99 protein-coding genes and 1 tRNA gene (2 of these 100 running past the window's edge) are annotated in these 115,343 nt (G+C 63.4%); 58 read left to right on the forward strand and 42 right to left on the reverse strand.

The window, feature by feature from the left end; all coding sequences use genetic code 11:
• Positions 1-682, forward strand: partial view of a M48 family metallopeptidase gene (locus tag KW832_RS23705; RefSeq protein ID WP_176887008.1) — the 3' portion only. It extends 71 nt beyond the left edge of the window; the window shows 682 of its 753 coding nt (coding positions 72-753); its start codon lies off the left edge, out of view; it ends in the stop codon at positions 680-682.
• 81 nt (positions 683-763) lie between these two features.
• On the opposite strand, the gene KW832_RS23710 is transcribed toward KW832_RS23705, so the two are convergent.
• The 5 genes from KW832_RS23710 to KW832_RS23730 form a co-directional block, all read right to left on the reverse strand.
• Positions 764-1,396: a DJ-1/PfpI family protein gene (locus KW832_RS23710; protein ID WP_218301698.1), complete on the reverse strand. Its 633-nt coding sequence runs from the start codon at positions 1,394-1,396 to the stop codon at positions 764-766.
• Positions 1,397-1,438: 42 nt separating this feature from the next.
• Positions 1,439-1,987 carry a crossover junction endodeoxyribonuclease RuvC gene (ruvC, locus tag KW832_RS23715; RefSeq protein ID WP_055395965.1) on the reverse strand — a complete coding sequence of 183 codons (549 nt, stop codon included), beginning with the start codon at positions 1,985-1,987 and terminating at the stop codon, positions 1,439-1,441.
• Between the two features lie 82 nt (positions 1,988-2,069).
• Positions 2,070-3,062 (reverse strand): phosphatidate cytidylyltransferase, encoded by a 993-nt coding sequence (locus tag KW832_RS23720; RefSeq protein WP_055395967.1) that lies wholly within the window; start codon positions 3,060-3,062, stop codon positions 2,070-2,072.
• Between the two features lie 2 nt (positions 3,063-3,064).
• Positions 3,065-3,838, reverse strand: a complete 774-nt coding sequence (locus KW832_RS23725; RefSeq protein ID WP_121508584.1) for a 1-acyl-sn-glycerol-3-phosphate acyltransferase — start codon at positions 3,836-3,838, stop codon at positions 3,065-3,067.
• Positions 3,839-3,922: 84 nt separating this feature from the next.
• Entirely contained in the window at positions 3,923-4,834 is a 912-nt protein-coding gene (locus KW832_RS23730; RefSeq protein ID WP_228896224.1) for a helix-turn-helix domain-containing protein, read from the reverse strand.
• Between the two features lie 25 nt (positions 4,835-4,859).
• Here KW832_RS23730 and KW832_RS23735 point away from each other — a divergent pair, with 25 nt between their 5' ends.
• Positions 4,860-6,356, forward strand: a complete 1,497-nt coding sequence (locus KW832_RS23735; protein ID WP_255577927.1) for a cytochrome P450 — start codon at positions 4,860-4,862, stop codon at positions 6,354-6,356.
• Positions 6,357-6,463: 107 nt separating this feature from the next.
• Here the strand turns inward: KW832_RS23735 and mtgA are convergent, their stop codons facing one another.
• From mtgA to KW832_RS23755, 4 genes are all read right to left on the reverse strand, one after another.
• Positions 6,464-7,198, reverse strand: a complete 735-nt coding sequence (mtgA, locus tag KW832_RS23740) for a monofunctional biosynthetic peptidoglycan transglycosylase (protein ID WP_218301700.1) — start codon at positions 7,196-7,198, stop codon at positions 6,464-6,466.
• Between the two features lie 29 nt (positions 7,199-7,227).
• Positions 7,228-8,076 (reverse strand): shikimate dehydrogenase, encoded by an 849-nt coding sequence (aroE, locus tag KW832_RS23745; protein ID WP_218301701.1) that lies wholly within the window; start codon positions 8,074-8,076, stop codon positions 7,228-7,230.
• A gap of 68 nt (positions 8,077-8,144) precedes the next feature.
• Positions 8,145-9,005 (reverse strand): energy transducer TonB, encoded by an 861-nt coding sequence (locus KW832_RS23750; RefSeq protein ID WP_055394913.1) that lies wholly within the window; start codon positions 9,003-9,005, stop codon positions 8,145-8,147.
• Between the two features lie 32 nt (positions 9,006-9,037).
• The gene (locus tag KW832_RS23755; protein ID WP_218301702.1) at positions 9,038-11,113 is read right to left on the reverse strand and encodes a ribonuclease catalytic domain-containing protein; all 2,076 of its coding nucleotides are present in this window, start codon (positions 11,111-11,113) and stop codon (positions 9,038-9,040) included.
• Between the two features lie 94 nt (positions 11,114-11,207).
• On the opposite strand from KW832_RS23755, the gene KW832_RS23760 reads away from it, so the two are divergent.
• The gene (locus tag KW832_RS23760; protein ID WP_218301703.1) at positions 11,208-12,785 is read left to right on the forward strand and encodes a Wzy polymerase domain-containing protein; all 1,578 of its coding nucleotides are present in this window, start codon (positions 11,208-11,210) and stop codon (positions 12,783-12,785) included.
• Positions 12,786-12,826: 41 nt separating this feature from the next.
• On the opposite strand, the gene KW832_RS23765 is transcribed toward KW832_RS23760, so the two are convergent.
• On the reverse strand, positions 12,827-13,411 hold the full coding sequence (locus tag KW832_RS23765) for a YqiA/YcfP family alpha/beta fold hydrolase (RefSeq protein ID WP_218301704.1): 585 nt from the start codon (positions 13,409-13,411) through the stop codon (positions 12,827-12,829).
• A 110-nt stretch (positions 13,412-13,521) separates the two neighbouring features.
• Here KW832_RS23765 and KW832_RS23770 point away from each other — a divergent pair, with 110 nt between their 5' ends.
• The 9 genes from KW832_RS23770 to KW832_RS23810 all read left to right on the forward strand — a co-directional run bounded on the left by KW832_RS23770 (position 13,522) and on the right by KW832_RS23810 (position 23,852).
• Positions 13,522-15,960, forward strand: coding sequence for a serine/threonine protein kinase (locus tag KW832_RS23770; protein ID WP_218301705.1), 2,439 nt, complete (start codon positions 13,522-13,524; stop codon positions 15,958-15,960).
• Between the two features lie 36 nt (positions 15,961-15,996).
• On the forward strand, positions 15,997-17,169 hold the full coding sequence (rodA, locus tag KW832_RS23775) for a rod shape-determining protein RodA (protein ID WP_218301706.1): 1,173 nt from the start codon (positions 15,997-15,999) through the stop codon (positions 17,167-17,169).
• Between the two features lie 129 nt (positions 17,170-17,298).
• Positions 17,299-17,637, forward strand: coding sequence for a YegP family protein (locus tag KW832_RS23780; protein ID WP_218301707.1), 339 nt, complete (start codon positions 17,299-17,301; stop codon positions 17,635-17,637).
• A gap of 81 nt (positions 17,638-17,718) precedes the next feature.
• Positions 17,719-19,203, forward strand: coding sequence for a metalloprotease TldD (gene tldD / locus KW832_RS23785; RefSeq protein ID WP_218301708.1), 1,485 nt, complete (start codon positions 17,719-17,721; stop codon positions 19,201-19,203).
• Positions 19,204-19,212: 9 nt separating this feature from the next.
• Positions 19,213-20,217 carry a sialate O-acetylesterase gene (locus tag KW832_RS23790; protein ID WP_218301709.1) on the forward strand — a complete coding sequence of 335 codons (1,005 nt, stop codon included), beginning with the start codon at positions 19,213-19,215 and terminating at the stop codon, positions 20,215-20,217.
• Positions 20,218-20,307: 90 nt separating this feature from the next.
• Complete coding sequence (locus tag KW832_RS23795; RefSeq protein WP_218301710.1) at positions 20,308-22,137, forward strand: carbamoyltransferase; 1,830 nt, start codon at positions 20,308-20,310, stop codon at positions 22,135-22,137.
• A 5-nt stretch (positions 22,138-22,142) separates the two neighbouring features.
• On the forward strand, positions 22,143-22,556 hold the full coding sequence (locus KW832_RS23800; protein ID WP_176886994.1) for an SxtJ family membrane protein: 414 nt from the start codon (positions 22,143-22,145) through the stop codon (positions 22,554-22,556).
• Entirely contained in the window at positions 22,556-22,708 is a 153-nt protein-coding gene (locus KW832_RS23805; protein WP_176886993.1) for a DUF5989 family protein, read from the forward strand. Before KW832_RS23800 ends, KW832_RS23805 begins: the two co-directional genes overlap by 1 nt.
• 4 nt (positions 22,709-22,712) lie before the next feature.
• Positions 22,713-23,852 carry an SGNH/GDSL hydrolase family protein gene (locus KW832_RS23810; RefSeq protein ID WP_218301711.1) on the forward strand — a complete coding sequence of 380 codons (1,140 nt, stop codon included), beginning with the start codon at positions 22,713-22,715 and terminating at the stop codon, positions 23,850-23,852.
• 179 nt (positions 23,853-24,031) lie between these two features.
• On the opposite strand, the gene KW832_RS23815 is transcribed toward KW832_RS23810, so the two are convergent.
• Positions 24,032-24,871, reverse strand: a complete 840-nt coding sequence (locus tag KW832_RS23815) for a hypothetical protein (protein ID WP_218301712.1) — start codon at positions 24,869-24,871, stop codon at positions 24,032-24,034.
• 864 nt (positions 24,872-25,735) lie between these two features.
• On the opposite strand from KW832_RS23815, the gene KW832_RS23820 reads away from it, so the two are divergent.
• The 3 genes from KW832_RS23820 (at position 25,736) to KW832_RS23830 (ending at position 28,113) form a co-directional block, all read left to right on the forward strand.
• Positions 25,736-26,275: a hypothetical protein gene (locus KW832_RS23820; protein ID WP_121421129.1), complete on the forward strand. Its 540-nt coding sequence runs from the start codon at positions 25,736-25,738 to the stop codon at positions 26,273-26,275.
• 299 nt (positions 26,276-26,574) lie between these two features.
• Complete coding sequence (locus KW832_RS23825; protein ID WP_121508589.1) at positions 26,575-27,696, forward strand: 3-deoxy-7-phosphoheptulonate synthase; 1,122 nt, start codon at positions 26,575-26,577, stop codon at positions 27,694-27,696.
• 105 nt (positions 27,697-27,801) lie between these two features.
• On the forward strand, positions 27,802-28,113 hold the full coding sequence (locus KW832_RS23830) for a hypothetical protein (RefSeq protein WP_055395047.1): 312 nt from the start codon (positions 27,802-27,804) through the stop codon (positions 28,111-28,113).
• 48 nt (positions 28,114-28,161) lie between these two features.
• On the opposite strand, the gene mpl is transcribed toward KW832_RS23830, so the two are convergent.
• Positions 28,162-29,586 carry a UDP-N-acetylmuramate:L-alanyl-gamma-D-glutamyl-meso-diaminopimelate ligase gene (gene mpl, locus KW832_RS23835; RefSeq protein ID WP_218301713.1) on the reverse strand — a complete coding sequence of 475 codons (1,425 nt, stop codon included), beginning with the start codon at positions 29,584-29,586 and terminating at the stop codon, positions 28,162-28,164.
• A gap of 174 nt (positions 29,587-29,760) precedes the next feature.
• On the opposite strand from mpl, the gene KW832_RS23840 reads away from it, so the two are divergent.
• The 7 genes from KW832_RS23840 (at position 29,761) to KW832_RS23870 (ending at position 36,482) form a co-directional block, all read left to right on the forward strand.
• Positions 29,761-30,360: a hypothetical protein gene (locus KW832_RS23840; RefSeq protein ID WP_218301714.1), complete on the forward strand. Its 600-nt coding sequence runs from the start codon at positions 29,761-29,763 to the stop codon at positions 30,358-30,360.
• The gene (locus KW832_RS23845; protein WP_218301715.1) at positions 30,357-30,938 is read left to right on the forward strand and encodes a TlpA disulfide reductase family protein; all 582 of its coding nucleotides are present in this window, start codon (positions 30,357-30,359) and stop codon (positions 30,936-30,938) included. The genes KW832_RS23840 and KW832_RS23845 overlap by 4 nt, the downstream gene beginning before the upstream one ends.
• 235 nt (positions 30,939-31,173) lie before the next feature.
• Positions 31,174-31,629: an acetyl-CoA carboxylase biotin carboxyl carrier protein gene (accB, locus tag KW832_RS23850; protein WP_121421124.1), complete on the forward strand. Its 456-nt coding sequence runs from the start codon at positions 31,174-31,176 to the stop codon at positions 31,627-31,629.
• Between the two features lie 7 nt (positions 31,630-31,636).
• A complete protein-coding gene (gene accC, locus KW832_RS23855; RefSeq protein ID WP_055395037.1) occupies positions 31,637-32,986 on the forward strand; it encodes an acetyl-CoA carboxylase biotin carboxylase subunit in 1,350 nt (449 codons plus the stop codon).
• Positions 32,987-33,062: 76 nt separating this feature from the next.
• The gene (prmA, locus tag KW832_RS23860) at positions 33,063-33,965 is read left to right on the forward strand and encodes a 50S ribosomal protein L11 methyltransferase (protein WP_121421123.1); all 903 of its coding nucleotides are present in this window, start codon (positions 33,063-33,065) and stop codon (positions 33,963-33,965) included.
• A 56-nt stretch (positions 33,966-34,021) separates the two neighbouring features.
• Positions 34,022-35,560 carry a zinc-ribbon and DUF3426 domain-containing protein gene (locus KW832_RS23865; RefSeq protein WP_218301716.1) on the forward strand — a complete coding sequence of 513 codons (1,539 nt, stop codon included), beginning with the start codon at positions 34,022-34,024 and terminating at the stop codon, positions 35,558-35,560.
• 25 nt (positions 35,561-35,585) lie between these two features.
• Complete coding sequence (locus KW832_RS23870; protein WP_121508595.1) at positions 35,586-36,482, forward strand: carbohydrate kinase family protein; 897 nt, start codon at positions 35,586-35,588, stop codon at positions 36,480-36,482.
• 137 nt (positions 36,483-36,619) lie between these two features.
• Here the strand turns inward: KW832_RS23870 and KW832_RS25790 are convergent, their stop codons facing one another.
• The 8 genes from KW832_RS25790 to KW832_RS23910 form a co-directional block, all read right to left on the reverse strand.
• The gene (locus KW832_RS25790; protein ID WP_255577928.1) at positions 36,620-37,207 is read right to left on the reverse strand and encodes a histone; all 588 of its coding nucleotides are present in this window, start codon (positions 37,205-37,207) and stop codon (positions 36,620-36,622) included.
• 186 nt (positions 37,208-37,393) lie between these two features.
• On the reverse strand, positions 37,394-38,590 hold the full coding sequence (locus KW832_RS23880) for a ribonucleotide-diphosphate reductase subunit beta (RefSeq protein WP_218301718.1): 1,197 nt from the start codon (positions 38,588-38,590) through the stop codon (positions 37,394-37,396).
• A 135-nt stretch (positions 38,591-38,725) separates the two neighbouring features.
• Positions 38,726-41,665, reverse strand: a complete 2,940-nt coding sequence (locus tag KW832_RS23885; protein WP_218301719.1) for a ribonucleoside-diphosphate reductase subunit alpha — start codon at positions 41,663-41,665, stop codon at positions 38,726-38,728.
• A gap of 369 nt (positions 41,666-42,034) precedes the next feature.
• Positions 42,035-42,664, reverse strand: a complete 630-nt coding sequence (ampD, locus tag KW832_RS23890; RefSeq protein ID WP_218301720.1) for a 1,6-anhydro-N-acetylmuramyl-L-alanine amidase AmpD — start codon at positions 42,662-42,664, stop codon at positions 42,035-42,037.
• Positions 42,648-44,165, reverse strand: a complete 1,518-nt coding sequence (locus tag KW832_RS23895) for a sigma-54 dependent transcriptional regulator (protein ID WP_218301721.1) — start codon at positions 44,163-44,165, stop codon at positions 42,648-42,650. The genes ampD and KW832_RS23895 overlap by 17 nt, the downstream gene beginning before the upstream one ends.
• An 11-nt stretch (positions 44,166-44,176) precedes the next feature.
• On the reverse strand, positions 44,177-45,880 hold the full coding sequence (locus KW832_RS23900) for a nitrogen regulation protein NR(II) (RefSeq protein WP_121505492.1): 1,704 nt from the start codon (positions 45,878-45,880) through the stop codon (positions 44,177-44,179).
• A gap of 8 nt (positions 45,881-45,888) precedes the next feature.
• A complete protein-coding gene (locus tag KW832_RS23905) occupies positions 45,889-46,116 on the reverse strand; it encodes a PP0621 family protein (protein WP_218301722.1) in 228 nt (75 codons plus the stop codon).
• Positions 46,113-46,910 (reverse strand): inner membrane protein YpjD, encoded by a 798-nt coding sequence (locus KW832_RS23910; RefSeq protein WP_055395019.1) that lies wholly within the window; start codon positions 46,908-46,910, stop codon positions 46,113-46,115. Before KW832_RS23910 ends, KW832_RS23905 begins: the two co-directional genes overlap by 4 nt.
• Positions 46,911-46,979: 69 nt before the next feature.
• Here KW832_RS23910 and ffh point away from each other — a divergent pair, with 69 nt between their 5' ends.
• Positions 46,980-48,359: a signal recognition particle protein gene (ffh, locus tag KW832_RS23915; protein WP_121421114.1), complete on the forward strand. Its 1,380-nt coding sequence runs from the start codon at positions 46,980-46,982 to the stop codon at positions 48,357-48,359.
• 90 nt (positions 48,360-48,449) lie between these two features.
• On the opposite strand, the gene KW832_RS23920 is transcribed toward ffh, so the two are convergent.
• From KW832_RS23920 to KW832_RS23980, 13 genes are all read right to left on the reverse strand, one after another.
• Complete coding sequence (locus KW832_RS23920; protein ID WP_218301723.1) at positions 48,450-49,112, reverse strand: C13 family peptidase; 663 nt, start codon at positions 49,110-49,112, stop codon at positions 48,450-48,452.
• 442 nt (positions 49,113-49,554) lie between these two features.
• Positions 49,555-51,564: a glucans biosynthesis glucosyltransferase MdoH gene (gene mdoH / locus KW832_RS23925; RefSeq protein WP_218301724.1), complete on the reverse strand. Its 2,010-nt coding sequence runs from the start codon at positions 51,562-51,564 to the stop codon at positions 49,555-49,557.
• Positions 51,537-53,108: a glucan biosynthesis protein G gene (locus tag KW832_RS23930; protein ID WP_255577929.1), complete on the reverse strand. Its 1,572-nt coding sequence runs from the start codon at positions 53,106-53,108 to the stop codon at positions 51,537-51,539. Before KW832_RS23930 ends, mdoH begins: the two co-directional genes overlap by 28 nt.
• Positions 53,109-53,289: 181 nt before the next feature.
• Positions 53,290-54,705 (reverse strand): sigma 54-interacting transcriptional regulator, encoded by a 1,416-nt coding sequence (locus KW832_RS23935; RefSeq protein ID WP_218301725.1) that lies wholly within the window; start codon positions 54,703-54,705, stop codon positions 53,290-53,292.
• A gap of 30 nt (positions 54,706-54,735) precedes the next feature.
• Complete coding sequence (locus KW832_RS23940; protein WP_218301784.1) at positions 54,736-55,356, reverse strand: hypothetical protein; 621 nt, start codon at positions 55,354-55,356, stop codon at positions 54,736-54,738.
• A 55-nt stretch (positions 55,357-55,411) separates the two neighbouring features.
• Positions 55,412-56,875: an ATP-binding protein gene (locus KW832_RS23945; RefSeq protein ID WP_218301726.1), complete on the reverse strand. Its 1,464-nt coding sequence runs from the start codon at positions 56,873-56,875 to the stop codon at positions 55,412-55,414.
• 22 nt (positions 56,876-56,897) lie between these two features.
• Positions 56,898-58,241: a tRNA (N6-isopentenyl adenosine(37)-C2)-methylthiotransferase MiaB gene (gene miaB / locus KW832_RS23950; RefSeq protein WP_218301727.1), complete on the reverse strand. Its 1,344-nt coding sequence runs from the start codon at positions 58,239-58,241 to the stop codon at positions 56,898-56,900.
• Positions 58,242-58,348: 107 nt separating this feature from the next.
• Positions 58,349-58,801 (reverse strand): hypothetical protein, encoded by a 453-nt coding sequence (locus KW832_RS23955; RefSeq protein ID WP_255577930.1) that lies wholly within the window; start codon positions 58,799-58,801, stop codon positions 58,349-58,351.
• A gap of 206 nt (positions 58,802-59,007) precedes the next feature.
• Positions 59,008-59,084: transfer RNA gene (locus tag KW832_RS23960), tRNA-Met, on the reverse strand.
• 25 nt (positions 59,085-59,109) lie between these two features.
• On the reverse strand, positions 59,110-59,889 hold the full coding sequence (locus KW832_RS23965) for an enoyl-CoA hydratase (RefSeq protein ID WP_218301728.1): 780 nt from the start codon (positions 59,887-59,889) through the stop codon (positions 59,110-59,112).
• A 115-nt stretch (positions 59,890-60,004) separates the two neighbouring features.
• Positions 60,005-61,810, reverse strand: a complete 1,806-nt coding sequence (locus tag KW832_RS23970) for a M61 family metallopeptidase (protein WP_218301729.1) — start codon at positions 61,808-61,810, stop codon at positions 60,005-60,007.
• A 78-nt stretch (positions 61,811-61,888) separates the two neighbouring features.
• Positions 61,889-62,617, reverse strand: coding sequence for a DsbC family protein (locus KW832_RS23975; RefSeq protein WP_218301730.1), 729 nt, complete (start codon positions 62,615-62,617; stop codon positions 61,889-61,891).
• 53 nt (positions 62,618-62,670) lie between these two features.
• Entirely contained in the window at positions 62,671-63,804 is a 1,134-nt protein-coding gene (locus KW832_RS23980; RefSeq protein WP_218301731.1) for an FAD-dependent monooxygenase, read from the reverse strand.
• A gap of 90 nt (positions 63,805-63,894) precedes the next feature.
• Here KW832_RS23980 and KW832_RS23985 point away from each other — a divergent pair, with 90 nt between their 5' ends.
• The 5 genes from KW832_RS23985 (at position 63,895) to KW832_RS24005 (ending at position 70,214) form a co-directional block, all read left to right on the forward strand.
• Positions 63,895-64,764: an MOSC N-terminal beta barrel domain-containing protein gene (locus KW832_RS23985; RefSeq protein WP_218301732.1), complete on the forward strand. Its 870-nt coding sequence runs from the start codon at positions 63,895-63,897 to the stop codon at positions 64,762-64,764.
• Positions 64,765-64,847: 83 nt separating this feature from the next.
• Positions 64,848-65,942 (forward strand): redox-regulated ATPase YchF, encoded by a 1,095-nt coding sequence (gene ychF / locus KW832_RS23990; RefSeq protein WP_121421105.1) that lies wholly within the window; start codon positions 64,848-64,850, stop codon positions 65,940-65,942.
• A 126-nt stretch (positions 65,943-66,068) separates the two neighbouring features.
• Positions 66,069-66,947 (forward strand): EamA family transporter RarD, encoded by an 879-nt coding sequence (gene rarD, locus KW832_RS23995; RefSeq protein WP_218301733.1) that lies wholly within the window; start codon positions 66,069-66,071, stop codon positions 66,945-66,947.
• A gap of 247 nt (positions 66,948-67,194) precedes the next feature.
• Positions 67,195-68,436 (forward strand): diguanylate cyclase, encoded by a 1,242-nt coding sequence (locus KW832_RS24000; RefSeq protein ID WP_055393383.1) that lies wholly within the window; start codon positions 67,195-67,197, stop codon positions 68,434-68,436.
• A gap of 140 nt (positions 68,437-68,576) precedes the next feature.
• Positions 68,577-70,214 (forward strand): bifunctional aminoglycoside phosphotransferase/ATP-binding protein, encoded by a 1,638-nt coding sequence (locus KW832_RS24005; protein ID WP_218301734.1) that lies wholly within the window; start codon positions 68,577-68,579, stop codon positions 70,212-70,214.
• A 22-nt stretch (positions 70,215-70,236) separates the two neighbouring features.
• On the opposite strand, the gene KW832_RS24010 is transcribed toward KW832_RS24005, so the two are convergent.
• Complete coding sequence (locus tag KW832_RS24010) at positions 70,237-70,707, reverse strand: YqaA family protein (RefSeq protein ID WP_176886973.1); 471 nt, start codon at positions 70,705-70,707, stop codon at positions 70,237-70,239.
• Between the two features lie 165 nt (positions 70,708-70,872).
• Here KW832_RS24010 and KW832_RS24015 point away from each other — a divergent pair, with 165 nt between their 5' ends.
• The 4 genes from KW832_RS24015 (at position 70,873) to purH (ending at position 74,571) form a co-directional block, all read left to right on the forward strand.
• Complete coding sequence (locus KW832_RS24015; RefSeq protein ID WP_218301735.1) at positions 70,873-71,436, forward strand: M15 family metallopeptidase; 564 nt, start codon at positions 70,873-70,875, stop codon at positions 71,434-71,436.
• Between the two features lie 161 nt (positions 71,437-71,597).
• Positions 71,598-72,644 carry a tRNA dihydrouridine synthase DusB gene (dusB, locus tag KW832_RS24020; RefSeq protein WP_218301736.1) on the forward strand — a complete coding sequence of 349 codons (1,047 nt, stop codon included), beginning with the start codon at positions 71,598-71,600 and terminating at the stop codon, positions 72,642-72,644.
• On the forward strand, positions 72,641-72,874 hold the full coding sequence (locus KW832_RS24025) for a Fis family transcriptional regulator (protein WP_015015597.1): 234 nt from the start codon (positions 72,641-72,643) through the stop codon (positions 72,872-72,874). The genes dusB and KW832_RS24025 overlap by 4 nt, the downstream gene beginning before the upstream one ends.
• A gap of 95 nt (positions 72,875-72,969) precedes the next feature.
• Positions 72,970-74,571: a bifunctional phosphoribosylaminoimidazolecarboxamide formyltransferase/IMP cyclohydrolase gene (gene purH, locus KW832_RS24030; RefSeq protein ID WP_218301737.1), complete on the forward strand. Its 1,602-nt coding sequence runs from the start codon at positions 72,970-72,972 to the stop codon at positions 74,569-74,571.
• Between the two features lie 81 nt (positions 74,572-74,652).
• Here purH and pobA read toward each other — a convergent pair whose 3' ends face one another.
• Positions 74,653-75,837 (reverse strand): 4-hydroxybenzoate 3-monooxygenase, encoded by a 1,185-nt coding sequence (gene pobA, locus KW832_RS24035; protein WP_218301738.1) that lies wholly within the window; start codon positions 75,835-75,837, stop codon positions 74,653-74,655.
• Positions 75,838-76,037: 200 nt separating this feature from the next.
• Here pobA and KW832_RS24040 point away from each other — a divergent pair, with 200 nt between their 5' ends.
• Positions 76,038-76,817, forward strand: coding sequence for an IclR family transcriptional regulator C-terminal domain-containing protein (locus tag KW832_RS24040; protein ID WP_218301739.1), 780 nt, complete (start codon positions 76,038-76,040; stop codon positions 76,815-76,817).
• An 8-nt stretch (positions 76,818-76,825) separates the two neighbouring features.
• Here KW832_RS24040 and KW832_RS24045 read toward each other — a convergent pair whose 3' ends face one another.
• From KW832_RS24045 to KW832_RS24055, 3 genes are all read right to left on the reverse strand, one after another.
• The gene (locus tag KW832_RS24045) at positions 76,826-78,577 is read right to left on the reverse strand and encodes an alkaline phosphatase (protein ID WP_218301740.1); all 1,752 of its coding nucleotides are present in this window, start codon (positions 78,575-78,577) and stop codon (positions 76,826-76,828) included.
• 142 nt (positions 78,578-78,719) lie between these two features.
• A complete protein-coding gene (gene hemL / locus KW832_RS24050; RefSeq protein ID WP_218301741.1) occupies positions 78,720-80,030 on the reverse strand; it encodes a glutamate-1-semialdehyde 2,1-aminomutase in 1,311 nt (436 codons plus the stop codon).
• A complete protein-coding gene (locus tag KW832_RS24055; protein ID WP_218301742.1) occupies positions 80,014-80,973 on the reverse strand; it encodes a bifunctional hydroxymethylpyrimidine kinase/phosphomethylpyrimidine kinase in 960 nt (319 codons plus the stop codon). Before KW832_RS24055 ends, hemL begins: the two co-directional genes overlap by 17 nt.
• Before the next feature lie 94 nt (positions 80,974-81,067).
• Between KW832_RS24055 and KW832_RS24060 the strand changes: the two genes are divergently transcribed.
• The 7 genes from KW832_RS24060 to KW832_RS24090 all read left to right on the forward strand — a co-directional run bounded on the left by KW832_RS24060 (position 81,068) and on the right by KW832_RS24090 (position 92,431).
• On the forward strand, positions 81,068-81,241 hold the full coding sequence (locus tag KW832_RS24060; RefSeq protein WP_008903269.1) for a rubredoxin: 174 nt from the start codon (positions 81,068-81,070) through the stop codon (positions 81,239-81,241).
• 58 nt (positions 81,242-81,299) lie between these two features.
• A complete protein-coding gene (locus KW832_RS24065) occupies positions 81,300-81,698 on the forward strand; it encodes a PleD family two-component system response regulator (RefSeq protein ID WP_034692846.1) in 399 nt (132 codons plus the stop codon).
• A complete protein-coding gene (locus KW832_RS24070) occupies positions 81,698-82,063 on the forward strand; it encodes a PleD family two-component system response regulator (RefSeq protein ID WP_010459520.1) in 366 nt (121 codons plus the stop codon). The genes KW832_RS24065 and KW832_RS24070 overlap by 1 nt, the downstream gene beginning before the upstream one ends.
• Before the next feature lie 15 nt (positions 82,064-82,078).
• The gene (locus KW832_RS24075) at positions 82,079-82,606 is read left to right on the forward strand and encodes a chemotaxis protein CheW (protein ID WP_218301743.1); all 528 of its coding nucleotides are present in this window, start codon (positions 82,079-82,081) and stop codon (positions 82,604-82,606) included.
• Positions 82,607-82,627: 21 nt separating this feature from the next.
• Complete coding sequence (locus KW832_RS24080) at positions 82,628-84,916, forward strand: methyl-accepting chemotaxis protein (RefSeq protein ID WP_055393361.1); 2,289 nt, start codon at positions 82,628-82,630, stop codon at positions 84,914-84,916.
• Between the two features lie 47 nt (positions 84,917-84,963).
• Positions 84,964-91,140, forward strand: coding sequence for an Hpt domain-containing protein (locus KW832_RS24085; protein ID WP_218301744.1), 6,177 nt, complete (start codon positions 84,964-84,966; stop codon positions 91,138-91,140).
• Between the two features lie 112 nt (positions 91,141-91,252).
• The gene (locus KW832_RS24090; RefSeq protein WP_218301745.1) at positions 91,253-92,431 is read left to right on the forward strand and encodes a PilT/PilU family type 4a pilus ATPase; all 1,179 of its coding nucleotides are present in this window, start codon (positions 91,253-91,255) and stop codon (positions 92,429-92,431) included.
• Positions 92,432-92,440: 9 nt separating this feature from the next.
• On the opposite strand, the gene KW832_RS24095 is transcribed toward KW832_RS24090, so the two are convergent.
• On the reverse strand, positions 92,441-93,925 hold the full coding sequence (locus KW832_RS24095; RefSeq protein WP_218301746.1) for a deoxyribodipyrimidine photo-lyase: 1,485 nt from the start codon (positions 93,923-93,925) through the stop codon (positions 92,441-92,443).
• Positions 93,926-93,946: 21 nt separating this feature from the next.
• On the opposite strand from KW832_RS24095, the gene KW832_RS24100 reads away from it, so the two are divergent.
• From KW832_RS24100 to KW832_RS24130, 7 genes are all read left to right on the forward strand, one after another.
• Entirely contained in the window at positions 93,947-94,546 is a 600-nt protein-coding gene (locus KW832_RS24100; RefSeq protein ID WP_055393353.1) for a YqgE/AlgH family protein, read from the forward strand.
• Positions 94,543-94,962: a Holliday junction resolvase RuvX gene (gene ruvX, locus KW832_RS24105; RefSeq protein WP_055393351.1), complete on the forward strand. Its 420-nt coding sequence runs from the start codon at positions 94,543-94,545 to the stop codon at positions 94,960-94,962. Before KW832_RS24100 ends, ruvX begins: the two co-directional genes overlap by 4 nt.
• Positions 94,959-95,480: a bifunctional pyr operon transcriptional regulator/uracil phosphoribosyltransferase PyrR gene (gene pyrR / locus KW832_RS24110; protein ID WP_055393349.1), complete on the forward strand. Its 522-nt coding sequence runs from the start codon at positions 94,959-94,961 to the stop codon at positions 95,478-95,480. Before ruvX ends, pyrR begins: the two co-directional genes overlap by 4 nt.
• A gap of 2 nt (positions 95,481-95,482) precedes the next feature.
• Complete coding sequence (locus KW832_RS24115) at positions 95,483-96,445, forward strand: aspartate carbamoyltransferase catalytic subunit (protein ID WP_008903259.1); 963 nt, start codon at positions 95,483-95,485, stop codon at positions 96,443-96,445.
• Between the two features lie 79 nt (positions 96,446-96,524).
• Positions 96,525-97,820: a dihydroorotase gene (locus KW832_RS24120; protein WP_218301747.1), complete on the forward strand. Its 1,296-nt coding sequence runs from the start codon at positions 96,525-96,527 to the stop codon at positions 97,818-97,820.
• A gap of 27 nt (positions 97,821-97,847) precedes the next feature.
• Positions 97,848-98,585, forward strand: a complete 738-nt coding sequence (locus tag KW832_RS24125; RefSeq protein WP_121505518.1) for a 1-acyl-sn-glycerol-3-phosphate acyltransferase — start codon at positions 97,848-97,850, stop codon at positions 98,583-98,585.
• A gap of 182 nt (positions 98,586-98,767) precedes the next feature.
• Positions 98,768-100,000 carry a Yip1 family protein gene (locus tag KW832_RS24130; protein WP_218301748.1) on the forward strand — a complete coding sequence of 411 codons (1,233 nt, stop codon included), beginning with the start codon at positions 98,768-98,770 and terminating at the stop codon, positions 99,998-100,000.
• 85 nt (positions 100,001-100,085) lie between these two features.
• On the opposite strand, the gene KW832_RS24135 is transcribed toward KW832_RS24130, so the two are convergent.
• Entirely contained in the window at positions 100,086-101,165 is a 1,080-nt protein-coding gene (locus KW832_RS24135) for an ABC transporter ATP-binding protein (RefSeq protein ID WP_218301749.1), read from the reverse strand.
• A gap of 118 nt (positions 101,166-101,283) precedes the next feature.
• Between KW832_RS24135 and KW832_RS24140 the strand changes: the two genes are divergently transcribed.
• The gene (locus KW832_RS24140) at positions 101,284-102,912 is read left to right on the forward strand and encodes an iron ABC transporter permease (RefSeq protein WP_218301750.1); all 1,629 of its coding nucleotides are present in this window, start codon (positions 101,284-101,286) and stop codon (positions 102,910-102,912) included.
• A 213-nt stretch (positions 102,913-103,125) separates the two neighbouring features.
• Here KW832_RS24140 and fliO read toward each other — a convergent pair whose 3' ends face one another.
• Both fliO and sctU read right to left on the reverse strand, forming a co-directional pair.
• Positions 103,126-103,551, reverse strand: a complete 426-nt coding sequence (gene fliO, locus KW832_RS24145) for a flagellar biosynthetic protein FliO (protein ID WP_218301751.1) — start codon at positions 103,549-103,551, stop codon at positions 103,126-103,128.
• Positions 103,548-104,828 carry a type III secretion system export apparatus subunit SctU gene (gene sctU, locus KW832_RS24150; protein ID WP_218301752.1) on the reverse strand — a complete coding sequence of 427 codons (1,281 nt, stop codon included), beginning with the start codon at positions 104,826-104,828 and terminating at the stop codon, positions 103,548-103,550. Before sctU ends, fliO begins: the two co-directional genes overlap by 4 nt.
• 686 nt (positions 104,829-105,514) lie before the next feature.
• On the opposite strand from sctU, the gene KW832_RS24155 reads away from it, so the two are divergent.
• The 10 genes from KW832_RS24155 to KW832_RS24200 form a co-directional block, all read left to right on the forward strand.
• A complete protein-coding gene (locus KW832_RS24155; protein ID WP_218301753.1) occupies positions 105,515-106,036 on the forward strand; it encodes a lytic transglycosylase domain-containing protein in 522 nt (173 codons plus the stop codon).
• On the forward strand, positions 106,033-108,075 hold the full coding sequence (locus KW832_RS24160; RefSeq protein WP_370628782.1) for an FHIPEP family type III secretion protein: 2,043 nt from the start codon (positions 106,033-106,035) through the stop codon (positions 108,073-108,075). The genes KW832_RS24155 and KW832_RS24160 overlap by 4 nt, the downstream gene beginning before the upstream one ends.
• Before the next feature lie 266 nt (positions 108,076-108,341).
• Positions 108,342-110,108: a type III secretion system outer membrane ring subunit SctC gene (gene sctC, locus KW832_RS24165; RefSeq protein ID WP_218301754.1), complete on the forward strand. Its 1,767-nt coding sequence runs from the start codon at positions 108,342-108,344 to the stop codon at positions 110,106-110,108.
• 50 nt (positions 110,109-110,158) lie between these two features.
• Positions 110,159-111,364, forward strand: coding sequence for a hypothetical protein (locus KW832_RS24170; RefSeq protein ID WP_218301755.1), 1,206 nt, complete (start codon positions 110,159-110,161; stop codon positions 111,362-111,364).
• A 178-nt stretch (positions 111,365-111,542) separates the two neighbouring features.
• Positions 111,543-111,845, forward strand: a complete 303-nt coding sequence (locus KW832_RS24175; RefSeq protein ID WP_121421082.1) for a hypothetical protein — start codon at positions 111,543-111,545, stop codon at positions 111,843-111,845.
• A gap of 15 nt (positions 111,846-111,860) precedes the next feature.
• Positions 111,861-112,280 carry a hypothetical protein gene (locus KW832_RS24180; protein WP_255577931.1) on the forward strand — a complete coding sequence of 140 codons (420 nt, stop codon included), beginning with the start codon at positions 111,861-111,863 and terminating at the stop codon, positions 112,278-112,280.
• 25 nt (positions 112,281-112,305) lie between these two features.
• Positions 112,306-113,226, forward strand: a complete 921-nt coding sequence (gene sctJ / locus KW832_RS24185; RefSeq protein WP_218301756.1) for a type III secretion system inner membrane ring lipoprotein SctJ — start codon at positions 112,306-112,308, stop codon at positions 113,224-113,226.
• Position 113,227: 1 nt separating this feature from the next.
• Entirely contained in the window at positions 113,228-113,824 is a 597-nt protein-coding gene (locus KW832_RS24190; protein WP_218301757.1) for a hypothetical protein, read from the forward strand.
• The gene (locus KW832_RS24195; RefSeq protein WP_218301758.1) at positions 113,821-114,480 is read left to right on the forward strand and encodes a FliH/SctL family protein; all 660 of its coding nucleotides are present in this window, start codon (positions 113,821-113,823) and stop codon (positions 114,478-114,480) included. Before KW832_RS24190 ends, KW832_RS24195 begins: the two co-directional genes overlap by 4 nt.
• Positions 114,481-114,500: 20 nt before the next feature.
• A protein-coding gene (locus tag KW832_RS24200; RefSeq protein WP_218301759.1) for a FliI/YscN family ATPase crosses the window boundary here: on the forward strand, positions 114,501-115,343 show its 5' portion. Its footprint extends 495 nt past the window's final position; the window shows 843 of its 1,338 coding nt (coding positions 1-843); it begins with the start codon at positions 114,501-114,503; its stop codon lies beyond the right edge, outside the window.

The raw sequence follows: 115,343 nt of genomic DNA on the forward strand, positions 1-115,343 counted from the left end.
GCAGTTTGACCTGGGCAAGATGCTGGATGCAGGCAAGGACCTGGCCAAGTCCGAGAGCCTGTCGGACGAGGAACTCAAGAGCACGTTCGACCAGATGTCCGCCGAGATGGACAGCCAGAACCAGGTGGCCCCGGCAGGCAACCCCTATGCCAAGCGCCTCACGAAGCTCACCTCGGGCCTGGGCACCCACGACGGCCTCAAGATGAACTTCAAGGTCTACCTCACGCCCGAGATCAACGCCTTTGCCATGGCCAACGGCACCATCCGGGTGTATTCGGGTTTGATGGACAAGTTCACCGACGATGAAGTGCGCTATGTGATCGGCCACGAGATCGGCCACGTCAAGGCCGGCCACACCAAGGCCCGCATCCAGACCGCCCTGCGCACCAGCGCGCTGCGCAATGCCGTGGCGTCGAGCAACGGCAAGGCCGGTGCCATTGCCAGCTCGCAGCTGGGTGACCTGTTCGAGAAAGTGGTGCGCGCACAGCATTCGCAAAGCAACGAGCGCGAGGCTGACGACTACGCCATGGGCTTCATGAAGGCCAAGCGATACCAGCCCGCCGCTTGCGTCACTGCGCTGGAAAAACTCGCCGCCATGTCGGGCGGGGATTCGACCAGCTTTTTGTCTACCCATCCGTCACCCAAGGAGCGGGCGGACCGGATGAAGACGCAGGTTGCCTGACCTGAAGGCCCGAAGGCCTGAAGGTGGGCCTGCGGCTTTAGCTTGATACCTGGTGGGGCCGCGCCTTCGGGCGCGGTTTTTTTACGTGGGACCGTTGCGGATGTACCTCGGTGCTTGCGGATGACCTCGGAAATCACCATACACCTTTGCGTCAGGGTAGTACTCCGCCCCAAACTGCACCTTGCCTGCGGCTTCTTCGCCGCCTACATGGGCGATGAACGCCAGCATCAGGTCAATGCCTGCTGATACCCCGGCGGACGTCCACACCGACCCATCGCGTACCCAGCGCTGCTCCACAACCTCCACATCGCCCAGTGCGCGCAGGCGGTCCAGGGACCCCCAATGTGTGGTGGCGCGCTTGCCGCCCAGCAGACCAGCCGCGTGCAGCACAAAAGCACCCGTGCAGACGGACAACACGGCCTGGCAGGTTTGCGCCTGCCGCGCCACAAAATCGCGCATGGCCGGGTTGTCCACTTCACGCCGCGTGCCCTGGCCACCGGGGACGAGCAGGTAGTCCAGCGGTGGGCAGTTGTCGAAAGCGTGGTGGGGGTTGACCGAGAGCCCCTTGGCGCAGGTGATGGGCGCTGCCGTCTGCGCGACAGTCATGCAGTTTTGGGGGCCATCGGCGTAGCGGCTCCACATCGTGAGCATTTCCCAGGGGCCGACGAAATCGAGTTCCTCGACGTCGGGGAACAGAACGATGCCGAAATTCATGCGCAGGCTCCTTGCGTTGTGGCGGCTCATAAGGCCAATGGCTCAGTAACTCCGCCCACCCTTGTACATCGCATGCTGGCGCCGGTTCAGCGTGGCGGCTTCGCCCAGCCGCCCCATGGCAGCACCCGCATGCGCATGCGTGATGGCCATGCCCAGGCCATCGGCCGCGTCGGTGCCTGGCACGCCGGGCAGGCTGAGCAGGCGCCGCACCATCTCCTGCACCTGGCTCTTGGCGGCGCGGCCGTGGCCGACCACGGCTTTTTTCATCTGCAGCGCGGTGTATTCGGCCACCGGCAAATTGCTCGCCACCAGGGCCGTGATGCAGGCGCCCCGTGCCTGGCCCAGCAGCAGGGTGGACTGGGGGTTGACGTTGACGAACACGATCTCGACCGAGGCCACATCGGGTTCATAGCGGGCCGCCACTTCGGTGATGCCGTCGAACAGGATCTTCAGGCGCCCGGGCAGATCGCCCAGCGCCAGCGTGGTGGTGCGGATGGTGCCGCTGGCCACGTAGCTGAGCTTGTGGCCGTCCATGTCTACCACGCCAAATCCGGTGGTCTGCAGGCCGGGGTCGATGCCTAAGATGCGCATTTGCTCATTATTTGATAGCTGCTATCGCTTGTTGGTAAAGCGCTAGGTGCCAATTTTCTTGAAAACTTCTGGGTCGGTTCATTTACAGACCGAAGTACCAGCGCACCGAATGGAAAAACACCGGCGCCGCAAAACACAGCGCGTCCACCCGGTCGAGCAGGCCACCCGCACCGGTGACCGACATGCCCTGCATGCCCCAGCTGGTGATCCCCCGGTCGCGCTTCAGGGCCTTCATCACCAGGTGCCCCAGGCTGCCCGCCACGCAAGCCAGCAGCGCCATACCGAGCGCCTGGCCGGGCTTGAACGGGGTGATGAACGTGAGCAGCCCGCCGGCCAGCCCCCCGGCCGCCACACCGGCCAGCCAGCTCGTCCACTGAAAACTCTGGCTCACCTGCGGCGCCACGGGCTTGTGCGGAAAGCGCCGCCCCAGCAGGTGCTGCACCAGCATGCAGGTCTGCACCACAAACACCAGGAAAAACACCAGAAACGCGCCCTTGTCGCGGTAGCCCGGAAAGTCCAGCAGCAGCAGCGCGGGCACGTGGCTCATGCCGTACACGCAGACCATGATGCCCCACTGCAGCTTGGCGTTGCGCTCCAGAAAACGCTGCGGGTCGTTGGCCAGCGCACTCACCACGGGCAGGGCGAGGAACACGTAGACGGGGATGAACACCGTGAACAGGTCAAAGTGCTTGCTGCCCACGATCCAGAACTGCAGCGGCAGCACCACAAAAAACGCCAGCACCAGGCTGCGGTGGTCGCCACGCCGTGTGGGCGACAGCGTGATGAACTCGCGCAGCGCAAAAAACCCCACGATGGCAAACAGCACGGTGGCTACCGTGTCGCCCAGGACCCAGCCAATCCAGAAGACGGAAGCCATCATCCAGGATGTTTTGAGCAGCCCCCAGAAACGCTTGGCTTCGAGAATGCGGGCTTCGGACTCAGGGTCGTCGCTGGCGTGTTCGCGCAGATTGCGTACGAAGGCCCAGATGGTGACGACGGACAGGATGCCAAACATCACCAGGAACAGGGCACCGACCTGCTGGGTGGCAGTCAAATTGCGGAGGAAGTTGTTCATGTTCAGACTTCCCTGAGTGCGATGACTGCACGGCGTGCCCGGTCGAGGAACGGGCGACGCTCTTCACCTGCCTCCAGCTGCACAGGCTCTCCAAAAGTGACTGAGCACAGGATGGGCACTGGCACCACTTCGCCCTTGGGCATCACGCGCTGCACGTTGTTGATCCAGGCGGGCACCAGCACCACCTGCGGGAACATTTGCGCCAGCTTGAACAGGCCCGACTTGAACGGCTGCGGCTCGTCGCCATGGCCGCGCGTACCTTCGGGAAAGATCACGATGGAGTCACCGCTCTCCAGCGCACGCACCAGCGGGGCCAGCGGGTCGGACTCGGGCAGGGCTGCGCGCAGCTCCTCGGGGGTGGGCGCGCGGGGCGGGGCTTCGGGCGACGGATCGGGGCCGCCGGCCATGGCGGTGTCCGCGTCGCTGGCGGCGGTGGCCAGGGCCTCCAGCACGCCCACCGGCTCCGCCGCCAGGGGCGCCGGGGGCCGCGCAGGCGTGGCCTGCCGGTCCACGTACACGGCGTTGAACACGGCGGTGGTGATCCACTGGCGGAACGGCGTCTTGGTCCAGTAGTCCTTGGCCGCAATGGGCCGGGTGATGCTGCGCAGCTCCTCGGGCAGCGCGGCCCAGATCAGCACCATGTCGGCGTGGCTCTGGTGATTGGCGAAATAAATGCGCTGCTCGGCCTTGGGCGGGCAGCCGTACCAGCGGGCCTGGGAACCGGTCAGAAACCGCACGATCCCCAGCAGAAGGAAACTCATCAACTTGGCAAGCATGGCGGGGATGATACGTGGCGGGTGTGCCCTGCCGGGCGTGTACTTTGGCGGGCCGCAGCCGGGCGGCTGCAGCTACCCTGGCCACTACACCCAGATGCGATATGCCCAGAACGCCTCGTCGCCGTAGATGCCGTCGTACAGCGCCTGTGGGGCATAGCCGGTGATGCGCCGCGTGACGCGGCACAGGTGCGACTGGTCCGAGAAGCCCGCGCCTGCCGCCACATCGGCCCATTTCACGGTGCCCTTCGCGGCGTCCGAAGCGATGGTGTCGAAAAACGCCTGCTCGGCCTTGCCAAAGCCGCGCAGCTCGCGCAGCGGCAGTCCGGCCCAGCGCTTGATGCGGCGCTCCAGCTGGCGCAGGCTGCGGCCTGGAGCCGACACGGCGGCGCGTTGTGCCAGGTGCATGGCCCAGTCGCCATAGCGCTGCACCTGCAGCGCCTGCGCGGGACGGCAGGCTTGCCAGCGGGGTTCCAGAAACGCCTCCAGGCAGTCCATGCGGGCGGCATCGCCCGGCTGGTGCTGCACGGCTTCGCACATCGCGATCCAGTCGGGTGGCAGCACGGTTTGCGCATCCACGAAACGGTCAGTCAGCGCCTCGGGCTCCAGGCCGGTGAGCTGGTGCAGCGCGTCGGGCATGAACATCACCATCATGGCGTGGGTGGGCGCTGCGCAATAGCTGGCGCTGGGCCGGGTCTGGGGGCCCGCCAGCACCCAGCGGCCGGGATACGCCTCGCGCGGGCTGTGCAGGCCGGGCAGGGTGTCGGGGCGGTCTGCCACCAGGGCTTCGCTGCGGCCTTCAAACCACCAGCTCAGGCTGCAAAGGGGCGTGGCCGGAAAGCGGTTGATGCGTTGCGCATCCGTGAGCGTGTAGCCGAGTGTGCTGCGCACCATGGTGCCGCGCAGGCAGGCCGACAGGCTGGCGCGCGGAAGCCACAGCTGGCCCGAGGGGATCAGCCCCTGCGGATGCCGTGCGGAAGGTGGGACCAGGGTTGCCATGGGGCGCGAGTGTAGGCCAGGGGCGATGTCGAATTCGTTCAATACCTGCCCGCTGCTGCACCGCACCATCCGCACCATGAACCACGCCATCACCACTGCCCCATCGAAGCCCGCAACGCCTTCCCCCTCTGCGCAGCTTGCGCCAGCCCGGCTCCCCGAGCCCGGTGGCCCGCCCAGCCGCTGGTGGGGCCTGCCCTTGCTGTGGGAGATGCGGGCCGATTACCTCGGTTTCGTCACCCGTCTGCAGCGTGACCATGGCGACCTGACTCGCATGCGCCTGGGTAATGAAGATGCTTGGGACCTCCTGTCGCCCGACCTCGTGCGCGAGGCGCTGGTCACCCACGCAGACCACCTGATCCGCTGGGAGCGCGGCATCGCCGTGTTCGAGCAGGTGTTCGGCCAGAGTGTGCTGGTGACCGAGGGCGACACCTGGCAGCGCCAGCGCCGCATGTTGATGCCTGCTTTTACCCCCAAACGCGTGGCGGGCTACGCGCAGCTCATGACCGATGCCGCCCGCAGCGCACTCGACGCCGCCGTGCCCGCTGGCCAGTCCGAAGCGCTGGTGGCCATGGACACGCTCTGGACCGATGTGGCCATGGACGTGATCCTGCGCACGCTGTTCAGCGAATCGGCCCAGGCCGACGCGCGCGATGCCGCCTGGGCCACGCAGACGCTGTCGGAGACAGCCTTCCGCGAAATGTTCATGCCCTTCACGCTGCCCGACTGGCTACCACTGCCCGGCAAGGCCGCCAAGCGGCGCGCGCTCAGGGTGCTCAAGGGGCTGGTGCAGCGCCATATCGGTGCGCGCAGCCGGGATGCGGCAGATTCAGCAGGCGCCCCGCCACGCACTGACCTGCTGCACATGCTGCTGGCGCTGCGCGACGAATCCACCGGCGAGCCGCTGTCGCCGCAGGAGGTTTTCGACCAGTGCATGGTCAGCTTCCAGGCCGGGCACGAGACCAGCGCCACCACGCTGCTGTGGTGGAGCCGCCTGATGGCCGAACACCCCGAGGCCGCGCAACGCGCACAGGCCGAGGTGGACAGCGTGCTCCCCCCAGGCCAGACGCCCGGCCCCGAGCACTTGGCGCAACTACCATTTCTGTCCGCCACGCTCAAGGAGGCGCTGCGCCTGTACCCACCCATTGCCGCGCTGATGACCCGGCGCACCACCGCACCCATCACGCTGGGCGGCGTGGAGGTGCCCCAGGGCGCCATGCTGCGCATCACGCCCTGGGTGCTGCACCGGGATGAACGCTGGTTTGCCCAGGCCGACCGCTTTGTGCCGGAGCGTTTTCTGGATGACGCCCCGGCCATCCCCAAAGGCGCGTGGATACCGTTTGGGGTGGGGCCACGCGTCTGCATCGGGCAGCACTTTGCGATGCTGGAGATGACGCTGCTGGCGGCGATGTTGTTGCAGCGGTACCGGCTGCGGTTGCCGGAGGGTGCACCAGCGTGCGTGCCGAAGCTGCATGTGACCTTGCGGCCCGATGCCCCCGTGGTGCTGCGCCTGCAGCGGCGCTGATCAGCACCCTCTGAATGCGCGCTAATATTCCGCTTGGCAGGCTTGGCAGGCTTGGCAGGCTTGGCAGGGCGCCAGCGGTGCCGGTCTCCGAACGTTGACAGGCCCTGTCAGGGCAGTTCGGCGCTCCCCATCCGCGCCAGGATGGTCCGCGTCCTTCCCGCCAGATACGCCGACCCCGGTGTCTTCTCAAACCGCTTGGGTGCAGGCAACATTACCGCCAGCCGCGCGGCTTCCGTGGCGCTCAGGCGCGAGGCGCTTTTGCGGAAGTAGTGCTGCGCGGCCGCCTCGGCGCCGAACACGCCTTCGCCCCATTCCACGCTGTTCAGATAAATCTCCAGGATGCGCTGCTTGCTCAGCAGCTGCTCCAGCAGCAGCGTGAGTACAAATTCCTGCCCCTTGCGCAGCAGCGTGCGTTCGCCGGAGAGCAGCAGGTTCTTGGCCAGTTGCTGCGTGATGGTGGAGCCACCCCGGATCTTGGGGGCGCGCACGGGGCGGTCGGGGGCACGGGCCTGGGCTTTGTTGGCCAGGGCTTCGGCCTTGGCGTTGCGCTCCCAGGCTTTTTCGATGGCATTCCAGTCCACGCCGTCGTGGCTCACAAAGCCATCGTCTTCCGAGGCGATCACGGCGCGCTTGAGCTGGTCGGAGATGCTGGCGTAGGGCATCCACTGCTGGCGCCAGGGGACGTTGCCTTTGGTGGTGAGCAGCATCCAGGCCTCGGAGCGCTGAAAGCTGGTGGATTCGGGGTCGATGACCACCATGGCCGCGATACGGACCACAAAGAACAGCTGCAGCGCCACGAAGGCGAGCACCACCAGTCCCAGCCAGCGCAGCACGGGTTTCATCGCGGTGTGTCTCCTCGTCTGGGGTGTTGTTATTTGGATGAGTTGGCCTGCTGCATTTCCTGCAGCACCTGGGCCGACGGCGGGCGCACGCCGCGCCACAGCAAGAAGGCTTCGGCGGCTTGCTCGACCAGCATGCCCAGGCCGTCACGCGGAACGGCGCCGTGCTGGCGGGCCCAATCCAGAAAACCCTGCGCGGCGGGGCCATACATCATGTCGTAGGCCAGGCAGCCGGGGCGCAGCACGCTGGCGGATACCGGCACTTCGGCGCCGGCCAGGCTGCTGGCCGTGGCATTGATAATCACATCAAAATTGGCCCCTAGCGCTTGTGGAGTAAGTGCAAGTAGCTCTGATTTTTGTAGCAGTGCAAGCGCACTGTGCGACTGCACCAGGGCCTGCGCCTTGGCCAGCGTGCGGTTGGCCACCGTGATGTGGCGGGCTCCTGCCAGCAACAACGGGCCCAGCACGCCCGCAGCGGCGCCACCGGCGCCCACCAGCAGCACATCGCGTCCCGCCAGCGACACACCCGCGTTGCGCGTGATGTCGGCCACCAGGCCCAGGCCGTCGGTGTTGTCGGCATAGATGCTGCCGTCGGCGCGGAAGGTGAGGGTGTTGGCCGCACCGGCCAGCTGCACGCGCTCGCTGCATTCGGTGGCGAGAAGTGGTGCGTCGGTTTTGAACGGCACCGTCACGTTGCAACCGCGCCCGCCCTGGGCCACAAAGTCGCGCACGCCCTGGGCAAAACCATCCATGGGCACCAGGCGGCGTTCGTAGGCGATGTGCTCACCCGTCAGTTCGGCAAAGCGGGCGTGGATGGCGGGGGAGCGGCTGTGCGCCACCGGATTGCCCATCACGCAGTACAGGTCGGCGGCTTGGCTCATGGGTAAAAATCGTGCGGTATGAAAAAAGGCGGGTTGGCAGGGCCGCCGCGGGCAGGGCCTGGTGGCGACTAGCGGACGCTGGTCTCCAGCGTCTGATCGCGCGTGAACTTGAAGCGCGCCACCATGGCGATCTGGTCGGCCTTCTTGCGCATGTCGGCGCCAAACGCGCCAAACGGGCCGGCAGCCCGGGCAATCGCCTCGGCGCGCCGGTCCAGCGTGGGGTTGCCCGAGCCTTGCACCACCTCGGTGTCGAGCACGCGGCCGTCGTGGTTGACGGTGACGATCATGGTCAGCTCGCCATAAAGCTTCTTGCCGCCCTGTTCGGGGAAGTTTTCGGTGCCCTTGTCTTCCACCTTGCGGCGCAGGCCGTCGTAATAGATGGCGTAGGCCTCTTCGCGCGTGGCGGGGCTGATGTAGCGCTTCTTGGGGCGCGAGTTTTCTTCATTGATGCGCTTTTCGATCTCGGCGAGCAGCTTGACGAGCTGGCGGCGCTTTTCCTGCTCGTTGGCCTGCTCGGCGCTCTGGCTAGCCTGGCGCGGATCGGGCTCGGGCATGGTGGCCAACTGCTTGCGCAACTGGGCCAGCAATTGCGCCTGCTGCTCCTGCATCGCGTCCATCTTGCGCTGGGCTTCTTCGTAGTCGTCGCCCACCGTGGTCAGCGCGGTGTAGGGCAGGGGGCTGGTGGCGCGGCCCTTCTCGGCATCGCCGCCGCCGGCCAGGTTGGCCTGGGCAATCGCCTGGGCCTTGTCGGGGCGCTCGTTGGACTTGGCGTTGACCAGGATGACTTCGAGCGGCGTGTCCTGGAACACGCGGTTGAAGCCCTCGGGGTCAATGAAACGCACCGAGATGAGCGCGGCATGCACGGCCACCGAGATGCCCAACGCGAGCTGCAGCGTGCTGAAGGTGCGGAGGAAGGCAGGGAGTTTCATCGCCAGCAATTATCAGGGGCTGTCAGGGGGAATCAGGCGGCCGGTGCTGCCGCAGCGGCTTCGGCGGGTGCCTCGTTCACGTCCACTGCAATGGCAATCGGTCCGGCCACGGTATCGTCGTCCTCGGCATCGTCCACCGGGCCGTCGTCGCTGGTGTCGGCCGGGTCATCCAGGCGCTCGATCACGGTGCCATGGATATCGAGGGTGATCTCGTCCACCTCGCCCAGCTTGACCTTCAGGCGCGCGCCGCGCGGCAGGTTCTGCGCGCCCAGCACGGGGAAGACCAGCGGAATATCGTCTGCACGAACGAGGAAGCTGCCGCCCGGGCCTTCCTTGAAGACGGTGACGTTGAGCTCAGTGATGCCGTTCTGCTCTACATATTTGAGCGTCCAGAACCGTTCCATGCCCGCCTGGTAGCCGTTGTAGGCGCTGTAGGCGCCGTCAAAGCTGCTGATGATGGAGAACAGGTCGGCATCCTTGGGCTTGAACGGCGCGGCCAGCGCAGCGGTCTTGCCGTGGCGGGCGCAGGCAATGATTTGCCACTGGTTGACCAGGTCGGTGTAGCGGCGCAGGGGCGACGTGGCCCACGAATAGGCTTTGACACCGATGCCTGCGTGCGGCAGCGCCTTGGTGCCCATGCGCACCTTCACGCCCGGCGCCATGCTGGCCTGGCTGCGGTAGATGCCGGGCACTCCCAGCTCGGCCATCCAGCTGCCCCAGGTGCTGTTGGCCACGATCATGGCCTCGGCCACGATCAGGTCGAGCGGCGCGCCGCGCTGGCGTACGCTGATCTGCACTTGTTCATCGCCCGTGGGCTCGGCACCGTTGTTGCCGACCAGGCGGAAGTTGTAGTCCGGCCGGTTGAAGTTCTCGGGCTTGCCACGCACCACTTCGCGGCGGGCTTTGAGGTCCTTGGCAAGGCGGTGCAAAAATGATAGCTGGGGGCGCAGGTCAGACAAGCGCTGGGGGTCGTTTTGATGCTCGAACGCCGGGTTGGAGAGCCATTCTTCGGTCACCACGCTGTCGAGCTGGTCGTGGCGCAGGTTGGCGACCACGTGCACGCGCTCCAGCCTGGTTTCAGAGCTTTTGAATTCCAGCGTGGCTTCGTCGATGGTGACGTACAGCGACACGGCCGGGTTGGCACGGCCTTCGTCCAGCGTGTAGGTCTGCACCACGTCATCCGGCAGCATGGTGATCTTGTAGCCCGGCATGTACACCGTGGACAGGCGCGCGCGACCGAGCTGGTCGATGGCGCTGCCCGGCTGGATGGCCAGACCCGGCGCGGCGATGTGGATGCCCAGCACCACGGTGCCCGTGCCTAGGCCCTGCACCGACAGCGCATCGTCGATTTCGGTGGTCTGCGAATCGTCGATGGAATACGCCTGCGCGGTGGACAGTGGCAGCTCGTCCGCAATGGCGGGTGCGGTGACGGCGGGAAAGCCCGTGCCCTTGGGGAAGTTCTCGAACAAGAAGCGCTTCCAGTGGAACTGGTAGGCCGAATCGATGGCGCCCGCCTTTTGCAGCAGGTCGAGCGGCGCGGTGTGCGTGGCGCGGCTGGCGTCCACCACGGCCTTGTACTCGGGCGCGTTCTTGTCGGGCTTGAACAGGATCTTGTAGAGCTGGTCGCGGATGGGCTGGGGGCATTCGCCGCGTCCCAACTGGGCGGCCCACTCGTCGATTTGCGCGAGGATCGCTTTTTTCTTCTCGATGGCGGCCAACGCCTGCTGCAGGATCTCGGCCGATGCCTTCTTGAACCGGCCCTTGCCCGCACGGCGGAAGTAGTGCGGGGCGTCGTACAGGCGGAACAGCGCACCGGCCTGCTGGGCCAGGGTGGCGTTTTCAGAGAAATAGTCCCGCGCCAGGTCGGCAAAGCCGAACTCGTCTTCGGGCGCGAACTCCCAGGCCAGGTCCAGCTCAATGGTTTCGGCCACGGCCTGGGCCTGGGCGATCAAGTCGGCAGGCGAGGGTTTCTCGAATTTCAGGAGGATGTTGGCGGCCTTGACCTTGACCCGCTTGCCCGAGTCGAGCTCAACCTGGGCGGATGTATCGGCTTCGGACAGGATACGACCGGCCATGAACTTGCCGGCTTCTTCAAACAATGCGTGCATGGGCGGCATTGTCCCATGGGTGCCGCGCCGGTCCGACGGCCCCGGGCCTGCCCCTATGATCCAGGGCTTTGCACGATGGCCCGGTTCTTTCGACATGTTTTTTGATGCCATTGCCGTTCCGCTGGCCATGCTCGCAGTGGCTTTGCCGTTTCTGTTTGCCGTCACTGACTCCCCAATCGCCAACTTCTGGCCGCTGATCGCGTCCTGGGTGTGTGGGGCGGTGCTTTTGCTGCTGGCAGCCGGGTGGGCACGCGCCGGGGTCGCGCAGCGCAGGGGGCCTGCGGGCTGGGGTTGGCTGCTGGCGGGTGGGCTGGGGCTGGCCGCGCTGGTGGCCAGCGTCATCGGGCTGGTGCAGTACCTTGCTGGCGATGTCGGCCTGAGGCCCTGGATTCATGCCTCGGTGCCGGGCCAGGCGGTGGGCAACCTGCGCCAGCGCAACCAGCAGGCCACCCTGCTCAGCCTGGGCGCGTGGGCCTGGCTGTGGTGGACGCTGCATGCCCGTCCACAAGGCAACGCGGACTTGGCCGGGGCGGCCAGCCCAGGCTGCCCACCTTCCTCCGGCGTGTGGGGCGTGCTGACCGCCGTGGCGCTGATGTGGATCGCCGTGGGCGGGGCCGCCACAGCGTCGCGGACCGTGGTGGTGCAGTGGCTGCTTGTCCTGGTGCTTCTGGCCATGTGGCGTGGCGCTGGCCGTGGGGAGGCGCTGCGCCTGGGTATCGCAGGGTTTGCGGTTTTTCTGGTGGCCGCCTGGGTGCTGCCGGAGGCGCTCTGGAAGTTTCAGGGCGTGCGCGCAGATGCCTTGTTCCACCGTTTTACGGACGGATCGCACACCTGCACCAGTCGGCGGGTGCTGTGGTCCAACGTGCTCACCCTGATTGCGCAGAAACCGTGGCTGGGCTGGGGCTGGGGCGAACTGGACTACGCACACTACATCACGCTGTTCCCGGGCGAGCGCTTTTGTGTGCTGCTGGACAACGCGCACAACCTGCCCCTGCACCTGGCCGTAGAGCTGGGCCTGCCCGCTGCCGTGGCGTTGTGCGGGGTCGTCGTGGCAGGGTGCCTGTGGGCCCGGCCTTGGAGCGAAACCGAGCCCGTGCGCCAACTGGCCTGGGGCGTGCTGGCGATCATCGGACTGCACAGCATGCTGGAATACCCGCTGTGGTACGGGCCGTTCCAGGTGGTGGCCTTGCTCTCGGTGGCGATCCTGGTCTGGCCCCGGCGCGACGAAGCATCGGATGGGCGCGCGTGGCCTGCGGGGGCTGCAGCGCTGGTGGCCGCCGTGGCGATCCTGGGTGCCTGCGGCCTTGCCGCCTGGGACTACCACCGCGTGAGCCAGCTTTACAAGCCCGGTGCGCAGCGGGCTGCCGCGTACCGTGAGGACACGCAGGCCAAGGTGTCCCATTCGCTGCTGTTTTCGGGCCCGCTGGACTTTGCGCGCCTGACCACCACGGGGCTGACCCGCGACAACGCAGCGCGCATGAACGCCCTGGCCCAGGAACTGCTGCATTACTCCCCCGAGCCCCGCGTCATTGAAGTGCTGGTTGAAAGTGCCGTGATGCTGGGCAAGGACGACGAAGCGGCTTTCCACATGAAGCGCTACCGTGCAGCCTACCCGGACGACTATGCCCGCTGGATGGGGGCGGGTGGCACCCGGGCATCCCAGGCACGTTGAAGAGGTTCTGATGCGCTGGTGCCCCTGGCGCCCGGTTGATGTCAGGCCAGAGCCAGGAACTCCGTCACCTGGGGCAGGTAGTCGCTGAAATTGGCGAGGGCGTGTTCTCCCCCCTCCTGCACCACCAGCCGTGCCTGCGGGTAGCGCGCCACCATTTCACGCCAGTCCAGCACCTCGTCGCCCTTGGCAATGATGGCCATCTCGGGCGCTGCCGGCGGCTGGCCTGCGGTGTCCAGCGCGCGCAGCTCGTCAATGTATTCAGGCTGGAAGTAAAACCGCTCCGCTGGGTCGTGCCAGGTGGTCTGCTCGCCGATGTACCGCGCAAGGTCACGCGCCGGGTGCACGGCCGGATTGAGCATCACGCTGGGGCAGCCCTTGTGCTGCGCCACCCAGCTGGCGTAAAAGCCACCGAGCGAGGAGCCGATCACCGCCATTGCTGCTCCGGGCCACAGGGCAATGCCCTGCGCGACCAGTTCCATCGCCGCTTTGGGGGAGGGCGGCAGCTGGGGGCACCAGAAGGTGACACCCGGGTGGTGCTGCGCCACATGCGCAGCCATCTGCCGCGCCTTGGCAGACTGGGGCGAAGAGCGAAAGCCGTGCAGGTACAGAAGGTGGGTGGTGGTCATGGAGGGGGAAAACGACAGGGCAGGGGAATCACTGCTGTGAAAGGGGTGGCCGAGACATAAGATGCATGGCATGGGCACCACGCGGTGGGCCCGCTGCCTTGATCCCCACCATGACTGATTTTGCCCCGCTTTCCACCGCCAAACGCTGGGCTTTGGGATCCACCGACAAGCCTCCCACGTCGCTGGGCCGCTTTGAACTGAAAAAGCTGCTGGGCCGGGGCGCCCAGGCCACCGTGTGGCTGGCGCTGGACCCGCGCCTGCAGCGCGAGGTGGCCATCAAGCTCATGCGCCCCGTGGAGGACCAGGACCCGTCGGTGCTGGAGCACTGGCTGCGCGAAGCCCGGCATGTGGGGCGCCTGGCGCACCCCTTCATCGTTCCAGTGTTTGAGGCCGATGTGCAGGGCCGCCAGCCCTACATCGTGTTCGAGTACGTTCCAGGCAAGACGCTGGCCGAGCATCTGGCGCAGCAGGGGCGCTGCACGCCGCACGACGCAGTGGCGCTGATGGTGGATGTGCTGGATGGCCTGCAGGCCGCGCACCAGGCCGGGATCGTGCACCGCGACCTCAAGCCTTCCAACATCATGATCGACACCCAGCGCCACGCGCGGGTGATGGACTTCGGCATGGCGGCGCCGGTGCAGGCTGTGCCGGATTCGCAACTGGCCAGTGGCACCCCGGCGTACCTCGCGCCCGAGGCGGCGGCCGGGGCGGCCCCTGCACCGGCCATGGATGTGTATTCGGCCGCCCTGGTGCTGGTGGAGCTGCTCACGGGCCGGCCACTGATCCACCAGAAGGACGCCTGGCAGGCGCTGTACCGCGTTGCCAACGAAACCCTGGTGCTGCCGGAAGACCTGGGGCCGGGCGTGGACGACGCCCTGCGGGCCATTTTGCAACGTGCGATGGCGCGCGAGCCGGGCCAGCGCTATCCGTCGGCGGCGGAGTTTCGCGATGCCTTGCGTGCCTGGGCCGCTCCGGCCAGCGCGCCCACGGCCGCCAGCAATGCCACGCTCGACTTCCTGCTGCGGCGCATGCGCCACAAGAGCGACTTTCCGGCGCTGTCGGACTCGGTGGCGCGCATCCAGCGCGTGGCCAACTCCGAGGACGACAGCATCAGCGATCTCACACACGAGATCCTCAAGGATGTGGCGCTCACCAACAAGTTGCTGCGCTTGGTCAACAGCGTGCATTTCGCGCATGCGGGCCGGGGCACCATCAGCACCGTGTCGCGGGCCGTGAGCCTGGTGGGCTTCAACGCCGTGCGCAACATGGCACTCAGCCTGGTGCTGCTCGACCACATGCAGGACAAGGCCCATGCAAGCCAGATGCGCGAGGAGTTTTTGCGGGCCATGATGGCCGGTTCGGTGGCGGCGGAGCTGTGCGAGCCCGGCCAGGCGGCTGAAGAGGCCTTCATTGGCGCGATGTTCCAGAACCTGGGCCGCATGTTGTGCGAGTTCTACTTTCCGGAAGAGGCGCGCCAGGTGCGCGCCCTCATGGAGACTGGCCGCGTGGAGGGGGGCGAAGAGTCGGCCGCGCTGCAGGTGCTGGGCCTGGGCTTCGAGGACCTAGGGGTGGGCGTGGCCCGCGTCTGGGGGCTGCCCGAGAGCCTGCAGCGCTGCATGCGCAAGCCCCTGGGCTCGCCCATGCAACGCGCGCCGGAGCAGGGGGTGGAGCGCCTGCGCTGGGTGGCGATGGCTGCCAATGAGGTGGCCAGCACCCTGCTGGCGAGCGATGCCGCGTCGCTGGAAGCCCGCCTGGGCCAGATCGGCACCCGCTATTCCCGTACGCTGGCGCTGTCTCCCGCAGCGATTTCGGAGGGCACTTTGCGCGCCCGCCACAAGCTCGTGGCGCTGGCCGAGGCGCTGGACCTGCGCGTAGCCCCCGGCACGCCTGCGGCGCGGCTGCTGCAGCTGCCCCCGGCGGCCGGTGCCGGGCCCGCGCAGGATGACGCCCTGGGCTCGCACGAGCTGCGGGCCAGCGAAACCCAGCCCTTGCCAGCGGTGCTGGAGTCGCAGGCCAGCGGCGCCGTGTCGGTCGCGCAGGTCAACGAAGTGCTGGCAGCGGGCATCCAGGACATCACCAATGCCATGGTCGAGAGTTTTCAGCTCAACGACGTGTTGCGCATGATCCTGGAGACCATGTTCCGCGCGCTGGGGTTTCGGCGCATGGTGTTTTGCCTGCGTGAGGCACGCACCGATTTGCTGACCGGCCGCTTTGGCCTGGGCGAGGGCAGCGAGGCCGCCGTGCGTGCCATGAAAGTCCCGCTCAAGGCGCCGGGCGACCTGTTTGCCGCCGTCTGCCTGCGCGGTGCCGATACGCTCATCAACGACGCGACGGAGCCCAAGATGCAGGCCCGCCTGCCCGAGTGGTACCGCGCGGGGCTCAATGCCCCCTCGTTCTTGCTGCTTCCGCTGCAGATCAAGGGGCAGACGTTTGCGCTTATCTATGCCGACCAGTCCACGGCAGGGGGCATCGTGGTGGACGACAAGGCCCTGGGCCTGCTGCGCACCCTGCGCAACCAGGCGGTGATGGCCTTCCGCCAGGCGGGGTGACGGTGGCGCGGCCCCGAGGGCCGCGATAATCCCTCGATGGCCGTTGTTTTTGAAAAGCCCTCGCTCGCCCAGCGTTTTCTTCCCCTGTTTCGCGGGTTTGACCTGCCGCTCATGCTGGTGGTGGCGTTGCTCGCCTGCGCCGGGCTGGTTGCCATGTATTCATCGGGCTACGACCACGGCACACGGTTTTCGGACCATGGGCGCAACATGCTCATTGCGGGTGCCATTTTGTTCATGGTGGCCCAGGTGCCGCCCCAGAAAATCATGCTGTTCGCTGTGCCGCTGTATGCGGCTGGCGTGGCGCTGCTCTTGGCGGTGGCGCTGTTTGGCATCACCAAAAAAGGGGCGACGCGCTGGATCAATGTGGGCATCGTCATCCAGCCCAGCGAGATCCTGAAAATTGCCATGCCCCTGATGCTGGCCTGGTGGTTCCAGAAACGCGAGGGCACCTTACGCCCGCTCGACTTTGCGGCGGCAGGGCTGCTGCTGGCCGTTCCGGTGGGGCTGATCATGAAGCAGCCCGATCTGGGTACGTCGCTACTGGTTCTGGCAGCTGGCCTGTCCGTGATCTTCTTTGCCGGGCTCTCCTGGAAGCTGGTGCTGCCACCGGTGGTGCTGGGGGGCGTGGGCATCCTGGCGCTGGTGTTGCTGGGGGACCAGTTGTGCGCGGACGGCGTGCGCTGGTCGGTGCTGCACGACTACCAGCAGCAGCGCATCTGCACCCTGCTGGATCCCACACGCGACCCGCTGGGCAAAGGGTTCCACATCATCCAGGGCATGATCGCCATCGGCTCGGGGGGCATGTGGGGCAAGGGTTTCATGGCGGGTACGCAGACGCATCTGGAGTTCATCCCCGAGCGCACCACCGACTTCATCTTTGCCGCGTTCTCCGAGGAGTTCGGGCTGGCAGGCAACCTGTTTCTGCTGGTCTGCTTTTTGATGCTGGTCTGGCGCGGCCTGGCCATCGCCGCAGGGGCCACCAGCCTGTTCGGGCGCCTGATGGCCGGGGCGGTCTCGATGATCTTTTTCACCTATGCCTTTGTGAACATGGGCATGGTCAGCGGCATCCTGCCCGTGGTGGGCGTGCCGCTGCCTTTCATCAGCTATGGCGGCACCGCCATGGTCACCCTGGGCCTGGCGCTGGGCATCCTGATGTCGGTGGCCCGGGCCCAGAGGCAGGACCCCAAGGACGCTCGGCCTGCCCTATAGCCATGGGCTCCGCTGGGAGATCAGGAACACCTTCCAGGGTCTTTACCCAGGCGTTGCGTGCAGGGCGGCAAGAGGGTACAAACCGGCAGGCCAACTGTGCCTTGGCCTATGCAACCGGAGGGATTCCCTATGGCGGCGAAGTTCGAGCTGAAGAAGTCGAAGAACGATAAATTTGTCTTCAACCTGTTGGCCTCCAATGGCCAGATCATCCTCACCAGCGAGATGTACGAATCACGGGCCAATGCACTGAACGGCATCGAATCCGTGCGCAAGAACGCTCCCGATGATGGCCGCTTCGGTCGCCTGAGTGCCAAGGATGGATCGCCCTATTTCACGCTCAAGGCGGGCAATGGCCAGGTGATCGGCCAAAGCCAGATGTATTCTGGTGCCAAGGCGCGCGATGCCGGTATCGAGTCGGTGCAGACCCATGCGCCCCAGGCCGCGCTGGACGACCAGACGACGGCCTGACGCTTTGCGTGGGCGCTTTGAGGCATAGGGGCATGTGCCCCCATGTCCGGCAGGGTGGGGCTGCGCGCCTAAAATGCCCCGATGACTTTCCGCTCCACCACTGCCGCGCCCCAGCGTGCGGCCACCAGCCAGCGCATCGATGTCGCTCGCGAATTGTTGCTGACCCCTTTCGGGCTTGACGAAAGCCACCTAGCACGGGCACTGGCCGAGATCCGCACCCACAAGGTGGACGATGCCGACCTGTACTTCCAGTACACCCGCAGCGAGGGCTGGAGCCTCGAAGAGGGCATCGTCAAGACTGGTTCCTTCAGCATCGACCAGGGTGTGGGTGTGCGCGCGGTGAGCGGCGAGAAGACGGCGTTTGCCTATTCGGACGACATCTCCGAGGCGTCCTTGTTGGACGCAGCCCGAACTGTAAGGTCTATTTCGGCCGCAGCGCAGGCGGGTAAATCGCGAGTAGCTCCTAAAAAAGTAGCAGCAGGCCGCAGCCTGTACCCCGGCGTGGACCCCATTGCCTCGCTCGACAGCACCGCCAAGGTGGCCTTGCTGGAAAAGCTGGAGCAGCGCGCCCGCGCCAAGGACCCGCGCGTGGCGCAGGTCATGGCCGGGCTGGCGAGCGAATACGACGTGGTGCTGGTGGCCCGTGCCGACGGCACCCTGGCGGCCGATGTGCGCCCGCTGGTGCGCCTGTCGGTCACGGTGATCGCCGAGCAGAATGGCCGCCGCGAAATGGGTTCGGCGGGCGGCGGTGGTCGTTTCGGCCTGGCCTATTTTGACGACGAGCAGATGGGCAAGTACGTGGACGAGGCCGTGAATGCGGCCCTGGTCAACCTCGAATCGCGCCCCGCCCCTGCGGGTGAGATGACGGTGGTGCTGGGGTCGGGCTGGCCCGGCATCCTGCTGCACGAAGCCATTGGCCACGGGCTGGAAGGCGATTTCAACCGCAAGGGCTCGAGCGCATTCAGCGGCCGCATCGGCCAGCGCGTGGCGGCCAAGGGCGTGACGGTGCTGGACGACGGCACCATCGCCGACCGCCGTGGATCGCTCAACGTGGACGACGAGGGCCACGCCAGCCAGCGCAATGTGCTGATCGAGGACGGCATCTTGAAGGGCTACATCCAGGATTCGCTCAACGCGCGCCTGATGGGTGTGGCACCCACCGGCAACGGTCGGCGTGAGAGCTATGCCCACATTCCCATGCCGCGCATGACCAACACCTACATGCTGGGCGGTGACAAGGACCCGCAGGAAATCATCGCCAGCATCAAGAAGGGCCTGTACGCCAGCAACTTCGGCGGCGGACAGGTGGACATTACCTCGGGAAAATTCGTGTTCTCGGCCAGCGAAGCCTACTGGGTGGAAAACGGCAAGATCCAATACCCCGTGAAAGGCGCGACCATCATCGGCAGCGGCCCCGAGTCGCTCAAGAAGGTCACCATGATCGGCAACGACATGCGCCTTGACAGCGGCGTAGGCACCTGCGGCAAGGAAGGCCAGAGCGTCCCCGTGGGCGTGGGCCAGCCTACGCTGCGTATCGAGGGGTTGACGGTGGGTGGCACGGCCTGAAGAAGGCGGATGCGAAAAGTTGGTGTGGCATTCCGGCAACCCACTCTCCGCCTGCTGTGCAGCATAGTCTGCTTGTGGGGGCTGGCATGTGCGAGCGGCAGCAGCTTCGCTCAGCACTGTCTGGCGGTAGATGCCAACCCATCGGCTCCAGTTCGCAAGCTTTTTGTCATCGCAGGACAATCCAACGCGGTGGGCTTGGCGTCCGTCAGGGACATTACCAGTGGTCCCAATAATTATGTTGAGAAAGATACCGTTTTTCCGAACGTGAAGATCTATGGCGTCTTTAACGCTGGACCTGAAGTTGCCGGAAAGGATGATGCAACACATTCCAGCACAGTAAGCTGGAGTCGTTTTGCATCATGGCAGGTGGCACGGCCTGGTTTCGGCTACAAAAATGTGACCCATTACCCGCAGTATTTCCCACAGGGCTCGGGTGCACAAGACATGTTTGGACCTGAACTGTACTTTGCCCGCTACTTGAATGATCGGCCGCCGAAAGACCACTACATTGTAAAACTGGCTGTTTCAAATACTTCGCTGAATACCACGACCAATGCTGATAGCTGGTCCCCTGGGGGACGATTGTATAAAGAGCTTATGAAAATGATTGCTGAAGCTCACAATACCAAGCGAACGGAAGTGAATTTGAAGGTGGCTGGCATTTTTTTTATGCAGGGCGAAACCGACGCAATGCATAAGGAATGGGCAAGAAATTACGAAAAAAATCTCAAGGAATTCGTACAACGCTTCCGAGAGGATGTTCAAAGTATGAACTGTGCAGAGGCAAAAAATGTCCCAGTCGTCCTTGGAAGAATTCAAAATAATTCTGCGTGGGTGCATGCAAAAATCGTGCGACTTGCTCAGAAAAAGGTGGCTCGCGACGTCCCGCATGTCAGTATTGTGAATACGGATGATCTTTCGGGATGGCTTGACAAGAGTGGTTTGCACTTCAACGAGTATGGTCAGGTCCAGTTGGGCAAGAGGGTTTATCAAGCCTTTTTTCCTCCTTCGTAGAACTTTGAGCAAAACGGAAACTTCGAGAATTTTCGGATGTGAGCGATATTTTCGTTTTTACGATTAAATAAGATTATTTTGTGGATTGCAATGAATATATTGGGAATATCTGCGTACTATCATGACAGCGCGGCGGCGCTATTGCGATCAGGCAGGATCATCGCTGCGGCACAGGAAGAGCGTTTCACGCGGAAAAAGCATGATGAACGATTCCCAAGAAATGCAATCCATTACTGCCTAGCGGAGGCAAATGTTCGTGTCCATGAACTGGACTCGATTGTTTTTTATGACAAGCCCATCCTCAAGTTCGAGCGCTTGCTCGATACCTATTTGAGCTATGCGCCCCGCGGCTTTCATTCTTTTGTCATGGCTGTACCCGTCTGGCTCAAGGAGAAGCTGTATCTGAAGAGGACACTCAGGCAAGAGCTTGCCAGCTTGCTTTCCTGCAAGGAGTCGGAACTTCCACCAATTTTGTTTGCCGAGCATCATGAGTCGCATGCGGCGTCTGCCTTCTATCCGAGTCCCTATGAAACTGCCGCCGTTTTATGTCTGGATGGCGTAGGAGAGTGGGCAACCACATCGGCATGGCTGGGGCAGGGTTCAGAATTGACCCCTTTATGGCAAATCGATTTTCCGCACTCACTGGGGTTGTTGTATTCGGCGTTTACCTATTATCTAGGTTTCAAGGTGAACTCGGGAGAGTACAAGCTTATGGGCCTTGCGCCCTATGGAAAGCCTGTTCATACCCAATTGATCTGGGATCATCTTATCGACGTCAAGGAGGACGGAAGTTTTCGTCTGAATCTGGATTATTTTGATTATTGCGCTGGATTGCGGATGACCAACCAGAAGTTCTCCGATCTATTCGGGGGGGCGCCCCGAGATCCAGAGAGCGTACCGACCCAGCGCGATATGGATCTGGCAGCGTCCATCCAGGTGGTGACGGAAGAAATAATTATAAAATTGGCTCGGCAGCTCAAAAAAGATACCGGCGCCGATTATTTGTGTCTGGCCGGGGGGGTGGCTCTGAATTGTGTAGCGAATGGGCGCCTTTTGCGAGAGGGAATTTTCAAAGACATCTGGATTCAACCCGCCGCTGGAGATGCAGGTGGTGCATTGGGGGCCGCTTACGCTGCCTACCATACCTATCGCAAGCAACCCAGGGTGTATGTGCCGGGCGTTGACCAGATGCAAGGCTCCTTGCTGGGGCCGCGCTATGAACAAGCTGATATCGTTGCGAAGCTTGATCAACTGGGGGCGCACTACACAGTGGTTGAGCCTAGTAGGCTGTCTGATACCGTTGCAGATCTGTTGGCCAATGAAAAGGTTGTAGGCTGGTTTCAAAATCGGATGGAGTTCGGTCCCCGGGCGCTGGGTGCGCGGTCGATCATTGCGGATCCGCGTTCGAGTGCCATGCAGTCCCAGCTGAACTTGAAAATAAAATTCCGCGAGTCGTTCAGGCCTTTTGCCCCGGCCGTCAAAGAAGAGGCCGCTGCTCGGTACTTCCACTTGGATAGGCCCAGCCCCTATATGCTCTTGGTGGCACAGGTCCACGAGGACATTCAGACCCAGCCGGATGAGTCCTTGCACGGTTTGGCGCAGTTGCATCAGGTGCGTTCGTCGATCCCTGCCGTGACACATGTGGATTATTCTGCGCGCGTACAAACCGTGAGTGAACAAAGTAACCCAGAGTTTTATCAGCTATTGAGTGCCTTCGAACGAAAAACCGGCTGTTCGGTACTGGTGAATACATCGTTCAATGTGCGCGGCGAGCCTATTGTCTGTACGCCGGAAGACGCATTCCGTTGTTTCATGGGAACGGATATGGATTGCTTGGTATTGGGTAACGTACTGCTGTCGAAGGACGCACAAAAGAACGTCAATATTGCCCATCGCAAAGGTGCCTTGGCACTGGACTGACGAAAATGATGAAAAATAACACTGAAGCCGTAGTCGATGCACGTGAACTGCGTAAATTCGGCTATGTCATGGCAGGGTTTTTTGCCCTGGTTTTTGGCCTTTTTGTGCCTTGGTGGTGGTCTCTAAAATGGGCTTATTGGCCATGGGGCGTCGCTGTGGTCTTTCTTGCGTTGGCCCTTTTGAAGCCCTTGGCTTTAGGTATTGTTTACAAATGCTGGATGCGACTGGGTCGAGTGCTTGAATGGGTCAATGTCCGGATTGTTCTGGGTGTTGTCTTCTTTCTGGTTTTTATGCCGTTGGGAATGATCATGCGGCTGCTTGGAAAGGATACGCTGCAAAAAAAATGGGATAAGCAGGTGGCTACCTACAGAGTCAACAAGGTATCTAGAAAAAATAATCACATGGAGCGGCAATTCTGATGTTGGAGCTGATCAAAGAGCTTATTCTTTTCTTCCAGGAGCATAAACGCTACGCACTGATTCCTGTGCTCCTGGTCTTGCTTCTGCTGGGAGCCCTCATTGTGTTTGGGCATGGCTCGGTGTTTGCACCCTTTATCTATACGCTGTTCTAGATCGATGAAGAAGCTCATTTACATTCTTCTTCCTTCACTAGTACTGTGCGCACTTGTGGCTTTGGGGTACTGGGCTGGGCTGTATACGGTGGCTGGCCGGTTCGATAAAGTCATCCGATGGGTGGAGCAAGGGGAAACTTTGGCTGGAGTGCTGGCAGTGACTCCTTTGAAGGATGAGCAGCGCAATCATTACGCACGCGCTTACACCAGTTCTGCGTTGGATATCGGCTCCATTAGTTGGTCTGTCCCTAATCAGCCAACTCCTTTTGTAGGTACTGCCCCATCACCAGGGCAACACCAAAATGCACATATCAACTCTTGGCAGATGCGCAACAGCGAGGAGCTTCAGATGCCGAAGCCTGAGGGGGTCTATCGCATTTTTCTCACCGGTGGCTCCACCGCATATGGATCTGGTGCTCCGAGTCAGGAGCAGACGATTGGCAGCCTGCTGAATGATCTGCTCAACAAGAACCTGTCAAAACCTGGCCTGCGTTATGAGGTGTTTACTTTTGCCAATCCAGCTTGGGCGTCCACACAAGAGCGTATTGCCATTGAAAACTATCTTTCTGAGCTTCAGCCGGATCTGGTGATTTCACTGTCTGGAAATAATGATGTTTTTTGGGCGGATGCGGGTCGAAATGTCCTGTGGTTCAGTGCATTTTCGGATGACTATTTTAAAACTCTGGCAAATACGGGTTTGAAGACGGCTGGCAGAAAGGAACTGCAGGACTTGCCGCAGGCCCGTCCTCTGCCTCAGCCTGTACCTGTGCAGACCGTTGCCTATCGACTTGAAAAGAATGTTCGATTAGGAGCACATGCTCTTCAGGGTGTAGATTGGGTATTTTTCCTGCAGCCTACTCTTTCTGTGTCTAAAAAGTCTTTGAGTTCACGTGAAAAGGATTTCCTCTCCAATTCTAAAGAATATTATGTGCATTGCTATCAGGCAATTGCAGCCAGTCTGTCGGGCGTCAGCTTGAAGAATTTCAAATTTATCGATCTGTCTGGCGTCTTCGACCGCTACGGGGCAGAGGACGACATGTTCCTGGACCAGTTTCATTTTGGGGATAAGGGCAATGCTGTCATTGCTCAAGCTATTCTCGCTTCATTAGCTCCGAAAACAGAATCTAGTATGCGGAAGAACTAACTTCCTTGGATTTTTGCAATAGCACTGCACAGGTGTGGTGTCGAGAGAAATTCCAGAATGAATGCTATGCACTTTGATTTTTTGATTAATAGTTAGCAGCGCCTGAATCTCGTTGTTTGAGGCCTGCAATGCTGTAACTTAATCCTGAACTTGCTAACTTAATTCAATCATCCCTTGGTTTAAAATCCGCCATCAAACATCCATACTTTTACTTTGGTTGGACTGTAGAAGTTGCCGCCGGGGCTAGATCTGGCCATTGTTCCAAATATTGAGTCGTCGAATGGGAAGTATGAATCAGTTAAAAAACTTATGCTTCCATGTTGCACGACTGTAGCGCCAGAGGGTGTTTCTTGTACTAGTTCTCCACGCATTTTGGTCCAGTGCTGTCCTGAGATTAAATGTCCTTGCATTGTCAAACGAACCCAGTAGTACATTCCATGGGTAAGAGTGAAATCGGATTCGGTAATATAGGACGCCGATATAGGGTCGTTTGGTAAGCAGTTGATGGAGGTATTTCCGGTTAATGTGCTTTGCATGCAGCGGTTATTGGTTTGGTCCCAAGTGTATGCGGTTTGATCTCCGTTCCACAACTCAAAGCCCAGGCCTTTGGGTGTAAGTATTAATCCGGCGCCATATCTAAAAAGCCATTGCCTACTCGGATGCTCAGGTGAATTTAGAAGTTCTTGGACTGAATTTCTCTGGAAAGGGCAAACTGCAGTTGCTCCAGAAAATTCCCCTTGCGTGAATGCAAGAATGCTATGCTCAGTCAGCGCGCTGGAATTGTATCCTGGGGGCTGCCACTGAAATCTAGCTTGTAGCTGTATGGTGCCCCCTTGTTCAAGCGTATTTTTGGATTTTTGCATGTTATCTGGTTTGTACCAGTCAAAATAACAAAAACCGTTTATCTGCAAGGCCGGATGAGTTATATCATCGGCAATATAAGATTGGATCTGAGCGCCAACGCCACCACAAGCGATAAGACTCATCACTGTAAAGCTAGCAAGAATATGCTTGATCATTTGATACTATCTAAAAGTGGTGCATTCAAATGTGAAGTCCAACACCCTTGATTCCGGTGGGTGAGGTGGAGTGCTGCAGTCCGTCGATCCGCAGCTCGTAATACACAACTAACGGTGATCCTACCCACGCCCTCTTTCTTGGGCGATTGTTAATTTCATCTGCATTCGCATCGAGCTGCTGTCGGCTGTAGCTTCGTCTAGGGATGCTTTGTACGAATGAAGCGGTAAGTGTGCGGAACGGATCGAGCTGGATGCTAGGCGTAAAACGCAGCAATATCTGTAGCTATTGCGAGTATGTGCAATAAAGCAGACCGCAGATGCACACGACGCGGTGAATTGTGCAGAGGATCCCAAGCGCTCAAATGTACGGGACATCGGACCCGGTCCAGATGCTGACTTGAATCAACGCAATGCCAGATGCTAGATGCCGCTACCGAGACTGTCCCAGAAGCCGACGACAGGTCCGTGGCTCACTCTGATGGCATGTGGCCTCTGCCGCTGGCCACGCTGACAATCGATAGGCCTTAGCGCGAACCTTGTCCGCGCGATGTCTGTCAAGACGTGCTCTCCTGAAAACTCCATCTGTGAGGAATCTGACGGTCGGTTGGAGAGCGGCTGTTCTCGAAGATGCAACACCATGGACAATTCATTGTGTTGATTGACGACTGATCCGCTGGTGTAGCGCTATGCAGATCAAGATTGCCGGGCACCCTCAGCACTGTGGAAACCTGACTGAGCCCAGGCTTTGCAATGTGAAACCTGCCCAGGTTTTTTCTGCGCCTCTGGCAGCGCCGGTGTTTGCCGAAGCGCTCCTGTGTAAAAACAAATGGGCGGTTGGCGGGCGGCATGGCGGACAATTGATCCATGCCAGCGACGCGCCCCAGTCAGCTACTGACCCTTCAGTCATTTGGCGACATCAGCCGCTTTCTGCGTGAAGGCGTGGCCGATGAGGAGTCTCGCCAACTGCGCGATAGCTTGAGCGCGCTCTCAACGCAGATCGACGAGGCGGTGCGGATCCGCCGCACCAGCACCGATACCACAGCCATCACCCGGCGTGTGTTGACTTTGTCGCATTGCGCCCGCGAGCACCAGCTGTTCCTGACGGGCCTGGGATCGGCCTGGCACGCGTTGTACGAGTTCGGGGCCTATGAGCGTGCGCTGAGGGAGTTGCGCAATGCGATCGCGGACTGGCAGCAGATGCTGGAGCGGCGCAGCCCGAAGGAAAGTGCGAGTTTCGACCAGTTCGAGCTTCTGGCCTGGCGCACGCTGGGCGAGGCGCTGCTGCTCATCGACATGTATGAGCACCAGAGCGATCCACCCAGTGACCTGCAGGATCGGGCGCCGCCGCGCAAGCTGTCAGTCCTGCAGCGTGCGAGCGCTTGGTTTCGTCGCTGGAGGCGTTGAATCAGGGGGTTGGAAGTGGGGCCTGGTAGGCATCCGGATTACCATTGCTGTCGCGCAATCGCAACAATCCGGGGGTGCTGCACTGCCGCACTCCTGTGCTACATTGGCTGCCATGCAAGTTCGCAGCGCGTTTTATTTTTGGTTTTTTATCTCGGTCCCCGGCGGATGAGAGGAAAACGCGCAAGCAAACACAACCTTCCCATACCAACCGCCGACGCTGCAAAGCCCGGCGGTTTTTGTTTTTCTGCCCTCCCGTTTTTTCATCCCTCCCACTACTTTTACTCCACGAGGAAGCAACCATGACGGCCACCACCACCCCGACCAGCGATGCCTGGTACCGCAGCGTCGAGAAAACCAGCCAGACCGACGACGAACGTATCAAGGACATTACCGTGTTGCCTCCTCCCGAGCATCTGATCCGCTTTTTCCCGATCCGTGGAACGCCGGTCGAGACGCTGATCACCCAGACCCGCAAGAACATCCACAACATCATGGCCGGCAAGGATGACCGCCTGCTGGTGGTGATCGGCCCATGCTCCATCCACGATCCGGCTGCCGCTGTTGAGTACGCGCGCCGCCTCATGGCCGCGCGCACGCAGTACGCCGACACCCTGGAAATCGTGATGCGGGTGTACTTTGAGAAGCCACGCACCACGGTGGGCTGGAAGGGCCTCATCAACGACCCGTACCTCGACGAAAGCTACCGCATCGACGAAGGCCTGCGCATTGCGCGCCAGCTGCTGATCGAAATTAACCGCCTTGGCATGCCCGCCGGCAGCGAGTTCCTGGATGTGATTTCGCCCCAGTACATCGGCGACCTCATCAGCTGGGGCGCCATTGGCGCCCGCACCACAGAAAGCCAAGTGCACCGCGAGCTGGCCTCCGGCATCTCGGCGCCTATCGGCTTCAAGAACGGCACGGATGGCAACATCCGCATTGCCACCGACGCGATCCAGTCGGCCAGCCGGGGCCACCACTTCCTGTCGGTGCATAAAAACGGCCAGGTGGCCATCGTCAACACCAAGGGCAACAAGGATTGCCACGTGATCCTGCGCGGCGGCAAGACGCCCAACTACGACGCTGCCAGCGTGGCCGCTGCCTGCAAGGACCTCGAAGCCGCCAAGCTGCCCGCCACCCTGATGGTGGACTGCAGCCATGCCAACAGCAGCAAGCAACATGAAAAGCAGCTCGACGTGGCGCGCGACATCGCCGCTCAGCTCGCCGGTGGCTCGCGCAGTGTGTTCGGCCTCATGATCGAGAGCCACCTCACCGCCGGTGCCCAGAAGTTCTCACCGGGCAAGGACCAGCCCGGCGCGCTGGAGTATGGCAAGAGCATCACGGACGCCTGCTTGGGCTGGGACGATTCGCTGACGGCGCTGGCTGAGCTGTCTGACGCCGTGAAGGCGCGCCGCGCGCGGTGATCTGCGCCGCTGGCCGAAGGCCCTAAACTGGAAGCCCGTGGCGGGCCGTGCAAGGGAGCACGGCAGTCGCTGCCACGGTTTCAGTAGATAGAAAGGCAAACCATCATGCACAGCGAAGTGTCGGTCCGTCTGGCCGGAAACCAGGAATTCCGTTTTGATCTGGAGGGCGCCGAGCCCATGGGCCACGAGGCTGGTAGGCGCTGGCTGGATGATCAGTTCACCGCGCTCGATTGCGAGCCCCTGCGCGCCAGCGGCAAGGTGCTGCTGGCGGACAAGGTGCTCACCGTGGCCCGCGCTGCGGGGGCTTCGTTGCTGGCCGACCCGGCATGGTCCCGTGACTTTGCGCGCGCTGCCAGCGCTGCACTCGCCAAGCCCGTGGTGCGCGTGGACGTCCCCGGCATGGCGGTATCGTTCTGATTATTGAAGAAAATCAGGCCCCGGCGCTTGCCATGTAAGCGTCAGCAGCTATTTATTTTGTAGCGATTCCAGCAGTTTGGCGTGGATGCCGCCAAATCCCCCGTTGCTCATGCACACGATGCGGTCTCCCGGGCGGGCTGCCGCTGTGACCTGTTGTACCAGGGTGTTGATGTCGGCAGCGGTTTGCGCCCGCAGGCCTGGGCCCACGCCCAGGGGGGCGAGGGCCTGCGCCGCGTCCCAGTCCAGCCCGGCCGTGTGGCAGAACGCGAGGTCGGCAGGCTCCAGCGCCCACGGCAGTTGGGCCTTCATGGCGCCCAGTTTCATGGTGTTGCTGCGGGGCTCGAACACCGCCAGGATGCGCGCACCCTGGCCCAGGCTGCGGCGCAGGCCGTCCAGCGTGGTTCTCAGGGCGGTGGGGTGGTGGGCAAAGTCGTCATACACCGCAACGCCCTTTACGGTGCCGCGCAGTTCCATGCGCCGCTTTACGTTCTGAAAGGTGGCCAGTGCCGTAGCGGCCTGCTCGGGGCTCACGCCCACATGGTGGGCGGCGGCAATGGCCGCCAGTGCGTTGAGCTGGTTGTGCACGCCGGTCAGCGCCCACTCCACCCGCGCGGCCTTGCGCCCCTGGTGCAGCACGTCGAATGCCTGGGGGTCGCCTTGTGCCGAAAAGTCGCTGACGGCTTCGCCGAAGCTGGCCACTTCGCTCCAGCAGCCCGTGTGCAACACGCGGGTGAGGCTTTCTTCGAGACCGTTGACCACCACACGGCCCGATGGCGGCACCGTGCGCACGAGGTGGTGAAACTGCCGCTCGATGGCGGCCAGGTTGTCAAAGATGTCTGCGTGGTCGAACTCCAGATTGTTCAGCACGGCAGTGCGGGGGCGGTAGTGCACAAACTTGCTGCGCTTGTCGAAGAAGGCGGTGTCGTATTCGTCAGCCTCGATCACGAACAGCGGCGCAGCCCCCAGCGGCGCACTGCCGGGTGATGGTCGCCGGGGCGCCCCCAGGCGGGCGGACACGCCAAAATTCAGCGGTACTCCGCCAATCAGAAAACCTGGCTGCTGCCCGGCGCTTTCCAGAATCCAGGCCAGCATTGAGGTGGTGGTTGTCTTGCCATGGGTGCCAGCAACCGCCAGCACATGGCGGCCTTGTAGTACATGCTCGGCCAGCCACTGCGGGCCACTGGTGTAGGGCAGGCCTGCGTCCAGGATGGCTTCCATCAACGGAAACTTGGGCGAGCCGTCAGGCATGCGGACGCGGCTGACCACGTTGCCGATGACAAACATGTCGGGCTGCAGGGCCAGTTGGTCGGCGCCAAAACCTTCGATCAGATCGATGCCCAGGGCCCGCAATTGGTCGCTCATCGGCGGGTAAACGCCAGCGTCGCAACCCGTCACCTTGTGGCCTGCCTCGCGCGCGAGCGCGGCCAGGCCGCCCATGAACGTGCCGCAGATGCCCAGTATGTGTATATGCATGGGCGCAGATTCTAAGGTTCAATAAAAAACAAGCCCCCAGCGCTTGGTGGATAAGCGCGAGAAGCTATGAAAAATATAGTGACCCTAGGCATATCTAGGGGTAACCCGTAGTCCAGGCAGGTGCTTCGGGCCACAATGCGGTTTCTTTTCCTGCCACCACCATCCCCTACCGCCATGCACACACCTTTGAGCGACGAAATCGCCCACACCACGGCTCGGCTGGTGGTGGAAGAGGGCCTGGAATGGGGCCCGGCCAAGCGCCGTGCGCTGCGCCAGATGGGCTTGCCTGCCCGCACGCCCCTGCCGAGCAACGACCAGGTCGAGGCCGCCGTACGGGAGTACATCCAGCTCTTTTGTGCCGATACGCAGCCGCACGAGCTGCGGGCGCTGCGCCAGCTGGCCCTCGTGTGGATGGAGCGCATGGCGGCCTTCCGTCCCCATCTGGCGGGGGCTGTATGGCATGGTACAGCCACGCGGCTGTCCGACATTTACCTGCAGTTGTTCTGCGATGACTCCAAATCTGCAGAAATAGCGCTCATCGATCACCATGTGGACTACGAGCCACGCACGGTCACCGGTTTTCATGGTGAGTCGGTCGAAGCGCTGAGCCTGGGCAGCAAGTCGCCCGAACTCAATGAGATGATCGGGGTGCACTTGATGATCTATGACCTCGATGACCTGCGCGGCGCATTGCGCCCGGATGCCCAAGGGCGTGTGCCGCGCGGTGACATGACCGCCGTTCGGCGCCTGCTCCAGGAAACCCTTGCCCCATGACAAGCCCTTCCGATCGCCCTGAGTCCATCCCCGCCACCAGCGATGCGCAACCGTCGGCCGCACGTAGGCGACTGCTGTACGCTGGGGTGGCAGGCGCTGCAGCGTTGGGTGGTGCCGGCCTGGCATGGTGGAAGTTCCAGCCCCATGCCATGGAGCAGGGGGTGGAAGAAGCGCTCTGGGCGATGGAGTTTGAAAAGCCTGAAGGGGGCGTGGTAGCGCTGAAGTCTCTGGCTGGCAAGCCGCTGCTGCTGAACTTCTGGGCCACCTGGTGCCCGCCCTGTGTGGAAGAGCTGCCCATGCTCAATGCTTTCTATCGCCAACAGGCGCCGAACGGATGGCAAGTTCTGGGATTGGCCATCGACCAGCCCTCTGCCGTGCGCAAGTTTCTGCAGCGTATTCCGCTGGAGTTCCCCGTGGGCCTTGCCGGATTGGGCGGTACCGACCTGGGGCGATCACTGGGCAACCTTACCGGTGGCCTGCCGTTTACCGTGGTGCTCGGGGGCAACGGGCGTGTCCTGCACCGTAAAATGGGGCAAATCACCCCGCAAGACCTCCAGCTGTGGGCGCCTCTGCGCTGATCGACCAAGCCTTCTGTTCGGCATTTTTGTAGGCCCCGGCTGAGTATCGACATGATGTAGTTCATCAAAAATACCTGTGGAAGACGGAGATAGGCTGAAATTGGAGTAAATTCGCGCCCTATTCAGTCATGACTTGCGCAAAGCAGGGCTCAGGCAGGCGGCTCGCCCAACGCGAGGCGGCTACTGCGTCCCGATTGGCGTAAGTCCTATCAGTTTTATAGCCGTTGGAGCTCCCATGGATCTGCGAAAACTCAAAACCCTCATCGATCTCGTGTCCGAGTCGAACGTATCTGAACTCGAAATCACGGAAGCCGAGGGCAAAGTCCGCATCGTCAAGAGCGTGGGTGGTGTCGTTCAGCAGTACGTCCCCGCCCCGATGCAAGCGCCTGCGCCCCCTGCGTCTGCCGCCGCCCAAGTTGCCGAGTTGCCTGCGCCCTCGGCCCCTGCAGTCCCTGCTGGCCACATCGTCAAGTCACCCATGGTGGGCACGTTCTATCGTTCGTCCAGCCCTGGCGCCAAGGCTTTTGTTGAAGTCGGCAGCCAGGTCAAGGAAGGCGAAACCATCTGCATCATCGAAGCGATGAAGATCCTCAACGAAATCGAGGCTGACAAGTCGGGCACCGTCACCCGCATCCTGGGTGAAAACGGTCAGGCCGTGGAATACGGCCAACCTTTGTTCGTCATCGAATAAGGCGCGCATGTTCAAGAAAATCCTGGTCGCAAACAGAGGGGAGATCGCCCTTCGTATCCAGCGCGCCTGCCATGAGTTGGGTGTCAAGGCCGTGATGGTCTACTCCGAGGCCGACCGCGACGCCAAATACGTCAAGCTCGCCGAAGAAGCGGTGTGCATCGGCCCAGCGCCCTCGCCGTTGTCCTACCTGAACATGCCAGCCATCATCTCGGCCGCCGAGGTGACCGACGCCGAGGCCATTCACCCCGGCTATGGCTTCCTGTCTGAGAACGCAGATTTCGCCGAGCGCGTGGAAAAGAGTGGCTTCCAGTTCATCGGCCCCACCCCCGAGTCGATCCGCATCATGGGCGACAAGGTGTCCGCCAAGCAGGCCATGATCCGCGCAGGCGTGCCTTGCGTGCCGGGCTCTGAGGGCGAGTTGCCCGACGATCCGGTGCAGATCCGCCGCATCGCCAAGGCCGTGGGTTACCCGGTGATCATCAAGGCCGCAGGCGGCGGTGGTGGCCGTGGCATGCGCGTGGTGCACACCGAAGCTGCCTTGGTCAATGCGGTGCAGATGACCAAGGCCGAAGCGGGCGCTGCGTTTGGCAATCCTGCGGTGTACATGGAGAAGTTCCTCCAGAACCCGCGCCACATCGAAATCCAGATCCTGGCCGACAAGCACCGCAATGCGGTGTATTTGGGCGAGCGCGACTGCTCCATGCAACGCCGCCACCAGAAGGTCATCGAAGAGGCTCCAGCCCCCGGCATCCCCCGCAAACTGATCGAGAAGATCGGCGAGCGCTGCGTGGCCGCGTGCAAGAAGATCGGCTACCGTGGTGCGGGCACGTTCGAGTTCCTGTACGAAAACGGCGAGTTCTACTTCATCGAGATGAACACCCGTGTGCAAGTGGAACACCCCGTCACCGAGTGGATCACCGGCGTGGACATCGTGAAGACGCAGATCATGGTCGCGGCGGGCGAGAAGCTGCCGTTCACCCAGCGCCAGATCGAGATCCGGGGCCATGCCATCGAGTGCCGGATCAATGCGGAAGACCCTTACAAGTTCATTCCGTCGCCCGGGCGTATCACAACGTGGCATCCACCAGGCGGCCCCGGCGTGCGTGTGGATTCGCATGCGTACACCAACTACTTTGTGCCGCCTAACTACGACTCGATGATCGGCAAGATCATCGTGCACGGCGACACGCGCGAGCAGGCCCTGGCCCGCATGCGCACGGCGCTGTCCGAGACGGTGATCGAAGGCATCAACACCAACGTGCCGCTGCACCGCGAGCTGATGGTGGACGCCAAGTTCATGGCCGGCGGCACCAACATCCATTACCTGGAAGAGTGGCTGTCGCAGCACAAGCGCTGAAATCGTATTGCGCAGTCATTCACATGCTGGCTCCTGGCAACGGGTGCCAGCATTTCACTTTTTCTGAGAGGCTTCTATGTTTGAGCTGAGTCTGATGTGTCCCGAGGACCGGATCGAGGCGGTCAGCGATGCGCTGGATGCGCTGGATGCGCTGAGCGTTTCGGTGGAGGACGCTGATGCCCAGACCGACGCCGAGCAGGCCTTGTTTGGCGAGCCTGGCATGCCGCCGCCCAAGGATGGCTGGCAGCGCAGCAGGGTGGTGGCGCTCTTTCCTTCGGAGGTGGCAGCCCGGGAGGCCCAGCAACTGCTGGTGGTGCAGGATTTTTTTGCGGGCTGCCAGGTGCTGGGGGTTGCCCACGTGCCCGAGCAGGACTGGGTGCGGCTCACGCAATCGCAATTTGCGCCTGTGGACATCACGCCGGATTTTTGGATAGTTCCTACCTGGCACGAACTTCCCGCCGAGGCAAAGCGCAGCATCCGGCTGGATCCGGGCCTGGCGTTTGGCACCGGCACCCACCCCACGACGCGCATGTGTCTGCGCTGGATTGCCCGTAACGGTGCCACCGAGTCGTCCATGGGCAATCCGCTGGGCCGGGTTCTGGACTATGGCTGTGGCTCTGGCATCCTCGCCATTGGTGCGGCCAAGTTTGGTGCCACGGACATCGATGCGGTCGATATTGATCCTGCGGCGGTCGAGTCCACCGCGCTGAATGCACAGGCCAATGACGTGCGGCTCCACGCGGGTCTGCCCGACAAGGCACGGGGTGAATACCAGACGGTGCTGGCAAACATTCTTGCCACCCCCTTGCGCGTGCTGGCGCCCCTCTTGTGCAGCCACGTCGCGCCTGGCGGGAATCTGGTGCTGGCAGGCATTTTGGAACGCCAGGCTGAGGAGTTGAAAGAGGCATATGCTCCCTGGCTTCAGCTCGATGTGGCGGATACAGAAGATGGCTGGATCTTGATGACCGCCCGTCGCTAAGACGGGGCCGAAGCCCGCTTCGCCGGGGTCGCACGCGCCTCTACAATCCATCGCTGATGAGCCAGATCACTCGCTGCCCGTCCTGCTCTACCTCGTTCAAGGTGGTGGCGGACCAATTGCGCATCTCGCAAGGGTGGGTGCGTTGTGGTCAATGCAAAGAGGTGTTTGACGCTTCGGCGCACCTGCTTCCAGCGGCTCCACCAGCGTTGTTGCCCGATGTCTCGTTGACCGACATACGTCCGCCATCCATGCCGGTGGCGCGCAAGGCGGAGACGGGGCGGTCATGGGGTGAGCCGACTTCTTCGCCACCACCGGTTGCCCCATCTGCGGGGGCGCTGTCGGCAACCTCCGAAAAACCAGCGTTTTCGCTGTTTCCCGCAGGTACTTCCGACGTAATGGCGGGGTTGCCGGATGCACAGGCCCAGGTGGTGGCTCCGGTTCTGGAGGTTCCTCAGCCTGCGGTGCCCGCGTTTCTGTCTGCGGCAGCCGGGGCGGTGGCACCGGGTGCCGATGCGGGAATCGGCCCCTTCACTCCATTTGCCTGGCGCCCGGACTCCGTGCGCAATGTGCCAACAACGGGCGGGGATGTTGCAGGGATGCGGAGCGATGCCGTCGCCTTACCTCCTTTGGCCTTTCCCGAGATGGCTGCTGATGGGCCATCTTCTTTGCCCAAGGGGGATCACCCCACTGCCTCGTTGTCAGCCGCGTTGCCCGGTGCAGGCGATGGAACATCACTCCCTGCAGGGTATGAGTTACCTGCTGCTGCTCTTCGAGATGGCGAAGAGGTGGCATCTGATCCAGCTGCACCCGTGGCGTTGACCCCGATGGGATACCCTGCGCTGGAGTTGCCTACCAAGACGGCGTTGCCGGTGGAAGATGCGGAGCCGGAAGAGCGGGCTGAGGAGCCCGTGCCGCCGGTTGGTTTTGCGCAGCCCGTGACGCCGGAACCCGCGCCGGAGGCACTTGCGCTGGTGGAAGACCATTCGCCCGCAGCCGTGTTGCAGGCATCGACTCGCAAGCGATCCTCGGTCCGAAAGGCGTCGGATGCCGTTGACGAGGACGATGACCTCGAGGCCGGACAGGAAGTCAGCTTTGTAGTCGCTGCCCGGCGCAAGGCGTTCTGGCGCAGGCCGATGGTGCGCACGGTGCTTGGAGTGCTGCTTTTGATGTCTGTGGCGGGGCTTGCGCTGCAGGTCGCCGTTCAGGAGCGTGATCGCCTTGCCGCGATGGATGCGCGTGCCAGGCCATGGTTGATGGCGTTGTGCGCTCCCTTGCACTGCGAGATCGCGCCGCCGCGCCAGATTGCGGATGTGGTCATCGACAGCTCTTCGTTCAACAAGGCCCGAGGTGATAGCTACCAACTCGCGCTGACCATGAAGAGCAAGGCCTCGATACCTCTGGCCATGCCCGCCGTCGAGTTGACGTTGACCGATGCGCAGGACCAGCCAGTGCTTCGGCGTGTGCTTTTGCCCACCGACATGGGGGCTCCCATGGAGTTGTCTGCAGGGGGCGAGTGGAGTGCGTCCGTGTCAGTGATTGTGACCACCGGCGGAGCGCGTGTTGCTGGCTATCGGTTGCTGGCGTTTTATCCCTGATTTTTTACCAACCTACTTCTTTGATATGGCTGCCCTCATTTGTGGTTCCCTGGCGTTCGACACCATCATGACCTTCGAGGGCCGTTTTGCCGAGCAGATACTGCCCGACCAGCTGCACATCCTGAACGTCTCTTTCCTGGTGCCTTCGTTGCGGCGCGACTTTGGTGGTTGTGCGGGCAACATTGCGTATAGCCTCAAGTTGCTCGGCGGTGAGCCATTGCCAATGGCCATGCTGGGCAGCGATGGCGCTGACTATCTGCAGCGCCTGGAATTGCTGGGTATCAGTGCGCGCCATGTGGGGCAGGTCCAGGACACCTACACCGCACAAGCCATGATCATGACGGACCGTGACAACAACCAGATCACCGCCTTCCACCCTGGGGCGATGATGCAGGCACATGTGAACCGCATCGAGGCAGATGTAGGGGTGAGCGTGGGGATCATCGCGCCGGATGGTCGTGACGCCATGCTTGAACACGCGGCCCAGTTTGTGGCGGCCGGTATTCCTTTTGTATTTGACCCGGGCCAGGGCTTGCCCATGTTCAATGGCGAAGAGCTGGCGCGGTTCGTGGACCAGGCTTCCTGGGTGACGGTCAATGACTACGAGGGGAAAATGCTTTGCGACCGCACGGGCTGGACGCTTGCAGAGATTTCGCGCAAGGTAAAGGGGCTTGTGGTGACGCTGGGCGCGGAGGGCTGCGAGGTCTGGGTGGATGGTCAGAAAACCCATGTACCCGCCGTGGTGCCTGCCCAAGTGGTGGATCCTACGGGGTGTGGTGATGCTTGGCGGGGCGCGTTGTTGTTCGGCCTGGAAAAGGGCTGGCCGCTGGTGCGTTGCGCCGAGCTGGGCAACCGGGTAGGAGCCCTCAAGATTGCACAGCGGGGCCCGCAAAACTACACGCTGGATTTCATCCCCGCGTAATAGGGCCAGCTTTCCATGAAGTCACGGGGCGCCATTGCTGCCGGCTTCTTGTGTTGCACGGCGTGTGGTGTGCAACACGAACAGGCACAAAAAAACCCGGTGCGCTGGCACCGGGTTGAGCGTGTGATACGCTAGGATTAAGGCTTGTTGCCCGTAGGGAAGGGCCAGGCTGCCTGAGGATTCAGGGTGGTCTGTGCTGCTGGAGCTGCTGCCGCAGGGGCAGGCGCCTTGGGGGCCTTCTTGGCCGGTGCAGCTTTTTTTGCAGGAGCCTTGGCGGGAGCGGCCTTCTTGGCAGCCATTGCCTTCTTGGCGGGAGCCGCCTTCTTGGCTGGGGCGGCAGGCTTCTTCGCTGCTACTGCCTTTTTGGCGGGAGCGGCTTTCTTTGCCGGTGCTGCTGCCTTCTTGGCAGGTGCGGCCTTCTTCGCTGCTACTGCCTTCTTGGCGGGAGCGGCTTTCTTTGCCGGTGCTGCTGCCTTCTTGGCAGGTGCAGCCTTCTTCGCTGCTACTGCCTTTTTGGCGGGAGCGGCTTTCTTTGCCGGTGCTGCTGCCTTCTTGGCAGGTGCAGCCTTCTTCGCTGCTACTGCCTTTTTGGCGGGAGCGGCTTTCTTTGCCGGTGCTGCTGCCTTCTTGGCAGGTGCGGCCTTCTTCGCTGCTACTGGTTTTGCAGGTGCAGCTTTTTTCGCTGGGGTCGCCTTCTTAGCGGCTGGTTTTTTCGCAGTTGCCATCATGTTCTCCTTGGGTCAATTTGCAAAGAGCACTTCCTGTCTACAGTGGACACGAAGCGATCCATGGCGATGGAGAAATCCCCATCGCCATGAACACGGGGACGCCCTGCACCGCAACGCACTGCCGCGCTGCTTGTGGTGGTGGGCGTGGTGTAAAAATCCATGGTGGTGTGTTGCGAAAAGGCGCTAGTCCCAGGACAGCGCACCACCGGACTGGTATTCAATAACCCGGGTCTCGAAGAAGTTGCGTTCCTTCTTGAGGTCAATCATCTCGCTCATCCACGGGAACGGGTTTTCTTCATTGGGAAATAGCGTCTCCAGCCCGATTTGTGTGGCACGGCGGTTGGCGATGTAACGCAGGTATCCCTTGAACATCGATGCATTCATGCCCAGCACGCCGCGCGGCATGGTGTCTTCAGCGTAGCGGTACTCGAGTTCAACCGCCTTGAGGAACAGCGCCTTGATCTCGGCCTTGAATTCAGCGGTCCACAGATGGGGATTTTCCAGCTTGAGCTGGTTGATCAGGTCAATGCCAAAGTTGCAGTGCATCGACTCGTCGCGCAAGATGTACTGGTACTGCTCGGCGGCGCCAGTCATCTTGTTCTGGCGGCCCAGTGCAAGGATCTGTGTGAAGCCGACGTAGAAGAACAGGCCTTCCATCAGGCAGGCAAACACGATCAGCGACTTGAGGAGCGTCTGGTCGGTATCGGGCGTGCCAGTGTGGAAGTTCGGATCCATGATCGCCTCGATGAAGGGGATCAGGAACTGGTCTTTGTCGCGGATGGACTGGACTTCGTTGTACGCGTTGAAAATCTCGCTCTCATCCAGCCCCAGCGATTCCACGATGTACTGATAGGCGTGCGTGTGGATAGCTTCTTCAAAGGCCTGGCGCAGCAGGAACTGGCGGCACTCGGGTGCCGTGATGTGGCGATAGGTGCCCAGCACGATGTTGTTGGCAGCCAGCGAGTCGGCCGTGACAAAGAAGCCCAGGTTGCGCTTGATGATGCGGCGTTCGTCATCGGTCAGGCCATTGGGGTCCTTCCACAACGCGATGTCGCGCGTCATGTTCACTTCCTGAGGCATCCAATGGTTGGCGCAGGTGGCCAGGTATTTTTCCCAGGCCCACTTGTATTTGAACGGGACCAGCTGATTGACATCCGTCTGCCCGTTGATGATGCGTTTGTCGGCGGCGTTCACGCGGCGTTGCGTGGCTGCGGCAGGTGTTGCGTGCGGTGCTGCAGAGGCCGTCATCGGTGCGTGCACTTCCTGCAGTGAGGGGGTTTGGAAAGGCAAAGGCGGCTGTCCCGCCGGGTGGCTTTGGTTCAGTCCACCGTCCAGTTGATTTTGCGATGAGGGCTTGACTTCTTCGTCCCAGGTCAACATAGATTTTCCAGTGTTCGGATTATGAAAGCAGTGCTGCGAAAAGAAAAGCACTGAAGCGTTGTGCAGCAAGGATTTGTTGCTTCACAGCACATGCGCGACACCTCGGAAGAGCCCAAGGTGTCGCGTGCGAAGTTCTTATTGGCAGGCTTCGCAGCCGGGATCATCGATAGCGCAGAACTTGACGTCAGTAGCAGGCACTGCTGATGCTTGATGGGTGGCTTCAGCAACTGCCGCATCGAGTGCGCTGGGTTTCGCTGCAACGGGCACCGACGCTGCCGATGCGCCACTGTCATTGCCCGATGAAACGGCATTGAGCTGGCGTGTATTCACGGTGCTCATTTCGACGTGTGTGGCGCTTTGTGTGCGCAGGTAATACGTGGTCTTGAGGCCACGGATCCAGGCCAGCTTGTAGGTGTCGTCGAGCTTCTTGCCCGATGCGCCGGCCATGTAGATGTTCAGGCTCTGCGCCTGATCAATCCATTTCTGGCGACGCGATGCGGCTTCCACCAGCCACTGCGGCTCGACTTCAAACGCTGTGGAGTACAGCGCCTTGATGTCCTGTGGCACCCGGTCGATGGGGTGCAGCGAACCCTTGAAGTGCTTGAGGTCCATGATCATCACGTCATCCCACAGTCCCAGGCGCTTGAGGTCGCGCACCAGCCCACCGTTGATGACCGTGAATTCACCCGACAGGTTGGACTTGACCGACAGGTTGCCGAACGAAGGCTCGATCGAGGCATCAACGCCGATGATGTTGGAGATGGTGGCCGTGGGGGCAATGGCGACGCAGTTGGAGTTGCGCATGCCGTCCTGTGCAATCTTCTTGCGCAGGGCATCCCAGTCCAGGGTGGACGAGCGATCCACTTCCACATATCCGCCACGGGCCTGCGAGAGCATGTCCAGCGTGTCGAAAGGCAGGATGCCGCGATCCCACAGCGAGCCCTTGTAGCTGGAGTACTGGCCGCGTTCCCGGGCCAATTCGGTGGAGGCCCAGTAGGCGTAGTAGCAGATGGCCTCCATCGACTTGTCGGCGAATTCCACGGCCTCCTGCGAGGCGTAGGGAATGCGCAGTTCGTACAGGCTGTCTTGGAACGCCATGACGCCCAGGCCCACGGGGCGGTGGCGCAGATTGGAGTCGCGGGCCTTCTTGACGGCGTAATAGTTGATGTCGATCACGTTGTCGAGCATGCGCATGGCAACCGTGATGGTCTTCTTGAGCTTCTCGTGGTCGATCTGGCCGTCCTTGATGTGCTGCAGCAGGTTGACCGAACCGAGATTGCAGACGGCGGTTTCGGTGTCGCTGGTGTTGAGTGTGATCTCAGTGCACAGGTTGGACGAGTGCACCACACCAGCGTGCTGCTGGGGCGAACGCACGTTGCAGGCATCCTTGAAGGTGATCCAAGGATGGCCGGTCTCGAACAGCATGGTCAGCATCTTGCGCCACATGTCGGTGGCCTGCACCGTCTTGGCGGGTTTGATCTCGCCGCGCGCGGCCTTCTCTTCGTAGGCCACATAGGCCTTCTCGAAGTCGGCGCCGAACAGATCGTGCAGGTCGGGCACGTTGGAGGGCGAGAACAATGTCCAGGTGCCCTTTTCCATCACGCGGCGCATGAACAGGTCAGGGATCCAGTTGGCCGTGTTCATGTCGTGCGTGCGGCGGCGGTCGTCGCCAGTGTTCTTGCGCAGTTCCAGGAACTCTTCGATATCCAGGTGCCAGGTTTCCAGGTAGGTGCAGACGGCGCCTTTGCGCTTGCCGCCCTGGTTCACCGCCACAGCGGTGTCGTTGACCACCTTGAGGAAGGGCACCACGCCTTGCGATTCGCCGTTCGTGCCCTTGATGTGGGAGCCCAGGGCGCGCACGCGGGTCCAGTCATTGCCCAGGCCGCCAGCAAACTTGGACAGCAGGGCGTTTTCCTTGATCGATTCGTAGATACCATCCAGGTCGTCGGGCACCGTGGTCAGGTAGCAGCTGGACAGCTGCGAGCGCAGGGTGCCGCTGTTGAACAGCGTGGGGGTGGACGACATGAAGTCGAAGGACGACAGCACTTCGTAGAACTCGATTGCGCGGGCCTCGCGGTCGGTTTCATTGAGTGCCAGGCCCATGGCCACGCGCATGAAGAACGCCTGGGGCAGTTCGATGCGGGTTTTCTTGACGTGCAGGAAGTAGCGGTCATACAGGGTCTGCAGGCCGAGGTAGTCGAACTGAAGGTCGCGCTCGGCCTTGAGCGCGGCGCCCAGGCGGTTCAGGTCGTATTGCTTGAGCAGGCGCTCGTCCAACAGCTCGTTGTCTACCCCCTTCTGGATGAAGGCGGGGAAATAGTCCCTGTAAGCTTGGCCCATGTCGCTCTGGGCGACCTCGCGTCCCAGCACTTCGCGCACGATGGTATGCAGCAGCAGGCGGGCCGTGGCATAGGTGTAGTCAGGGTCTTTTTCGATCAGGGTGCGGGCGGCGAGGATGGACGCCTTGTAGACCTCGTCCATGGGAACGCCGTCATACAGGTTGCGCATGGTCTCGGCGACGATGGGCGCGGCCTGGATGTCGGCGCCGAGGTTGGCGCAGGCCGATTCGATGAGCCCGTGCAGGCGCAGGATGTCCAGCTGCACGCGTTGGCCGTTGTCGATCACGTTCAAAATGGGGGTTGCGGGCGCGAGCTGTTCCTGGTGGTGGGCACGCTCTTGCGTGCGGCGCTCGCGGTACAGAACATAGGCCCGGGCGACTTCGTGGTGTTCGCCGCGCATCAGGCCCAGTTCAACCTGATCCTGCACGTCTTCAATATGGAAGGTGCCGCCACCGGGACGCGAGCGCATGAGGGCGCGGACCACATTCTGGGTGAGCGTGTCCACCACCTCGCGTACGCTGGCGGAGGCGGCGCCCTGCGTGCCGTGCACTGCCAGAAATGCCTTCATCATCGCCACCGCAATTTTTTGCGGCTCAAAGGGCACGACTGCTCCGTTGCGGCGAATGATCTGATAGTGCGCCAGCGAGTTACCCGCCGCTGCTGGTGCGGACTGGGTGTTTGGGGCCTCGGGGGAGGCGGCATGGGGCGTGGAAGGCGTGTTCAAAGCAGCTTGCATGGGGGGTCCTCTTCTGTGGGCTGTCTGGGGTGTGGTGCGCGGCCTGGAGGCCGTCGCAGCGTGTGAGTGGTGCGGCGGACTACTGTCTGGCGCACACTATATATGGTGTGTCACATGCATTCAAGACACTACCGGTAGTGTACCGTCGTATTGTCCTCAGAAAAACGAAACAGCATGTCAGCGGCGCCGCAGGGCCTTCTGCTGACCCCGCCGGAACCCGTTGCCCCTGCGGAAAAGCAGGACGAAAACCTCGCAAAGACAAGCGTTTCGAGCGGATTTTCTGCGCGAGGCCGCGTGGTGTCTGGGGACGCGACGATGTGCAAGTGCACATAGAAAAAAGTCGCTGAATGTGGCGCTGCCACAGCGCCCTCAGCAGGCGGCTTGAATGTCAGGCCAGGTGGCTGCCGGAAAACGTTGTACGGGCCAGTTCAGTGCTTTTTGTACCTGCGCCCAATCGAAGCCGGAGCCTGGGTCCTGCTTGCGCCCGGGCGCGATGTGCTCATGCCCTGCGATGTGTTCAATGGGGTAGCGCTGTTCGATGTCCTGGCAGAGCGTTGTCAGGGTCTGGTACTGCGCGGGTTCGAACGTAAGCCCTTCAAGGCCTTCCAGTTCAATGCCAATCGAGTCATCGTTGCACTGACTGCGGCCACGGTAGGCCGACTGGCCAGCATGCCAGGCCCGAAGATCACAGTCCACAAACTGCCAAAGGGCGCCGGTGCGGTCAATGAAGAAATGCGACGAAACGGCCAAACCACGGATGCTCTGGTAGTAGGGGTGTGCGTCCCAGTCCAGCGAGTTGGTGAATAGCTGTTGCACCGCATTCCCGCCATATGTGCCTGGCGGCAAACTGATGGAATGCACCACGATCAGGTCGATGGAGGAACTTGCCGGGGCAGGGCGCACACCATGGTTGGGGGATTCCAGCCTGATCGCTGCACGGTGCCATCCACCGTCCCAAGGCGTTGATCTGCCTGGTGCCGCGTCAGCCGATCTCGTCATGCGGGTCCTGGTCATTGGGGACGGCGATGTTCAGCCGGGCGATGCGGTAGCGTATCTGGCGCAGGCTGATGCCCAGCCGGGCTGCGGTGGCGGTTCTGTTGAAACCCGCTTCGCGCAAGGCTCGTATCAGAATGTCCCGCTCCTGCTGGTCCAGCCAGGCCTGAAGGTCATTGGGCAGAGGGACCGAGCAGCCCGTGCTGGCGGCAGGCTGTGGTGGTTGATGGGCAGGCTGCGCCTCGGTGTGGTTGGGGAGGGTAGGGGTTGGTAGCGTCCGCGCCCCCAATGGGATGGGGGTGCCAGAGGGCCAGTCCACATGCAACTCGTCTCCGTCGCTGAGTGCCACGGCCCGGTGCAACAGGTTTTCCAGTTCGCGGACGTTGCCGGTCAGGGGATGTGCGGCAATGGCTTGGAGCGCATGCTCTGTCAGAGAAGGCACAGGCATGCCGGATTCCTGGGCGATGCGCGCCAGAAGTGCGGCACACAGCACAGGCAGATCTTCACGCCGCTCGCGCAACGGGGGGATCACGATTTCGATCACGTTGAGCCGGTAATAGAGATCCTGGCGGAAGCGGCCCGATTGCACGTCGGCGGCCAGGTCGCGGTGTGTGGCGCTCACGATGCGCACATCCACCGTCTCCTCCTGGGTGGAGCCAAGAGGTCGTACGCTGCGCTCCTGGATGGCGCGCAGCAATTTGGACTGCATGGCCAAGGGAAGGTCACCGATTTCGTCCAGAAACAGCGTGCCGCCACGGGCTGCCTGAAAGTAGCCGTCCCGATCCTGGGTGGCACCGGTGTAAGAGCCTTTCCGGGCACCAAAAAATTCTGCCTCCAGCAGGTTCTCCGGGATGGCGCCGCAGTTCACGGCAACCAGGGGACCATCGGCACGCTGGCTGCTGGCATGCAGCGCTTGCGCAACCAGTTCCTTGCCCGTGCCGGATTCCCCATGAATCAGCACGGGCGCCATGCCTCGTGCCACCTTGGCCACGCGCTGCTTGACGTTGCGAATGGCCTCTGAGGTGCCCACCAGCCGGTCCAGTGCGGTGCCCGCTGCCAAGGGGTCTGCGCTGAACGCGCCCTGCCGACTCTGTACGCCGCCGGTGCGTGCGGCCCGGGGCGCGGGGACACCCCCGGTGCCTTGTACGGCCGATGCGACGACCGAGCGGAACTGCTTCAGATCCACGGGTTTGGTCAGATAGTCGAAGGCACCAGAGCGCAGGGCTTCCACGGCGTTCTCTGCGGAGCCATACGCTGTCATGACCACGCAGCGCTCGCGGCGCTGCTGGTCGCGCAGATCCTGCAGCAGTTCCATGCCGAAACCATCGGGCAGGCGCATGTCGGTGATGACGGCGTCAAAGCGGTGGGCCTTGAGCTGTTCGCGCGCCTCCTGGACGCTGGATGCGGTCTCCACCCGATAGCCTTCGCGCAGCAAGGTCAGTTCGTACAAGGTGCGCAGGTCGGGTTCGTCGTCCACGACGAGGATGGAAGCGGTAGGTGCGTTCATGGCAGGGCGTTTCAGACCACGATGGTGTCAAACAGCGTGGCAGCATCGGCAGGGCGTGTGGTGCGGCGAAAGCCGACGGTAAAGGCGTTGCCGCCCACCTCGCCCCGCAAGGTGGTACGGGTCAGCCGCTGGTAGCTGATGGACGCTCCATGGCGCTGACATAACTCGCGGCAAATATAGAGGCCCAGGCCGCTGGAGCGGCTTTCGGAGGAAAAAAACGGTTCGAACAGGTGACGCTCCACGGACTTGTCCATGGGGGCACCGTCGCTCCAGACTTGCAGGCTGGTCTGGCCGGAGGGCAAGGTGCGGGTGGTCACCGTGAGGGAGTCAGGCTCCTGTCCCACATAGCGCAGGGCATTGTCCAGCAGGTTCACGAGCACGCGGCGCAGGTGTTCGGTGTCGAATTCCACCTGCGGATTGCCCGCTTCCAGCATCACTACTGCCCGGCGCTGCACGGGGTCCTGGGCCTGCCAGTCATTCCATATTTGCGACACCGTTTCGTCCAGGGGCAAGGTGGACGCGGGCGCATGGCTGATCTGGTGCTGCACGCGGGCGATATCCAGTACCTCCTCGGCAATGCGCGCGAGGCGGTCGGCGTTCTGCTGCACCATGTGGGCCAGGCGCTTGTGTGCCGGGTCGTGCAGGTCTTCTTCGAGCAAGGCATTGGCCTGCACGATGGCGGCCAGCGGGTTGCGGATCTCATGGGCCACGGCGGCGGACATGCGGCCCATGGCCGCCAGCTTTTCCGTGCGCAGGCGGGCTTCCATCTCGCGCAGGTCGTGCAGAAACATCACGCACAGGCGCTCGGTCTGCGTCTGCCGCGCTGCCTCGCGCGTCGAAGTCAACCACGTGCGTACATGCAACCCGGTGGGGCTTTGTCCCGGGTGCAGGAGGTCTACGTCGGCGGTCTGGGGCTGTTCCTGGCGGAAGGTGCGCCGAGCCAGGATCACGAGCGGATTCCAGGGTGTCTCGGATGCCAGGATGAATGGCAGCTCGGGCAGCGAGGTGCCCCCGAGCAACTGCAGCCCTGCGGGGTTTGCAATGCGCACAACATCGCTTTCGTCCACGACCAACACCCCATCGGTCAGGTTCTGGATGACCAGTGCGCTGACCTGAGTCTGCACGCGGGCAGCAACCTGGCTTTGCTGCGCCACTTCCTGCTCGCGCGCCAGGCGTGTTGCCAGTTGGTGCACAAGATAGCTCACGATGAAATAGCCTGTGCCAGTCAGCGCGCTTTGCAGGTAGCGCGGTGCGTCGTCGCCCGCAGTGCCCGAGCCGAGCCACCAGGCCCAGCCCAGCAGCAGCAGCGTGACGCCTGCTGTGGTGCCCAGTGCCAAGGTCAGCGTTCCCAGCACGGCTGCCATCAGGATGGGCAAGCCAAACAGGGGGGTGTAGTTCATGGCGCCCGCGTTCAGCAGTTGCAGGGCGGCAATCGCAGCAAGGTCAACACCAATGGAGGGGAGCCATTGGGGGCCGGTCTTGGGTGATGGCGGGCTGTGCCTGCCGAGCACGCGCAGCATGACGGCGGCCACCAGATAGGCCACACACACTGCCAGCACGGCGGGTTCGGTGGTCTGGTTGATGGCCTGCCCGGCCCCTTGCAGTACCAGCAGGGCCAGTGCGACCATGACGCGGCCTGTCAGAAAACCGCGCCACAGGCGCACAAATGGCGCATCCATGGTGGACGCAAAGGTACTTGCGGACAGCGGTGGCATGGTCGGCTTCAGACCGGGCCCAGGCGCCGGTGTTCTGTGCAGCAGTAGGCTTGTTCGCCCACCATCAGAGCGTCTGCCTGCGGAATGTGAACGCCGCAGTGGGCGCAGGCCAGCATGTTCTGCGGGAGGGCCAGCGGAGGTGCAGGCGTTTTGGAAGCGTTTGCATCTGGCGCGCGTCGGCTGCGCCAGATACCGATGGCGATGGCCAGAACCACCAGCAAGACCAGGTATTTCATGCGCTGCGGCCCAGGACGACTTCCATGACAAAGCGGGAGCCCACATAGGCCAGCAACAGCAGCGCTGATCCGGCGTAGAGCACGCGCACGGCATTGCGTCCCCGCCACCCGAAGCGTGCTCGGCCCACCAGCAACGTGGCAAACGTGATCCAGGACAGCAGCGAGAACACGGCCTTGTGGTCCCACCGCCAGGCCCTGCCGTACAGCGTGTCACCAAACAGCCAGCCCGCCAGCAGCGTGGCAGTCAGCAGGATGAAGCCCGCCGTCACAAACCGGAAGGTCAGGCGCTCCAGCGTGAGCAGGGGGATGCCGCTGTGGGGGTCTTCGGCCTGCCGGATGCGTTGCTCTGCCCGTGTCATCAGCCAGGCGTGCACCACGGCGGCGGCAAACAAGCCATAGCAGGCAATGCCCAGCGCCAGGTGCAGCGGCAGCCAGGCGGAAGCCGTCACATGCAGCGGCTGGCCCGGAAAGAGCATCGCCAGCACAATGGCAACCGCCCCCAGCGCTGCCAGTATCCAGCGTGACTGCATCTGCGGAAACAGCTGCCGCTCTACCGCGTACACCGTCAGCACCAGCCAGGCGGTCATCGACAAGGCGGGTGCAAAACCAAATCGGGGGGAATCGCCCCACAGGCCCCATACCAGCACGGCGCCATGCAGCAACCAGGCCACCAGCAGTGCATTGCGCGCCGCTGTAGCGCCCAGCCGCGAGGATGCGGCAGCCGGAACGGCGTATGCCACGGCAGCGGCCAGGGCCAGGAGCCAGCTGGCAGGGGAAGCACTGGGTAAAATCATGGATCGCAGTTTAGCCTTTCGCCCCACCGCCAGCACCCTGGCGCGCAGGCAACACCGGACATCTCCCCTATGGCCTCCGCCCTTACCGACAAACTCACGCGCCTCGTCAAGGAGATGCGTGGCCAGGCCCGCATCACCGAAACCAATGTGCAGGACATGCTGCGCGAGGTGCGCATGGCCCTGCTCGAAGCCGATGTGGCCCTGCCGGTGGTGCGCGATTTCATCGCCCGTGTCAAAGAGAAGGCCCTGGGCCAGGAAGTGCTGGGTTCGCTCAAGCCGGGGCAGACGCTGGTCAGCATCGTCAATCGTGAACTGGCCGCCACCATGGGCGAAGGCGTGGCTGACATCAACCTGGCCGCCCAGCCGCCCGCCGTGATCCTGATGGCGGGTCTGCAAGGCGCGGGCAAGACCACCACCACGGCCAAGCTGGCCAAGCACCTGATCGAAAAGCGCAAGAAGAAGGTGCTGACCGTGTCGGGCGACGTGTACCGCCCGGCCGCTATCGAACAGCTCAAGACGGTGACCAAGCAGGCCGGTGCCGAATGGTTTCCCAGCACGCCCGACCAGAAGCCGCTCGACATCGCCCACGCCGCACTGGACTACGCCAAGAAGCACTACTTTGACGTGCTGCTGGTCGATACGGCGGGTCGCCTGGCCATCGATGAAGCCTTGATGAAGGAAATCAAGGACCTGCACGCCGCGCTGAACCCGGTCGAAACGTTGTTCGTGGTTGATGCCATGCAGGGCCAGGACGCGATCAACACGGCCAAGGCCTTCAAGGAAGCGCTGCCGCTCACTGGCATCGTGCTCACCAAGCTCGACGGCGATTCGCGCGGCGGCGCTGCGCTGTCCGTGCGCCAGATCACGGGCGCGCCCATCAAGTTTGCGGGTGTGTCTGAAAAGCTCGACGGCCTGGAGGTGTTCGATGCCGAGCGCCACGCGGGCCGCATTCTGGGCATGGGCGACATCGTGGCCCTGGTGGAGCAGGTCACCGCCGGGGTGGACATGGAGGCCGCGCAAAAGCTGGCGGCCAAGGTCAAGAGTGGCGACGGGTTCGATCTGAACGACTTCCTGTCGCAGATCCAGCAGATGAAGCAGATGGGGGGGCTCTCCAGCCTGATGGACAAGCTGCCGTCTCAGCTGACTGCCAAGGCAGGCGCACTGGACATGGACAAGGCCGAGAAGGACATCAAACGCAAGGAGGGCATCATCCAGAGCATGACGCCGCTGGAGCGCCGCAAGCCCGAACTCATCAAGGCTACGCGCAAGAAGCGCATCGCCAACGGGGCGGGTGTGCAGGTGCAAGAGGTCAACCGCTTGCTCAAGGAGTTTGAGCAGATGCAGGGCATGATGAAGAAGATGAAGGGCGGCGGCCTGATGAAGATGATGAAGAAGATGGGCGGGATGAAGGGTATGGGCGGGGGCGGCATGCCCAAGATGCCTTTCTGAGCCCCCGGCGCTGAAATGCAAAAACCCTGAAGAGGCACGGCTTCTTCAGGGTTTTTTGCATTCGGGGGAGACGGGCTTGTGGCGGCCGGCTTATGGCGCTTTCGGCGCTTGCGACCAGTTCTTCAGAGGTTGATTCGCCCAGGCCTTGGCCTCGTCACCGACAAAGATGCGCGGCTGGGATGCGGGGACCTTGCGGCGCCTTTCCTGCGCTGCGATGGATTTCTGCGCCTCGCCCATCCAGTCGGTCACAGAACGGTTTTCTGCGCCCGCCTGGCCAAACAGCGCTTCGGCAAACGGTGTGTGGTCGCCTTTGTACTGGCAATTGAAAGTGGTGCGGCGGGCGTCCGTGGCAGTGAGCAGCACGCGGTTCGGAGCTTTCAGGGGCTCGATGAACGCGCCGCTGTAGCAGGCGGAAAGCACCACCAGCGTTGGCACATCGTTGAGCGGGGCCAGCGCATTGCTAAGGATTTGGGGGGTGAGCGGCGGCAGGTGTTTGCCGCCCGCGTTGATGTTGAGCAGACCGGGGTTGCTGTGGGTCGAAATGAGCAGCAGAACGCGGTCTCGCGGGCGCGCCACTTCGGCCATTTTGGACATCACCAGCGCGAAGTTCTCGGGGGTGGCCTGCGGCCAGTCGGCGCTCTGATCGCGTGCCGGGTTGGCCAGCTTGAGCATCAGCGCATTCGGATCGAGGTCTTTGACCAGCTTTTCGGCCAGAAGCACGTCGTTGCGGAAAACCTTGGATTGCGAATGCATCGCAAATCCCGCAAAAATGATGCGCCCAGGGGGCTCGGGTGGTGGAGCCGGTGGCGCTGGGGCAACGACCGGGGCCGGTGCTGCCACAGGAGCCTGTGCCGTGGGCACGGCGCAGCCAGTGATGACAAGGGTCAGGGCGAGTGCGCTGGCATGGCGCAACCGCCGACGGGCGGCAGTGAAAAACAGAGACGATTGCATCGATAACAGGGCCGCTCACCGCAGAAACCGCGATGAATCGGTTTCACGCACAGGGGCCGGTTGGAAGGGATGCGTATCGTAACGGTGCCCCAGCAACGGGGGGCGCCACCCCGCTGCTGGTTAATTTGCTGTTTTTCGGTGCTAGCGCTTATTGGTAAACTTTTTATTGCTATAAATAAAATAGCAATCGCAAAAAAGCCGGTGCATGCACCGGCTTGTGGCTTGTGGCGCAATTGTCACATGCCTACAACGCTGCCAGCGGCGCTGGCCGTGCCAGCCGGCTTGCATGCAGCCAGGCTCGGCGCAGTACCGGCGGTGACCAGGACTCCTCGGGGATCAGCAACAGGCGTTGTGCGCGCAGGGCCTTGCCCAACGCGATCTGGCTGGTGAACACGGCCAGCGGTATGGCCAGCGCCAGGGGCAGGCCCACAGGCATGAGCCACAGCAGGGCGCTGCTATCGATCACGGCGACACCCACTGCCAGAAGGGCAATCACCAGGCTCATGGGTGCCAGCTGGCGCACGGCGTGGCGCCAGGGCACGGCATGGGCTTCGCGCGGAGGCGATTTCCATTCCAGCTTCAGGCCGGTGAGCGCAATCAGCACGAACAGCGAATGCGCCAGCATGCGGATGGGGGCCTGCAGGATGGCCAGCACACTCTCCAGCGCGGCGCTCTTGAGCAGGCTGACGGCACCGCCGTATTCCTTTTGCTCGCGGCGCATGAACACGGCGGCCACACCCAGGATGCGGGGCAGGAACAGCATGCACAGCGTCCAGGCCCACAGCGACAGCAATTCGGCCGGCAGGATGTGCCAGTCGGCCACCAGCTTGGCGCCCGACAGCCACAGCGCCGTGCCCAGTGTCAGGAAGGCGAGCCACAGCGGCGCCGACAGGTAGGCCATGGCACCCGTGATGAACATCGAGCGGTGCACCGCGTGGATGCCTGGCTCGGCCATCAAGCGTGCGTTTTGCAGGTTGCCCTGGCACCAGCGGCGGTCGCGCTGCAGTTCGGCCAGCAGGTCGGGGGGTTGCTGTTCATAGCTGCCGATCAGGTCCGACACCAGCCACACGTGGTAGCCAGCGCGGCGCATCAGCGCGGCTTCGACAAAGTCGTGCGACATGATGCCGCCCGCCAGGCCACCATTGCCCTTGATGGGCGCGAGGGCGCAGTGTTCCATGAAGGGTGCCACGCGAATGATCGCGTTGTGGCCCCAGTAGTGGGATTCACCCAGCTGCCAGTACTGCATGCCCAGCGTAAACAGGCGACCGGTGACGCGTGAGGCGAACTGCTGCGCGCGGGCGTGCAGCGTGACGTGGCCGATGGCCTGGGTTGCCGTCTGGATGATGCCCGCCGTGGGGTTGGCTTCCATGAGCTTGGCCATCGAGACGATGCAGTCACCGCTCATCACGCTGTCGGCGTCCAGCACCACCATGTAGCGGTAGTCCTTGCCCCAGCGGCGGCAGAAGTCGGCCACATTGCCGGCCTTGCGGTGCGTGCGGCGGGCGCGCAGGCGGTAGTACACCTGCACCTGGGGTTGCTGGCTGTGCTGCGCCAGGGCGCTGCGCAGTTCCTCCCAGGCGGCGCGTTCAGCCTGGGCGATGGCGGGGTCATAGCTGTCGGACAGCACAAACACGTCGAAGGTGGCCCCGTGGCCGGTCGATGCCACCGACTCGCAGGTTGCCCGCAACCCCGCAAACACGGTGGCCACGTCCTCGTTGCAGATCGGCATGATGATGGCCGTGCGCGCGTCGGGTGCCAGTTCATGCTCCACCACACTGCGCACGGACAGCGCATGCCTGTCGCCGCGCAGCATGACCCAAAAGCCCATCAAGCCGGTGAGAAAGCCGGTGACCACCCAGGCTGACAGCAGGGCGAACAGCGCGATCTGCCCATAGCCCAGCCAAGGGTTCTCATACTCAGGCTGCACGCCGGCAAACAGGAAACTCGCCAGGGCCGTGGTCAGCACCGTCAGCACCGCAAAGGTCCAGCGGCGGCGCTGCGCAGCGCCCTCCCATTCCTGGGCTGGCCGGTTTTCGGGCGATGCGGGAGGGCTGGTTTCGGTGCGACCGGTCAGCTTGAGAAGCAGGGCTGTGCCCATGCTGTTCCAGAAGCCGCGCCAGGGCATGGGTGCCATGGAACCCCGGTGGACGGGCGGCGCGGTGACGGCATTGGGATGCCGTTCCTCGCGCAGCGTGCTGCGTTGGGGGTGATGGGGCACCGGGGGGCTTACTCGGGAAGAATGATGTGCGTCCATGTTTCACTCACAGCGTTGTTGTCGTGTTGAAGAAAAGCGCGCAGCTCGATCGGGCGATCGGCCTTTTGGCGCTGTACGCGAACGGTCATGCGCCACTGCTCGGTGGCGGGATTGCGGTAGACGATGTTTTCCAGCACCTTTCCGTTGGCATCGCTGGTCACCACGGCTTTCACGGTGGCGTCAGCGGGCAAAGCCTTGAGGGCGGGGCCGTCGAAATCGACCACGTACTGCGCCTGCTGGCGCAAGGCGGCAGCGGTCTCTTTGGTGTAGCCCACGCCCCGGCGCGATTGCGTGGCCCAGGCCCCCGGCGGCCGCTGCTGTTCATCGCCTTGCCAGCTCAGCTCGTAGGCGAATTCCAGGGGCTGGCCGGGGGCGGGCATCTGGGCGGGCACCCAATACGCCACGATGTTGTCGTGCGTTTCGTCGGGGGTGTTGAGCTGCACCAGTTCGACGCGGCCAGCGCCCCAGTCGTGCAGGGGGCGCACCCAGGCACTTGGGCGGCGCTCATAGCGGGCTTCCACGTCCTCATAGTTCGACCATTGGCGGTCGCGCTGCATCAGGCCAAAGCCTTTGGGATTTTTGGTGGCAAACGATGTGACCAGCGTCTGCTTGGGGTTTTGCAGCGGACGCCAGAGCCATTCGCCCTCGCCCGTGGCAATCATCAGCCCGTCGGAGTCATGGACCTCGGGCCGGAAGTCTTCTTTGCGGGGCTGGCTCTCGCCAAAGAAAAACATGCTGGTCAACGGCGCAATGCCCAGCGTGGCGATGGGCTTGCTGCCCGTGCTGGGCCGCACAAAAATGCGGCTGCGCACGGTGGTGGTGGTCTGCGTGCCCGGCTGGATGTCGAAGCGGTAGGCGCCGGTGGCACGGGGCGAATCCAGCAGCGCATACACGGTGACCTGCGTGGACAAGGGATCCGGCCGCACCAGCCAGAACTCGGTGAAGCGTGGGAACTCTTCGCCACTGCCGCCCACGGTGTCGATGGCCAGCCCGCGCGCTGACAGGCCGTATTGCTGACCCTTGCCCAGTGCGCGGAAGTAGCTGGCGCCCTGGAAGACCACCAGCTCATCCTTGTAGGCGCTGGAGTTGAGGTGGTTGTGCAGACGAAAGCCCGCAAAGCCGAGGTCGCCCCAGGCCTCAGGCCGCACCTGGTTCTTGCCGTAGTCGAAGTCCGCACGGCTGTAGCCGATGTGGCGCGCGCCCTGCGGTGTCACCTCGTTGATCAGCACCGGCTCCTTCTGGTACAGGCCCAGGTGGAAGAACATGGCCTCGAACGGCAGCTTTTCGGCGCGCCACAGGGCTCGGTCAGGACGCCAGCGGATGTCGCGCACCTGGTCGTAGTTGAGTTTGGCGAGGTCGGCAGGGAGCTTGTCGCTGGATGCGCGATAGGGCTTCTCCGCCCGTTCCCGGGCGATGCGGGTGACGCTGTCGAAATCGAAGCTCTGGGCCTGTGCGGCGCCTGCCAACAGGGTGGCGGCCAGCGCTATCGCGGCCTGTGGGAGGCGGCCGGTGAAGCGTGAACAGTGAGAAAAAACAGCTTGCATGCTGAGACTAGGGCAAACCCTGTGCCAGCTTCAAAAAACTGTTTTAAATCAATGGCTTAAGCCGCTAACTGCATGTAAGCAGTTGTGCGATCCCTGGATTGGGGGGGAAATCTGGTGTTTTTGTCGCCGAATGGCGACAGCGGGGCGGGGTGCAAGAGAAAAACTGAATCGAATCAACGACCTAGTCGTGTCGCTCATCAGCGACGTCTTCATTGTCCATTGCGTCGTTCTTGAAGTTCCCGGGGGTCAATGCGTGCTTTTGCAGCAGTCGGTAGAACTCTGTGCGGTTGCGCTGTGCCAGGCGCGCCGCGTCGGCTACATTGCCATCCGTCATCTTGAGCAGGCCCACCAGGTACTCGCGCTCAAACCTTTGCCGGGCCTCGGCAAAGCTCAGCACCTGGGTAGATGGCGTGCGCAGCGCGCGCTGCACCAGCGTCAGGGGCACCAGGGGCGTGGTGGACAGGGCACACACCTGTTCGACGACGTTGTAGAGCTGGCGCACGTTGCCAGGCCAGGCGGCCAGGGTCAGTGCCTTGAGCGCCTCGGGTGCAAAGCCTGACAGGCGCTTGTCGTACTTGCGCGCCAGCTTGTCGAGAAAGTGGTTGGCCAGCAGTGCGATGTCTTCGCGCCGGTCTCCCAGGGTGGGCAGCGCCAGCGTGACCACATTGAGCCGGTAGTAAAGGTCTTCGCGGAACTGGGCCGTGGCCATGGCGGCTTCCAGGTCGCGGTGCGTGGCCGAGATGATGCGCACGTCGATGGGAATCGACTGGCTGGCACCCACGGGGCGCACCGCGCGCTCTTGCAGCACCCGCAGCAGCTTCACCTGCAGGGCGGGCGGCATGTCGCCAATCTCGTCGAGCAACAAGGTGCCGCCTTCCGCCGCCTGGAACAGCCCCTTGTGGTTGCTCACTGCGTCGGTAAAGGCCCCTTTGACGTGGCCGAACAGTTCGGATTCGAGAAGGGCTTCGGGGATGGCGCCGCAGTTGACCGCCACAAAGGGGTGGCGCGCGCGCGGGCTGGCGCGGTGGATGGCCTGGGCCAGCAACTCCTTGCCCGAGCCGCTATCGCCCAGCAGCAGCACACTGGCGTCCGACTGGGCCACCATGTAGGCCTCGGCCAGCAGGTCGGTCATGCGGTTGGAACGGCTCACGATGTCGGCACGCCATGCTTCATGGGCGTGGGCATGTGTGACGGCGGGGGCGCTCAGGGCCAGTGCCTGGGCAATCTTTTCCAGCAGTTCTTTGCCGTCGTAGGGCTTGGTGAGGTAGGTGAACACCCCGCGCGAAGTGGCTTCCACCGCGTCGGGAATGGTGCCGTGGGCAGTGAGCAGGATGACCGGCAGCGAAGGGTGTCGCGCACGCACTTCGTCGAACAGCGCGAGGCCATCACGCCCAGGTAGGCGCACATCGCTCAGCACGAGCTGTGGGCGTGCCATGTCCAGCTGCGCCAAGGCCGCCTCGGCCGAGCCCACGGCGACCACGTCGTATCCGGCGGCCTGCAAGCGCAGCGACAGCAGCCGCAGCATGTCGGCATCGTCGTCCACCACAAGGACGCGGGCGCGGGGGGTTGTGCGGGATGGGGTGGGGGCAGCTGCCATGGCGGTTTCCTTTGACACCTTCCTGAGCGATCAGGGCGTGGGGCGCTGGGGGCTGCTGCCCGGGGGCGAGGCGGGGGCGGCAGGAAGCGGGGCCGGGCGCGTGGTCAGGCTGCGTTCGATGGCGCGCACGGCCTCCAGCCGTTCGTTGAGCTGGTCGTTGCGGCGCTGCGCCTCGCGCAGTTGCTGGCCCTGCCGCTCCAGCTGGTCTTCCAGCCTGCGTTGCTGCAGAAGCCGCGACTCCATCAGCCGCGCCAGGGGGTGGAGGGCTTGTGCCGCTGCCGTCGTGTTGCTCATCACCCGCTGCACCAGGCCCAGGGCACGGGCCGTATCGACGGGCTGGCGCGTCTGGGCCAAAGCTGCGGCCAGAAGGAGGGGGGTCTCCACCGAGGCATCTTCCGCCTCGCCCAGGCGGGCAATCTCTTTGGCCAGCTCTGCGGGGGCCATGCGCAGGGTACGGTCCGTTTGCGCCAGCACCTGCAGGACCGGGATGGCATCAGAAGGAGCGCTGGTGGCGGCGGCCGGGTTGGGGCTGGGGGATTCCGTAGCCACCGGGGTTGGCGTGGGGGCGGTCATGGGCGGAACAGGCGCCGCTACCGCTTGGGGCGCCGTCGCATTGCATCCGGCCAACGTGATGGCTGCGGCCAGCAACATCACCCATACCGGAAAGTCCAGGGCGCGCATGTTGGAGGGGTGGACGGGAAGACAACTAGGCAGCATGCGGTAGTTCCATGCGAAAAAAGGTGTGGACGCCATCTTCCACCAACCGCACCTGGCCGCCGTGGGCGACGATGTACTCTTGGACGATGGAAAGCCCGATGCCGGTGCCGCGCACTGCGTCGTCCGGCTGGCGGATGCCACGGTAAAAAGGTTCGAACACGCGGTCACGGTCTGCCTGGGCCACACCGGGGCCCTGGTCCGAAACGTCCACGCGCACGCAACCCGCATGGCGCGAGAGGGATAGCCGCACCGTTCCCCCTTTGGGCGAAAATCGAATGGCGTTGGACAGCAGGTTGCTGATTGCCGAGGCGATTTTGTCGGCGTCAATGGGCAGAGAGAGGGCGGATCCTTCCACCAGCACCCGCAGGCCCCGGGCTTGCCATTGCAGCCGCTGGGCTTCCACCTGGGCTTCCAGAAGCGCGAGCAGATCGGTGTCGCGCCGCTGCAGCTGGCGTGCCTCAAAGGCTGCAGCATTGAAGCGCAGCAAGGCTTCAATCTCACCTTGCAAAACCAATGTGTTGTGGTGAAGGATCTGTGTAACTTCGCGCTGGCCGGCATTGAGTTCACCGGTCACACCGTCCTGCAGCAGCGCCACGCCCTCGCGCATCGCGGCCAGCGGCGTCTTGAGTTCGTGCGAGACATGGCGCAGGAAGCGGGCCTTGTCCGAATCCAGTTCCTGCAGCCTCAGGCGCAGCCATTCCAGCTGCTGCCCCACGCGGCGTACGTCGTCGGGGCCGGAGATCACCACGGGCGCTTCAAGCTGGTTCTCGCCCAACCGCCGAATCGTGCCTTCCAGCCGCTTGAAAGGACGGGCAAGCCAGATGCCGAGCGCCAGGGCCAGGACGAGCGCCAGGACGATCACCCCTACCACCTGGTGCGTCACGTTGCGGCGGCTCGCTTCCACTCGGTCCTGCAGCGCGCGGTTACGTTGTGCGTTGATCTCCTGGACCGATTGCACGATGGTGGTATGCAGCGCTTCAAGCGTGACAAATTCTTCCGCTACCCGTTGCTCGTTTTCCAGGGCCCGTTCCGGCGGTGCATCCAGCAGTGCCTTCACGGCGTCAAGATGCTCACGCCACTGGCTGGCCTGGTCTTCGTGAAGGCCGCCCTGGTGCAACTGGTCGAGAACGGCTTGTGCCTCTACGGACATTTCGTTGAAGCTGCGCCGCAGCGGCGCATCCCGCAGCACCAGGGACTGGCGTGCCGCGCGTTCCAGGGCCTGCCCGCGCTGGTTCAATGCCTGGGCCGCTGTGCTCAGCGTGGTGGCCTCGGCGGCACCAAGCCGGCTTTGCACCATGAGCTGTTCCAGGGTGTACAGCGCCCGCAACGAGCTCACCCCTAGCAGTCCCGCCATGAGCAGGAAGGCCAGAAGCAAAAGCTGCTGGAACGAGAGGCCGTGCAGCGGGCCGTCGGCCTTGCGAAGATCCGCGCTTGGCGGGGTGTCTGCCGTCATTGCCAAGGGCGCCGGGTGCGCGTCAGGCTGCGACTGCCGCCTCGCGGGTGAGCACTTCGCCGCGCAGCGTGTAGGCCTTGGCTTCGGTGATGGTGACATCCACCATCTGGCCTACCAGGCGTGACTGACCCACAAAGTTCACCACGCGGTTGCATTCGGTACGGCCCATCAGCTCGGTGGTATCGCGCTTGGAAGCGCCTTCCACCAGGATGCGCTGCACCGTGCCCACGCGGCTCTCGCTGATGGACTTGATGTTGGCGTTGATGGCGCCTTGCAGGTGCTGCAGGCGGCGCAGCTTTACGTCGTGCGGCGTGTCGTCGTGCAGGCCAGCCGCTGGGGTGCCGGGGCGGGGGCTGAAGATGAAGCTGAAGCTGTTGTCAAAGTGGATGTCGTCAATCAACTTCATCATCTTGTTGAAGTCGTCTTCGGTCTCGCCGGGGAAGCCCACGATGAAGTCGCTGCTCATGGCCAGGTCAGGTCGGATGGCGCGCAGCTTGCGCACCGTGCTCTTGTATTCCATGGCGGTGTAGCCGCGCTTCATGGCCATCAGGATGCGGTCGCTGCCGTGCTGCACAGGCAGGTGCAAGTGGCTGGCCAGCTTGGGCAGCTTGGCATAGGCCTCGATCAGCCGAGGGGTGAACTCATTGGGGTGACTGGTGGTGTAGCGGATGCGCTCGATGCCCGGGATGTCGGACACGTATTCGAGCAGCAGGGCAAAGTCGGCAATCTCGGCCGTGCCCCCCATCTTGCCCAGGTAGGCGTTCACGTTCTGGCCCAGCAGGGTGATTTCCTTCACGCCCTGGTCGGCCAGCCCTGCCACTTCCACCAGCACGTCGTCAAACGGGCGGCTCACCTCTTCGCCCCGGGTGTACGGAACCACGCAGTAGCTGCAGTATTTGCTGCAGCCTTCCATGATCGACACAAAGGCCGAGGCGCCCTCCACGCGCGCGGGCGGCAGGTGGTCGAACTTCTCGATCTCAGGAAAACTGATGTCCACCTGCGGCTTGTCCAGGCGCTCGCGCTGGTTCAGCATCTCGGGCAGGCGGTGCAGGGTTTGGGGTCCAAACACCACGTCCACATAGGGGGCGCGCTTGATGATCTCGGCGCCTTCCTGGCTGGCCACGCAGCCGCCCACGCCAATCTTCACGCCGCGTGCCTTCAGGTGCTTGATGCGGCCCAAGTCGCTGAAGACTTTCTCCTGCGCTTTCTCGCGCACGGAGCAGGTGTTGAAGAGGATGAGGTCGGCTTCGTCCACGTTCTGCGTGGGCTCGTAGCCCTGGGCGGCATTGAGCACGTCGGCCATCTTGTCCGAGTCGTACTCGTTCATCTGGCAGCCGAAGGTTTTGATGAAGACTTTTTTGGCCATGGCAGGCTCTCTTGCAATCAGAAAGAAAAAAGGGCGGAGCACCGCAGCGCACCGCAAACATTCGAGGACCGCGCAGGGACACAGGACGCGGCTGATGGGTCAACGCATCACTTGCGGATGGCGTCGTACTCGGTGCGGTAGTTGCGCTCGACCGTGTCGCTGCCCTTGCGTGGCTGCTCGGCTTCGCCCTGGGTCAGGATCCAGGCGGTGATCAGCATGCCGGTGCTGTTTTCGATCACGTAGTTCACCTTGTAGCTCTGCCCCAGCACCGTGTGCATCATGACCAGCGTGTTCTGAGGGCTTAGCAGGCGCATGCCGGGCGCCAGGCGGATGGTGCGGCCATTGAGCGTGGCCTCCGATGCCGTGTTGAGGGTCAGGGTGCCGCGCTGGGCCGCATCGGGAAAGGTCCGCATGCCGCCAAGCCCGGGCTGTACCTGGGCGGACACCGGCAAGGTGCCGCAGAGCAGGGCGCAGGCCACAGCCGCGATGAGCTTTCGCGCGGGGGCCGTCTGCGAAGTGAGGGAGAAAGCAGGAGAGGAAGTCGTGGTGCAGCGGTTCATGGTTTACATCCAGGGGCTGAAACAGCGATTCTAAAAGCGGGGCCAATCCCGCAGTTCTCAAAAATAATAGCTGCTCGCGCTTGGTTTTAAAGGATTTCCAGCGGTTTCCCATTAAAAATCAATGGTACCAAGCGTCGGCAGCTATGATTTTTGCGTGCGGCTGCCCAATAAAAAACCCACAGTGCGCATGCACTGTGGGTTGGATTTGGTGGTCGTAGGTGGACTTGAACCACCGACATCAGCATTATGAATGCTGCGCTCTAACCAACTGAGCTATACGACCGCAGTCCAAGATTATAGAACAAAAATTATTGGTGTGTGAAGTTCGCGGTGCGCTTGTTCATGAAAGCGTCCATGCCTTCCTTTTGGTCCTGGGTGGAGAACAGGGCGTGGAAGAGGCGGCGCTCGAACATCACACCGTCCGACAGACTGCCTTCGAAGGCGCGGTTGACCGACTCCTTGGCCGCCATCACGGCGATCTGGGAGAAGCCTGCAATGATGATGGCGGCACCCAGTGCTTCGGCCATGAGCTTGTCGTAGGGCACCACGCGGCTGACCAGGCCGGAACGTTCGGCTTCCACCGCGTCCATCATGCGACCGGTCAGGGCCATGTCCATCGCCTTGGATTTGCCCACTGCGCGCGGCAGACGCTGCGTACCGCCTGCGCCGGGGATCACGCCCAGTTTGATTTCGGGTTGGCCGAATTTGGCGTTTTCAGCGGCGATGATGAAATCGCACATCATGGCCAACTCGCAGCCACCGCCCAGCGCAAAACCGCTGACAGCGGCAATGACGGGCTTGCGGATGGAGCGGATCGCTTCCCAGTTGCGGGTGATGTAGTCGCCCTTGTAAGTGTCTGCGAAACTGTATTTCGCCATGGCGCCAATGTCGGCGCCTGCGGCAAACGCCTTTTCACTGCCTGTGACGATGATGCAGCCGATTTTTTCGTCCGCATCAAAGGCCTTCAGTGCCGAGCCCAGCTCATCCATGAGCTGGTCGTTCAGCGCGTTGAGCTGCTTGGGCCGGTTGAGCGTGACGATACCAACCTTGTCCGCCTCAATGCGAACCTCGATAGTTTCGTAAGACATGAAATCTCCTGGGTTTATAGGTAGTTATGAAAGCACGAACGAATATACCCAAGCATGCCCGAACCTATGCGCTGGTAGGTAGAACACCGTACCAATCCGGTGTCATGTCCCTGGCTCAGTTCAACCAGCGTCCCAGGGTGCCAGCGTTGGCAATCGACAGGCTCACCGTATCTGGCACCGTGGCGGGGGTGGTGCGGGAGGTCTTCTTGGGGGGTGTGGACGCACTGCGGGCCGACAGTTCGAGCGGCAATCGCAGCAGTCGGCCGTCCCGCGCCACCAGGGCCGTCAAGGATGTCTCGGTGCCAGCATAGAACGCCACATCTTCCAGCTTGCTGATGCGCCACCCCTGGCCTTTCACATCGATGCCCAGCCACTCATCGCCAGCCGCCATGCCCGCCTTTTCCGCAGGGCCACCTCGCAGCACGGTCTTGATTTGCACGCTGTGGTTTTCTCCCACCCGCAGCCCCAGCCGCTGCGCCCATTGGGGGGTCTCCGCCTTGAGCAAAACGCCGTTGGCTTCCAGCAACTCTGCCAGCGGCAGTTCTGCGGTGCTATGCACCCACCGCGCCACTTCTGTGTCGAAGGGCCGATCGGACAGCTCTTTCAATACTGCCAGCAAATCGTCTTGCGACATCGGGCCGCCCTGGCACCGCAGCCACAGCGTGCGCATGACCTCATCCAGGCTGGTCTTGCCTTCGCGGCGTAGGGCCAGGTCCAGGCACAGGGCCACCAGCGAGCCTTTGGTGTAGTAGCTGACCGTCGCGTTGGGGGTGTTTTCGTCCTGGCGGTAGTACTTGACCCAGGCGTCAAAGCTGGCTTGCGCTACGGTCTGCACGGCCCTGCCTGGTGTCTGGAGCACCTGGTTGATGGTTTTGGTGATGAGCTTTAGGTACGCAGCATCGTCAATCAACCCTGCTCGGCGCAGCAGCAAATCGTCGTAGTAACTGGTAAAGCCCTCGAAAAACCACAGCAGCTCCGTGTAGTTTTCGCGGGTGTAGTCGTATTGGGCAAAATCGGCGGGGCGCAGCCGCTTGACGTTCCACGCGTGGAAGTACTCGTGACTGATCAGGCCCAGCAGTGTGGTGTATCCATCACCAGTGCGGGCCTCATCGACCCGTGGCAGGTCGCGCCGGCCACAGATGAGCGCGGTGGAGTTGCGGTGCTCCAACCCTCCGTAGCCGTCGCCCACGGCGTTGAGCATGAACAGGTAGCTCTTGAAAGGCGCCTTGCCTTCACCATGCCAGAAGCGGATTGCAGTCTCGCAAATCTTCTGGGTGTCTGCCAGCAGGCGCTTGCCGTCAAAAGAAGGCGCTGCACCAGCCACCACAAAGCGGTGCGGAACGCCGCAGGCCGTGAAGCGGCCGGTCCAGAAGAGGCCCATTTCCACCGGGCAGTCAACCAGCTCGTCGTAGTTCGCCGCAGCGTAGAGACCAAAACCCTTCTTGTCTGTCTTGACGGGGGACAGCCCGGTGGCCACTGACCAGGTGGCCGTAGCAGGCGTGCTGGCAATATCGAGCGTGTGGCGCTGCGTTTCCTGGCCCTGCACGCGCAGGCACAGGCTGGTGCCGTTGAAAAACCCGCGCGATGCGTCCAGCCAGGCCGTGCGCACCGAGGTGTCGTAGGCGCAGACGGCGTAGGACAGCACAAGGGGCTTGTTGGGGCTGCATTCAGCTTGCCACCGATGCTTGTCCAGTTGCGTGAGCTTCACTTCCCGCGTGCCCTGATGGGCTTTGAGCTCTTGCAGATTTTTGGAGAACTCCCGCACCAGATAGCTCCCCGGAATCCAGATCGGCAGCGAGACCTCTTGCTGCGCCGAAGGGTGGGGAATCGTCAGTGCAATGCGAAACAGATGACCGTGCAGGTCCGCTGGCTCAACGTGGTAGTGAATGGCGGCGGATTCTGGCTTGCGGGTTGAGGGCATGGGCAACTGCAGGTTCGGGCCTTGTGGTCAGATGGCGCGGCCCGTGGGAGCGGGGCCTGCGCGCATGCAAAACGCGTATTAGTTGGCGGCAGGGGTTTCGCTGCTGGCCTCGGCCAGGCGCTTTTCCACTTCCTTGGCGCCGATGGCTCCCGGCACGCGGGCGCCGTTGGCAAAAATCAGCGTAGGCGTTCCTGTGATCTTGTGCTTGCGGCCAAATGCCAGGTTGCGCTGCAAGGCGCTGGTATCGCAACTCGCTGCAGGCACAGGCTTGTCCCGCACCATGAGATCCTGCCAGGCCGTCACCTGGTCTTTGGAGCACCAGATGTTGCGCGATTTTTCCGCAGAGTCGGGGCTGAGGATGGGGTACAGGAACAGGTACACCGTCACGTTGTCCACGTTCTGCAGGTCGCGTTCAAAACGCTTGCAGTAGCCGCAGTTGGGGTCCTCAAAAACGGCCAACTTGCGTTTCCCGTCGCCGCGCACAATGGTGAAGGCGTCTTTGAGGGGCAGTGCCGAGAACTCGACGGCTGTGAGCTTTGCAATGCGGTCTTCGGTCAGATTTCGGCGCACTTTCGTATCGATCAGTTCACCCTGGATCACATAGTTGCCCTTGGCGTCCGTGTAGAAAAGGTCCGTCCCGATGCGTACCTCGTAGAGGCCTTTCATGGGGGTGGGGCGCACCTCGTCAATCTTGTCCATTTGGGGAATGCGTTCGGCGAGCGCCTTGCGGATGTCCGCTTCTTGTGCGGCGGCGGCAAAGCCGGAGGCCAGCGCGGCGGCAGCGAGCAGGGTGGGAATCAGTTTCATGGTGTTCTCGTTAAAACGGTCTGGTGGCTTCCAGAGGGCGGCCACCGGTGTGGTCAGTAATTTCCCATGGCCTGGCGGGCCACGAAGTGCTTCAGCGGGCCGCTCAGTTCAAAGCCCTTCATTCCCCAGTTGCGCAGCGCCTGCAGCGGCCCTTCCTGGCGGGAGAAGAGTTGTTGCAGGCCATCCGTCGCCAATCCCATCGGCAGCAGGGCTGCCTTGCGCTCGCGCTCGTAGCCCCGCAGCAAACGTACATCAGCCACACTGCGCCAGTAGTCGCGCCCATGCAGTGCGCTGGCCAGGGCTTGGGCGTCTGCCAGTCCCAGGTTCAACCCCTGGCCTGCGAGCGGATGCACGTTGTGCGCCGCGTCACCAGCCAGCACCCAGCTGCGCGGGTTTTTTCCGGTGGATGGCAAGCTGCCACACCAGCGGTCTGCTTTTGCAAGCTGCAGGGGCCAGGCTGCTCGTTCCGCACTGAGCGTCAGCGACCCCAGGGATTCCTGGCTGGCCATCTGGAGCTTCTGCGCGAATTCTTCAGGGGACAAGGCCATCAGCGGCGCGACCTGTTCCTGCAAGACGGACCAGACAACCGCCACGGAGTTCCCCTGCGGCCCGCCCAAAGGCAAAAAAGCCAGGATGCCGTCGGGCAAAAACCATTGCCGTGCTACCTGTTCGTGGGCGCGTTCACACTGCAATCGGGTGGCGATGGCGTGTTGCCCATACGGCGTCACCTGAAAACCCACACCAAACTCTTCGCGCGTGCTGCTGGCGCGGCCCTCGCACACCACGGTCAGTGCCGCCGGCACGGGGGCATCGACCATTTCCACCTGGGGCTGGTAGCGCAGAGCTTCGGCGAGGCGGGCTTCCAGGGCGGGCACGTCAACGATCCAGGCCAGGGCTTCCACCCCTTGGGTGGCCGCATCAAAATGCACGGCGCCATCCCGGTCTCCCTGTACCTGCATGGATCGCACGGCTGTGGCGTGCTCTGCATCGGGCCAGCTGCGAAGAGAATCCAGCAGTTTGCGCGATGCTGCGTTCAACGCATAGGCCCGCACATCGGCGGTTGCGGGGGCCTTCGGGCCGGGGGCAGGTAGCAGGGCCACTTTCAGCCGTTCGCGGGCCAGCAGCAGTGCCAGCGTCTTGCCCACAATGCCGGTGCCGCGAATACAGATATCAAAGGTTTGGGCCATGGCGGCATTGTAGGAGCGGGCCTGGGCCCTTGGGCGCGGTGCAAAATCGGGCTCGCTGTCCAACCGGTCATTTTTGAGGAGCACCTTCGCGTGAGTTTCCACCCTGATTCCGATCTGTCGGGCACCATCGCGCGCCTGTTTGTCTATCCCGTCAAGTCGTGTGCCGGCATTGAAGTGCAGCAGGCCGTGCTCACCGATACGGGGCTCGATCTGGACCGTGCCTGGATGGTGGTAGACGCTGAGGGCATGTTTGTAACCCAGCGCACGCTGCCGCGCATGGCGCTGATTCGCCCGCAGCTCAAAGGCGATGAGATGGTGCTGCGTGCGCCTGGCATGCTGGCCTTGCATGTGGCCATCGATGCGGTCGAGGCGCCCGCCACGGTGACCGTGTGGCGCGACACGGTGCCCGCCTGGGACATGGGCGCCGTGGCGGCGCAGTGGTTTACGGATTTCCTCGGCCAGCCCTGCCGCCTTGTCCGTTTTGATCCGGAATACCGCCGCTTGTCCAGCATGGAGTGGACGGGCGGTGTCGAGGCGCCGAACCAGTTTTCCGATGGTTTTCCCTTGTTGCTCGCCAGCCAGGCATCGATGGATGAGCTGAACCTGCGACTTCAGGCTGCAGGCCATGCCGCCGCGGGGATCGAGCGGTTTCGGCCCAATGTGGTCCTGGCCGGGGTGGACGCACACGACGAGGACCGAGTGGATCTGGTGCGTGTGGATGCGCGAGAGGGTGAAATCCACCTGCAGCCCGTCAAACCCTGTTCGCGGTGCCCCATTCCTGACATCGACCCCGCGACAGCCGAAAGCAACCCATCGGTGGGGGACACCCTGCGGACCTATCGGAAGGACCAACGGCTCGATGGCGCCATCACGTTCGGAATGAATGCCATCGTGCGCCAGGGGGCGGGCCAGATGCTGCGCGTGGGTCAGCGGGTGGCGGCCAATCTGCGCTTCGACTGACGGTGTGAACATGGCGTGAAAGGGTGATAGCTGGCTGGCCCGTAAAATCGGCGGTTTGTCTCCGAAATCCAGAAAGCCCTGCCATGAGCCTCCAATGCGGCATCGTGGGCTTGCCCAACGTCGGCAAGTCCACCCTTTTCAACGCGCTGACCAAGGCCGGCATCGCCGCCGAAAACTATCCGTTCTGCACCATTGAGCCCAACGTGGGCGTGGTGGAAGTGCCTGACCCCCGCCTGCAGCAGCTCGCCCAGATCATCTCGCCCGAGCGCATCGTGCCCGCCATTGTCGAGTTTGTGGACATCGCTGGTTTGGTGGCCGGTGCCAGTCAGGGTGAAGGCCTGGGCAACCAGTTCCTGGCCCACATCCGAGAAACCGACGCCATCGTGAACGTGGTGCGCTGCTTTGAAGACGACAACGTGATCCACGTGGCTGGCCGTGTGGACCCGATCTCGGACATCGAGGTGATCCAGACCGAGCTGTGCCTGGCCGACATGGGCACCGTCGAAAAGGCGCTCAATCGCTACACCAAGGCTGCCAAGTCGGGCAACGACAAGGATGCCGCCAAGCTGGTGGCGCTGCTCACGCGCATCCAGGCTGCGCTCAATGAAGGCAAGCCCGCCCGCTCGGTCGAGATCACCAAGGAAGAGCAGCCGCTGCTCAAGTCCTTGTGCCTGATCACAGCCAAGCCCGCGATGTTCGTGGGCAACGTGAGCGAAGACGGCTTTGAGAACAACCCTTTCCTCGACCGCCTCAAGGACTACGCCGCCAGCCAGAACGCCCCCGTGGTGGCCATTTGCGCCAAGATGGAAGCCGAGATGGCTGAAATGAGCGACGAAGACCGTGACATGTTCCTGGCCGAAATGGGCCAGACCGAGCCCGGCCTCGCACGCCTGATCCGGGGCGCCTTCAAGCTGCTGGGCCTGCAGACCTATTTCACTGCGGGTGTGAAGGAGGTGCGCGCGTGGACCATCCACATTGGTGACACGGCACCCCAGGCGGCCGGCGTGATCCACGGTGACTTCGAGCGCGGCTTCATCCGTGCGCAGACGATTGCCTTTGACGATTTCATCGCCTACAAGGGTGAGCAGGGCGCCAAGGATGCTGGCAAGATGCGCGCCGAAGGCAAGGAATACGTGGTCAAGGACGGCGACGTGCTGAACTTCCTGTTCAACGTCTAAAAATCACTGAAAACGCCATCGGGTTATGGCCCGGTGGCCCGCAATCCCTGCAGGGCCCCTGGCATGCAGGGATTTTTTACGACCGTTTGGCAGGGGGGCCACGCATCCCCCTGAGCATCGATTTCTATGAACACTGGAATCCTCTACGCCGCCCTGGCTTACATCGCCTGGGGCCTGTTCCCCCTGTATTTCAAGCAGGTGGCAGACGTGCCCTCGCTCGAAGTGGTGATGCACCGCACACTGTGGTCGCTGGTGTTTGTATTTGGCGTACTGATGGTGCGCAGGCAATGGGCGTGGATGGGGACCGTGCTGCGCCAGCCCAAGGTGCTGGCGGCATTTGTGCTGTCTGCGATGCTGCTGTCGGGCAACTGGCTTACCTATGTGTGGGCGGTGCAAAACCAGCACGTGGTAGACGCCAGCCTGGGCTATTTCATCCTTCCGCTGGTCAACGTCGCGCTGGGCTTTGTATTTCTGCGTGAGCGGCCTCGCTCGGGCCAATGGATGGCGGTGGCCGTGGCGGCCGCTGGCGTGCTGTGGCTGGCGGTGCAGGCTGGGCGCCTGCCCTGGATTGCACTGGTGCTGGCCTTGAGTTTTGGCTTTTATGGGTTGTTGCGCAAGGTTGCTGTGCTGGGCGCACTGGAGGGTCTCGCGCTGGAGACGCTGGTGCTCGCGCCGGTGGCCGCCGTTGTGCTGGGCTGGTGGGCGTGGCAAGGCCAGGGTGCGCTGGTGCAGGGCACGCCCGCCACCGTCGGCTGGTTGCTGCTTGCGGGCCCCATGACGGCAGTTCCACTGCTGCTGTTTGCGGCGGGTGCGCGCCTGATCCCCATGTCCACCTTGGGCATCCTGCAGTACATCTCGCCCAGCCTGCAGTTTGCGCTGGGCGTGTGGTTGTTCCATGAACCGTTCGAGCCAGCGCGCCTGGTGGGGTTTGTCTTGATCTGGGCGGCGCTGCTGGTCTACAGCATGGAAGGCTGGTGGACGCGCCGGCGGGTTGTAGTGGTCTGAGAAGAAGGGCCGTGTTCTCCCCGCACCGCATGCGTGGAACCGGGGCTGGGAGTCTTTTCGATGGGCTCGCGTCGCATTCATTGCACAGATTTGCTGCGCCGCTGGAGGTGCTACTGGAAAACACGGAGCGCGAGGGTGTCAGTTCTGCGTAAGATGCGCGGGCTCGTCTGCCGGGTGTTGGTGCCTGCAGCCTGCGCATTTCGGTGAAGCATCACCCGAACGAACCCGGGCTCAGGCCTGCCTCCACATGTTTTTTGGTCGCAAGAATCCGTTTTCGGCGACGGACGCCTTTCCCCTGTCCGACGCTGTCATGGAGTTCGATGACTCGTCTTCAGCCATGGTGCGCCCGGCCCGTCGCGCGCTGGATGGAATGGGGCCGCGCAGTGGGCGCAGTGCGCGCGAAAAATGGTTGCTGGCCGCAGGGCTGATGGGGCTCTATGCGCTGGCGATGCTGGGGTTTTGTGCGCTGGGCATGGTGGACCTCCAGGTGCTCGCCGTGTTGGGCGTGCTGGTGGCGGTGGTCTGCGCGACCTTCTGGGGCATTTTCAACACGGGCTTGCACAAGAATGTGCGGCATCGGCACCTGAAGCTGGCCATGGTGGCTACAGCGCTTGCGTGCATGCTCGGCATTGTCTACCTGGCGCCCGTTACGCAAATCCTGTTGGCGCCATTCACCTTTGTGGCCGTGGCCTATGGCATTTTCACTGTGCCACGGCCCACCCTGCTGGCACTGGCGGCCTGCATGTTGTGCCTCTATGCCGGGGTGGTGGGGCTGCACTACCTGGAGCAGCAGAACAACGCCCTGCTGCGCCTGGAGGCATTGCATTGGGTGGCTCTGGCGGTCTCTTTGCCCGCCTTCATTGCCCTCATGGGCCGGGTGCAGCGCCTGTACCGCAGCCTCTACCATGCAAGCCGCAAGATCAAGAACATCCAGGAAGACGCCCAGCGCGATCCGCTGGTGGGATGCTTCAACCGCCGCTACGTGTTGGCCGCGCTGGAAGAGCAAAAACAGCTGGCCGACGAAAGTGGCATCCCGTTGTGCCTGGCCGTGCTGGACATTGACCACTTCAAGCGCATCAACGATGAGCTGGGGCATCTGGGGGGCGACGAGGTGCTGCGCACCTTTGCGCGCATCGCGCAGCAGGGCGTTCGCGGGGGCGACGTGTTTGGCCGGTATGGGGGTGAAGAGTTTCTGCTCATCTTCCCTGGCACTTCGTTGCTGCCTGCGCTCAATACCTGTGAGCGCATTCGCGCGCAGGTGGAAACCCATGCCTGGACCGGATTGCTCAAGGGCCGGGTGACGGTATCGGTCGGGGTGACGCAGTATGTGTTGGGCGAGTCGGTGCTGGAGTTCTTCTCGCGGGCCGATACCGCCATGTACATGGCCAAGGAAGGCGGGCGCAACCAGGTGGTGGTCGAGGAGCCCGTTGCCAAAGGCGATTCGCAGCTGTCGGACTTGTCGATCTCCAGCAGCAACGCTTTCCTGTAGCTGCTGGCCGTTGTTTGCGCTGGCCGGGTTGACAAGCGGCCTTCGGTGTTCACACTGAACGCCTGTTTCCATCCCCCACGTTGGGTGGCATGGCTGCCTTTCGCGCTTGTGCGTTGGTGCCTTTCCCCCGCGTCCGTTCCATGCCCTCATCCACCGACCTGTCGGCCGAATTCGCCACCGCCCAGCAGCGTGTGCGTCTGCTGCAGCAACAACCGCAGGCTTTTCCCCACCCTGTGGAGCGCGTGGAATGTATCGAGACCCACATCTCCTGGGTGCTGCTTGCGGGTGACTTTGCCTACAAGCTCAAAAAACCCTTGCAGCTGGACTTTCTGGACTTCAGTACCCATGCCCTGCGGCACGCCGCCTGCGAGGAAGAGCTGCGCATCAATCGCCGCACGGCGCCGGGCCTGTACTTGGGCCTTGTCGGTTTGGTGGGTCAGGTGACTGCTGGGGCGGATGGCGCCCCCACCACGCTTCAGGTCGTGCCGTGGAAAGACGCTCTGCCAGGCGCCGAACCCGTCGTGTGGATGCGACGTTTTGCCCAGGACGCACTGCTCGCCACTGCACTGGATGCGCATCGCGTGTTGCCTGCGCAGATCGACCAGCTGGCGTGCCATGTGGCGCAGTTCCACGACGCAGCCGCCATCGCTGCAAGCACCGACAGCTGGGGCACGGCGGCAGCGGTGCAAGCGCCAGTGGATGACTGTGTGGCGGCTCTGCGCGCACCCGTGGCAAGCGCGTTGCCCGGTCAGGGCCCCCTGCTAGCGCAGGTGGTCGGCTGGTGCCGGCACCAGGGGCGGGCCCTGGCCACCACATTCGAGGCACGGCGGGCAGCCGGTCGGGTGCGCGAATGCCATGGCGATTTGCATCTGGCCAACATTGCACTCATCGATGGCGAGGCCCAGCTGTTCGATGCCATCGAGTTCAACCCCGCCTTGCGCTGGATCGACTGTGTGGCCGATATCGCCTTTGTGGTGATGGACCTCGCGGCCCATGGCCGGGCCGATCTGGCCTGGCGGTTTTTGAACCGGTGGCTGGAGCACACGGGAGACTACGCGGGCCTGTCCGTTTTGCGGTACTACGGAGCCTACCGCGCGTTGGTGCGGGCGCGGGTTGCTGCCCTGCGGCTGAATCCAACCTGCGGTGATGGCAGTGCGCAAGCTGTGCAAGCCCTGGAGGAATATCTGGAACTGGCGGCGGGTTTTGCGGGGCAACGGCGTGCGCGCTGGCCGGTGGCGCGCCCTGCTGCGTTGTGGCTGGCCCATGGCTTTTCGGGGGCGGGCAAGAGCACCCATGCGCTGACCCTGGCGTGCCAGCGTGGATTGGTGCGCGTGCGGGCGGATGTGGAGCGCAAGCGCCTGTTCGGCCTGGCGCCCAATGCTTCCAGCGACGGCGTACCTGGCGGCATCTACACCGCCGAGGCTACATTCCGCACGCACCAGCGGTTGGCGCAAGTGGCACGCGAGGTGCTGGTGGCAGGCTACTCCGTGATCGTGGATGCCACCTTGCTGGACCGCGATGCCCGCGCGCTTTTCCTGGCCCTGGCCGATTCTGTGCAAGTGCCCTGCCACATCCTGTCGTTCGAGGCCCCCTTGCCGGTGCTGCGCGAGCGTGTGCGCCAGCGCGCGCTGGCCGGAGCCGGTGCGTCAGAGGCGGACGTGGCCGTGCTGGACGCCCAGTGGGCCCGCGCCCACCCGCTGCAGTCCCACGAAGAGGCGATCACGCTGCACGTGGACACCACGGTGCCCGTCTACTGGGACCGTCTATTGCCGCCCTGATCCCGGTGGCTTCGGCGGGCCACTACATCGCCAGATGCCCTGGCATGAAGTACAGCAACACGCTCGTCATAACCAGATAGCGGAAGAATTTGCCCACAGCCATATAGGCCAGGCAAGGCCAGAACGGCAGCTTGAGCCAGCCTGCCACAGCACACAGCGGGTCGCCCACCACGGGCAGCCAGCTCATCAGGCAGGCGGGGGCGCCAAAGCGCCGAAGCCAGTTCAGCGCGCGAACTTCAGTGGCATTGCCACGGGCCTTGTCCACCACCTTATGAGCGCCCAGGCCCATCCACCAGCTCACACCACCGCCCAGCGTGTTGCCAACCGTGGCCACCAGGATGGCGGGCCAGAAGAGTTCAGGGTTGATCTTGATCAAGCCGAACACCGCAGGCTCCGAGCCCAAAGGCAGCAGCGTGGCGGAGATGAACGCCACCACAAAGACCGTGCTCAGGCCGAACTGCGGCAGCGCAAGCCATTCCAGCAGCTGGTGCATCCAGATTTCCATAGGGGCCAAGTGTAGGGCTGCGCAGCCGGTGCTTTGGTGCCAAGGGGCGCTGTCCTACGCCGGGCTGCGCCATCTGCGCATGGCCTGCAAGGGGCTCCTTTCTTATCGTGGTAACCACACCGTCCCCCGAAAAATTCCCAAGGAGGAGGCAGCATGCAACGTTTTGAACCCCACGTCTTCCCCAGCACCACCCCTCAGGCTGGCGCGCCTGTTGGCTCTCGCTGGCTGCCGCTGGCCCTGGCGCTGCTGATGGCTGCCTGTGTGCACAGCCCACAGGCAGCGGTGCCTGAACTCCAACCCGCTGAGGTGCATGTCGCCAGCCCTTGCAGCGAAACTCCTTCTGCGCGTGCCGCCTTGCAGCGGGTGGGCCAGGAATTGCAGGCGCAGGGCATGGTGTTGCAGGCTACCTGCCCGGCCACTGGTGGCGGCTGGGTGGTGCAGGTGCGTGTGGTGGACGGCATGAAGGCCAGCAAGGTGGTGCGCGGGCCACTGGCCGATGGGCACGATGTGGACATGGGCACGCCTGCGGGTGCGGCGCTGGCGGGGGCAGAGTCGGCCGCCCAGGGCTTCTCGCCCGATGTGTTGCACAACCGCGCCTGGCTGCGTGCGACGATGGCCCGCCACCAGTTTGAAAACACCCCCGACGCCTGGTGGCACTATGCGCTGCGCGGCGCTGCACCGGTGCGCACCGCGGACGCTGACCTCGCCGCGCGATGACCTTGCTCCCTGCGGGGTGGTACTCGCCCCAGCTGCGCCTGAGGGTGACAAAGCCGTCCGATTTTCAGCGGTCGCGATATTTCATTTGCTGAAATTTTGAGCAGGTACAATCCTGCCTCCTTTTTCAGCATTCGCTGCTGCCTCCCTATCCCACCCCGCCCATGCACATCGGCCACATTCCTTTGGCGAACCGGTTGTTCGTCGCCCCGATGGCGGGCGTCACCGACCGGCCGTTCCGCCAGCTGTGCAAGGCGCTGGGTGCGGGCTATGCGGTGAGCGAGATGGTGACCTCGCGCAAGGACTTGTGGAACAGTCTCAAGACCTCGCGCCGGGCCAACCATGAAGGAGAGCCGGGCCCCATTGCCGTGCAGATCGCTGGCACCGATGCGCCGATGATGGCTGAGGCTGCGGTCTACAACGTGGAACGCGGCGCGCAGATCATCGACATCAACATGGGTTGTCCGGCCAAGAAGGTGTGCAACAAATGGGCGGGCTCCGCCCTGATGCAAAACGAGGCGCTGGCGGTGGAAATTGCCGCTGCCGTGGTCGAGGCCTGCGCGCCCTTCAACGTGCCTGTCACGCTGAAGATGCGCACCGGCTGGTGCCAGGAGCACAAGAACGCCGTGGCATTGGCGCGGCAGTTTGAAAGCGTGGGCATCCAGATGCTGACCGTGCATGGCCGCACCCGCGAGCAGGGCTACAAGGGCCACGCGGAGTACGACACCATCGCAGCCGTCAAGGCGGCGGTGAAAGTGCCCGTGGTGGCCAACGGCGACATCACCTCGCCTGAGAAGGCGCGCGACGTGCTGGCCGCCACTGGCGCCGACGCGATCATGATCGGCCGCGCCGCACAGGGCCGACCATGGATCTTCCGCGAGATCGGCCACTTTCTGGCCACGGGCGAACACCTGGCGCCGCCGCTGGTGGCCGAGGTGCGCCGCCTGCTGCTGGACCACCTGCAAGACCACTACAGCCTGTATGGCGAGCTGACCGGGGTGCGCAGTGCGCGCAAGCACATTGCCTGGTACCTGCGCGCGCTGCCGGGCGGCGAGGCCTTCAGGCAACACATCAACACGATCGAAGACTGCACCACGCAGTGGCAGGCCGTGGCCCACCACCTGGATGCCCTCGGGCAACAGATGGACCGGCTGCCTGCCGCCACGGGCTTGGACGCAGAACCAGAAGAACAAGAGGGATTGGCTGCATGAGCAAGAAACACATAGAAGAATGCGTGCGCGAGAGCCTGCAGGGCTACTTTCGCGACCTGGGCGGCGAGACGCCCGATGGCATGTACGACATGCTGGTGCGTGTGGTCGAAAGGCCGCTGCTGGAAGTCGTGATGCAGCAAGCCGACAACAACCAGTCCCGCGCGGCCGAATGGCTGGGCCTGAACCGCAACACGCTGCGCAAAAAGCTCGTCGAGCACAAGCTGCTCTGACGTCATTGTGTTATTTGCTATTTAATTTGTAGCTGTTTGCGCTTGATGGATAAGCGCTAGAGCCTGTTTTTATTCAAACTCTCCCCTCCCACACCATGAACGCACTTCTCTCCGTCTCCGACAAGACCGGCATCGTCGAATTCGCCCAAGCGCTGCACGCGCTGGGCATCAAGCTCCTGTCCACCGGTGGCACCGCCAAACTGCTGGCCGACAAAGGCCTGCCCGTGACCGAAGTGGCTGAGGTCACCCAGTTCCCCGAGATGCTGGACGGCCGCGTGAAGACGCTGCACCCCAAGGTGCACGGCGGCCTGCTGGCGCGCCGCGAGCTGCCCGAACACATGGCAGCGTTGAAGGAACACGGCATAGACACCATCGACCTGCTGGTGGTCAACCTCTACCCGTTTGAAGCCACCGTGGCCAAGGCCGGTTGCACGCTGGCCGACGCCATCGAGAACATCGACATCGGCGGCCCCGCCATGGTGCGCAGTGCCGCCAAGAACTGGAAGGACGTCGGCGTGATCACCTCGGCCGACCAGTACGAGGCCGTGCTGGCCGAGCTGAAGGCCGGTGGCAAGTTGAGCGACAAGCTGCGTTTTTCGCTGTCGGTGGCTGCGTTCAATCGCATCGCCCAGTACGACGGTGCCATCAGCGACTACCTCTCGTCCGTCACGTTCGAAGAAGAAAAACTGTCGGAAACCTACGTGCCCACGCGCACCCAGTTCCCCGGCCAGAGCAACGGCATCTTCACCAAGGTACAAGACCTGCGCTACGGTGAAAACAGCCACCAGCAAGCCGCGCTGTACCGCGACCTGTACCCCGCGCCCGGCTCGCTGGTCACCGGCGTGCAATTGCAGGGCAAGGAGCTGAGTTACAACAACATCGCTGACGCTGATGCGGCGTGGGAATGCGTGAAGAGCTTTGACGCCGCCGCCTGCGTGATCGTCAAGCACGCCAACCCCTGTGGCGTGGCCGTGGGCCTGGACGCGTTGAGCGCCTACAGCAAGGCCTTCCAGACCGACCCCACCAGCGCTTTCGGCGGCATCATCGCGTTCAACCGCGTGGTGGACGGCCCGGCCGCCCAGCAGGTGAGCAAGCAGTTTGTCGAAGTGCTGATGGCCCCCGACTTCACGGCCGAGGCGCTGGAGATCTTCAAGGCCAAGGCCAATGTGCGCCTGCTCAAGATTGCACTGCCCGCACACGGTGGCAAGACCGACTGGGAACGCGGCCGCAACGCCATGGACGCCAAGCGCATCGGCTCGGGCCTGCTGCTGCAGACTGCTGACAACCACGAGCTGTCGCTCATCGACCTCAAGGTCGTGACGAAGAAGCAGCCCACGCTCGAAGAGATGGAAGACCTGCTGTTTGCCTGGAAGGTCGCCAAGTACGTCAAGAGCAATGCCATCGTCTTCTGCAAAGGCGGCATGACCATGGGCGTGGGCGCTGGCCAGATGAGCCGCCTGGACTCGGCCCGTATCGCCAGCATCAAGGCGGGTCACGCAGGCCTGACGCTGCAGGGCACCGTGGTGGCCAGCGACGCCTTCTTCCCCTTCCGCGACGGCCTCGATGTGGTGGTCGATGCGGGCGCCACCTGCGTGATCCAGCCCGGTGGCTCCATGCGCGACAACGAAGTGATCGACGCCGCCAACGAGCGCGGCGTAGCCATGGTGTTCAGTGGCGTGCGCCACTTCCGCCATTGATTCGACCGGCGGTCATCCAACAAAAAGCGGCTTCCAAGGAAGCCGCTTTTTTTATGCCCGTTGTCAGGATGAAGGTGAGGTTCAGGTGCCGAAATTCATCGGCAGTCCGACATAGTTCTCGGCCAGCGACACCGAAGCAGCGCGTGAGTTCACCAGGTAGTCCAGTTCGGCCTCCTGGATTTTCTGCCCGAATTCGCCGGTCTCGGGAAAGCGGTGCATCAGCGAGGTGAACCACCACGAGAAGCGCTCGGCCCGCCACACGCGGCGCAGGCAGCGGTCGGAGTAGGTGTCGATGCCCAGGGCGGATTTCTCTGTGTAGAACTCGGTGAGCGCAGTCCACAGGTAACCCACGTCGCTGGCCGCCAGGTTCAGGCCCTTGGCGCCCGTGGGCGGCACGATGTGGGCCGCGTCGCCCGCCAGGAACATGCGGCCAAACCGCATGGGCTCGGCCACAAAGCTGCGCAGCGGGGCAATGCTCATCTCCAGCGCCGGGCCGGTGACCAGATTGGCACGTGCCTCAGGGTCCAGGCGGTTGCCCAGCTCGGCCCAGAACTGGTCGATGGTCCAGTTCTCGATCTTGTCGGTGTTGGGCACCTGCACGTAGTAGCGGCTGCGGGTGGCGCTGCGCATGCTGCACAGCGCAAAGCCGCGCTCGGTGTTGGCGTAAATCAGTTCGTGCGAGACGGGCGGCACATCGGCCAGCACACCTAGCCAGCCAAAGGGGTAGACGCGTTCGTAAGTCTTGAGCAGGTCGGCCGGGGCGCTGGCGCGACACACGCCGTGGTAACCGTCGCAGCCTGCGATGAAGTCACAGGCCAGCTCGTGCGTCTGACCGTCCTTCTGGTAGGTCACGCGGGGGCTTTGGCCTTCGAAGTCGTGCACTTGCACGTTCTGCGCGTCGTACACGGTCGTCAAGCCTTCTGCCGCGCGCGCGTCCATCAGGTCGCGCGTCACTTCGGTCTGGCCGTACACCGTGACGCGGCTGCCGCCGGTCAGCTCGTGCAGGTCGATGCGGTGGCGCTGCCCCTTGAACAGCAGCTCGATGCCATCGTGGGGCAGCCCTTCGGCATGGGCACGGGCCCCGACACCGGCCTGGGCCAGCAGGTCCATGCTGACCTGCTCCAGCACGCCGGCACGGATGCGGCCCAGCACGTAGTCGGGGCTGCGCTGTTCGATGATGACGGCGTCAATGCCGGATTTGTAGAGCAACTGGCCGAGCAGCAGACCGGCGGGGCCTGCGCCGATGATGGCAACCTGGGTACGCATGGTGGACAACCTCACAAAGGCGTTAGAAAGCGGTAAAGGAACAGGGCCAAGCGTAGGTTGATCCATGTCAATTGAAGCCCGGCCCACGCCGCTATCGTGCGATTGATGGATCTGATGTGCGATCATCGCGCATCTTCCATAGCCTCGGCTCACCTCCAGTCTTCGACCAGGCGACCGACCCCAGGCGCCCCAGGCAAACCATGACCACCGTACCCATCGCCAAGGCAGATTTCATCGAAGGCATGGCCAAGGGCATGGCGGTGCTGGAGAGTTTTGACACCGAGCGCCAGCGGCTCAATGCCACGCTGGCTGCGCAGCGCACGGGTCTTACGCGCGCGGCGGCGCGGCGGCACCTGCTGACGCTGGCGCACCTGGGCTATCTGGAGACGGATGGCAGCTACTTCTGGCTGGCGCCCAAGGTGCTGCGGTTTTCAGGCAGCTACCTGGCCTCGGCCCGCCTGCCGCGTGTGCTGCAGCCCACGCTCAACCGGCTGGCGGCCCAGACGCAGCAGTCGTTTTCGGCCGTGGTGCTGGATGGCAGCGAGGTGGTGATCGTGGCGCGCAGCGGGGTGTATGGCGCGCCGTCGCGTGTGCTGGCCTATGGCCTGCACCTGGGCGCGCGGCTGCCGGCGCACCCCACGTCCACGGGGCGCGTGCTGCTGGCGGCACTGCCTCCTGCGCAACTCACTGCGTGGCTCAAGGCCTGCTCACTGCACCGCCTCACGCCCCACACCATCACCCAGGTCGGCCCGCTGCGGCAGGTGGTTGCCAAGGTGCGGCGCGATGACTATTGCCTGGCGGTGGAAGAGCACGAACTGGGCGTGCACGCGCTGGCCGTGCCCCTGCGCAATCTGCAGGGCGACACGGTGGCGGCGCTCAATGTGGTGGCGTCACCCAAGCAGGTGGATGAGAGCAGCCTGCAGCGCGACCTGCTCCCGCTGCTTCAGGAGGCCGCGCGCGAGTTGCGGGGGCTGCTGTAAGCCTGAGCTTATGCCGCAACAATGCGCCCCGTGCCCGCCGCACCCGCCAGCACCTTCAGGGATTTGTCGGTGCTGGCCGTGTAGTTGCGGCTGGTGATGGTGCTCACGTACACCCAGTCGGCGCGGCACTCCGTGGCGGTGGCAGTCAGCACCATGTAGCCACGGCGTGAGGTGTCGCAGTACTTCAGCGGCCCGATGAGCTGCTGCAGCGCACCGGCCAGTGTGGCGGGGTTTTCGTTCGGCAGGTATTCCTCAAACCCCGGCGAGCTGACGGACGAGGTGGCAAATTCCACACCCACGGCATTGCCGCTCATGTCCCGCAGCTCGTTGGCCCAGGCGTTGTGGGTGTCGCCCGACAGCACCACCAGGTTCTTGCCCAGGCTGCGTGAGGTGGCCAGCACCGTCTCGCGTGCCACCTGGTAGCCGTCCCAGGCGTCCAGGTTGTAGGGAATGGAGGGCTGCGCCAGGATGGCCTGCTCGGCCGGTGTGAGACTGGCGGGCGCTGTCTGCGCGCGTCCCACCAGGGCCGCGTACTGGCTGACGGTGACGCCTGCGCCGGGTTGCAGCGTTTCCATCAGGATGGGCGCTGGAATGTTCATGCGACCCATCAGTACCTGCTGCCCCAGCACCTGCCAGGTAGCGCTGGATGTGGCCATCTGCTGCTGAAGCCACTGTGTCTGCGTGGTGCCCAGCAGCTGGCGACTGGTGCTGCCCACGGCGGCGGTGAATGCGGCGGCGTCAAAGCCGGTGGCAGTGAAAAACTGGCCGTAGTCGAGCTGCTCATCACGTGCTACCACGCGGGTGTCGAGCATGTGCAGCGCCACCAGGTTGCCAAAAGCAAAGCTGCGGTAGATCAGCTCGGGCTGCGCGTTGCGGGTGGGCATCCACTCGTGGTACGCCTGCATGGCCGCGGCTTTGCGCGCGCTGAAACTGCCTTCGGTGGCGCTCTGGTGGTTTTCTGCGCCGTTGCTCCAGGTGTCGTTGGTGATCTCGTGGTCGTCCCACACGGCGATCATGGGGGCGGCTGCGTGCAGGTCCTGCAGGTCGGAGTCGGTTTTGTATTGGGCGTGGCGCTGGCGGTAGTCGGCAAGGCTCAGGATCTCGTGGGCAGGCTGCGACAGGCGCCCCAACGCGCCTGCGTTGGCCGACGCATATCCACCCCGGGCATATTCATAGACGTAGTCGCCCAGGTGGACGGTGGCATCCAGGTCATTGCGGCGGGCCGCGTCGGCATACACATTGAAGTAGCCGGCGGGGTAGTTGGCGCACGAAAACACGGCCAGCTTGACCTGCGCCACGCTGCCGGTGGGCAGGGTGCGCGTGCGGCCGGTGGCGGTGTGGGCAGCGTACGCACGAAAGCGGTAGTAGTACGCAGTGGCCGCCTTGAGCCCGGTGGCATCGACCTTGACGGTGAAGTCCTTGCTGGCCAGCGCCGTGGTCTTGCCTTGGGCAGCGATGGAGGTGAAGTTGCTGTCTGTGGCAAGTTCCCATTCGACAGGGATATCGCTGGTGTGGCCAGCGGGTGGGGTCACCCGTGTCCACAGCATCACGCGGTCGGCCAGCGGGTCGCCGCTGGCGATGCCGTGTGCAAACTGCACGGCAGGCGCATCGTCATCGCCGCCGCCGCAGGCCGCCAGCGGCAGGGTGCCCAGCGCGGCTGCAGCGATGCCGAGCTGGCGCACGAAGCGCCGCCGCCCGGCATCGGCCTGCGCAGCGTCGCGGAAAGGGTGGGAGGTAGAGACGAGGGGTTTGTGTGCCATGGCGCGGGTGGTGTGGGGTAAAACACCCGAGCCTGCCCGCATTGCATGACGGCCGCGTGAAGCGAGGGCGCTGCGCCCTCTGCTACAAAAAAATATCAATAAAAAAAGCCTTTAGCGCTTGTTGGTAAAGCGCTGGCAGCTATTATTTTGATAGTCCTTTGAACACTTCGCGCGCGGCAGCCACGGTGGCGGCAATGTCTTCGGGTGTGTGGGCGGCGCTGACAAAACCGGCCTCGTACAGCGCAGGTGCAATATAGATACCGCGATCAAGCAGGCCGTGGAACAGCTGGTTGAAGCGCGCGCTGTCGGTCTTGAGCACCTGGGCGTAGTTTTGGGGCAGCTCGGGCATCAGGAAGAAGCCGAACATGCCGCCTTCGCTGTCGGTGCTGAAGGGCACGCCTTCAGCCGCCGCCGCAGCGGCGAGGCCATCAACCAGGGAGCGTGTGGTGGCCGACAGTGCGTCGAAGAAGCCCGGCTTCTTGATCTCGCGCAGCGTGGCCAGCCCGCAGGCCGTGGCCACCGGGTTACCCGACAGCGTGCCCGCCTGGTACACGGCGCCCAACGGTGCGAGGTTTTCCATGATGGCGCGCGGGCCACCAAAGGCTGCCAGCGGCATACCACCGCCAATGACCTTGCCCAGCACCGTGATGTCGGGTTTGAAGCCTGGGATGCTCTTGGCGTACACGCTCTGCGCGCTGCCCAGGGCCACACGGAAGCCCGTCATCACCTCATCCAGCACCAGCAGCGCACCGTATTCAGTGCACAGCTCGCGGCAGCGCTTCATGAACGGCACGCTGGCGCGCACCAAGTTCATGTTGCCCGCGATGGGCTCGATCATCACGCAGGCCAGTTCCTTGCCGTGCAGGGCAAAGGCCTCTTCGAGCTGAGCGACGTTGTTGTATTCGAGCACCAGGGTGTGCTGCACCACCTCGGGCGGCACGCCCGCGCTGGTGGCGTTGCCAAACGTGGCCAGGCCCGATCCGGCCTTGACCAGCAGCGAATCGGCATGGCCGTGGTAGCAGCCTTCGAACTTGATGAACTTGCTGCGGCCTGTGGCGCCACGGGCCAGGCGGATCGCGCTCATGCCCGCTTCGGTACCCGAGCTGACGAGGCGGATCATCTCCATCGACGGCACGAGGCTCAGGATTTCCTCGGCCAGCTCCACCTCGCGTTCGGTCGGTGCGCCAAAGCTGAAGCCTTCGAGCGCTGCGCTCTGCACGGCTTCGAGCACAGCGGGGTGGCCGTGGCCCAGGATCATCGGGCCCCAGGAGCCGATGTAGTCGATGAAACGCTGGTCGTTGGCGTCCCAGAAGTAGGCGCCTTTGGCGCGCTTCACAAAACGCGGCGTGCCGCCCACGGCCTTGAAAGCCCGCACGGGCGAATTCACGCCGCCGGGGATCAGCGCTTTGGCGCGTTCGAACAGGGGGATGTTGAGATCAGTGCTTGGTGTCATGGGGGGGCATCACAAAGCCTTCGAGGGCCTGTGCTTCGTCAATCGGGAGTTCTTCTTCGTCACCATCGGCCTCGTCATCGTCGGGCTGGGCCCAGAACATGCGGTCGGGCACGATGTGCCCCATGCCGGGGCGAAAGCCGGCATCCAGGCAGCGGTCGAGGTAGCCCAGAGCTTCGCTGGTGGCTTCGCCCAGGTCGTTGCCGCTGGCCACCAGGGCCGTGAGGGCCGCCGACAAGGTATCGCCGGCGCCGGAGAAGGTGGCGTCGAACAGTTCGAACTTGCCACTGCCCAGCACGGTCTGGGGGGAGGCCAGCACGTTCTCGACAAACTGCTCGGGCAGGGGAATGCCGGTGACCAGGGTATAGGGCACGCCCATTTCGGAGGCGGCCCGGGCAATGTCGCGGGCTGTGGGGCTGCGGTCGCTGGTCCAGTCGGGCAACAGCCAGCGCCACAGGGTGCTGTGGTTTCCAACCAACACCGAGGTCTGCGGTAACAACAATTCGCGGAAGGCATCCAGGTACTCGTCGATCAGCTCATCGCGCCACCAGGACAGGTTGGGCATGTACGCTATCACCGGGACTTCATCATAGTCTGTGGTTATCTCGGCGATGGTGCTGATGTTCTCCGGACTGCCCACGAAACCGACCTTGATGGCCTGGACCGGCAGGTCTTCCAGCACGGCCCGGGCCTGCTCGGCCACCGCCTCGTCGTCAAAGCTGAAGTGGTCGAAAATCTGCGCCGTGTCGCGGGCATAGGCGCCTGTGACCACGGCAATCGGATGCCCGCCCACGGAGGCAATGGTGGTGATGTCGGCTGTCAGTCCGCCAGCGCCGCTGGGGTCGCTGGCATTGAAGACGAGCACGCATGCAGGGCTTGCGTCCTCCAAACCGTCATCTTCAATATCTATGCTTTCAGGGGGGGGAGGGGATGCTTTGATGGTCATGGACCAGATCCTGCTTGAGGGGTGGCACCGAAGCCGCAGCCCACGGAGATGACTAGATACAATCGTTGCATTCTATGTGAAGGCCCTTTAAGCTGTGATCGACTCTAAAACTTGGATGTGTTTGATTTGCGGTTGGATTTATGACGAAGCAGAGGGTTCACCTGAGCACGGCATTGCACCCAATACACCATGGGATCAGGTTCCGATGAACTGGACCTGCCCCGAGTGTGGGGCCCGCAAGGAAGACTTCGAGATGGTTCAGATTTGAGGCGCACCAGCATCATGTGCTGCTGCGTTGTTTTTTTCTCCATCAGGAGCAGTAACAATTGACTACAACAGGCGCATCTTTCAAAGTGCTCGTGGTGGATGACAGCAACACCATCCGTCGAAGCGCCGAGATTTTTCTCAAGCAGGGGGGGCACGAAGTCTTGTTGGCCGACGACGGCTTTGATGCTTTGGCCAAAGTCAATGATTACCAGCCTCAGCTGATTTTCTGCGACATCCTCATGCCCAAGCTCGACGGGTACCAGACCTGCGCCATCATCAAGCGCAATGCCCGTTTTGCAGATACTCCGGTGGTGATGCTGTCCTCCAAGGATGGTGTATTCGACAAAGCGCGCGGGCGCATGGTTGGCTGCCAAGAATATCTCACCAAACCGTTTACCAAAGACCAGTTGCTGCAAGCCGTGCAGCAATTTGGCAATGCCCAACAAGGAGCGATGTAATGCCCATCCAGAAAGTATTGGTCGTCGACGACTCGAAGACCGAGTTGATGTTTTTGACCGACCTGCTTCAGAAAAAAGGCATGCAGGTACGCACCGCAGAAAATGCCGATGAGGCTTTCCGCCGTCTGGCGGAGGAAAAGCCCGACCTGATCCTCATGGACGTTGTCATGCCCGGCCAAAACGGCTTCCAGCTCACACGTGCCATCACCCGCGACCCGCTGTACGCCGATGTGCCCATCATCATGTGCACCAGCAAGAACCAGGAAACGGATCGCGTCTGGGGGATGCGGCAGGGTGCGCGCGGCTATATCACCAAGCCCGTGGATCCCGCTGAACTGCAGGCCAAAATTGACGCTCTGAACTAAGGCTGCGGCGCGTTCATGGCCAACCGCGAAGCCCTGCGAGAGCTCCAGACCCGACTTGCCAGCCGCCTTCAGGCTGCAAGAACCGAAGGGTCCTCTGTTTCATCCTGGCTGGCTGTCGAGTCGGCCGGGAGTTTTTACTTGCTGCCACTGGGTCAGTCGGGGGAGATCTTTCCCTGGGTCTCGATCCAGGCGGTGCCCTACACCCAGCGGTGGTTTCTGGGTGTGGCCAACCTGCGCGGCGGACTGGTCGGCGTGGTGGATCTGGCAGGCCTTCTGGGCTCAGCCGCTCCGCGCACGGAGCAGGCCTTGTCGGAAGCCAGCCTGCTGGCCTTCAATGCCGCCCTGGAGGTCAATGCAGCGTTGCTGGTGGATCGCCTTGCGGGCCTGCGTGGGACCGATGCATTTATGTCTTCTGAGCCGCCCGCCGAGGATTCGCCCGCGTTCTTTGGCACCACCTATATCGATTCCAGCGGCACACGCTGGCAGGAGCTGAACTTGCAGATCCTGTCCCAACATCCCGCTTTCCTGAGCATCAGTGCTTGAGTTTTTCTGTAAGGCTGCACCATGTCCGTCGTCAATCAATTTGGAAAACTGTTCAACCGGAAACCTGCCACGCCGGAAACCGGCGCGACTGCCGGCGCCGCCGACGACGGGCAGGATCTTCTTGCCACGGGTTCGCTGGATGGTGCGCAGCTGCGCGACACCTACCAGGCTGAAGCGATGAACAGCGTGCAGGGCGATCCAGATGGTTATTCGCCGGAACTGGCCGCATCGGACGCAGAGGAAGACCTGATCGCACTGCCGGTGCTGGGGCGTGCCACGGCCGCCGCTCACCAGCGTCGATTGCTCGCGCTGCTTGGTATCGGTGTGGCGGTTCTCGCGTTGATTGCCTTCTGGGTGCTGCAGCAGGCAGACCGATCAGCTCAGCAGCTTGCGGCTACCGGCCAATCCCTGATGCAATCACAGCGTCTCGCCAAGTCCGTATCTCAGGCCCTGGTGGGTAGTCCCCAGGCCTTCCCGGACGTGGTGGAAAGCTCCGGCGTGCTGGCGCGCAATGTGCGTGCCCTCAACGCGGGTGATGGCGAACTTGGCGTGGAATCCCTGGGCGAGCCCTACAAGCCCGATCTGGACGCCGTGAACCCGCTCATGGAACGTGCCGAGCGCAATGCCAGCGTGGTGATGGGACAGCAGAAGATCCTGACCCAGGTGGGCGACGCTCTGCGCACCATCAACCGCCAGTCCTCGGACCTGCTCGAAATCGCAGAAACTGTGTCGTCCCTGAAGCTGCAGCAAAACGCCCCCGCTGCCGAGATTTCTGCGGCTGGCCAGCTGGTGATGTTGACCCAGCGTATCGGCAAGTCCGCCAACGAATTCCAGACCATGGAAGGCGTGAGTCCTGAGGCTGTGTTCCTGCTGGGCAAGGACTTGAATTCGTTCAAGGAAATCGCCCAAGGCCTGCTGGACGGCAGCCCGGAACTGCGTCTGGCTGCCACCAAGGATGCCCAGACCCGCGAACAGCTGGAAGCTCTGGTGAAGCTCTATGAGCAGACCCGCACCCAGGCCAGCGCCATTCTGGGCAACCTGCAAGGTCTGGTGTCGGCCCGTGAAGCGCAGTCCGCCATCATTGCTGACAGTGAGCCTCTGCGCCGTCAGCTCGAAGGACTGCAAACCAAACTGTCGGCCCAGACGGGTGTGGGTGGCGGCCAACTGGCAGCTCTTGCGCTTGCTGGTTTGTTTGTGATCTTTTGCGGTGTGGGCATTTCTCGTGTTCAGCTGCTCGACAGCCGTGGCCGCCAGGCGGCTGCTGAAATGCAGCAGAAGGACGCCAAGCGCCAGGAGCAAGAAGCCAAGCGCGTCAACGACGCCAACCAGGCTGCCATTTTGCGTTTGATGAACGAACTGCAATCGGTCGCTGAGGGTGACTTGACGCAAGAAGCCACGGTGACGGAAGACATCACGGGCGCCATTGCCGACTCGGTGAACTACACGGTGGAAGAGTTGCGCCAACTGGTAGGCAGCGTGCAGAACACGGCGACCCGCGTGGCACAAACGACGGCGCAGGTGGACAACACCTCCACCGAACTGCTGGCAGCATCGACCGAGCAACTGCGCGAAATTCGCGAAACCGGCCGCTCGGTGCTTGACATGGCGACCCGCATTAACGAGGTGTCCACACAGGCGCAAGAATCCGCCACGGTGGCCCGCCAGTCGCTGCAAGCGGCTGACTCCGGTCTGCAGGCCGTGCAAAACGCCATCGGCGGTATGAACTCCATCCGTGACCAGATCCAGGACACATCCAAGCGCATCAAGCGACTGGGCGAATCGTCGCAGGAGATCGGTGAAATCACGGAGCTGATCTCTGACATTACCGAACAGACGAACGTGCTGGCCCTGAACGCAGCCATTCAGGCCGCATCCGCTGGTGAAGCCGGTCGTGGCTTCTCGGTGGTGGCGGAAGAAGTGCAGCGACTGGCCGAACGTTCCGCTGATGCGACGCGCCAGATTTCTGCGCTGGTGAAGGCGATTCAGACCGACACCCAGGATGCCGTGGCCGCTATGGAGCGTTCCACGCAGGGTGTGGTGGAAGGGGCCCGCCTGTCTGACAGCGCCGGTACCGCGCTGACCGAGATTGACCGCGTGTCGCGTCGCCTCGCCGAACTGATTGAGCAGATTTCGTCTTCAACTTCGCGGGAAGCCGTTTTGGCCAACGAAGTGGCCGACAACATCCAGCACATTTTTGCGGTGACCGAGCAGACGGGTGAAGGTACCCGTACCACAGCGCAGCAGGTGCGCGAGCTGTCGCACATGGCTGAGGAACTGCGCCAATCGGTGGCACGGTTCAAGATTGCCTGACGCTGTAGTCATCAACCAGCTGGCTCATAGCAGCCGGGGACGAATCCATGTCATCTATTGATGTCAACAATGCACCGGCCGCGGATGGGACCCAGGGGGATCAGGACCTGGGTCCTTTGGCGTGGGTGCTTGACGAACTGCGCAAATCTCTGGATGGCGCTGTCAAGGCCATGCGCCGTTTTGTGCGAGATGCAGAAGCCGCACGCGAGTCGGATCTTGCAGCGCTGGACGCAGGCCCACTGCGCATCGCTCGCCAGCAGTTGCACCAAGCGTGTGGTGCGCTGGAAATGGTGGGCATGGGCCCTCCAGCTTTGGTCCTGCGCGCCATGGAGTCGGCAGTCCAGAAGTTCGTTCAACGGCCTGAGACCTGCAGCGACGATGCTGCCGCAGTGATTGAGCGTGCGAGCTTTGCGCTCATCGAATACCTGGAAACCGTTCTGGCTGGCAAGGCCGCGTCGCCTGTCGCGTTGTTTCCCCAGTACCGCGATGCCCAGGCCCTGGCAGGTGCAGACCGTGTCCATCCGGCCGATCTGTGGCCCGTGGAACGCCGGTTTCGCGAGCCCGAGGGGGCTGTTGCAGCCACGCCGCTGCCCTACGGGCCTGAGGCGCGTGCTCGCCTGGATGCGGCAGTTCTAAGAATCGTCAAATCCGGCGATCTCAGGGCTTCGTTGAGTTTGCGGGATACCTGCCTGGGATTTGTGGCATCCCAGCAAGACCGCCAGTCCCGCGCTTTCTGGAAGATATGCGCGGGCTTTTTTGAGGCTTTCGGCTCCGGCCTTTTGCCTGCGGACGTCTACGTCAAGCGTGTGGCATCCCGCGTGCTGATGCAGTACTCCACCCTTGCCAAGGGTGACACGACGATTGCAGACCGCTTGGTTCAGGATCTGCTGTTCTTCTGTTCGCAGGCCAAGCCAGCCGAATCCAATGACAGTGCGGCTCCGTCTTTGCAGGCGGTCCGGCAGGCTTTTGCCCTTGATCGGTTCAAGCCGGTGGACTATGAAGCAGCCCGTTTTGGCAGGTTTGATCCTGCCATGCTGGCGCAGGCACGCAAGCGAATAGCTGCTGCCACGGAAACCTGGTCTGCCCTGGCGGGCGGCGACCGCAACAAGCTCAAGCCGGCGGCGGACCAATTCAGTCTGGTCTGCGACTCGCTGCGCAAGCTGCACCCCGGTAGCGAAAGCCTCGCTCAGGCGCTGACCCGCGCGCTGGAATCCACCACCCGCTCGGGTGAACCTCCTTCGGCCGCGCTGGCCATGGAAGTAGCTACCTCGGTCTTGTATCTGCAAGCAGCCTTTGAAGAGCTGGATGCGGACGGCAATCAGATGGAAATCCGCGCGGGCCGACTGGCAGAGCGCCTGGATGCGGTGGGGGCGGGCGCTGAGCCAGAACCTCTCGAGCAATGGATGGAAGAGCTGTACCGCAGGGTCAGCGACAACCAGACCATGGGCAGTGTGGTGGACGAATTGCGCTCCACGCTCGGCGAGGCGGAAAAGGCGCTGGACCAGTTCTTCCGCAGCCCGCAGGACACTGCAGTCCTGGCAACCGTACCGGGGCATCTTGCCCAAATGCGCGGCGTGCTGTCGGTGCTGGGGCTGGACCAGGCATCGCTCGCCGTGGTTCGCATGCGCGACATGGTGGAGCGTTTGCTCATCAATGAAGTCCCGGAGTCAGACCGCCAGGGCGTGTTCGAGAAACTGGGCAACAGCTTGGGCGCCCTGGGCTTCCTGATCGACATGCTCAGCTACCAGCGCACCATGGCGCGCAAGCTGTTTGTGTATGACGAGGAACTGGGCGAGTTGCGCATTCTCACGGGCAAGAGTCGGCCGCGTGCCTCGGATGCCTTGGAAGAGACTCCTGCCAAGCTGGAGGAGCGGTCGGCCGTTCCCCTGCCTGACGTGGTGCCGCGTTTTCCTGTGCAGGAGCCGCTCAGCGAGCCGACCGATTTCGGTTCGCTGCCTTCGTTGCCGGACATGCCCGCAGCGACCGCCGCTGAGCCATTGGCTCCCGTAGAGGCGGATTCGCTGGCCCCTGATATTTCGTTCGATCTGCCCGCTGTGGCGGGCAGCGAGCCGGCGCCCTTGCCCCTGGCTGCGGCAGCGCCCGCACCAGCCCCTGCGCAGGTGCCTGAGGTCGAGGACGAATTGCTGGAGGTCTTCCTGGAAGAGGCGCGCGAGGTGGTAGTCAATGGTCTGGCTGCGATCGAGGTGCTGAAGGACGATCCGGGCAACCTGAGTGAGCAGACCACACTGCGGCGTGCCTTTCACACGCTCAAGGGCAGTTCGCGGATGGTGGGGCTGAACGATTTTGGTGAGGCCGCCTGGTCGATGGAGCAGTTGCTCAATGCCTGGCTGGCTGAGCAAAAGCCCATGCACCCTGGTTTGCTGCAGCTTTCTTCCGACGCGTTGCGGGCCTTCAGCCGCTGGGCGGACGACATTGCGGCGGGCCAAGCCTCTGGCTGGCAACCGGACGCGTTCCGGCAATCTGCGGATGCCATGCGCCTGGATGGAACCCTGTTGCCGCTGGTGTTGCCGTCTGCCGACGGAGAAGCCCCGGTCCTGGCTGAAGTGGCACTTGAGCCTGAGGTGGCTGTGCTGGATGACCTGCCTCCTGAGGTGCCCGCGCCAACAAGTGCAGAAGTTCCGAAGGTCGCAGAAGAAGAGCTGGCGATGCCGGACTTCGAAGCCACTGAAATTTTCGACCATGTGCCCGAACTGCCGGCAGAGGCGATCGCTCCAGCCCCCGAGGTGGCCGAGGAGATCGATTTCTCCGTGTTCGCCGCTGCGCTCAATGAGGCGCCTGCTGCTCCTGAAGCTATCGCCCCCTCCAGTGTCGACTTTGTTCTGGATCTCGAACTCCCAGACCTGGAACCTGTCGCGACCGCTCCCGAGGTGGAGGCTCTTTCGCAGGCACCCGTGGTGCCCGACGAACCTGCAGTGGATGGGGCCTTTGTTCTGCCTGTCGAGTCGCTCGATGACATCGAATCCCATGAAGTGCCGAGCGAGACAGAGCCCGAGCATCAGCTGTCGGGTGCCGATGGGTCGGAATCTGTGGGTCAGGTTGTACCCGCCGAAGTCATAGAAGCCGCAGAGGCTGTGGCCTTTGAGGCTTCCTCTGAAGTGCCGCAGGCCATCGAAGCCGTGCCGCAGGAGCCGGAAGACAGCGCCAGCGATGAAGCGGTGAAGGTCATTGACACCCTGCGCATTGGCATCCCGCTCTATAACGTTTATCTGAACGAGGCCGACGAGTGGTCGCGCCGATTGGTGACCTGCCTGCAGGAATGGTCGCTAGAGCTGCACGAACCTCTGCCCGATATGGCCGTGGCATTGGCGCACTCGTTGGCGGGCAGCTCGGCCACGGTGGGGTTCAATGCCCTGTCAGAGATGGCCAGGGTGCTCGAACACGCGCTTCAACACGTGACGCTGCAGTCTGGCGGCACACAGGAGCAGGCCCAGGCCTTCATGGCAGCGGCGGAAGACATCCGTCGTTTGCTGCACCAGTTTGCGGCAGGTTTCCTCAAGGAACCAAGTCAGGAGGTGCTGGAGCAGCTGCGCCAGATCCTGCAAACCGAGGTGGACAACACCTTGTCACCGCCTGAAGAGGAGGCTGCAGACGAGTTGTTGTCGGTGCAGGACCAGACTGCTCCGGTGGAAGCAGAAGTGGTGCAGCCACTGCCACCTGCCGAACCCGAGCCGGACCTGCAAGCCATGCCGGAGCCTGCGGCTGTTGTGGGCCCCAAAGGGCATGTGGCCCCTGCTTTGTCGGCCGTCATCCACGACCACGATCAGCGTATTGATGATGCGATCGCCCATGCTGTGGCGCTTGGCTCGGATGTGGACGACGATATCGATGCGATTGACGTTATCGACCCGGATCTGTTCCCGATCTTTGAGGAAGAGGCTGCCGAGCTGTTGCCACAGCTTGGTGGTGCGCTGCGCCAATGGGCCTCGCGTCCCGACAACCTTGGTGCCCGCAGTGAAGTGCTGCGTGCGTTGCACACCCTCAAGGGAAGTTCGCGCTTGGCAGGTGCCATGCGCCTTGGTGAGATGGCCCACCGGCTGGAATCCGCCATCGAGCAGCTTGACGCTGAGACGGTGACATCCGATCAAATCGAGCCTTTGCAGGGTAGTTTTGACGGCATCCAGGCGAACTTTGATGCGCTGCGTGCGATTGGCCAGGGGCCCGCCGATACGGTGGTTTCTCTGCCCGTTGAAACACCGCGCAGCCAGCCTGAAGCCTCCGAGGCCCCATCAGCTCCAGTGCCAGCAGCAGCACCCGCGTCTGCCGTGTCCTCTGCTCCAGCGGTGCGCCTGCCTGGTCCTTCGCAGCTCGCGCCTTTGCGTGTTGCTGCTAACCAGTCGGTGCGTGTGCGTGCCCAGTTGCTGGACCGGTTGGTCAATCAGGCGGGTGAGGTGATGATCAGCCGCTCGCGCCTGGATGTGCGGCTGGGTCAGTTCCGCAGCTCGCTGACTGACCTGTCGGGCAATTTGGACCGTCTGCGCCAGCAATTGCGGGACATCGAGCTGCAAGCTGAGTCGCAGATGCAGTCTCGCCTGGCCCTGTCGAAGGACTCGGCGGCGGGCTTTGATCCGCTGGAGTTTGACCGCTTTACCCGTGTGCAGGAGCTCACACGCATGATGGCCGAGTCGGTGAACGACGTGGCCACCGTGCAGCGCAACCTGCAGCGCGCGATGGAAGGTGCGGAAGACGACCTGATTGCCCAAGGCCGCCAGGCGCGGGAGCTGCAGCGCGACTTGCTGCGCACCCGCATGGTGGAGTTCGAAGGCATTGCTGAACGTCTGTATGCCGTGGTGCGCCAGGCCTCCAAGGAAACCAACAAGCAGATCAAGCTCGACATCACCGGCGGCTCCATTGAGATGGACCGTGGTGTGCTGGACCGCATGACCCCCGCGTTCGAGCATCTGTTGCGCAACTGCGTGGCCCATGGCATTGAAGATCCGCAGGTGCGCACGGCCGCAGGCAAGCCTGCATCGGGCACGATCACTGTGGAGTTGCACCACGAAGGCAACGACGTGTCGGTGGAGTTCCGGGATGACGGTGCCGGACTGAACTTGCCCCGCATCCGTGAAAAGGCGTTGGCGCAGGGCATTGTGGCGCCCGATACCGAGTTGAGCGATGCCGAAGCTGCCAACCTGATTTTCATGCCCGGGTTCTCCACGGCTTCCGAGGTGACCGGCTTGGCAGGGCGTGGTATTGGCATGGACGTGGTGCGTGCCGAGATCAATGCACTGGGCGGTCGGATCGAGACCTCGACAGAAGCTGGCAAGGGCGCGGCCTTCCGCATGGTCCTTCCCTTGACCACGGCGGTGACGCAGGTGGTGATGCTGCGCGCGGGTGACCTCGCGATCGGCGTGCCGGCCAACGTGGTCGAGATCGTTCGGCGCACGTCTGCGGCAGACCTGGAGGTTGCATACCGCACGGGCCATTTTGATGACGGCATGGAGCAACTGCCTTTCTTCTGGGCTGGAGCGCTCCTGCAGGCTTCTTCCCGCAGCAACGAGCCTGCTGGAAAGACGCGCCCTGTGGTGATCTTCCGCAGCGCATCGCAGCGCATCGCCATGCACGTGGACGAAGTTCTGGGCAACCAGGAAGTCGTGGTGAAGAACCTGGGTCCGCAGCTGTCCCGTTTGCCTGGCTTGGCCGGCATGTCGGTGCTGGCATCGGGTGCTGTGGTGCTGATCTACAACCCCGTGGCGCTGGCGACGGTGTATGGCGACCAGGTGCGTGCCGCCAGCGCCGGTCTGCCTTCAGTGCTGGAGGCCGATGGCTCTTCGGGTGCGGGCAAGTCGGTCGTCTCGCCCCAATTGGCGGGCCCCAGCCAAGTGCCTCTGGTTCTGGTGGTGGACGATTCGATCACGGTGCGCCGGGTTACGCAGCGTTTGCTGCAGCGCGAAGGCTACCGTGTGGCGCTCGCGGCCGATGGCTTGCAAGCGCTGGAGCGTCTGCAGGAAGAGCGCCCCACCGTTGTGCTGTCCGACATCGAAATGCCACGCATGGACGGGTTCGACCTGGCGCGGAACATCCGTGCAGACGGTGCGCTGCGCGATCTGCCCATCATCATGATCACGTCGCGCATCGCTGAAAAGCACCGCGAGCATGCGATGGAGCTGGGCGTTAACCATTACCTGGGCAAGCCTTACTCCGACGAAGAACTGCTGAGCCTCATTCAGCACTACGCCCGCATCGCGGCAACCGCAGAGGCCTAGACAGCATGCATGTGCACCACAGGTCTGCCTTGAACCGGCGGGCCTGTGGCCTGCCAATATGCCTGTTGGTGCGGGCCTTGGCCACGGCGGCTTTCCTTTGGAGGCTGTCCTGATGGAGCCGACGGCAACTGTACCTTCTCCGGACCCTCGCCTCCTGGCTTGTCTGGCTGTGGTGGTGCAGGAAAGGGCGTCTGATCTATTCATCATGGCGGGTGCGCCACCCACGCTCAAGCGGCAGGGCGTGTTTGTGGCCATGGGGCAGCAGCAGCTGTCCGCCGACGATGTCAGGCAGATGGCGTATTCCATCCTCCGCGAAACGCAGCGGCAGGAGTTCGATGCCACCATGGAGTGCGACCTGTCCTTGCAGACCCCGGAGGGCGAGCGGTTTCGTGTGAATGTGCACCGGCAGCGTGGGCAGGTAGGCATGGTGATCCGCCATGTTATTGCCCAGATCCCCAGCCTGGCGGCGCTCGGCCTTCCGCCCGTGCTCCAGCAACTGGCGTTTCTCAAAGGGGGGCTGGTACTCACGGTAGGGTCGGCGGGTTCTGGCAAGACCACCACATTGGCAGCGCTGCTGGACCACCGCAATGCCCACACGGGCGGGCATATCCTGACGGTGGAAGACCCCATCGAATACCTTCATACCCACAAGAAGTCACTCGTGACACAGCGCGAGGTGGGGCTCGATACGCTGTCCTATGACGAGGCCCTGCGTCGCGCGATGCGGGAAGCGCCGAACGTGATCATGATTGGTGAAATCCGCGACCGGGCCACCATGCAGCACGCGCTGCACTATGCCGAGTCCGGCCACCTGTGTGTTTCCACACTGCATGCCAACAATGCGAACCAGGCGGTGCAGCGCATTGTGAATTTCTTCCCCGAAGACGCCCACCGCCAATTGCTCATGGACCTGTCCCTCAACCTGCGCGCTGTCGTAGCGCAGCGCCTGGTGGCGGGGCTGGCGGGTGGCCTGGTGCCTGCCACCGAAATCATGCTGCTCACGCCCTATGTGGCCGAGCTGATCCAGAAGGGGCAGATCGACGAACTCAAGACCGCCATTACCCGCAGCGCAGAGCAAGGCATGTGGAGCTTCGACCAATCCTTGCTGGCCATGGTCGAGTCCGGTGCCATATCGCCCGAAGAAGCGATTGCCAATGCCGATAACCGCACCGATGTGCGGCTGCGCCTTCGGCTGGCGGCGGGGGCGCCGCTGGGGGGCGAGGGCATGCAGATGAGCCCGGATGAGCCCGCTGGGCCCGACAGCGTTCCACCGCCTGCCACCCGCCGGTGAGTGCGGGGATCAGACCGCAGCAGACTTTACGACCGCATACCGCTCCAGGGTGCGGTGCCGCGCTGCGTCGTGCTCCACCACCGGCAGCGGGTAGGTATCCCCCAGCCGCACTCCCGCATCCTGCAACTCCAGCGGGCGCGCCAGCCAGGGCGCGTGCAACGCCTTGGTAGGCAAACTCGCCAGCTGCGGCAGATAGCGGCGGATGAACTTACCCTCGGGGTCGAACTTTTCACTCTGGCTCACGGGGTTGAAGATGCGGAAATAGGGCTGGGCATCGCACCCGCTGGAGCTGGCCCACTGCCAGCCACCGTTGTTGGCGGCCAGATCGAAGTCATTGAGGTGCGTGGCGAAGTAGGCTTCGCCCCAGCGCCAGTCGATGCCCAGATCCTTGACCAGGAAGCTCGCCACCACCATGCGCAAGCGGTTGTGCATGTAGCCCGTCTGGTTGATCTGCGCCATGGCCGCATCCACCAGCGGGTAGCCCGTGCGCCCCTCACACCAGGCGGCAAACAGGGTGTTGGCCTCGGGGCCTGATTCCCACTGGATCGCGTCATACGCGGGCTTGAAACTGTGGCCCACCACATGGGGATGGTGGTGCAGGATCTGAAAGTAGAAGTCCCGCCAGATCAGCTCGCTGAGCCAGGTGGCGGCGCCTGGGTTGCCTTGCAGCATCAGCCCGTGCGCGGTGCGTGCCAGCAGGCGCGGCGAGATGGTGCCAAAACGCAGGTGCACGCTGAGGTAACTGGGCCCTTTGACAGCTGGAAAGTTGCGCGTGTCCTCGTACCGCTCGATGCGGCCCAGGAAGTCGTTGAACAGCCGCTGCGCGCCGCTGGCGCCCGTGGGCAGATTGAGCTGCGATAGGGCCGTGGCCTCAAAACCCAGGCGTGCCAGGGTGGGCACCGCCTGGCAGTGCGCCTGCGGGCGCGGTGCCAACCGGTGTGCATGGCGCTCCACGGGGTAGCCGGTGAGTTGAAACGCATCCACCTTCTTGAGCCAGGCGTTCTTGTACGGTGTGAACACGCTGTACGGATTGCCGGTCTGCGTCAGCACCTCGCTGCGTTCCAGAATGGTGTGGTCCTTGAAGGTGTGAAATGCCCTTCCGGCAGCGGCCAACCGTGTGCGCACCAGTCGGTCGCGTTCCAGGGCCTGGGGCTCGTCATCGTGGTTGGCAAACACGGCCTGCACGCCCAGGGCGTTGGCCAGTTCTGGAATGGCATCACTGGCCACTGCATGCAGCACGATGAGGCCACCCTGTTCATGCCCGGAAAGCGTTCGCAGCGTTTCATCCAGCTCCACGAGCGACTCGCGGATGAACTCCACCCGCCGGTCAGCCCGGGGCAGGGCGTCGATGATCTCGCGGTCAAAAACAAAGGCGCAGTGCACCTCCTGGCATTGAGTCAGTGCGCGGTAAAGAGCGGCCTGATCGTTCGCGCGCAGGTCGCGGCGGAACCAGACCAGACCGCTGGGGTACGAGGGCTCGGAGGAGGGGGCCATGTTCACCGTTAAAATTGCCGAATGTCTTTCGATTCTGCGCCCATCAACCTGACGCATCACTTCCTGATTGCGATGCCCGGTCTGGAAGATGAGTCTTTCTCGCGCAGCGTCGTTTACCTGTGCGAGCACAGCGAACGCGGTGCACTCGGCCTCATCATCAACAAGCCTTCTGACATCACCCTCAAAGGCCTTTTTGACAAGGTAGACCTGTCCCTGCGGCGCGAAGATCTCACCCAGGAACCTGTTTTCCAAGGCGGCCCGGTGCAGACCGAGCGCGGTTTTGTGTTGCATGAGCCCATGCTCATGGACAAGGCAGAAACCGATGAATCGGCATATGCCTCCACCATGACCATCCCCGGCGGGCTGGAGATGACCACCTCCAAGGACGTGCTCGAAGCGCTGTCCACGGGCGCAGGCCCGCGCCGCGTGCTCATCACGCTGGGGTATTCGTCCTGGGGTGAGGGCCAGCTTGAATCGGAGCTGGCCGAGAACGCCTGGCTCACCGTGGCGGCCGATCTGTCCGTGATCTTCGACACCCCTGTGCCCGAGCGCTACGACCGGGCCCTTTCGCTGCTGGGCCTCAAGGCCTGGATGTTGTCGCCCGAGGCGGGGCACGCATGACCGGCCTGCCCGTTCAGCCCGCCGTTCCTGCGCATTTCCAGACCTTTCTTGCTTTCGATTTTGGCCTCAAGCGCACGGGGGTCGCCACGGGCAACCGCATGTTGCGCAGCGCCACGCCGCAGGCCACCATCAAGGCCGAGGGCGACGCCCGTTTTGTGCAGGTGGCGCAGCGCATCAAGGAGTGGCAGCCCGACGCCATCGTGATCGGCGTGCCCTACCACCCTGATGGCGCGAGCCATGAGAACACTGAACGCGCGCTCAAGTTCGGCCGCCAGCTGCGCGGCCGCTTTGGTTTGCAGGTGTTCGAGGTGGACGAGCGTTACAGCACCACCGAAGCCATCGCAGGTGGCGCCAAGGATGCCGACGCCGCTTCGGCCTGCATCATCCTGGAACAGTTTTTGAGGAATCTCCCATGACCACCCCCTCCCCCGGAGTGTCCGGCAGCCTGGTGCTTGATGCCGAGGCGCTGTACCGCGAACTGCTGCGCGGAGTGCGCAGCATGCTGACCCCCACCACGCGCCTGGCGGGCATTGCCTCGGGCGGTGCCTGGCTGGCCGAGCGCCTGCAAAAAGACCTGGGCCTCGAAGGCCCCGCCGGTGTGCTCTCGTCGGTGATGCACCGCGACGACTTCGCCCAGCGCGGTCTGTCGGCCAGCGCGCAGACGGCGCTGCCGTTTGATGTGAACGGTGCCGATGTGCTAGTGCTCGACGACGTGCTCTACACCGGCCGCACCATCCGCGCCGTGCTCAACGAGCTGTTCGACTACGGCCGCCCCGCCAGCGTGCGCCTGGCCGTGCTGGTGGACCGGGGCGGGCGCGAGCTGCCCGTGCAGGCCGACTTTGCCGCCGCGCGTGTGGCCCTGCCTGCCGCCCAGTCGCTGGCCCTGGCGCGTGACGACAGCGGCATCTTCCAATTCCAAGTCAAAGAGGCCTGACCGTGCTGCACAAGCGCAACCCCCAACTCAACGGCAACGGCGAACTCATCCACCTGCTGTCCATCGAAGGCCTGCCGCGCGACATCGTCACGCACATCCTCGACACGGCGGCCAACTTCGTGAGCGTGAACGACCGCGAAGTGAAGAAGGTGCCCCTCCTGCGCGGCAAGAGCGTGTTCAACCTGTTTTTCGAGAACAGCACGCGCACCCGCACCACCTTCGAGATCGCGGCCAAGCGCCTGTCGGCCGACGTGCTCAACCTCGACATCGCGCGCAGCTCGGCCAGCAAAGGCGAATCGCTGCTCGACACCATCGCCAACCTGTCGGCCATGGCGGCGGATTTGTTCGTGGTGCGGCACAGCGAATCCGGCGCGCCGTACCTCATTGCCCAGCACGTGGCGCCCCATGTGCACGTGATCAACGCAGGCGATGGCCGCCACGCCCACCCCACGCAGGGGCTGCTGGACATGTACACCATCCGCCACTACAAGAAGGACTTCAGCAACCTCACTGTGGCCATCGTGGGCGACGTGCTGCACTCGCGCGTGGCGCGTTCTGACATCCACGGCCTCACCACGCTGGGCTGCGCCGAAGTGCGCGTGGTGGGCCCGCGCACGCTGGTGCCCAGCGACATGGCGCAAATGGGTGTGCGCGTGTGCCACACGCTCGAAGAAGGCATCAAGGACGCCGACGTGGTCATCATGCTGCGCTTGCAGAACGAGCGCATGAGCGGTGCCCTGCTGCCGTCGAGCCAGGAGTATTTCAAGAGCTTCGGCCTCACGCAGGAGAAGCTGCAACTGGCCAAGCCCGACGCCATCGTCATGCACCCCGGCCCCATCAACCGGGGCGTGGAGATCGACTCCGCCGTGGTCGATGGCAAGCAGAGCGTGATCCTGCCGCAGGTGACTTTCGGTATTGCGGTCCGTATGGCTGTCATGTCCATCGTTGCTGGTAACGAAGCATGACGCTTGGAATGAATACTCCTGTTTTCATAGCTGCTAGCGCATATCCAATAAGCGCTAGCAGCCAATTTGGCTTGAAATCATGAAGATACTGATCCAGAACGGCCGTGTGATCGATCCCGCTTCGGGGCTTGACCAGACCTGCGACATCGCGCTGGCGGCAGGCCGCATCGTGAGCGTCAACCGCGTGCCCCCCGACTTTGCGCCCAACCGCACCATCAATGCTGCTGGCTGCATCGTGTTGCCCGGCCTGGTGGACCTGGCGGCGCGCCTTCGCGAGCCCGGCCACGAGCATGAAGGCATGCTCGAATCAGAAATGGCCGCCGCGGTGGCCGGCGGCGTGACCAGCCTGGTCTGCCCGCCCGACACCGACCCCGTGCTTGACGAGCCCGGCCTGGTCGAGATGCTCAAGTTCCGCGCCGAAAAGCTGCACCAGGCGCGTCTGTTCCCTCTGGGGGCCCTCACGCGCAACTTGGCCGGCGAGGTGCTGACCGAGATGGCCGAGCTGACCGAATCCGGCTGCGTGGGCTTTGGCCAGGCCGAGGTGCCGCTGGCCAGCACCCAGGTGCTGCAGCGCGCGCTGCAATACGCCGCCACCTTTGGCTACACCGTGTGGCTGCGCCCGCAGGAGATGCACCTGGGCAAGGGCGTGGCCGCCAGCGGCCCGCTGGCCACGCGCCTGGGCCTCTCGGGCGTGCCCGTGGCGGCCGAGACGATTGCGCTGCACACCATTTTTGAACTGCTCAAGACCACGGGAGCCCGTGTGCACCTGTGCCGCATCAGCAGCGCCGCAGGTGTCGAGTTGCTGCGCCGCGCCAAGGCCGAGGGCCTCAAGGTGACGGCCGATGTCAGCATCAACTCGCTGCACCTCACTGACGTGGACATCGGCTTCTTCGACAGCCGCGCCCGCCTGTCGCCCCCGCTGCGCCAGCAGCGCGACCGCGATGCGCTGAACGCTGCGCTGGCCGACGGCACCATCGACGCTCTGGTGTCTGACCACACGCCGGTCGATGAAGACGCCAAGACCTTGCCATTCGCCGAAGCCGAGCCCGGCGCCACGGGGCTGGAGCTGCTGCTGTCGCTCGCGCTCAAGTGGTCGCAGGACAGCGGTGTGCCCCTGCAGCGTGCGCTCGCCACCGTCACGTCCGAACCCGCGCGCGTGCTCGGCAGCGCCCTGGGCACACTGCAGGCCAGCGTCGGCCAGATCGTGGAAGGTGGCGTGGGCGACCTGTGCATCTTTGACCCGCAGGCGGCGTGGACGGTGCAGGACGACGCATTGCGCAGCCAGGGCAAACACACCCCGTTCTCGGGCTACGAACTGCCTGGCTGTGTGCGCATGACCCTCGTCGGTGGCCAGGTGGCTTTTGACCGGGGTTGATGTAGTGCGACGCTGCGAGGCCCTGCGGTGAAGTCTTTGCGTGCCTGCTGGCGCCTGCTGCGCCTGCTGGGCCACATTGTCAAAGGGCTCGCCATCGTGGCGTTGCGTTTTCCAGCGCTCTCGCCGGACCAGCAGCATGCCCGGGTGCAGGTGTGGTCGCTGCAGCTGCTGGCGCACCTTGGCATCAGCCTGCGCATCTTGGGTCAGCCCCCGCTCACCGGCCCGGTGATGCTGGTGGCCAACCACATCTCGTGGCTTGATATCCCGGTGATGCACGCGGCGCGGCATTGCCGCTTTGTCTCCAAGTCCGACGTACAGGGCTGGCCGCTGATCGGCACCCTGGCCACGGCCGCAGGCACGCTCTACATCGAGCGCAGCTCGCGCCGTGATGCGCTGCGCATGGTCCGGTCGATGCAGGAGGCGCTGGAGCGGGGCGAGGTGCTGGCCGTGTTCCCTGAGGGCACCACGGGCGATGGGCGCGAGATGCTGCCTTTTCACGCCAATTTGCTGCAAGCCGCTGTGGTGGCGCAGGCTCCGGTGCAGCCCGTGGGCCTGCGTTTTGCCGACAAGGCCACGGGTGCCACCAGTTTTGCGCCCAGCTACATCGGCGACGAAACCCTGGTGGGCTCCATCTGGCGCACGCTGTGCGCCCCGCCCATCGAGGCTGTGGTGCATTACGGCCCCCCCGAGCTGGCGGGCGAGCGCGACCGCCGTACCTGGACGCAGCACCTGCACGATACGGTTGATCAGTTGCGCAAAGCCTGAGCTGGCGCTCTGGGGGCAGGGGGTGGTTTCCGTGGGCAAAAGCGTGCATATTCCACGTTTGCAGCCGCGCGGTCTGCACATCCGATCTCTATTGCACGCAATTTCCCGTATCGTCCGCGTCTTTCGCCTGCAAGCGCTTGCAAATGCGTGGGCAGGCTCACCCACACTGCCGGGAGGGCACCATGAACCTGATTGAGCGCGCCAAGAGCATTCTTCTGCAACCCAAGGACACCTGGGTCACCATTGAGGCCGAGAGCACCGACGCCGCCACTCTGTACACCCGCTACGCCATGATTTTGGCCGCCATTCCGGCAGTCTGCGGTTTCATTGGCATGTCGCTGATCGGTTTTGGGGGCTTTGGCGTCACCATCCGCGTGCCCTTTGTCTCGGGGCTGGTGAACATGGTGGTGTCGTATGTGCTCAGCCTCGTGGGCATCTTCGTGCTCGGGCTCATCATCGATGCGCTGGCCTCCACCTTTGGTGGCCAGAAAAACTCCATCCAGGCCCTGAAGGTGGCGGTGTATGCCAGCACGGCGGCCATGCTGGGCGGGGTGTTCAGCCTGCTGCCTGCACTATCCGTGCTGGGCCTGCTGGCGGCTTTGTACTCCATCTACCTGCTCTACACCGGCCTGCCGGTGCTCATGAAAAACGCCCCCGACAAGTCGGTGGTCTACACCGTGGTGGTCATCATCGCGGCCATTGTGATGGGGGTGGTCATCGGCGCCGTCAGTGCGCTCTTTCTGCCCCGTGGCGGAGCGATGTTTGGCGGGGCCGACGCGCCCGCCATCACGATGAATACGCCGGGCGGCAAGGTGTCCATCGACACCGCCGGCCTGGAGGCCGCAGGCAAGAAGATGGAAGAGGCCGCCCGCAAGATGGAAGAAGCGCAAAAGAGCCAGGACCCCGCCGCCATTGCCGCTGCTGCTGGTGATGCCGCCAAGGCCGCCGCAGGTGCGCTGGGGGGTGGCCAGGCCATTGCGGCGCAATCGCTCAAGGCGGCACTGCCCGAGAAGCTCGCCGGCCTGCCGCGCACGGGCTTTGATTTGCAGGACGGTGCCGCCCTGGGCCTGCCCACCAGCCAGGCCAGTGCGCAGTACGGCAGCGATGACAAGCAGGTGCGCCTGGAGATCGTGGACATCGGTGGCCTGGGGCAGATGGCGGTCATGGCCATGGGCATGGCCCAGGGCGAAAAAGAAGACCCAACGAGCGCCGAGAAGACTTGGCAGGAGGGTGGCCGCACCCTGCACCAGCGCTATGAAAAGGACGGCAGCCATGCCGAGTTCAAGACCATCCTGAAAAATGGCCTGGTGGTCAGCATTGAGGGCGACAACATCGGCGTGAAGGATCTGCGGGGCTTCATGTCGCAGGTGGATCTCAATGCCCTGGAAAGCCTGCAGCGCAAGGGCAAATCCTGAAGACTGCAGTGCGCCGTGGTGCCATGGGGTATCAAAAATAATAGCAACCAGCGCTTTGTGGATAAGCGCTAGAGCCTATTTTGGCTTAGATGGTGGTTCCCCGTTCGCGGGGGAACGTCACCACATGGTCCACCTGGGCGCGGATGCCTATCCACTCTCCCAAGGCGTGGTCATGGTGGCTCGGCACATGCGCCAGCACCGTGTGGCCGCTGGCCAGGCGCAGCGTATACAAAAACTCCGAACCCCGGAACGACTTGCGCACGATCTGCGCCTGCACGGGGGCATGGTCGTCGTGCACGATGTCGTCCGCACGCAGCAGCACATCACATTCGCCACCGGGGTAGCTGCTGGGCAGGGGGCATTCTTCCAGGTCGGTCAGCTCGCCCAGCGGCGTCTGCGCCACCACGTTGTTGCCGCGCTGCAGCAGCGTGGCAGGGGCGAACACGCCGTGGCCAATGAAGTCGGCCACAAACCGTGTGGCGGGGCGGTGGTACAGCGTGTACGCATCGTCCCACTGGTGCAGATGGCCTTCGTGCATCACGCCGATCACGTCGCCAATGGCAAAGGCCTCGAACTGGTCGTGCGTCACAAACAGGGCGGTGGCGCCAGCGGCTTTCAGAATGCCGCGCACCTCGTGGGCCAGGCGCTCGCGCAGGTCCACGTCCAGGTTCGAAAAAGGCTCGTCCAGCAGCATGAGCTGCGGGCGTGGTGCCAAGGCCCGAGCCAGGGCCACACGCTGCTGCTGCCCGCCAGAAAGCTCGTGCGGAAAGCGGTTCTCGCTGCCCTCCAGCCCCACCAGTTGCAGCACCTCTGCCACGCGCGCGGCCTGCTCGGCACGGGGTAACTGGTGGATGCCAAACGCCACGTTGCGGCCTACCGACAGGTGCGGGAACAGCGCGTAGTCCTGGAACACCATGCCAATGCGCCGCAGCTCGGGCGGCACGCTGAGCGTGGCGCTGCTGACCACACTTTTGGTCAGGCGGATCTCGCCGCCCGTCACGGGCTCCAGCCCTGCCACAGCGCGCAGCAGTGTCGTTTTGCCGCAGCCCGAGGGGCCGATCAACACACCGATATCGCCTGCATGCAGGCCCAGCGTGACGCCTTCCACCGCCGCGTTGGGGCGGCCTGCGTAGCGCACTTCGAGTTGGGAGACCTCTAGAAACATCGCTTGATTCTAGGCGGGCAGGGACGAATGCTTAAAATTCGCATTTGCATTCCTGATCGTTGCCCGGCCTGAGCCTGCCAGCGGGTGTGCGCTTTCTTACTTTGCCGAGCCACTCGCCTTGCGCCGCACGCCTTTTTCTGCCTTTCGCACCATCCCTTTGATCCTGTTCGCGGGGTTTCTGGCGCTGCCCGTGCTGGCCGTGCTGGCATCCTGGTTGCCCGTGGGGCAGGGCGATGCGCAGGCGGGCGCCATCCTGCGCGAGATGGCGGCCACCGTGTTGCCCGGCTATGTGTGGACCACCTTGTGGCTGAGCGTGCTGGTGGCCCTGGGCGCGGCCATTGTGGGCACAGGCACGGCAGCCGCGGTGACGCTGTTTGATTTCCCGGGCCGCCGCACGTTTGAATGGCTACTGCTGCTGCCTCTGGCCATGCCCGCGTATGTCACCGCGTATGCCTACACCGACTTTCTGCAGTTCAGCGGCCCGCTGCAGGTGGGCCTGCGCAACACCTTTGGCCTGGAAGGCCGCCTGCTGCCCGAGGTGCGCAGCCTGGGCGGCGCGGTGTGGGTGTTCATCTTTTCGCTGTACCCCTATGTGTACCTGCTGGCGCGCACGGCGCTGGGCGAGCGTGCCGCGCACCTCATGGAGGCCGCGCGCCTGCTGGGCGCTCCGCTGTCGCGCCGCATCCGCGCCGTGGCGCTGCCTCTGGCACGCCCGGCAGTCGCTGCAGGCGTTGCGCTGGTGCTGATGGAAACGCTGGCTGACTTTGGCGTGGCCAGCTACTTCGGGATCCAGACCTTCACCACCGGTATCTACAAGGCCTGGCTGTCGATGGACAACCGCCTGGCCGCCGCGCAGCTGGCCACCATGCTGCTGGTGGTGGTGATGGCGCTGCTGCACCTGGAACATCGCGCGCAAAAGCGCATGCGTTTCGCCACGGGCGGCGGGCGCGCAGGCTCGGCCGAGGCACAGCCCCTGGCGCTGCGCGGCGCACGTCGCTGGGCCGCCTGGGTGGTATGCGCGGTACCGGTGGTGATGGGTTTTGTGGCGCCAGTTCTCTTCATGCTGCGCCCGCTGGCGGCCGACTGGTCGGTGCTGCCGTGGGAGCGTTTCATGGAATGGGCCTGGCACAGCGTGCGCCTGGGGGGCATCACCGCCGTGCTGGCCGTGGTCATCGCCCTGGCGCTGGCATTTGCAGTGCGCCGCCGGCCCGACGCCATCACACGCGGCGTGGTGCAACTGGCCAGCGTGGGCTACGCCGTGCCAGGTGCCGTCATTGTGGTGGGCCTGCTGCTGCCCGTGGGGTGGCTGCAGGCGGCCATGCCGCAGTGGGGCGTGGGCGCGCTGGTCACGGCCACGGCGTTGGGCATCGTATGGGCGTACCTGGTGCGGTTCTGCGCGGTGGCGCTGCAGTCCATTCAGAGCGGTTACGCGCGAATTCCCCCCAGCCTGGATGATTCTGCCCGCATGCTGGGCATGGGCAGCGTGGGCCTGATGGCGCGCGTGCATGGGCCGCTGCTCAAGCGGTCTACCGCTGCTGCCGCGCTGCTGGTGTTTGTGGACGTGATGAAGGAGCTGCCCGCCACCATGGTGCTGCGCCCCTTCAACAGCGACACCCTGGCCGTGGTGGCCTACCAGCTGGCGCGCGACGAGCGGCTGGGTGAGGCGGCGTTGCCGTCTCTGGCGCTGGTGGCCGTGGGGTTGGTGCCCGTGATCCTGCTTAGCCGGACGCTGCGCAGCAAAGGGTGAGCGGCTGAGTTGCGGTACTGAATGGGTGGGTGCGCCCGCCCAAGGGCATGGTCCTCCAGCGTAGAAAACAAGCTGCCATGTGGTAGCTTTTTTACAGCCCAAGGAGAAGGCGCAGCGGCAGGCACCTCTGACACCCTACCGAGGGTGCCCCGCAGTCTTTGGTACAGCCACCATGGGAGCGCACGCAGTTGCCGCAATGCCTGCATGAACGCGTCAAGGAACAGTCGGCGATTTCGCTCTACCTTCAGGAGCGGATTCAGCCAGCAGATGTACCTGGTGCGGTGTCACCCCCAGCAGATATTCTCGGTCCCCGTGCCGGACCAGGGCCACTCTCTCTCGCCCGCCAAGAGATATTTGCTGCACGACCTGGAGCACGGCTTTACCACTTCGATTCCGCGCGATGCCGGTGCGCTGCAGCACCTTCAGAAGTATCCAGGCCAGGGCCAGCACGAATGCCAGTGCCAATACGGTACCCAGCACTCCGGCCAGTGGGGCTGCGGGCGCGTCAGCTACGCCATATGTCGCAGTATTCGGGAGCACCACGCTGGCAGTGGTCTGGGGGCTCGTCACCTCGACCAATTGGGCAGGGGCAGTGCCTTCATAAGGCTGTGCGGTGTCTGTATGTGAATGCTTGTTCATGATGCAGTGTCAGTGGCCGCTCTGGATCGCCACCGTCTGGGAACATAGCGGGCAAAGCGGTTGGTTCTCCAGCCCCCGGGGGTGGCGGCTGCGCCCGCTGCGTCATGGGCCGTAGAGGGCGGGTACCGGGTCAGGTCTTCACCAGGAGCGGGGCGTCGAGGACGGTGCGGTTCTGACTCTGTGGAAGACTTCGCATGCGAGGTCTGCGAGGCACGTTCGAGTTCATAGCGCACATCTTGCGCCCACAGGATTACGGTCGCGATGATGTCGAACAGCTCCGCAGGAACGACGTCGCCGGGCTCTGTGTCGGCCAGCAATTGACGGGCGATTTCGATGTTGCGCAGTACGGGAACGCCGGCCTCCTGCGCGGCGGTTCTCATGGCCAGAGCATCATCGTCCTGTGCCTTGGCAATGACCGTGGGCACCGGGCATCGGTCGCGATGGTAGTCGATGGCAATCGCGACATGGGTGGGATTGACCACCAGCACATGGGCACTGGCTGCCGCCTTGTTGGCGCCTTGCTGAGCCCACTCCTGCTGCAGCTGCTTGCGATGGCCCTTGAGATGCGGGTCGCCTTCGGCGTCCTTCATTTCCTGGCGTATGTCGCGCATGCTCATGCGCATCTTCTTCATGAAGCTGTAGCGTTGCCATGCCAGGTCCAGCGCCGACACCAGGAGAAACGCGCCCGTGACCCATGCCAGCAGCGTCCAGCTGGCTTGCCAGAGAGCCGATCCCACGGCCTCTGGCTTCGCGCGGGCAAGCAGTGGCAGATCGGGCAGCAAGTCCTTCAGCGCAATCCAGGCAATGACGGCCACGAGCACGGTCTTGAGCAGTGACTTGAGCAGCTCGACCAGGTTGTCCAGCGAGAACATGCGTTTGAGGCCGCTGGCGGGGTTCAGGTGTTCTGCCTTGGGCCAGATTTTCTCCATCGTCAGCACAGGGCCGGTCTGCAGAAACTCCACCAGGACGCCGACCACCGCAACGGGTACCACCACCAGCCCCACCAGCAACAGCAACGTGCGCAGCGCTTGCCACCCCAGTTGGGCGAGTGCCTCAGGAAAAGGGACCTGCAATCCCCACAGGCTCAGTTCAATCAGTGACGTCATCTGCTGCCCCACCATCGGCAAGGCCACAGTGGCTAGCAGCAGCACGGTCAGCAATGTTGCTGTCGCTGTCAGGTCCTTGCTCTTGGAAACCTCGCCCTTTTTCCGAGCGTCCTGAAGCTTCTTGGGTGTCGGCTTTTCTGTCTTGTCGCCACTGTCGTCTTGGCCGGCCATGGGCGGAGAGTCCTGTTGGAAATCGGGTGGGGCCGCAGGCCGTGCAGGCCCTGGGCTCAAGGCGCTGCAGCATCACGGGGAAGCTTGGCAGCGGTGCACAAAACTGAAGTGTCGGGCAGTGCGCCAACGGTCACATGAATGTTGAAACAGGATGCAAGCGAAAGCACGTGCCAGCAATGGGCGTGCGTTGCATCTGTGTTTCGTTGCTGACAAATGGATACGTGAAGCAGCACTTTTTGCCACAAATTCGAAAGGCTGAGCGGAAACACTAGCTCTACCTTGTTGCGTTCGTGTCTGAGTCTGCTTCTAAAAGCGAAAGTCTGTTTGTGCGTTCCCCATCGTCTCATCGTGTTCATCTGCTTGCCCGACGTTTGTTGGTTCGGCCCTTGGCGAGGCTCCCTGGGATGTGGTTCCTCATGGGGACTTGCGGACTGGGCCTTGGGGGGCTGACCCACGCTGCACTTGGACCTGCGGTCTTGGCGCCAGCGCCGACAGCCGCATGTGCCGTCGGGTGGGATCAGTTGTTGACACCCGCGCAACGGGACGCCGAAGCGCTTGTTCGCGGTTGCCAAGTGTCTGCCGCCAAATCCAGCAAACCAGTTCTGGCTGCGCAGATGGGGTTGTATAGCCACACCTCGTCGCGTCTGTTGCCTGTCGGTGCAGGCGCCCGCACAGCGCAGCCTGCCATGACCGGCAAGCTCCCGCCCCGCACAGCCATGCCATCGCGCAGCGCCGACGCCCAGCCCTTGCGAACCAGCAGCCCCGTCGGGCTGGCACCTTTGGTAGACCGCACCGCGCAGGAGCACGACATCGACCCGTTGCTGCTGCACTCCATCGCTCGCGTGGAGTCCCGTCACCAGCCCGATGCCATCTCGCATGCAGGAGCCCGAGGCTTGATGCAGGTGATCCCCCCGACCGCGCGCCGTTTTGGCGTGGAGGGCGCAGAGCAACTGCACGACCCGCAGACGAACCTGCGGGTGAGCGCCCGGTACCTCAAAACCTTGCAGCAGCGATTTGGCAATGACCTGGAGTTGGTGCTTGCCGCCTACAACGCCGGTGAGGGCGCCGTAGAAAAGCACGGACGCAAAATCCCACCCTACCGCGAGACTCAGGACTACGTCCGCAAAGTGCTTGCCGAATACGTGCTGCTGCGCGGGGTCAGCGCCAGGCAAGCGGGCCATGCCTTCACAGGGAAAGACTCGCTGTGAATTTGGCTAGCTATTTCCGGTCGGCCGCGCGTGCCGACCGCAGTGGTGGCGGGCTCGCGCGGTACACCGACATCGCCTTGGTGGCTGGCATCGTGGCCATCATCGCGCTCATGATCGTGCCGCTGCCGACCTGGGCCCTTGACACCCTCGTGGCCGTCAACATCTCGGGCGGTGTTTTGCTGCTGCTGCTGGCCATCTATGTGGCCAATCCGCTCGAATTTTCCGTGTTCCCCAGCGTCCTGCTGATCAGCACGCTTTTTCGGCTGGCGCTGTCGATCGCGACAACCCGCATGATTCTTCTGCACGGCGAAGCTGGCCACATCATTGACACGTTTGGGAACATGGTGGCGGGCGGCAATCTCGTGGTGGGCCTGGTGGTGTTTCTCATCATTACCGTGGTGCAGTTCATCGTCATTGCCAAAGGCTCGGAGCGCGTGGCTGAAGTCGCCGCGCGTTTCTCGCTGGATGCCATGCCTGGCAAACAGATGTCCATCGACTCGGACCTTCGCTCAGGCCTGATCGACAAGGACGAGGCCCGGCGTCGCCGTCGCCAACTGGAAAGCGAAAGCAAGCTCAACGGCAGCCTTGACGGCGCCATGAAGTTTGTCAAAGGCGATGCCATCGCGGGCATCATCATCATCATCATTAATCTGCTGGGAGGGCTGGCCGTGGGGGTGCTCCAGCAGGGAATGCCCATGTCGGCAGCGGCCATCAAGTACTGCATCCTTGCCATTGGTGATGGCATGGTGACGCAGATCCCCGCATTGCTGGGGGCCATGTCCGCAGGTCTGCTGGTGACGCGCACTACAGACGATGAGCATGACAAACATCTGGGCGACGCCATTGGTAGACAACTGACGGCCAAGCCCCGCGTGTTGCTGGTGGCCGGTGGCCTGAGTTTTCTTTTCGCGGCCGTGCCTGGCTTTCCCGCGGTGGTCTTTGGTCTGCTGGGTCTTGTGTTCTTTGGGGTTGGGGCCATGCTGACGCCCGCGTGGCGGGAGCGCTGGGAACGCTGGATCGGGCCGAAGCTGGTGGCTGTGCGCCGCAAGCCCGCGCACGCCCCCGAGTTGATGTTCACCGATGCCATCCCGGTGCGTCCCAACGTGCCCCTCCTACTTGAGTTGCCTGCCGGGCACCTGCGCGGCGAAGACAGCCGTGACCTGCTGCACGGCCTTGAAGGCGTGCTCGACCATTTTCAGCTGCACCTGGGCCTGCGTTTGCCGCGCATCGATGTGCACATGGTGCCCGCGCCACCTGCTCAGACGCCGGCGCCAGCGGTGCCGGGGTCTAGCGCACTGGCCCTCGAACCAGCCGCGCCAGCGCCTGCTTGGCGCCTGATGGTGCACGAGGTGCCGGTTGCCCAGGGCGACATGGTGGCTGACGGTGTTGCGGCGGCACTGGCCGCGGCCGTGCGGGAAGCTCTCCGTCGCAACGCCGCGCTGTTCTTGGGCACGCAGGAAACCAACCTCTTGCTGACCCGTGCCAGCGCCGACCTGCCCGATGTGGTCAAGGAAACCCTTCGTGCTCTGCCTCTGGCACGGGTGGCTGAAATCCTGCGTCGCCTTGTGGAAGAAGAGGTGGCCATCCGCAACCTCCGCGACATCCTGGAGACCCTCGCCGATGCGGCCCAGCGGGAGAAAGATGTGTTCGCTCTGACGGAACTGGTCCGGATCGGACTCAAGCGCCAGCTGTGCTATCGCTACGCGCCGATCGGCCGCCTGGGCGCGCTGCTTATCGATCCCTCCGTCGAGGAGCTGCTGCGATCCGCTGTGCGGGTCAACGGCGGGGTGCAGCAGCTGGCGCTCGATCCTGCGCAAACCACGCAGTTGATTCAGAAATTCACGCAGGCCATCGCACATCACCGGCCAGCAGCCATCGTGACGGCGGTGGACATTCGCCGCCACGTACGCAAGTTGATCGAGATCGAGTGCTTTGACACTCCAGTGCTCAGTTACCACGAATTGGTTCCGACGCTGCACCTGGGCGTACTGGCCCATGTCGGAAAAGACGACGCCCCCATGTTACAGGGGGCGTCGTAGTAAGTCGGTCGGCAGTCGCCGACTGTTTTCAGGCGGAGTCTGTTCTTCAACAGCCTCGCCGATGAGCGTATGCGCTGATACCAACAATGAGTTCAAACAAGGGAGTGAGAATGGGAGTAGTAGCTAAGGGGAATTGGAGTCCGTTGCTGTCGGGGCCAAAGGCGGGCGCGTGGCGCGCCTGGGCGGCAGGCTGTGCGTTGGGTTGGGCGTTGTGCGCCACGGCGGTGCAGGCCTCGCCCATTCCTTTCGGGGAGAGACAGGTCGATATGACCGTGCGAGAGCAGCCGATTGCGGCGTTCTTGCAGGACTTCTTCGGGACCATGGATGTACCCGTGTCGGTAAGTTCTGGTGTCAAGGGCGCGGTCAACGGCGTGTTCCGAGGTACGGCCGAAAAAGTGTTTTCCAGCATCCAGCGCTCATTTGGGCTCATGGCCTACTACGACGGCGCCGTCGTGCATGTGTACACACCGGCAGAGGTCACGACACGCACCTTTGCCATGCGCCAGGGAGACGCTCGCCAGGTCATCAATACCGCGCGTGACATGAACATCATGGACTCGCGCAACACCCTGCGTGTGAGCCAGAGTGGTGGGCTCATCGCCAGCGGAAACCGACGGTTTGTAGACTTGGTCGGCGAACTGGCTTCAGGTCAGCAAAGCCAGTCCACCACGCTGGCTCCCGTGGGTTTCAAGGTGTACTACCTGAAATACGCATGGGCCCAGGATGTGAGTGCCCAGTACGGCGGCACCGTCACGGTCATCCCTGGTGTGGCAAGCATCCTGCGTTCTTTGCTGACAGCCCAGCGAGGTAACCCGTCACCGGCACTGACGCAGTATCGGGGCGCCTCTGAGCCGGGTCTGCGCGGCCAGGGGCTGGCTCGACAAGGCACGCTGGGAGCCGCTGGTGCCAACCCCATGCAGGCCTCTGCCGAAACCGTGCAGCAAGCCTGGGGCGGCCGACCTGGAGCCGTAGGAGGTGTGCAGGTGGCCACCGTGGACGCGGCGTTGCTGGAAGGCCTGGGCGCGGCTTCGGTCGCGAACCAGGCCCGTGTGGAGGCCGATACCCGTCTCAATGCAGTGATCGTGCGAGACCTCCCGGAGCGTCTGCCTTACTACGACGAGCTCATCAAGTCGCTGGACATTGAGCCCCAGGCCCTGGAGATCGAAGCCACCATCATCGACCTGAGCACCGACAAGTTGCGTGAGATGGGTATCAACTGGCGCCTGAGTGGCGACCGCTATTCCTTCCTGTTTGGCAATGGCACCGCCAGCGACACCAGTCTGCTGGGCAGCACGCCGGTTCAGAGCATTACGCCAGCAGGCGAGGGCGGATTCATGTCCCTGGTGCTGGGCGGGCGCAACAACTTTGTGGCGCGAATCAATGCATTGCAGAACAAGGGCGTAGCCCGCATTGTTTCGAGCCCCCAGGTCATGACGCTGTCCAACGTCGAGGCGCTCTTTGACACCAACAAGAGTTTCTACGTGCGCGTGGCAGGTCGAGAGCAAGTCGATCTTTACAAGGTGTCGGCAGGGACCTCCTTGCGTGTCACGCCCCATGTGTTCCAGGAAGGCTCAGACGTGCGCATCAAGCTGCTCGTCCAGATCGAAGACGGCGGCATCAATGGAGCCAGTCAGGTTGATTCGATCCCCATCGTCGAGCGTTCCTCCATCAATACCCAGGCGCTGATCGGCGCGGGCGAGAGCCTGCTAATTGGCGGCATGGTCAAGGAGTCCAGCAGCGAAGGGGTTTCCAAGGTTCCATTCCTGGGCGATATCCCCCTGGCGGGCGCGCTGTTCCGCTCGAACAACGATCAGCAAGAGCGGGTGGAACGCCTCTTCCTCATTTCGCCCCGCCTCATCCCTGCACGGCGCGCGACCAATGCATCAGCACCCACGGGGCCACTGCGGCCCGGTGGCGCCGTGGCTGCCCCACCCATGCCTGTACTGGAAGAGACCATAACGTCTACCCGCAACCCCGCGACGGGCGATCCCAGGCCTGGCGTAGCCCAGGGGTTGGGTGAGCAGGCGCCGTGAACGAATCGAGCGAACGAGGCCCGCATGTCCGGGCCGAGGAGTACCGTGGAATGAGCACAGAAACTTTGTACGAACTGCGCGTTCTCAGCGGCGAGCAGCGTGGCGCATCTTCTGTCATTCAGCCTGGGCAGACGCTGCGCATCGGACAGGACTGGATCAATGAAGTCGTGCTTCAGAAGGCCGAAGGCGTTGCTGTGTTGTCGTTTTCGCCCACAGGCATCTTGGTGTTGCAGGTGCAGCAGGGCGGCGGTGCCGTAGCCCACAGGACGCTGGAGGCAGGCGCGCGCGCAGAGCTGGGCTTGTACGAGCCGTTCACTGTCGGAGGGATCCGGCTTGCCGTGGGTCAGCTCGGTGCGCAGCAATGGGCGCCGCTATTCACCGACGCGGCACCAGACGGAGGTGCCACGTCGGCTACACCGCATGCGCAAGAGTCTGCTCCTGCTTCAGAAGCAGCCTCGGAGGCGCGTTCGCATGCTGGTATGGGTGCATCTGCTTCGCAGGCCTCCTCTGCCGCAGCTACGCCAGCAAAGGACCCTGCAGCCATGGCGGCAGGCCAGACGTCCCCTTTGCAGCGCTGGCGCTCGCGCCTGATGCTGGGCGGCACCGCGTTGGTGGGCGTTTCTGTGTGCACCCTCACCCTGGCCTGGGCCATGGGGCCTTCCACCCTGAGTCCGCAAGAGCACGCCGCGAACATCCGCCAGACCCTGTCGCACCTGGGGATGCCCACACTGAATGTCGAGTCCCGCAGCGGGCAGCTGTACGTGACCGGGCACTTGGAGTCCCAGGCTGAAAAGACCCGACTGGAAAAGGCGCTTGCAGACCGTTCGCCCGCCCGGCTCTCGGTATGGGTCAATGAGCAGGTGGCAGCCAGTGTGGCCGAGGTCTATCGACTCAACGGCATCGCTGCGCAAGTGGAAGCTGCTGGTGCGGGGGTGGTGCGGGTGCGCACGGCGGTGTCTGATACGCGGCAGCTTGAGCATGTTCAGGCGTTGGCTCGCCGTGATGTGCCGGGCTTGCAGCAGCTGGCCGCTGTCAACGAGGCTCCCCCTACGCCGCCTCCAGCTGCATCGGCCATCCACGATCCTAGCAAGCGTGTCGCTGCTATCGTGCCCGGAGAGCCTGCCTACCTCGTCACCGTGGACGGCACCCGTTACTTTGAGGGGGCCATGTTGCCCAGTGGGCACCGCATTGTGGCCATCCTGTCCGACAAGGTGCAGATGGAACGCGAGGGCGTGGCCAGCGTCCTGTCGTTCTGAAGCCCCGCATGAGCCGCTTCACCACCAGCGCATCTGGGCACCCAGGTGAGCCCACCGCACCACGTTTACCTCAAATCTTGAAACGTCACCGTGCCACATCGGTCCTCGGACCGACCCCTTGTTCAACCACCCCGCTGGCAATCACCGCCAGCACCACCTGCAAAGTAGGAGTCAGAGCATGAGCAATTCCATCAATCCGCTGGCAATGGTCGCCACCACTGGACTGAGCAGCTCCCAAAGCCGCAGCGGCAAAGGCGCTAGCTGGTTCGAGGTCATGGCCGATGCCTGGGGCAAGACCCTGGACGCCAAAGCGAGTGAAATCGAGGCCGCAGGGGATGCCCTGGCCGACGGCAACGATAAGCCTGCCCACATCACCCACATGACCATGCTGGCCCAACAAATGGGCTTCATGTCCAACAGTGCTCACACCTCCTTGCAATCGGTGGGCACGGCACTGGAAACCATGGCCCGCAAACAGTGATGTGGCGCTGACACCATGAACGCCACTACCACCATGGGCCTTTCGCTTTCGGGCGCAGACAGTGTCGGCGTCTCGGCGGGGCAGAGCTCCGTCCAGGCCGGCTATGGCATCTCATTGACCGACATGTCCGGCTTTCACGAGGCTATTGCGCGTGCAGAAGCGGGCGCGGGCAGCACGCTGCAGGCCCAGCCTGTGCAGGCAATGGGCGAGGGGATGCAGGCTCTCTTCAAGCCGCTCGAACACATCAACGCCGAGGCGGTCTCGCTGGAGGAGCATGCGCAAGCGGCCATGGCAGCGGGCAACGACATGACACCGGGTGAGATGGTCATGCTGACCGTCCGGGCGCACGAGTTTCTGTTCCACAGCCAGCTCACCGCCAATATCGCCAACCGCACCTCTGACGGGCTGCAACAATTGTTCCGCCAGCAGGCCTGACCGCCCGCCTTGACCGCTATATCGCATGAGACCGCTACTTTCTGCCAGAACGCACCTGCGCACTTGCCCCATTCCCGGGGCCAACGCCCGCAAGGCTAGGACACCCTCCTGGCCCGCGCGTGTCCTCGTCACGGTCACGCTGGCACTCCTGGCCGGATGCTCCCAGCAGGAGCTGTATGGCCAGTTGACCGAGCGCCAAGCCAACGAGATGGTGGCCGTGTTGCGCAATGCGGGCCTGCATGCAGAAAAAGCGGCCTCGCGCGACGGCAAGGCCTTTGTCGTCAGCACCCGGCCTGACGACTTTTCTCGCGCTGTAGAGATCTTGCACGCCGGAGGGTTCCCACGGGACTCCTTCGACACCCTAGGCCAGGTATTCAAGAAAGAGGGCTTCGTGTCATCGGCACTCGAAGAGCGGGCCCGCTTCACCCATGCCCTGTCGCAAGAGCTCTCGGCCACGCTTTCCAGCATTGACGGCGTGGTGCAGGCACGGGTGCATGTCTCTGTGCCCGAGAAGAATCCCCTGTCCGACAAGCCCCAGCACTCGACGGCCTCGGTGTTCATCAAACACCGCCCCGGGGTCGACCTGAGCCAGCAGACGGGCAAGATCAAAGCCCTCGTAGTCAACGCCATGGAGGGGCTGCCCTACGACAACGTCACTGTTGCCATGTTCCCCGCCGAACCTATTCCACCGGCGGCCCCGCCGTCATTCCTTGGCGGTTTGTGGGCGCAGTATGGCGGCATGGTCATGCTGGTGGCGGGGCTGCTTAGCCTCATAGCGGCCGCCGTGGCGGCCATGGCCTGGTGGCAGCGCCGCCCTGCAGCCGCGGCAGCCTTGGCCGAGACCGGGCTGGCATCCATGGTCGGCGCCGCAGTGGCACCGCTGCGCCGGGGCGCCGCCGTTGCGGTCGCATCCCCCGCGCAGCCCCGTGTCGGCAGCGAGTCCTGAGATGCAGCCCGTGGACCTGGGGGAAGACTCGGCGTTGACCCATGTGGCCGCGCAGCGGCGCGCGCGGGCAGCGCTTGCGCGGCAGTTGCAGGCCGAGCCATTGAGCTGGCAGCAGCTCATGTTGTGTCCTCTTTGGGTGGCCGATCCCGCGCCGGCCCGCGACGCCCTCAGTGCCCTGTCTGGCATCTACTGGCTCAAGGCGTCGCTGCGTGCCTGCATCGACGGGCGGCAACTCGCACCCCTGTCGCGCAGCGTTGGGGTCGGGCCCTTCCGTGCTGCCCTTGACGCTCCGGACACCCCGGAACTGCTGGCGCGGGCACCTCGGCCCCTGCTGCCGCCTGCCCACACGATCGTGTCGTACGTTCGTGCCTGGGGTCAGGCGATGCTGCTGTGGGGTTGCGTGCACGAACTCCAGGCGCGCCTTGCCCACCACCTTGGCTGGAGCGCCTCGCTGGCTTTGCTGCCCACGGTGGGCTCTCATCCGGCCTGGGCCCAGTCCGCGTTAGCGCAGGCACATGCGGCCGCACCAGCGCTGGCAGCACCCGCCAGTGTTACCCCGCAGACCGAGCCCGTAACCCCGTTGCCCACACCGTCATGAGTTACCTGCTCACCCTGCACCAAGACGCCACCCTGACCCTGGCCACCACGGAACGTACCGTGCCGGCGCAGCACGTTCAGGCGCTGGAGAGCGCTCTGGACCTAGCCGCTGCGCTGCAAACGCTTACCAGCAGTGCCCGTGACGCGGCTGCGCAGGCGCAGCAGGCGGCCTGCGAGCAAGGTCACCGCGACGGTTTTGCCGTTGGGCTGGCACAGGCCCACCAGGAAGCGTCGGGACAGCTTGCAGCAGCGCTGCAATCGCTGGCGCAACAGCACCAGCACCAGCGTGAAGAACTGCGCAGCGCCCTCGTCACGCTGGCCACTGCCATGGTGCGTTGCATGGCGTCGGCACTGGCGCCCGATCAAGTGGTGACCGCCCTGGCGCTGCAGGCTTTTGAGCAGGTAGTGCCTCCTCAGCCCGTGCGCCTGCGCCTGCCCGCAGAGCTGGTCGAGCCTGTGCGCGCACAACTTGCCACGCGCGAATTGCCCATGCCCGTGCAATGCCTCGCCGACACAGAACTCCACGGACTGGACTGTGTGGTGGAGTCCCAGGCTGGTGCGTTGCTGGCCGGGCTCGACACCGTCCTGGCAAGTGCTGCGCAGCGGATTGAAACCTCCCAGCGCCAGATGGCGGCCCCCGAAGCCAGGGCCGCCTGAGCGCGCCACCGATTTGCGACATGCACGCCGACGCTTCCCCCCGCCCTCTGCTCGATCCTGCCATCCTGGCCTCGCTGCGCTCCATGCAGCCGGTGGCTGCCCGGGGGCGGGTTGTGCAAGCCTTTGGCACCACATTGCGCGTGAGTGGATTGCGTGCCGTCATCGGCCAGCAATGCCTGATTCGTGACCCCGCGCAACCGCATGGCAATGTGCTGCGCGCAGAAGTCGTCGGGCTTCGCGAGCATGACGCTATTCTTGTGCCACTGGGGCACCTGCACGGCGTCTCGATGGGTGCCGAGGTGGAGCCTCTGGACAGCGGAGAACTCATTCCCGTGGGCGACGCCCTGTTGGGCCGCGTGCTCGATGCCTTCGGCACACCCCTGGATGGTCACGCCCTCCCGGCCCACCTGCCGCTCCGCGCCTTCCATGCCGAGCCACCCAACCCGCTGACCCGGCGGCCCATTGATACCCCATTCGTCACCGGCGTGCGTGCGCTCGACGGATTGCTCACCATTGGTGAAGGTCAGCGACTGGGCGTGTTCGCCATGGCCGGGGGTGGCAAGTCCACCTTGTTGGGCATGCTTGCCAAGCTCGCACACAGCGACGTCAACGTCATCGCCCTGATCGGCGAACGCGGGCGTGAGGTCAGCGAGTTTCTGGAGGACAGCCTTGGCCCCCAGGGCCTGGCCCGCTCGGTGATCGTTGTCTCCACCTCCGACCGGCCCGCCATGGAGCGGCTGCGTGCCGCCCAGACCGCCACCGCCATTGCCGAGCACTTCCGCGCGCAAGGGCGGCGCGTGCTGCTGATGATGGACTCCGTGACCCGATACGCCCGTGCGTTGCGCGAAATCGGCCTGTCGGTG

The organism is Acidovorax sp. sif0632 (genome assembly GCF_019218805.1).
GTDB lineage: Bacteria > Pseudomonadota > Gammaproteobacteria > Burkholderiales > Burkholderiaceae_C > Acidovorax > Acidovorax facilis.

Coding starts and splice junctions, on each gene's coding strand:
- KW832_RS23710 (WP_218301698.1), bottom strand. CDS start 1,396: ATGAATTTCGGCATCGTTCTGTTCCCCGACGTCGAGGAACTCGATTTC.
- ruvC (WP_055395965.1), bottom strand. CDS start 1,987: ATGCGCATCTTAGGCATCGACCCCGGCCTGCAGACCACCGGATTTGGC.
- KW832_RS23720 (WP_055395967.1), bottom strand. CDS start 3,062: ATGAACAACTTCCTCCGCAATTTGACTGCCACCCAGCAGGTCGGTGCC.
- KW832_RS23725 (WP_121508584.1), bottom strand. CDS start 3,838: ATGCTTGCCAAGTTGATGAGTTTCCTTCTGCTGGGGATCGTGCGGTTT.
- KW832_RS23730 (WP_228896224.1), bottom strand. CDS start 4,834: ATGGCAACCCTGGTCCCACCTTCCGCACGGCATCCGCAGGGGCTGATC.
- KW832_RS23735 (WP_255577927.1), top strand. CDS start 4,860: ATGTCGAATTCGTTCAATACCTGCCCGCTGCTGCACCGCACCATCCGC.
- mtgA (WP_218301700.1), bottom strand. CDS start 7,198: ATGAAACCCGTGCTGCGCTGGCTGGGACTGGTGGTGCTCGCCTTCGTG.
- aroE (WP_218301701.1), bottom strand. CDS start 8,076: ATGAGCCAAGCCGCCGACCTGTACTGCGTGATGGGCAATCCGGTGGCG.
- KW832_RS23750 (WP_055394913.1), bottom strand. CDS start 9,005: ATGAAACTCCCTGCCTTCCTCCGCACCTTCAGCACGCTGCAGCTCGCG.
- KW832_RS23755 (WP_218301702.1), bottom strand. CDS start 11,113: ATGCACGCATTGTTTGAAGAAGCCGGCAAGTTCATGGCCGGTCGTATC.
- KW832_RS23760 (WP_218301703.1), top strand. CDS start 11,208: ATGTTTTTTGATGCCATTGCCGTTCCGCTGGCCATGCTCGCAGTGGCT.
- KW832_RS23765 (WP_218301704.1), bottom strand. CDS start 13,411: ATGACCACCACCCACCTTCTGTACCTGCACGGCTTTCGCTCTTCGCCC.
- KW832_RS23770 (WP_218301705.1), top strand. CDS start 13,522: ATGACTGATTTTGCCCCGCTTTCCACCGCCAAACGCTGGGCTTTGGGA.
- rodA (WP_218301706.1), top strand. CDS start 15,997: ATGGCCGTTGTTTTTGAAAAGCCCTCGCTCGCCCAGCGTTTTCTTCCC.
- KW832_RS23780 (WP_218301707.1), top strand. CDS start 17,299: ATGGCGGCGAAGTTCGAGCTGAAGAAGTCGAAGAACGATAAATTTGTC.
- tldD (WP_218301708.1), top strand. CDS start 17,719: ATGACTTTCCGCTCCACCACTGCCGCGCCCCAGCGTGCGGCCACCAGC.
- KW832_RS23790 (WP_218301709.1), top strand. CDS start 19,213: ATGCGAAAAGTTGGTGTGGCATTCCGGCAACCCACTCTCCGCCTGCTG.
- KW832_RS23795 (WP_218301710.1), top strand. CDS start 20,308: ATGAATATATTGGGAATATCTGCGTACTATCATGACAGCGCGGCGGCG.
- KW832_RS23800 (WP_176886994.1), top strand. CDS start 22,143: ATGATGAAAAATAACACTGAAGCCGTAGTCGATGCACGTGAACTGCGT.
- KW832_RS23805 (WP_176886993.1), top strand. CDS start 22,556: ATGTTGGAGCTGATCAAAGAGCTTATTCTTTTCTTCCAGGAGCATAAA.
- KW832_RS23810 (WP_218301711.1), top strand. CDS start 22,713: ATGAAGAAGCTCATTTACATTCTTCTTCCTTCACTAGTACTGTGCGCA.
- KW832_RS23815 (WP_218301712.1), bottom strand. CDS start 24,871: ATGATCAAGCATATTCTTGCTAGCTTTACAGTGATGAGTCTTATCGCT.
- KW832_RS23820 (WP_121421129.1), top strand. CDS start 25,736: ATGCCAGCGACGCGCCCCAGTCAGCTACTGACCCTTCAGTCATTTGGC.
- KW832_RS23825 (WP_121508589.1), top strand. CDS start 26,575: ATGACGGCCACCACCACCCCGACCAGCGATGCCTGGTACCGCAGCGTC.
- KW832_RS23830 (WP_055395047.1), top strand. CDS start 27,802: ATGCACAGCGAAGTGTCGGTCCGTCTGGCCGGAAACCAGGAATTCCGT.
- mpl (WP_218301713.1), bottom strand. CDS start 29,586: ATGCATATACACATACTGGGCATCTGCGGCACGTTCATGGGCGGCCTG.
- KW832_RS23840 (WP_218301714.1), top strand. CDS start 29,761: ATGCACACACCTTTGAGCGACGAAATCGCCCACACCACGGCTCGGCTG.
- KW832_RS23845 (WP_218301715.1), top strand. CDS start 30,357: ATGACAAGCCCTTCCGATCGCCCTGAGTCCATCCCCGCCACCAGCGAT.
- accB (WP_121421124.1), top strand. CDS start 31,174: ATGGATCTGCGAAAACTCAAAACCCTCATCGATCTCGTGTCCGAGTCG.
- accC (WP_055395037.1), top strand. CDS start 31,637: ATGTTCAAGAAAATCCTGGTCGCAAACAGAGGGGAGATCGCCCTTCGT.
- prmA (WP_121421123.1), top strand. CDS start 33,063: ATGTTTGAGCTGAGTCTGATGTGTCCCGAGGACCGGATCGAGGCGGTC.
- KW832_RS23865 (WP_218301716.1), top strand. CDS start 34,022: ATGAGCCAGATCACTCGCTGCCCGTCCTGCTCTACCTCGTTCAAGGTG.
- KW832_RS23870 (WP_121508595.1), top strand. CDS start 35,586: ATGGCTGCCCTCATTTGTGGTTCCCTGGCGTTCGACACCATCATGACC.
- KW832_RS25790 (WP_255577928.1), bottom strand. CDS start 37,207: ATGGCAACTGCGAAAAAACCAGCCGCTAAGAAGGCGACCCCAGCGAAA.
- KW832_RS23880 (WP_218301718.1), bottom strand. CDS start 38,590: ATGTTGACCTGGGACGAAGAAGTCAAGCCCTCATCGCAAAATCAACTG.
- KW832_RS23885 (WP_218301719.1), bottom strand. CDS start 41,665: ATGCAAGCTGCTTTGAACACGCCTTCCACGCCCCATGCCGCCTCCCCC.
- ampD (WP_218301720.1), bottom strand. CDS start 42,664: ATGACGAGATCGGCTGACGCGGCACCAGGCAGATCAACGCCTTGGGAC.
- KW832_RS23895 (WP_218301721.1), bottom strand. CDS start 44,165: ATGAACGCACCTACCGCTTCCATCCTCGTCGTGGACGACGAACCCGAC.
- KW832_RS23900 (WP_121505492.1), bottom strand. CDS start 45,880: ATGCCACCGCTGTCCGCAAGTACCTTTGCGTCCACCATGGATGCGCCA.
- KW832_RS23905 (WP_218301722.1), bottom strand. CDS start 46,116: ATGAAATACCTGGTCTTGCTGGTGGTTCTGGCCATCGCCATCGGTATC.
- KW832_RS23910 (WP_055395019.1), bottom strand. CDS start 46,910: ATGATTTTACCCAGTGCTTCCCCTGCCAGCTGGCTCCTGGCCCTGGCC.
- ffh (WP_121421114.1), top strand. CDS start 46,980: ATGGCCTCCGCCCTTACCGACAAACTCACGCGCCTCGTCAAGGAGATG.
- KW832_RS23920 (WP_218301723.1), bottom strand. CDS start 49,112: ATGCATTCGCAATCCAAGGTTTTCCGCAACGACGTGCTTCTGGCCGAA.
- mdoH (WP_218301724.1), bottom strand. CDS start 51,564: ATGGACGCACATCATTCTTCCCGAGTAAGCCCCCCGGTGCCCCATCAC.
- KW832_RS23930 (WP_255577929.1), bottom strand. CDS start 53,108: ATGCAAGCTGTTTTTTCTCACTGTTCACGCTTCACCGGCCGCCTCCCA.
- KW832_RS23935 (WP_218301725.1), bottom strand. CDS start 54,705: ATGGCAGCTGCCCCCACCCCATCCCGCACAACCCCCCGCGCCCGCGTC.
- KW832_RS23940 (WP_218301784.1), bottom strand. CDS start 55,356: ATGTTGCTGGCCGCAGCCATCACGTTGGCCGGATGCAATGCGACGGCG.
- KW832_RS23945 (WP_218301726.1), bottom strand. CDS start 56,875: ATGACGGCAGACACCCCGCCAAGCGCGGATCTTCGCAAGGCCGACGGC.
- miaB (WP_218301727.1), bottom strand. CDS start 58,241: ATGGCCAAAAAAGTCTTCATCAAAACCTTCGGCTGCCAGATGAACGAG.
- KW832_RS23955 (WP_255577930.1), bottom strand. CDS start 58,801: ATGAACCGCTGCACCACGACTTCCTCTCCTGCTTTCTCCCTCACTTCG.
- KW832_RS23965 (WP_218301728.1), bottom strand. CDS start 59,889: ATGTCTTACGAAACTATCGAGGTTCGCATTGAGGCGGACAAGGTTGGT.
- KW832_RS23970 (WP_218301729.1), bottom strand. CDS start 61,810: ATGCCCTCAACCCGCAAGCCAGAATCCGCCGCCATTCACTACCACGTT.
- KW832_RS23975 (WP_218301730.1), bottom strand. CDS start 62,617: ATGAAACTGATTCCCACCCTGCTCGCTGCCGCCGCGCTGGCCTCCGGC.
- KW832_RS23980 (WP_218301731.1), bottom strand. CDS start 63,804: ATGGCCCAAACCTTTGATATCTGTATTCGCGGCACCGGCATTGTGGGC.
- ychF (WP_121421105.1), top strand. CDS start 64,848: ATGAGCCTCCAATGCGGCATCGTGGGCTTGCCCAACGTCGGCAAGTCC.
- rarD (WP_218301733.1), top strand. CDS start 66,069: ATGAACACTGGAATCCTCTACGCCGCCCTGGCTTACATCGCCTGGGGC.
- KW832_RS24000 (WP_055393383.1), top strand. CDS start 67,195: ATGTTTTTTGGTCGCAAGAATCCGTTTTCGGCGACGGACGCCTTTCCC.
- KW832_RS24005 (WP_218301734.1), top strand. CDS start 68,577: ATGCCCTCATCCACCGACCTGTCGGCCGAATTCGCCACCGCCCAGCAG.
- KW832_RS24010 (WP_176886973.1), bottom strand. CDS start 70,707: ATGCACCAGCTGCTGGAATGGCTTGCGCTGCCGCAGTTCGGCCTGAGC.
- KW832_RS24015 (WP_218301735.1), top strand. CDS start 70,873: ATGCAACGTTTTGAACCCCACGTCTTCCCCAGCACCACCCCTCAGGCT.
- dusB (WP_218301736.1), top strand. CDS start 71,598: ATGCACATCGGCCACATTCCTTTGGCGAACCGGTTGTTCGTCGCCCCG.
- KW832_RS24025 (WP_015015597.1), top strand. CDS start 72,641: ATGAGCAAGAAACACATAGAAGAATGCGTGCGCGAGAGCCTGCAGGGC.
- purH (WP_218301737.1), top strand. CDS start 72,970: ATGAACGCACTTCTCTCCGTCTCCGACAAGACCGGCATCGTCGAATTC.
- pobA (WP_218301738.1), bottom strand. CDS start 75,837: ATGCGTACCCAGGTTGCCATCATCGGCGCAGGCCCCGCCGGTCTGCTG.
- KW832_RS24040 (WP_218301739.1), top strand. CDS start 76,038: ATGACCACCGTACCCATCGCCAAGGCAGATTTCATCGAAGGCATGGCC.
- KW832_RS24045 (WP_218301740.1), bottom strand. CDS start 78,577: ATGGCACACAAACCCCTCGTCTCTACCTCCCACCCTTTCCGCGACGCT.
- hemL (WP_218301741.1), bottom strand. CDS start 80,030: ATGACACCAAGCACTGATCTCAACATCCCCCTGTTCGAACGCGCCAAA.
- KW832_RS24055 (WP_218301742.1), bottom strand. CDS start 80,973: ATGACCATCAAAGCATCCCCTCCCCCCCCTGAAAGCATAGATATTGAA.
- KW832_RS24070 (WP_010459520.1), top strand. CDS start 81,698: ATGCCCATCCAGAAAGTATTGGTCGTCGACGACTCGAAGACCGAGTTG.
- KW832_RS24075 (WP_218301743.1), top strand. CDS start 82,079: ATGGCCAACCGCGAAGCCCTGCGAGAGCTCCAGACCCGACTTGCCAGC.
- KW832_RS24080 (WP_055393361.1), top strand. CDS start 82,628: ATGTCCGTCGTCAATCAATTTGGAAAACTGTTCAACCGGAAACCTGCC.
- KW832_RS24085 (WP_218301744.1), top strand. CDS start 84,964: ATGTCATCTATTGATGTCAACAATGCACCGGCCGCGGATGGGACCCAG.
- KW832_RS24090 (WP_218301745.1), top strand. CDS start 91,253: ATGGAGCCGACGGCAACTGTACCTTCTCCGGACCCTCGCCTCCTGGCT.
- KW832_RS24095 (WP_218301746.1), bottom strand. CDS start 93,925: ATGGCCCCCTCCTCCGAGCCCTCGTACCCCAGCGGTCTGGTCTGGTTC.
- KW832_RS24100 (WP_055393353.1), top strand. CDS start 93,947: ATGTCTTTCGATTCTGCGCCCATCAACCTGACGCATCACTTCCTGATT.
- ruvX (WP_055393351.1), top strand. CDS start 94,543: ATGACCGGCCTGCCCGTTCAGCCCGCCGTTCCTGCGCATTTCCAGACC.
- pyrR (WP_055393349.1), top strand. CDS start 94,959: ATGACCACCCCCTCCCCCGGAGTGTCCGGCAGCCTGGTGCTTGATGCC.
- KW832_RS24120 (WP_218301747.1), top strand. CDS start 96,525: ATGAAGATACTGATCCAGAACGGCCGTGTGATCGATCCCGCTTCGGGG.
- KW832_RS24130 (WP_218301748.1), top strand. CDS start 98,768: ATGAACCTGATTGAGCGCGCCAAGAGCATTCTTCTGCAACCCAAGGAC.
- KW832_RS24135 (WP_218301749.1), bottom strand. CDS start 101,165: ATGTTTCTAGAGGTCTCCCAACTCGAAGTGCGCTACGCAGGCCGCCCC.
- fliO (WP_218301751.1), bottom strand. CDS start 103,551: ATGAACAAGCATTCACATACAGACACCGCACAGCCTTATGAAGGCACT.
- sctU (WP_218301752.1), bottom strand. CDS start 104,828: ATGGCCGGCCAAGACGACAGTGGCGACAAGACAGAAAAGCCGACACCC.
- KW832_RS24155 (WP_218301753.1), top strand. CDS start 105,515: ATGACCGGCAAGCTCCCGCCCCGCACAGCCATGCCATCGCGCAGCGCC.
- sctC (WP_218301754.1), top strand. CDS start 108,342: ATGACCGTGCGAGAGCAGCCGATTGCGGCGTTCTTGCAGGACTTCTTC.
- KW832_RS24170 (WP_218301755.1), top strand. CDS start 110,159: ATGAGCACAGAAACTTTGTACGAACTGCGCGTTCTCAGCGGCGAGCAG.
- KW832_RS24175 (WP_121421082.1), top strand. CDS start 111,543: ATGAGCAATTCCATCAATCCGCTGGCAATGGTCGCCACCACTGGACTG.
- KW832_RS24180 (WP_255577931.1), top strand. CDS start 111,861: ATGAACGCCACTACCACCATGGGCCTTTCGCTTTCGGGCGCAGACAGT.
- sctJ (WP_218301756.1), top strand. CDS start 112,306: ATGAGACCGCTACTTTCTGCCAGAACGCACCTGCGCACTTGCCCCATT.
- KW832_RS24190 (WP_218301757.1), top strand. CDS start 113,228: ATGCAGCCCGTGGACCTGGGGGAAGACTCGGCGTTGACCCATGTGGCC.
- KW832_RS24195 (WP_218301758.1), top strand. CDS start 113,821: ATGAGTTACCTGCTCACCCTGCACCAAGACGCCACCCTGACCCTGGCC.